Raw genomic sequence first — 90,385 nt, 5'->3', positions numbered from 1 at the left:
GACGACCTGGTGCGCGGCGCGATCGGCGCGGTGGTGCTGGTCGACACGCGCAGGCTGGCCGACAGCTTCCCGGCGATCGACTACTTCGAAGAGGCGCAGTTGCCCTTCGTCGTAGGGATCAACGGCTGGGACGGCCAATATGGGCACAGTGACGGGGAGGTGCGTGACGCTTTGACACTCGCGCCGCACATTCCGCTGATCCGGTTGGACGCGCGCTCGAAGGACTCGGTCAAGAGCGCGTTGATCAACCTCGTCGAACACGCGCTCACCGTCCGGATGGCCGTACCAGGCTGGAGCGGCTAGCGAAGCGGATAGGCTGAGCGCAGACCTATTTTCGCTTCGAGGACTGGCCAACCACGTGTTCGAGACGCTATCCGACCGGCTGACATCGGTCTTCTCCTCCCTCCGATCCAAGGGTCGGCTGTCCGACGCCGACATCGACGCAACCGCCCGCGAGATCCGCATCGCGCTGCTCGAGGCCGATGTCGCGCTGCCGGTGGTCAAGGCATTCGTCGCCCAGGTCAAGGAACGCGCCCGCGGCGCCGAGGTCTCCCAGGCGCTCAACCCGGCGCAGCAGGTCGTCAAGATCGTCAATGACGAGCTGATCGAGATCCTCGGCGGCGAGACACGCCGGCTCCGCTACGCCAAGACCCCGCCGACCGTCATCATGCTCGCGGGTCTGCAGGGCGCCGGCAAGACCACGCTGGCGGGCAAGCTCGCCAGGTGGCTGCGCGAGCAGGGCCACACGCCGATGCTCGTCGCCGCCGACCTCCAGCGGCCCAACGCCGTGCAGCAGCTCCAGGTCGTGGGCGAGCGCGCGGAGGTCGCCGTTTACGCCCCCGAGCCGGGCAACGGCGTCGGCGACCCGGTCGAGGTCGCCCGCCGCTCGATCGACGAGGCCAAGCGTCAGCAGTACGACATCGTCATCATCGACACCGCCGGCCGTCTCGGCATCGACCAGGAGATGATGCGGCAGGCCGCCGACATCCGCGACGCGGTCTCGCCCGACGAGGTCCTGTTCGTGGTCGACGCCATGATCGGCCAGGACGCCGTGACCACGGCCCAGGCCTTCATGGAGGGCGTCGGCTTCGACGGCGTCGTGCTCACCAAGCTCGACGGCGACGCCCGCGGTGGCGCCGCCCTGTCGGTCCGGCACATCACCGGCCGGCCGATCATGTTCGCCTCCACGGGCGAGAAGGCGGAGGACTTCGACGCCTTCCACCCTGACCGGATGGCCTCCCGGATCCTCGACATGGGTGACATCCTCACCCTGATCGAGCAGGCCCAGAAGACGTTCGACGAGGACCAGGCCGCCAAGATGGCGGGCAAGCTCACCTCGGGCGAGAGCTTCACGCTGGACGACTTCCTCGAGCAGATGATGATGGTCCAGAAGATGGGCCCGATCAAAAACCTGCTCGGCATGATGCCCGGCATGGGGCAGATGCGCGACCAGCTCAACTCCATCGACGACCGCGACCTCGACCGCATCGCCGCCATCATCCGGTCGATGACGCCCGGTGAGCGTCAGGACCCCAAGATCATCAACGGGTCGCGACGAGCGCGCATCGCGGCCGGCTCCGGCGTGACGGTCAGCGCGGTCAACAACCTGGTCACCCGCTTCTTCGAGGCCCAGAAGATGATGAAGCGGATGGCCGGCGGGATGGGCATCCCCGGTATGCCGGGCGGGCGAGGCAAGGCGACCAAGGCCCAGAAGAAGGGCAAGAAGGGGCGCCGCGTGAGCGGAGACCCGCGCAAGGCCGCCCTGGGCAAGGCGTCCTCCGCCTCCGACGAGACCGAGCCCGCGCCGCCCAAGCAGAGTGGGGTGCTCGGCAACCTCGGCGGCAAGCTGCCGCCGGGCATGCAGCTCCCGCCCGGGTTCGACCCCTCCAAGCTCAACCTCCCCGGCCCGAAGTAGTCCCCGGGCCTCCCGGAGAGGTCGGCGTGTGGGTCGCGTCGCTGACAGTGGCCCGCGTCTGGCACAATGACATGTTGGAACATCGTGACCAGGTGGGTGCCCTCTCACCTCCCGCCGGTCACGCCTGTCCCTGGAGCGAGCATCCCGTCGTGCCCCACTCGATGAGGTGCCGCTCACCCGCGCTCGAATGCAGGAGAGACCACACCCGTGGCAGTCAAGATCAAGCTCAAGCGGCTCGGCATGATCCGCAACGCTCAATACCGCATCGTCGTCGCCGACAGCCGCACCAAGCGTGACGGCCGGGCGATCGAAGAGATCGGCCTGTACCACCCGAAGCAAGACCCTTCGCGCATCGAGATCAACGCCGAGCGCGCGGCCTACTGGCTGGGTGTCGGCGCGCAGCCGACCGAGCCGGTGCTCAAGCTGCTCAAGCTCACCGGCGACTGGCAGAAGTACAAGGGCGAGCCCGCCCCTGCCCCGATGAAGGTCGCCGAGCCGGCGCCCGACCGTCACGCCGTCTACGAGGCCGCGGCCAAGGAGGCGCTGTCCGGTGGAGACACCGGCTCGGTCGCCACCACGCCCAAGAAGGCCAAGAAGAAGGAAGAAGTAGAGGCTCCCGCCGAGACCCAGGCCGAGGGCGAGGCCTGACGTGCTCGAGGAGGCTCTCGAGCACCTCGTTAAGGGCATCGTCGAACATCCAGACGATGTCCGGGTCCGCGCTCGCCGCATTCGCAGCGGGCGCGTCCTGGAGGTCCGGGTGCACCCCGAGGACCTGGGCAAGGTCATCGGTCGCGGCGGGCGCACCGCCAAGGCGCTGCGCACGGTCGTGAACGCCCTGGCCGACGGGAAGTACGTACGGGTCGATCTGCTCGATCTGCACGAAGCGGTCCGTTAGCGTCAGGTAATCGCGCCCTCATCGGTTCGTCCGGTGGGGGCGCTTGCGGTTGGAAAAGGGCTCGTGGTGAGAAGGGTAGGTGCACGTGCAGCTGGTCGTCGGCCGGATCGGTCGTCCCCACGGGGTTCGCGGAGAAGTGACCGTGGAGGTGCGCACCGACGATCCTGAGCTGCGCCTCGCCGTGGGCGCGTCCGTCGAGACCGACCCCGCCGACAGGGGGCCGCTCGTCATCGAGAGCCGCCGCTGGCACAAGAACATGCTGCTGCTCGCCTTCGCCGGGGTCGCCGACCGCGGCGCCGCCGACGAGCTGCGGGGCACCATGCTGGTCATCGACTCGGCCCAGGTGGCGCCGTCCGACGACCCCGACGAGTTCCACGACCACCAGCTGATCGGGCTCACCGTCGAGACCGGCTCCGGCGAGGTCGTCGGTGAGGTCACCGACGTGCTCCACCACGGCCAGGACCTCCTCGTCGTACGTCGTGGCGGTCAGGACGACGCGCTCATCCCGTTCGTCAAGCCCCTCGTGCCCGAAGTCGACCTGGAGCGCGGCAGGCTCGTGATCACACCGCCCGAGGGGCTGCTGTGACGCGCGCACCCGAGGGCGGCACCCGGCTCGACATCATCTCGATCTTCCCCGAATACTTCACGCCGCTCGACGTCTCGCTGATCGGCAAGGCCAGGGAGCGCGGCACCCTCGACGTGCGGCTGCACCAACTGCGCGACTGGGCGCACGACGTGCACAAGACCGTCGACGACACCCCCTACGGCGGGGGGCCCGGCATGGTCATGAAGCCCGAGATCTGGGGCGCGGCCATCGACTCGGTGATCGGTGACGGTGCGCCCCGGATGATCGTGCCCACGCCGAGCGGCAGGCCGTTCACGCAGGAGCTGGCCCAGGAGCTGGCGGCCGAGCCCTGGCTGCTGTTCGCGTGCGGCCGCTACGAGGGCATCGACTCGCGCGTCATGCTCGACTACGGCGCCCGCCTGCGGGTCGACGAGGTGAGCATCGGCGACTACGTGCTGGCCGGCGGCGAGGTGGCGGTGCTGGTGATGGTGGAGGCCATCGGCAGGCTGTTGCCCGGGGTGCTGGGCAACGTCCATTCGGCCGTCGACGACTCGTTCGCTCCAGGCGCCATGCGCAACCTGCTCGAAGGCCCCGTCTACACCAAGCCGCCGGTCTGGCGGGGGCACGAGGTGCCGGCCGTGCTCCTGTCCGGCCACCACGGCAAGGTGGCCAGGTGGCGCAGGGACGAGGCGCTGCGCCGGACGATCGCCAACCGGCCCGACCTGGTGGCGGCGATCGACCCCGAGACGCTCGACAAGCGCGACCGGGAGCTCCTCGACGAGCTCTCGTTTCGCTTCGGGCCGGAAGATATGGCAAACTGAAGCGCTGCCAACCGTCTTGCGGTTGGTCTGTCATGCCTGGGAAACGGTCCCGGGTTCATCACATCAGCAGGCGCGTCCGCCGCGAGCCATGGCCGGGTGGACCTCCGCGTGCTCGCGAGACTTTGAGGACATCTCTCATGCACACGAAGATCCAGGAGCTCGAGAAGGCGACCCTGCGCAGCGATGTGCCGGACTTCCGTCCCGGCGACACGCTCGAGGTTCACGTCCGCGTCATCGAGGGCAACCGCTCCCGCGTCCAGGTGTTCAAGGGCTTCGTGCTCCGCCGTCAGGGCAGTGGCGCCCGCGAGACCTTCACGGTCCGCAAGGTCAGCTACAGCGTCGGCGTCGAGCGCACCTTCCCGGTGCACAGCCCGATCATCGAGAAGATCGTGCTCGTGACCCGCGGTGACGTGCGCCGGGCCAAGCTCTACTACATGCGTGACCTGCGCGGCAAGGCCGCTCGCATCCGCGAGAAGCGTGAGGCGGCGCCCGCCAAGTAGCGATCCGCCCCCCGGCCGGATGGTCGCCGGGGTTACCGGACCGTCTTTTACGCACGTACCGGCTTCGCCGAATGGCCCGCGTGATGCGCGGGCCATTCGGCTTTGCTACGGCGTTTCCTTTATGTGGAGCGACCCGGGCGCGGGTGTAACGTCGGTCGAGGCTTGTCGGGCCTGTGCATCATCTAGGCTCATCAGCGATGACTAGCGAGAGTCAGGAGTACGGCGCGGCGCGCCGCCCTGCCAAGGACGAGGTGGACGTGGTCGCCGAAGAGACTCAGAAGCCGGCCAAGGGCGACAAGAAAGACAAGAAGGGGTCGTTCTGGAAGGAACTTCCCGTCTTGGTAGTCGTGGCGCTGGTGCTGGCGCTGATCATCAAGACCTTCGTGATCCAGGCCTTCTACATCCCGTCCGAGTCGATGGAGAACACTCTCCTCAAGAACGACCGGGTCCTGGTCAACAAGCTCGTCTACCACACGCGCGACATCGAGCGCGGGGACGTGGTGGTGTTCTCCGGCGTCGACTCCTGGGACGGAGAGTTCCAGCTGGAGGAGCCGTCCAACCCGGTCGCGGCCTTCTTCCGCTGGGTCGGCACCGCGTTCGGCGTGGTGCCCGGCGAGAAGGACTACATCAAGCGGGTCATCGGCGTCGGCGGCGACAGCGTCAAGTGCTGCGACTCCAAGGGGCGCATCACGGTCAACGGGGTCCCCATCGACGAGGGCGGCTACCTCTACCCCGGCAACGAGCCGTCCGACAGGTTCTTCGACGTCAAGGTGCCCGAGGGGCGGCTCTGGGTGATGGGCGACCACCGTCTGGTCTCCCTTGACTCGCGGGCCCACCAGGGTGATCCCGGCGGCGGCTCGATCCCCGAGAGCCAGGTCATCGGCCGGGCGTTCGTGATCGTGTGGCCGTTCAACAGGGCGGGCACGCTGCCCATCCCCGACACGTTCGCACAGCCGGCCCTCCAGGCGCTCGGCGGGTCGGTCCCGTTGGTCGCGGGGTTCGCGCTGGCCGTACCCTTGGTTCTGGTCCGTCGGCGGCTGCTCGTCAAGAAGCGCTGATGGCCGTCACCAAGAAGGCGGAGGCAGTGCAGGAGAAGAAGAAAAAGGGCACCTTCCGCGAGACGGTTCTCCTGCTGGTGCTGGGCGTGGGCCTCGCCTTGGTGCTGCAGCAGTTCGTGGTCGGGTCGTTCTACATCCCGTCCGAGTCGATGGAGAACACCCTGCAGATCAACGACCGGGTGTTCGTCAACAAGCTCGCCGGCAAGCCCGAACGCGGTGACATCATCGTCTTCAAGGGATGGAACGGCGAAGACACCATCAAGCGGGTCATCGGCGTCGGCGGCGACAAGGTGGTGTGCTGCGACTCCAAGCGGCGGATCACGGTCAACGGCACACCGCTGGAGGAGTCGTCCTACCTCTATCCCGACGACTATCCGTCCGGCGACGAGTTCAAGGTGACCGTGCCCGCGGGCAAGCTCTGGCTGATGGGTGACCATCGCAGCGCCTCGGCCGACTCGCGCAGCCACATGCAGGAGCCCGGCGGCGGTTTCATCTCCGAGGACGCGGTGGTGGGCAAGGCGGTGCTGCGCTACTGGCCGCTGTCACGAGGGCTGATCTTCACCAAGCCCGAGACCTTCGACAAGGTCAAGTAGGTGCGCTTTCGGTCGCGGTTTGCGGTGATTGAGGCGTACGCTGCCTCTTGTCATGACAGTTGTGTTCCGCCCTCGACCGAGCGTCGTCCGGCGCGATTCCGGACTCTACGCCTATGAGCGAGCGCTGGCCCGCCGCGGCCTGACCCCGATCGCGGGCGTCGACGAGGCAGGCCGGGGGGCCTGCGCCGGTCCGCTGGTCGTCGCCGCGGTCATCCTGCGCCGGCGGATCGACGGGCTCGGCGACTCGAAGCTGCTCGCGCCCGCCGTACGCGAGCGGCTCTACGAGCAGATCATGCGGTCGGCGGACATCGGCATGGTGGTCATTCCGCCGGGGGAGATCGACGCCAGGGGCCTGCACAAGAGCAACGTGTCCGGAATGCGGCGCGCGGTCGCGCAATTGCCCCGTGACCCTGGGTACATCCTCACGGATGGCTTTCCGGTGCCGGGATTGCCGGCTCCGTCGCTGGCGGTGTGGAAGGGGGATCAGGTGGCGGCGTGCATGGCCGCGGCGTCGATCGTGGCCAAGGTGACCAGGGACCGGTTGATGGTCGCGCTGGACACCGAATTTCCCCTTTACGGTTTCGCCGACCATAAGGGGTATGTCACGGCAAACCACCGCTTGGCGCTGGCGACGTACGGCCCGTGCTCGCACCACCGGTACTCGTTCGTCACGGTGGCAAGGGAGATGGGCGAGAATGAAATGGGGGCTGGGGTTGCCTGACCAGGCAAACCGGGGGACCGGTACGACAGGAGGACCGCGATGAGCGCAGAGGATCTCGAAAAGTACGAAACCGAGATGGAGCTGCAGCTTTACCGCGAATACCGCGATGTCGTCGGGCTGTTTACGTATGTCGTGGAGACGGAGCGGCGCTTCTACCTGACCAACTCCGTGGACCTCGATGTCCGCACCGCCGAGAACGGTGATGTGTTCTTCGACGTGAAGATGCAGGACGCCTGGGTGTGGGACATGTACCGACCGGCGCGGTTCGTGAAGAACGTTCGCGTGGTCACGTTCAAGGACGTCAATGTGGAAGAGCTGGCCAAGGCCGATCTGGAGATGCCCAAGGAGGGGTTCTCGGGGTCCTGAGCCCGCCCGGTCCCGGGGGGTGACGCGGTCCCGGATCGCATCTTGTGATCTGGCGCCGTCGTTCTGGTCGGTCGTGCGGTCGTGTGCGGGGTGGCGGGGTGCTGCGACCGGGCGTTCGCCGGTCGATATCCACAGGCGCGCGGCAGGCTGTGGAGTTATCCACAGAATGCCGTTCGGCTCGTAAGGGCTCGCTGCGGGTGCGCGAAAGTCGTGCCCGGAGGTGCTACATGGCCGCGAGAAACGCACTCGGCAGGCACGGCGAGCAACTGGCCGTCGACTATCTCAAATCCGAGGGCATGACGATCCTCGAGCGCAACTGGCGCTGCCGTCACGGTGAGATCGACATCATCGCCGAAGACGGTCCCACCCTGGTCGTGGTGGAGGTGAAAACCCGGTCGGGGCGGTCACATGGCACAGCTCTCGAATCCGTGAGACCGGCCAAGATGACCAGGCTGCGGCTGCTGGCCGCCAGGTGGCTGGCCGGTCAGCCCCGCACGTTCCCCGCCGTCAGGGTCGACGTGATCGCCCTGGAGCGGTTCGCGGGCGACTACTCCCTGCGCCATGTCCGGGGGGCGTTCTAGATGGCAGTGGCACGCACCCGCAGCGTGGCCCTTGTCGGCGTGACCGGCCGCACGGTCGAGGTCGAGGCCGACGTGGGCAACGGCCTGGCGGGCATCCACCTCATCGGCCTGCCCGACGCCGCCCTGAGCGAGTCCCGCGAGCGGGTCAGATCGGCGATGGTCAACAGCCGGTTCCCCTGGCCCGACGCCCGCATCACCGTGAGCCTCTTCCCGGCCAGCCAGCCCAAGCGCGGCAGCCAGTTCGACCTCGCCATCGCGATCGCCATCCTGGGGGCCGCGGGCATGGTCCCGGCCGACCGCATCGCCGAGCCGTTCTTCCTGGGCGAGCTCGGTCTCGACGGGCGGCTCAGGCCCGTTCGCGGCGTGCTTCCGTCGGTGCTGAGCGCGGCCGAACACGGTGACATCACCGTGGTGATCCCGTCGGCCAACGCGGCGGAGGCCGCCCTGGTGCCCGGCGTGAAAGCGGTGCCCATGGCCGACCTGCGTCAGCTCGTGGAGTGGCTGCGCACGGGCGAGGAGCCGCCTGAGCTCGAAGCCCACCAGCTCAGCGAGCCGCCGCCGTCGATCATTCGTCCCGCGCTCGACCTGTCCGACGTGGTCGGCCAGCCGGTGGCGCGCCGCGCGCTGGAGATCTGCGCGGCCGGCGGTCACAACCTCTGGATGGTCGGGCCACCCGGCACGGGCAAGACCCTGCTGGCCGAGCGCCTGCCGACCCTCCTGCCCGACCTGGACCTCGACCACGCGCTGGAGGTGACGGCCATCCACTCCGTCGCGGGCATCCTCCCGCCCGACAGCCCCATGATGAGCAGGCCGCCCTTCGTCGCCCCGCACCACACGGCCACGGCCGCGGCCATCATCGGCGGTGGCAGCGGCGTCGTGCGGCCGGGCGCGGTGTCCCTCGCGCACAGGGGTGTCCTCTTCATGGACGAGGCACCTGAGTTCCCGAGGCATGTGCTCGACTCGCTGCGCCAGCCGCTGGAGTCCGGACGCGTGACGGTGTCCCGGGTGGCCGGCTCCGTCACCTTCCCCGCCAGGTTCATGCTGGTGCTCGCCGCCAATCCCTGTCCATGTGCCCAGCCCCAGGACCAGAGCGAGAGCTGCCGGTGCACGCCGACCGTGAGGCGTCGCTACCTGGGCAGGCTCTCTGGGCCCCTCCTCGACCGCATCGACATGAAGGTCACCGTGGCTCGCTCGTCCAGGCGCGAGCTGATGGCCGACCGCCAGTTCGTCGAGTCCAGCGAGAGCGTTGCCCTGCGGGTCCTCGCGGCCAGGGAGCGTGCCGCCAAACGCCTGTCCGTCACCCCCTGGCGTACGAACGCGGAGATCCCGTCCGCCGCCCTCCACGCGGACCTCCGCCCGTCCACCCAGGCGATGAGACCGCTGACGGCCTGCCTCGACTCAGGCGCCCTCAGCGCCCGCGGGCTCGACCGCGTGGTCAGAGTCGCCTGGACCCTCGCCGACCTGGCCGGTCACGACCAACCTCGGCAGGACGAGACCGCGACCGCCCTCGCCCTCTGGTTGGGGACGAACACATGATCATTACAGTCACATGCCCCTTGTTCTTCCGGGAGCCGAGATGAGCGACACCGAGCTCGAGGCCAGGGCAGCTCTCATGCGAGCCGCCGACGTCGGTGACGCGACCATGGGCCGTCTCGTGGCGTGCCGCGGCGCGGCCGGTGCCGTCGAGGCGATCGCAGCCGGGGCGCTTCCGGCCGACTTCGTCGCCGAGGAGGGACGACAGGAACGTTCCCCCGACCTCGGCCGACGGCTCGGCACCTGGCATGCCCGGCTCACGGCGGCCGACCCCGCGGCCGATCTCGTCGCGGGAGAGCGGGCGGGAGCCAGGCTCATCGTGCCGGGGAGCGCCGAGTGGCCGACCCAGCTCGACCAGCTGGGCGCCGGCCGTCCGCTCGGGCTGTGGCTCCACGGCTCGGCCGACCTGCGCTTCTCCTGCCTGCGTTCCGTGGCCGTGGTCGGGGCCAGGGCCGCCAGCGCGTACGGCGCGCATGTGGCCGCGGAGTTCGGCGTCGGTCTCAGTGAGGCGGGGTGGACTGTGGTCTCGGGTGGCGCTTTCGGCATCGACGGCGCGGCTCACCGAGGAGCCCTGGCCTCGGATTCGCCCACGGTGGTGGTGCTCGCCTGTGGTGTCGACATCGCCTACCCGAGCGCGCATCATTCGCTGTTCGCCGCGGCCCGCGAGCAGGGGGTGGTCGTCAGCGAATGCCCGCCGGGGGTTCATCCCACCCGCGCCCGGTTCCTCATTCGCAACCGCCTGATCGCCGCCCTGTCACGGGGCACGGTCGTCGTGGAGGCGGCGCTGCGCAGCGGCGCTCTCAACACGGCCTCCCATGCCCTCACGCTGAACCGCCATCTGGCCGCGGTGCCCGGACCCGTTACGTCCGAGGTGTCCGCCGGATGCCACCGGTTGCTACGCGAGCGCAAGGCCACCTGTGTCACCACTCCCGAGGAGATGATCGACCTGGTGGGGGTGATCGGAGACGACCTTGCCCCCGCTCCCCGCTGTCCGGCGCTCCCGCGCGACAGGCTCAGCGAGGTCAGCCGCAAGGTTCTCGACGCCATTCCCAGCCGGGGTGGTGCGGGCCCCGCCTCGATCGCGCTGGCCGCCGGTGTCTCGCTGGACACCACGCTGAGTTCGCTCGGGGGCCTGGCGGCGGCCGGTTACATCGAACGCGTGGAGAAGGGCTGGCGTCTTCGCAGGGCCGTGCCCACCGCCTACCGGAAGGCCGAGGCCCTGCCGGATCCGGTCGACTCGTCAGGCGCCGACACCTTCGGCGAGGCGGCGCTCTTCCCGATCAGCCCGCTGGAGGGGTGAGCCGAGGTGGCGATGCGGCGGGTGGCGGCGCGGGGAGCGGTGAGGAACATGGTAAAATTTGTTCAGGTGTGGTTGACATTGCTGGTTGATGCGTCGAATCAAGTGTCTTGGTCCGGCTCCATCCGGCGTAATCCCGGCCTTCAGCGTTGCTGGTTGCCAGTAGCGCGACTCGCTTACCGATAGTCGCTCCACGATGCCCGCCTGGTTCCGACGCTGTGCTTATCCGGTGAAGAGGTTCCAGCGTGTGGGGTGTGCCATCCGGCACTGATGTGCCCGTGTCATGTGACGGTTCTCGTCGAGATATTCAAAATGTCTGATGATCGACTGGTGCAGAGTCCACTTATGGACATCAATGATTTTCCCCGGCAGATCGCCCGCACTCAGCGGTTCTCCCTCGGCGTTCCGCGCGCCTTCACCCTGTCTCCCGACGGCCGGCGAGTGCTCTTCCTCCGCTCGCGCGGAGGCGAGGACCGTACGAGCTGCCTGTGGCTGCTGGACGGCGACCAGGAGCGGCTGCTCGTCGCCCCGGAGGAACTCGGCGCGGCCGGGGTGGTTCCCGAGGAGGAGAGGGTCCGCAGGGAGCGAGCACGTGAGCGGGCGACGGGCGTGGTCGCCTACGCCACCGACGCCGAGATGCGCACCGCCTTCTTCGCCGTGGACGGCCGGTTGTGGGCGGTGGACACGGCAGGAGGCGACCCACGGCCCGTGCCCACGGCCGGGCCGGTCATCGACCCGCGTCCCGACCCCACCGGAAGCCGGGTCGCGTACGTGACGGGCGGTGCCCTGCACGTGGTGGAGCTTTCCGACGGCAGTGACCGGCCACTGGCCTCACCGGACCATGCGGAGGTGGTCTGGGGGCTCGCCGAGCATGTGGCGGCCGAGTCCATGGGCCGCATGCGCGGCCACTGGTGGTCACCCGACGGCACCCGGCTGCTGGCCGCCCGGGTCGACACGACGCCGGTGCAGCGGTGGTGGATCGCCGACCCGGCCAACCCGTCCAGGCCACCCCGCGAGATCGCCTACCCGGCCGCCGGCACCGCCAACGCCGACGTTTCGCTGCACGTGCTGGGCCTCGACGGGCGAGCCGTGGAGCTCGACTGGGATCGCAAGGCGTACGAGTACGTCGCCGCCGCGGGCTGGGACGCGCACGGGCCATTGGTCAGCGTCCAGAGCCGCGACCAGCGCACGCTGCTGGTGCTGGCGGCCGATCCGGACACCGGTGAGACGACCCTCCTGCACGAGCAGCGCGATCCCGCCTGGGTCGAGCTGATCGCGGGCACCCCCGCGCGGACCGCGTCCGGCACCCTCGTGCACACCGCGGACCTCGACGACACGCGGCGCCTGCTGGTGGACGGCCGGCCGGTCACGCCCGAGGGGCTGCAGATCCGTGAAGTCCTCGACGTGACAGGCGAATCCGTGCTCTTCACCGCCAACGACGAGCCCACCGAGAACCACCTGTGGGCCTACCACCCGGAGCACGGACCGGTCCGCTGGAGCGACGGCCCGGGCCTGCACACCGGCCGGCGCGCGGGTGACACCCTGTTGATCGCCTCGCACACCGAGGATGGTCATGCCGTCCGCGTGTCGCGAGTCCGGCCGTCTGATGCCCGCACCGTCTCGCCCGCCGAGGCCGATCACACGGCAGGAGGGGCGCCGAGCGGGCGGCATCACACGGAGATCGCGTCGCTGGGTGTCCAACCGCTGCTTCTCCCGCGCATCACCTGGTTGCGCGCGGGGGAGCGAGAGATCCGCACAGCACTGCTGCTGCCGTCCTGGCACCAGCCCGGTGGTGATCCCTTGCCGGTGTTGATGGCCCCATACGCCGGGCCGGGCATGCTGCTGGCGATCCGGGCCCGGCACTGGTGGCTGTGCGAGGCGCAGTGGTTCGCCGAAGCAGGATTCGCGGTTGTGGTCGCCGATGGGCGCGGCACTCCGGGACGCGGTCCCGCCTGGGAGAAAGCCGTCCATCGTGACACCCTCACCGCGCCGCTGGAAGACCAGGTGGCGGCCCTGCACGCCGCCGCCGGGCACTGCCCCGACCTCGACCTGAGTCGTGTGGGCATCCGCGGTTGGAGCTACGGCGGCACTTTGGCCGCGGCGGCGGTGCTGCGGATGCCAGAGGTCTTCCACGCCGGCGTGTCAGGGGCGGCACCGAGCGATCAGCGACTGTACGACACGCACTGGAAGGAACGGTTCCTCGGTCACCCGGATGAGGAGCCGGAGAACTATGAGCTCTCCTCGCCGATCGGCGACGCGGCCCGGCTGCGCCGCCCGTTGCTGCTGGTGCACGGCCTGGCCGACGACAACGTGGTGGCCGCGCACACGCTCCGGATGTCGGCCGCTCTTCTCGCCGCCGGCCGTCCGCACCAGGTGCTGCCGTTGTCCGGGGCCACCCACATGCCGACGGCCGAGGCGGCCGTCGAGGGGTTGCTCCGGCACCAACTGCAGTTCCTGCGTGGGGCGTTGACGGTCCCTGCCACCTCCTCGGCCTGACCCAGATCGTAGGTCGCGTGCCCGGGTGTCACCCGGGTACGCGCCTGGCCATGGGTTCATGCGCGCCTGGGGCCCGTGCTTGGCCATCGGCTCGTGCCTGACCATGGTCCTGTGCCTGACTAGTTGACATCCTCCCGGCTCTGAAGAACCGGGATTCCAACCGTCGCCGGTTGGGCTTCCTGCTTCACCGCCGGTCGCCCGCCCGAGAGAGGACTCTCGTTGAGGTCTTACACCGGCTCCACAGGCGTTTCGCCTCTCCGCAAGCCCTGCGGCGAGGGTGTTTCCGATCGTTCGTCCGGTGGCTTGGTTCTCGCCGCCGTCGAACACACTACCGAACCGTGCGGTGTCGTGCGGCGTTTCGACGGCGGTCCGCCTGGCGGCGGATCGCCTGCCCCTGCCCTGCTCCGCAGGGGTCCGATTCCTCCCTCGCCTGAAGGCGGGGGTCTCCTCGGAGGTTCCCGATGAGCGGACAGGTTCACCGGGTTCACCTCGGCCCGTGTGGAGAGGCACAACCGGGCAGGGATGGACGCGGCCCCCTCTCGCCGGAGGACTCGAAGTTGTCTGGGTGGGCTAACTCAAAGGTCCTTCATCAGGTCCCAGAAGGACCTTTGACGGATGGCACCGGCCAGCCAGGCCGCGAGAAGCCAGGCCTCCCACTCACCATCAGAGGTCATGACGTGAGGGTTGAGAAGAAGGTCGCCATCCCACTGCCCGACCAGAAGGGTGCCGGCCAGATATTCCCCTCTGATGGCGTGGCGGTTCTGCTCCTTTCCATAGATGAAGTAAAGGTCATCGGGCACGCTCAGAGGCTCTTCAGCTTTGGGTGATGACCAGGCTTCGACCGTTGAGGGCTCGACGTCACGGAGCCAGCCGACTTCCGTGACCGGCAGCAGGGAGTACTCATCGACGCCCCAGCCGTTGGAGAACAGGAGGAACTGCCGATAGCTCGGGGGCAGGCTCATGCCCAACCGCTCTTCGAGCTGACTGACTTCCACCTCGCCGGCCGGTGGGTGGAGACCGTGGTCCGGTCCTAACGGCGGGCGGTCAGGGCCTTCGGCCACCGGCTCCTCTTCCGGGAAGAGATCAGACCATGCGTACGCGGTACTCATGGTGGGCGACGATATTCGTCACGACTGACTGTTCATCAGCCGTAGGGCACCGCAACACCAGTTGGGCAATGCTCGATGCGAAGCGCACGAAGATCAGGGACGGTTCAGGCTGTAGTGATGGGGGTGAAACAGGGAGGCTGGGGAACCCGTATGCGTCCTGGACTGAATTGGTGGGAGGAGGCCCGTGGACGAGGGGGAGCTGGATGTGGATGAGGTGGTCGCCGAGTTCGGTCGCTACCTGCGGTTCGAACGTGATCTTTCGCCGCACACGGTGCGGGCCTACCTGTCGGATGTCGCGGCCTTGATCGACCACCTGGATGGACGGCTCGAAGGCATGGACATCGGGGCTTTGCGGGAATGGCTGGCGGAGCAGCATGCCGAAGGCAAGGCGAGGGCGACGCTGGCGCGGAGAACGGCCTGCGTCCGCACGTTCACCGCCTACTGTCACCGCCGGGGCTGGCTGCCTGACGATCCTGGACTGTTGCTGGGGAGCGCCAAGGCGCCTCGGCCGTTGCCCGCGGTGCTCGACCAGGAGCAGGTTCAGGCCGCGCTTGAGGTGCCGATGACCGGGGAGCCCAAGGAACTGAGGGACCAGGCGATCCTGGAGTTGTTGTACGCGACGGGCGTGCGCGTGAGTGAACTGTGCGCGCTCGACGTCGACGACGTGGACCGGGATCGGCACGTCATCAGGGTCCTGGGTAAGGGACGTAAGGAAAGGTCTGTGCCGTTCGGGTTGCCTGCTCTGCGTGCGCTCGACAAGTGGTGCGTGCATGGGCGTCCGTTGTGGATACGGGCGGGTTCGGGAGCGGCGTTGTTCCTCGGGGTGAGGGGTGGACGGATCGACGCGGGGACGGTGCGACGGGTGGTGCATGCCCGGCTGAGGCAGGTGGAAGGCGCGCCGGATATGGGGCCGCACGGTTTGCGCCACTCCGCGGCGACCCATCTGCTGGAGGGCGGCGCCGATCTGCGGAGTGTTCAGGAGCTGCTGGGACACGCGTCGCTCAACACCACGCAGATCTACACACACGTCTCGATCGAGCGGCTCCGAGCCGCCTACCGGCAGGCCCATCCCAGAGCTTGAACCCGGCCTGTGATCCGTGGTGGTCGCTTCAGGCGCCCGGGTTCTCGGTACATGAATTGATGTCCTCAGCGCCGGGCTGCAGGGCTCAGGCCGGGCGCCCGGCTGGGCGGGGTCAGGCAGGGCGGTGTGATCGTGGGCGGGCGCGTTTCGGGGGTGACCGCCTTTGTGAGGCCTTGCGGTGCTGGCCTCGTGCTGGGCTCGGCCTGCCCTTTCGGGTCCGCCGGTGCAGGCACAGGAGTGTGATCAGGAGCAGGTTTCCGAGGAACGCGGCGACCCCGAGGGCCGGGATCGCCGGAGTTGTCGTCGTCGCCAGTGGCACGAAGTGGTGCACCTGCTCGATCGGAGAGCCCGTGGGCAAGGGCGATGCGGGGGCTATGGGCTGTTCGGATGCCGAAGTGGAAGTCGGCGTGGAATGAGGAAAGGCATTCTCCGATGCCGATGCCGATGCTGGTGCTGGTGCTGGTGCCGTTGGCGTTCGGGCTGGTGCTGGGGTCGGCTCTCGGTAGGGCGTGAGCGTTCGGGCCGGCGCTCTCGCCGGCTCTCGGAATGTTGAGCGTGGAAGCGAGGCTGGGACCCCGGCATGGGGTTGAAGGTGGGCCGGCCGTAGGGGCGAGCGGGCGTTGCTGGTCGGGGGAGCCGGTGGGGTGGCGTCCGTCGTCGTCAGCGCGGTGGGCGAAGGCCTCAGCGCGGCGGGTGAAGGCTTGGGGATGAGGGTGTGCTGCTCGCGGACCGGTGCGTCCCAGAAGGGGAGGAGGCGGATGTGAGCCTGGCCCAGGAGAAGGAGCGGGTCAAGGTAGCGAGGCGGGCGCAGGAGCCCCCAGTGCAGGCAGGACTCCTGGCAGTGGCCCGGTGAGTCCTCGATGATGCCCAGCCGGTCTCCCGGCGCGACTCGCTGGCCCGTTAGGACTGAGGCGTCGACCGGAAGATAGGTGGTGCGCAGGCCGCTGGAGTGGTCTATCGACACCACGCCCCGGCCTGCGAGGGAGCCGGCGTAGCGGACCGTGCCCGCACCTGCGGCCAGGACCGGGGTGGCGGGTGGGGCGACCAGGTCGATGCCTCGGTGGCCCGCCAGCCAGGGGGCTGGAGGTGGGGTGAAGCGGCGCAGGACGCGCGGCTCGCCGTCCAGGGGCCAGCGCCAGACCGGGCGGTCGAACTTGGCGTCCTTGGCACGAGCGGGCGTCGGCGACCGCGCCTGGCCGGGCTCGATCATGCTCGTGGAGCCGGCTGCGGCTGGTCTCGCGCAGACGAGGCATGCGCCTGCCACGAGGACGACGATCGTGAGCGCTCTGGTTGCCGCCGGCATGAGAGGTGGGTGCCGCCTCGCCGGGGGGTGCGAAAGCAGGGAGGCGGACGGCTGGGATGTGGCCATGGCGGGAGTTTGCAGAAGCGGCAAGGAGGGTGAGCGGGGCGAATGAGATTCTGTTGATAAGGGTGCGCCAGATGGTGAGCCTGTGGATAAGTGCCCGCATTGAGGCATGGACAGGTTTCGGGACGGCGCTGTGCCCGCGCGGTGTCAGTTCGTCGGCAGCGGAGCTGGCGGGGTCGAGCGGCGTGGGCGTAGGGGAGAGGCCCAGATCCAGATCGTGCTGAAGGCGATGCCGACCGCGGAGACGAGAATGACGGGACGGATTCCGACGAGTTCGGCCAGGAGGCCGCCGGTCAGACTGCCGAGGGCCAGCACCCCCTGCACGGCGAACGTCATGGTGGCGTTGACGCGGCCACGCAGCTCGGGAGAGGTCTCGCGCAGAATGATCGCTCCCATGCAGGTGGCGAAGGCGACCACGATGCCGCCCGTGACGATGCCCATGATGGCGAGCACGGCCAGCTTCCACCAGAGCGGGCCAGTGAGCAGACCGACCGCGAGGATTTCGATCGGGAAGAACAAGACGGAGAAGAGAAGCACACGGTTCTCGCCGTACTTCTTGGCCATGCGGGTGGTGATCCAGGCGCCGAGCAGGCCACCGAGGCCGCTGAGTGCGATGAGGACACCGATCAGACCCTTGGGAATCTCCAGTGTGTTGATCATGTAGAGCATGTAGATGGCCGTGTAGGTCATGGCGAAGAAGTTGATCGTCACGCCTGCGCCGAGCACCGCACGCAGCACGGGATGCGTGGCGCTGGCGCGGAGCCCTTCGACCACGTCCCGCCACATGCCGCGAGAGGGTGCGGGCTCGTTGTGTTCCGGGGTGCGGATGGAGCGCAGCAGCAGTGCCGACGCTAGGAACGACAGTGCCTCGGCCAGTACGGCGATCGGAGCCGTGAGGAGCTGTACGAGCAGACCGGCCAGGCCGGGCCCGCCGACCGACGCGACGGAGTAGGACGCCTGGAAGCCGGCCATGGCCTCGGTCCGCTGGTGGGGCGCGACGACCGAGGCCACGTGTGGGAAGTTCGCGGCTCGGAAAAGCACGCCGGCTGTACCGATGACCAGGGCGACGACGACCAGCCAGAGGATGTTCAACACGCCGAACAGCCAGGCCAGCGGCACGGTAAGGGCCGCGGCACACGAGACCAGTTCGCAGACGATCATGAGCGGGCGATGCCGGATGAGCCGGTCCGCGATGGCGCCTGACTGCAGGCCGAACAGCAGGGCCGGTACGAAGGCGGCAGCGGTGAGCACTCCCATCTCCGACGGGGACGCTGTCAGGAGCATGACGGCGGTGAGGGGGATGGCCAGCTTCGACACCTCCGACCCGGTGATGGAAATGGTCCGCGCGGTCCAGAGCAGGCGGTAGTCGCGCTGCTTGCGCAGAGGGGCGGGGGATTTATCGATGGGTGTGCCGGCGGGAGGTGGAGCGGACTGGGCGGACGCGCGCCGGCGATTGTGAAAGGTTCGCTTCATAGATGTGAAAGTAAGGCTTTAGAGTTATGAAGGCAATGCTTCACGTTTGATCCGAGTACCTTGGGGCGCATGACGCGGGAAAGGGAGAGCCTCAGCGACCCCAAGGCCATGCGGGCGCTGGCGCACCCCGCGAGGTTGGCGATCCTGAACAAGCTCAACGTGGGTGGAAGCGCCACGGCCACCGAGGTCGCCGAGATCGCGGGCATCACTCCCAGCGCAGCCAGCTATCACCTGCGCATGCTCGCCAAGTACGGCTTCGTGGAGGACGCCCCGGCTCGTGGGGACGGCAGGGAGCGCCTGTGGAAGGCCACGGACAAGCCGCTCATGATCGGGATGCTGCCCGACGACCAGCCGGAGGTGCGTGAGGCAAAGGACCTGCTCATCCAGGCGGTCCGCAGAGAGGCCGAGGAGGAGGTGCGACGCGCCCTGTCCGGGTATGACCGGGAACCGAAGGAGTGGCGTGACGTGATCCGCTTCAATCGCACCCTCCTGCGGGTCGACGCCGCTGAGATGGCGCGGCTGAACGAGGAGATCGAGAAGCTGCTCCAGCCGTACATCGCCCGTTACCGCAGTGAGGAAGCCGCGCCGAGCGGAGCCAGGATCGCCGAGGCCCAGGTCAACCTCTTTCCGCTCGCGGGAAGGATCGTGCCGGGCCTGCCCACCGAGGATCACGACGCCGGCTGAGCTCGGGCCCCCACGCGCGCCGTACCGCCCAGCCGTGCCGTACCGCCCAGCCGTGCCGAGCCGTACCGCCGTGCCGCGCCGTGCTCGCTGGGCCGTCCGAACAAGGCGGGGGAGGTGGGCCGGACGGAGACGGTCAGGTCGGGGCGGCGTGGGAGGTAGACTTTTCGATGGCCTGTGACCACAGGCCGACTTCGCATGCCTCATCACGGACCGCCCCTTCGGTCCGGGCCATGGCCCGGCTGGAGCGGTTCGGGGCATCAGGGCGGCAGCGACGGCTGCCGCGACACAACCGAGAATCGCGCCCCGCGGGGCGCCCAGACCTGGAGGACCAGCACATGGCCCCCGTCGTCACCATGCGACAGCTGCTCGAAAGCGGCGTTCACTTCGGTCACCAGACTCGGCGCTGGAACCCGAAGATGAAGCGCTTCATCTTCACCGAGCGCAACGGCATCTACATCATCGACCTGCAGAAGTCGCTGTCCTACATCGACCGCGCCTACGACTTCGTCAAGGAGACCGTCGCCCACGGCGGCACGATCCTGTTCATCGGCACGAAGAAGCAGGCCCAGGAAGCGATTTCGGAGCAGGCGGCCCGCGTCGGCATGCCGTACGTCAACCAGCGCTGGCTGGGCGGCATGCTCACCAACTTCTCCACCGTGCACAAGAGGCTTCAGCGCCTGAAGGAGCTCGAGGAGCTCGACTTCGACAACGTCGCCGCCTCGGGGCTCACCAAGAAGGAGCTCCTCATGCGCCGGCGTGAGAAGGACAAGCTGGAGCGCACGCTCGGCGGCATCCGCGACATGGGCCGCGTGCCCAGCGCCGTGTGGATCGTCGACACCAAGAAGGAGCACATCGCGATCAGTGAGGCCAAGAAGCTTGGCATCCCGGTCGTCGCGATCCTTGACACCAACTGTGACCCCGACGAGGTCGACTACCCGATCCCGGGCAACGACGACGCCATCCGCGCCGTCGGCCTGCTGACCAGGGTCGTCGCCGACGGTGTCGCCGCCGGCCTGATGGCCCGCTCGGGCGCCGCCCGCGGTGACGAGAAGCCCGCCGCCGCCGAGCCGCTGGCCGAGTGGGAGCGCGAGCTGATCGAGCAGGGCACGGGCGAGCGCGCGGCCGCCGAGACCGCCGCTCCCGAGGCGGCTCCGGTGGTCGAGGTCGTCAGCGAGGAGGCCGCGACCGAGGCTCCGGCCGAAGCCGCTGCCGAGGTTGCCGCCGAGGCTCCGGCTGAGGCTCCCGCCGAGGCGCCGGCCGCCGAGGGTGAGACCGAGCAGCAGGCCTGACGGGCTCGGGCCGAGCGTAAACCGCCGCGCCCGCTCCGCGTTCCGGCCCTGGTGAGGGCCGGAGGCGCGGGCTCGGGCCGGCGGTCACAGGCTCGGGGCAGTCGGCCCGAGCAGGCCGAGGCTCCCCATACGGAAAGCGCCGGCCGTTTCAACCGAGGGTGGGCGCCGGATCCCGGTGCCCACCCGATCCACGACGAAATCCCACGAGGAAAAAGCATGGCTTCCGTGAACATGGCCGACGTCAAGCGGCTTCGCGAGATCACCGCTGCCGGCATGATGGACTGCAAGAAGGCGCTTGAGGAGTCCAGCGGCGACTTCGACCGCGCCATCGAGCTGCTGCGCCTCAAGGGCGCCAAGGACGTGGGCAAGCGCGAGGCGCGCACGGCCTCCAACGGCCTGGTCGCGCTTCAGCAGGACGGTGACTCCGCCGCGGCGCTGCTCGAGCTCAACTGCGAGACCGACTTCGTGGCGAAGGGCGAGCGTTTCCAGGAGCTGGCCGGGCAGGTCGTCGCGCACGTGCTGGCCACCAAGCCGGCCGACGTCCCGGCGCTGCTCGACTCCTCCTTCGACGGCAAGACCGTCAAGGAGCACCTCGACGTCGCCAACGCCGCGCTGGGCGAGAAGATCGAGATCCGCCGCTTCGCGGTGCTCGAGGGCGGCTACGTCGGCGCCTATATGCACCGCACCGACCCGGCGCTGCCGCCGGCCGTCGGCGTGCTCGTGCAGCTCGACAAGCCCAACGCCGAGGTGGCCAAGGACATCGCGCAGCACGCCGCGGCGATGGCCCCGCAGTACCTCAAGCCCGAGTCCGTCCCCGCCGACGTCGTCGAGAAGGAGCGCAAGCTCTTCGAGGAGATGACCCGCGAGGAAGGCAAGCCCGAGGCCGCCATCGGCAAGATCGTCGAGGGCCGGGTCAACGGCTGGTACAAAGACTTCACCCTGGTTCAGCAGGCTTTCGTCAAGGACAGCAAGAAGACCGTGGGCAAGTACGCCACCGAGAACGGCGTCGAGGTCCTGGCCTTCGTCCGCTTCAAGGTCGGTCAGGCTTAGGCTTGAACAAGCTTCCAGCCCAACACACCGCCTAAGAGGGAGGCCGCCGCCGTGCAGGAGAATCAGGAGCCCGCTACGTCGGCGGCTTCTTCACACTCGGATCCGCCGCAGAGTCCTCTGCGGTGGAAAAGGGTGATGCTGAAGCTGTCGGGTGAGGCATTCGCCGGTGGCGAGCCGCTGGGGATCGACCCGTTGGTGGTCGATCATCTGGCCGACTCGATCGCCGAGGCGGTGCGTGAGGGCGTGCAGGTCGCCGTCGTGGTCGGCGGGGGCAACATGTTCCGCGGCGCCGCGTTGTCAGAGCAGGGCATCGACCGGGCCCGCGCCGACTACATGGGCATGCTGGGCACGGTCATCAACTGCCTGGCCTTGCAGGACTTTCTGGAGAGGCGTGGCGTCGAGACCAGGGTCCAGACCGCCATCACGATGCAGCAGGTGGCCGAGCCGTTCCTGCCTCGCCGGGCGATCAGGCACCTGGAGAAGGGCCGCGTGGTCATCTTCGGTGCGGGGCTCGGTTCGCCGTTCTTCTCCACCGACACGGCCGCGTCCCAGCGGGCCCTGGAGATCGGCGCGGAGGCACTGCTCAAGGGCACCCAGGTGGACGGCGTGTACGACTCCGATCCGCGCAAGAACCCCGACGCGGTGCGGTTCGACCACCTCGACTACGGTGAGGTGCTCATCCGCGACCTGCAGGTCATGGACGCCACCGCGATCAGCCTGTGCAAGGACAATGACCTGCCGATCGTCGTATTCGACCTGATGGGTGAGGGCAACATCCTGCGTGCGGTGCGCGGTGAGAAAATCGGCACGCTGGTGAGCCCCGCAGGCAAATAGGGAGCGAGCCCGATCGCCAGCCAGTAGACAGGGAGCCGCTGTGATCGACGAAACCCTCCTCGAAGCCGAGGACAAGATGGACAAGGCCGTGTCGGTCGCGAAGGAGGACTTCGCGGCCATTCGCACGGGCCGAGTCACCCCCTCCATGTTCAACAAGATCAATGCTGACTACTACGGTTCGCCGACCCCGATCCAGCAGTTGGCCTCGTTCCACGTGCCCGAGGCCCGCATGGTCATCATCCAGCCTTACGACAAGAGCTCGATGGCCGCGATCGAGAAGGCGATCCGCGACTCCGACCTGGGCGTCAACCCGGGCAATGACGGCGCGGTGATCCGGGTGTCGTTCCCCGAGCTCTCGGAGGAGCGGCGCAGGGAGTACATCAAGGTCGCCAGGAACAAGGGCGAGCACGCGAAGGTGTCCGTGCGCAACATCCGCCGCACCGCCAAGGAGATCCTCGACAAGATGATCAAGGATGGCGACGCGGGCGAGGACGAGATCCGGCGCGCGGAGAAGGAGCTCGACGACATCACCCAGAAGCACGTCGCCAAGATCGACGAGCTGCTTAAGCACAAGGAAGCCGAGCTGCTCGAGGTCTGAGCGGCCCGCCGCACGGCCCTCGCCTGATGGCGGGGGCCGTGGCATATGGAGAGACTGTGGAAGAACGTACGGCCGGCGGCAGCCCGGATGGCGGCAGCCGCGCCGGGCGCAACCTGCCCGCCGCGATCGCGGTGGGCGCGGGGCTGGGCGCACTGGTCATCGGTTCGCTCTACACCATCAAGGAGTTGTTCCTCCTGGTGGTCGTGGTGGCCGTGGGCATCGGGGTGCTGGAGCTGACCCGGGCGTTCGCGACCCGTGGCATCCGGGTGCCGGCGCCGGCGGTGCTCGCCGGGCTGGCGGCCATGGAGGCCGGCGCCTACTGGGGTGGTCCGGTCTGGCTGCTGGGCACGTTCGTGGTGTTCGTGTTCGTGTCGCTGATCTGGCGGATGTTCAGCGAGGGCATCAGCGGTTACGTTCGCGACGCGTCGGCCTCGGTGTTCATCCTGGTGTATCCGGCGTTGCTGGCGGGGTTCGTGGGGTTGCTGCTGGCTCCCGACGATGGCCGTGACCGGGTCGTCATCTTCATCGCGGTCACCGTGGCCAGCGACATCGGCGGCTACATCGCGGGCGTGCTGTTCGGCAGGCACAGGCTGACGGTGATCAGCCCGAAGAAGACCTGGGAGGGTCTCGCCGGTTCGGTCATCGGGAGCACGGCCGTCGGCGCCTGGCTGGTCGTGTGGCTGATGGGCGGCGAGATCTGGCAGGGTGCGCTGATCGGCGCGCTCGCCGCGCTGCTGGCGACCGTGGGCGACCTGATCGAGTCGATGATCAAACGCGATCTCGACATCAAGGATCTGGGCTCGATCCTGCCCGGCCACGGCGGGCTGATGGACCGGCTCGACTCGCTGGTGACCACGCTGGTGCCGGTCTGGCTGCTAATGGCGTTGTTCTTCTAGCTCCTCGGCCGTGATGGGGGTGAGCCACAGCCACCGTACGGCCTCACCTCCGAAGCCGAACCCTGACATGTCGGGCATGTCGGAGGGGTCGGCCAGCATGAGCACCCCCGAGTACTCCGGCCCTAATGGGAACGTGGACGGCTCGTGATACCACTTCGCGGTGTGCCCGTGGCCGAGCCAGGTGACCGAGTGCCAGGGATACTGCGACAGCCATACCAGCAGCAGCGCCGCGTCGCGCGGGTCTTGACGGGTGGCCACGGCCAGCTCGATCCGGGCGTAGGCGCCGGGTTTGTCGAGCCACTGCTCGACCGTCGGCATCCGCTGGCAGCTCATGCCGACCGTCGACAGCACGGTGAAGTCACGGCCCTCGCGCGGCGTGCGTTCGGTGATGCCGACGGTCGGCAGCCGCTCACCGCTCGCGTCCCAGTAGCGGGCCGCCGGCCCGAGCACCCGGTCGAGGTGTCCCATGACGAACTGCTGGAACGACGACCACGCGCCCTCACCGTGCCGCCAGCGCCAGTAGGACCGGGCGTTGGAGATGCGCGGCGCGAGCCCTTCGAGCGCCTCGGACAGCGCCCACGCGAACGGTGACTCGCCCACGGCGTCGCGCGCGTAGCCGGGCATGCCCCTGCTCATGTCGGCCCAGCCCGGGATCACCGCCAGCAGCTCGTCGTCCTCGTAGACGGCGACGCCGTCGCCTTCCTCGAACCAGAGCGCGGCCAGCCGGCCCAGCGGGCGGCGACCCTCGGGGTGTGTGGTGCCGGTCATGGGCATGAGCGGCGGACGGCCCGAATTGACCCTGGCCAGCTCGATGACCGGCGGAGCGGGGCGGTGGTTGGCCAGCCACACCGCGCCGTGCACGGTGCCGTCGGGCGCGCACAGGTAGGCCACCGAGGCGTCCTCGTCGCGCTCGACCACGAGCGTCCGGCTACCGTAGGGGTTGCCGGCGGTGAGGACGACCTCGGTCCGCCCCTCGCCAGACGCGGACCGGAAAATCGCCATCACGCCCTCCCGAGGGGACCGTCGCCTTTAGGCGACGGGGGAATCGGGAGCGGGAGGGCCGCCAGGGCCTGAGCATGCCCTCGCCGGTCAGGTCTGTGCATCGGCATTCTCCTATCGTCGCGCGTGAGATGAATGGTGCCGTTGTAATGATCGTGTGACTCGTCAGGTGCGCGCCTCCCTTGGCGCGGCGTCACCACCAGCGACGTCGAACGTCTGGACAACCCAACGCGGCGATCAACATCCTCAGGGCAGGGCTTGCCCTTCGTCAGGCTGCGCAAGCGGCTTAGCGAGAAGCCGCTCCCTTCAGGAAGCGGAGGAGTCACACGAGTTGACTGTAGAGCCGGCCGTGGGCGACCTCTGTGCGAGCCAGATCGTCACCGAGCTCCGTGATGGAATGACACTTCCGGCCCTGGCGTTCACTACCCTGGTGCGTAACCCCTAGCAGAAGGCAGTCCCGTGTCCCAGCAGCCAGGCCAGCTCACCTTCGTCGCGCCGCGCAGGGCCAAGCCGGCCCGGCACCTGGCCGACCTGTCCATGGCCGACCGCCGCGTCGCGGTCACGGAGCTGGGCGAGAAGGCGTTCCGCGCCGACCAGCTGTCGCGCCACTACTTCGAGCGCCTGACCACCGACGTGGGGGCGATGACCGACCTGCCGGCCGCCTCTCGCGACAAGCTCGCCGCGCTGCTTCCCGCGCTGCTCACGCCGGTCAAGGAGCTCACCACCGACGGGGGCACCACGCGCAAGACGCTGTGGCGGCTGTTCGACGGCGCGCTGGTCGAGTCGGTGCTCATGCGCTACCCCGACCGCGCCACGATATGCGTGTCGTCGCAGGCGGGCTGCGGCATGAACTGCCCGTTCTGCGCCACCGGCCAGGCCGGGCTGACCCGCAACATGTCCACCGCCGAGATCGTCGAGCAGGTGGTCTCGGGCGCCCGCGCGCTGGCTGCCGGTGAGGTGCCCGGCGGGCCGGGCCGGGTCAACAACGTGGTCTTCATGGGCATGGGCGAGCCGCTGGCCAACTACAAGCAGGTGATCGGCGCGGTGCGCCGTCTGGTGGAGCCGGCTCCCGACGGGCTCGGCATCTCGGCCCGCGGCGTCACGGTCTCCACGGTCGGCCTGGTCCCGGCGATCGGCAAGCTCGCCGACGAGGGCCTGCCGGTGACGCTCGCGCTGTCGCTGCACGCGCCCGACGACGAGCTGCGCGACACGCTGGTGCCCATCAACACGCGCTGGAAGGTGTCCGAGGTCCTTGGCGCGGCCTGGGACTACGCGGCCAGGACCAAGCGGCGGGTCTCGATCGAGTACGCCCTGATCAAGGACATCAACGACCAGGAGTGGCGGGCCGACCTGCTCGGCAAGCTGGTCAAGAACAAACTGGTGCACGTCAATCTGATCCCGCTCAACCCCACCCCTGGCTCCAAATGGACCGCCTCCCGGCCGGAGGATGAGCGCGCGTTCGTGCGCCGGCTGCAGTTCCACGGCGTCCCGGTCACGGTCCGCGACACCCGGGGCCGCGAGATCGACGGCGCCTGCGGCCAGCTCGCCGCGGCCGAGTGATCGCCGCTCCTGAGGCCAGGGCCGGGTACGCCTAGCAGGAGGCCGTACCCAGCCCTGAGGTCAGGGCCGCGTACGACGCAGGAGGCCGTACCCAACGAGGGCGACCAGGCACCAGCCCAGCGAGACGGCCGCGAGGTGGGGCAACTCGGCGGCCAGCCGGTCGGCGTCCGCTGCCCTCATCCAGGCGGTGACCGGCACCGTCAGCCAGTAGACCGGTGAGGAGCCGACCAGCAGCATGGCCAGGTAGCCCGACACCAGCCCCATGGTCGACAGCGCGGGCGACGGCAGGATCGGGCGGCTGGTGAGGGCGCCCAGCGCGAGGCCGGCCAGCACCGCGAGCCCGTGCAGGGCCACGGCCATGGCCAGCACGGCGGGCGGCGGAGTGGCCGACAGGCCGAGCAGCAGGCCGCATCCCAGGGCGAGTGCCGCGAAGGCGAGAGACGTCACCAGGGAGGCCAGCAGTCCCGCGACCTCTTCACGCAGGGGGGAGCCGGCACCGGTGGCCGAGATGACGCGCTGCCGGCCGGGCTCGGTGTCGAGCAGACTCCTGACCGACCAGGCCAGGAACGGGATGATCAGCACCGCGGAGGCGGTCAGCGCCGCTGCCTCCTCGCCTTGGGGCGCGCGCACGGAGTAGATGATCGCGAGCATCGCCAGGATGGGCAGCAGTGCCTGGTAGACGCGGTGCGAGCGCACGTACGCGGCGACGCGGAAAGCCGTCAGGGCGATCATGTGGCCTCCTCGCGAGCGACGGCGCGAGCCGGGTAACCCTCGTCGCGCATCCGGCCCAGGAACGCCTCCACTTCGCCGGCCGGCACCGTGACCTCCACGGCCGAGGTGGAATCGGAGAACGCCGGGCCGGGGGAGAGAGGGGCCGGACGGACGATCAGCTGGGCACCGGACAACGACCAGTGGCGGATGGCGGGAAGGTCGCGCAGGACGCCCTGGTGGTCGCTGACGACGGCGATGCCGCCGCGGGCGGTCACCTCGGCCAGAATCCCGGGCAGGACGGCGCGGGTGCTGTCGTCCAGGCCCGCGAAGGGCTCGTCGAGGATCAGCAGGCCGGCGTCGGCCATCAGGGCCTGGGCGAGCCCGACCTTGTGGGCGCTGCCCTTGGACAGCTCTCCCAGCCGGACGTCGAGCAGGTGGGTCATGCTCAGGCGTTCGGTCCAGGGCTCCCAGCGGGCGCCGCCGCGGACGCGGGACATCCACCGCAGGTAGCCGGCCACCGTGAACGGTTGCTCGGCCGGGAAGCGGTCAGGGGCGAACGCCACCACGGGCGGCCGGTCAGTGATCGTGCCCGAGGTGGGCCTGGCGACCCCGGCCAGCAGACGCAGCAGGGTGGACTTTCCCGCGCCGTTGACCCCGGTCAGTTCGACCAGCTCACCCGGTAAGAGACGGGCGTGGACGTCTTCGATGACGTAACGTTCACGTCTTCGGTAGCGAAATGAAACCTTGGACAGCCGCATGGTGCTGTAACGGTATAAGGCGACTCGCTTTGTCGTGATAAAGAGCCCCACAATATAGACGGACCCCCGCACAACTCAGGAGGAGTGGGCTTGAACCGCTTTCCGCGCGTCATGGGTATGCGTTCAGGCTATGACCCAGTCGACGTCGATGCCCTCATCGGGCGGATCGAGTCGACACTGGGCAGGGGATCACGCGACGTCGAACCCGTGACCGCCGACGACGTGCGCCATGCGACGTTCCGCGCGAAGCGCGGCGGCTACCAGGAGACCGCCGTCGACTTCGCGCTGGAGGCGTTCGTGGTGGCCTTGGAGACGAAGGCCAGGAGTCCCGTACGGCTGGCCATGACCGAGCCGACCGGTGAGATGCTGCGCGAGCAGTGGTTCGAGACCCAGGCGGCGCGGGTCGAACGCGTGGGGTTCCGGCCTGGCCGGATGGGCACCGGCTACAACGAGGACGAGGTCGACGCCTTGCTCGACCGGATCGTGGCCACGCTGCGCGGCACCACCGACTACCCGGTGACGGCCAAGGAGGTGCGTGAGGCTAAGTTCTCGACCGTGCTGCTGAGGTCGGGCTACCTGATCGCCGATGTGGACACGTTCCTGGCCGGCATCGCCGACGTTCTGGAGCAGCGCGGCTGACCCGCCTCGCGCGGTGGATCCGGCCGATGTGGTGACGACGTCCGCGGATCCGGCCGAGGCGGTGACGACGTTCGCGGATCTGGCCGAGGCGTGACGACGTCCGCGAGTCAGGCCGACGTGGCGACGACGTCCGCGAGGCCGCGCAGGTCGGGGCGGACCGCCTGGAGGACCGACGGGTCCTCGGGGTGTTCGCCGAGGCGGTTGATCCAGACGCGGCTGATGCCCAGCTGGTGGGCGGGCACCAGGTCGTGTGTGTAGCTCTGCGCGACGTGCACCCACCGCTCGGGCTCGTACGAGCGGCTGAAGGTGTCGAAGTGGGCGTGGGACGGCTTGTAGGCGCCGGCGTCCTCGGCCGTCACCACCGCGTCGAACCGCACCGGCAGCCGCCGCTGCGTCTCGCCGATCAGGTCGCGGTCGCAGTTGGTGAGCAGGGCCAGCCGCCAGCCGTCCTCGCGCAGCGCGGTGAGCTCGTCGCCGACGTCCGGGAAGACCGGCCAGTAGGGGAGCGTGGTGGCCAGCACCGAGGCGTCGTCGGGGGCGAGCGGCACCTTCTCCTCGGCGCAGGCCCGGCGCAGCGACTCGGCCAGCACCTCGCGGTAACGCAGCCCCGGTGACTCGGCCTGCACCTCGCGCTCGTGCTTGCCGTAGGCGTCGAGCAGCCGGCGCCCATGGCCGGGCGCGACCAGGTCGGCGCTGGTCCAGATGCCGTGCCGCCAGTCGACCAGCGTGCCGAAACAGTCGAAAGTCACCCATCGCATGAGGTCCATACTGGACCCAAGGCGATCTCCGTGCGACCCGTCGAGCCCGCTGATCTTCCTGAAGCGACCCGTGTCCTGACCGCCGGCTGGGGCGCATCGCGATCAGGCACGAGCTGGAGCTGGAGCTCCGCCTCCCAGGATGTCGCGGTTCCTGAGCAGGGCGACGATCACCGAGGCGACGGGCGCGGCCAGGAACGCCCCGGTGATCCCGGCGAGAAGGCTGCCCACGGCGATGGCCACGAGGATCACCGCGCCGGGCAGGTCGAGCGTCCGGCCGTAGATCTGGGGCGCCAGCACGTGCCCCTCGATCTGCTGCACCAGCAAGGTCACCGCGACGACGATCAGCGCGATCAACCAGCCCTTGGCCACGAACGCCACCACCGCGGCCAGCAACCCCGCTAGGAACGCCCCGACGATCGGCAGGAACGCGCCCACGAACGTCAGCACCGCGAGCGGCAGCGCGATCGGCACGCCCAGGATCCACAGCGCCAGCCCGATGAAGAACCCGTCGACCAGGCCCACCAGGGCCACGCCGCGGATGTAGCGCCCGATCACGTCGAAGATCAGCTCACCGGTGGCGCGGACCCGTCTCCGGGCCGAGACCGGGATCAGCTCCAGCAGCCATTGGAAGAGCCGGTCGCCGCCGTGCACGAAGTAGATCGACAGGATGACGGCCAGCACGGCGCCGACGACGATCTCACCCACGGTCCGGGCGCCGGTCAGCGCGGTGGTGGTGATCTGCTGCCCTCGCTTGGACACATAGTCTCCGGCCTGCGCGGCCAGGTGCTCGGTGTCGATGCCGAGCCGGGCGCCGAGGCCCTGCAGCTCCCGCGCCGCCTTGCCGAGGCTGTCGCTCATCTCGGTGACGCCGCTGACGGTGGGCGGGACGAGCAGCGCGATCAGCGCCGCGGCCAGCAGCAGCCCGCCCACGAAGACCACCGTGGTGGCCAGTCCCCTGCCCAGGCCGCGCCTGCGCAGCCACCGGGCGGGGGGCAGCAGCAGCGTGGTGAAGAACACGCCGATGATGATCGGCATGATCACGGTGTGCACAAGGACCACGCAGTAGAGCACCACCGCGATGATCACGATCCAGCCGACCGCGCGCCACGGCTTCATCGCCGCCTCCCCCCTGAGCCCTTTGAGCCCCGTGAGCCCGGAGGGAGGCGTTCCCCTTGACGATCTCCGGCAACCACCGAGCTGCCGGAAAACCCGAGGTCAGGGTGGTGTGAGGCGGCGGTACTGCCCCTGCTTGGCCGACTCGTACGCCGTGCGGGCGTCCTGGCCGGCCGGTGTGGTGGAGACCTCTGCCACGGGGACGTCCCACCACGCCTCGGACGACGGGGTGTCGAGGGCGGGATCGGTGCGGACGTACACGACCGTGGTCTCCCTGGCCGCGCGGGCCGTGTCGAGGGCCTTACGGAGCTCGGCGAGCGAGTCGGGGCGCAGCACGGTCGCGCCGAGGCTCGCGGCGTTGGCCGCCAGGTCCACCGGCAGCGGCCCGCCGTCGAAGCGGCCGGTGCCGCGGAAGCCGTAGGACGTGCCCAGGCGTTCGGCGCCGACGCTCTCGGACAGGCGGCCGATCGAGGCGAAGCCGGAGTTGTCGACGAGGACCACGACCAGCTTGACGCCCTCGGAGATCGCCGTGACGAGCTCCTGGGCCATCATCAGGTAGGACCCGTCGCCCACCATGACGAACACCTCGCGCTCGGGCGCCGCCAGCTTGACGCCCAGCCCGCCGGCGATCTCGTAGCCCATGCACGAGTAGCCGTATTCGACGTGGTAGGCGCCCGGGCCGCTCGGCCGCCAGAGCTTGTGCAGGTCGCCAGGCATGGAGCCGGCGGCGCAGACCACCACCCCGTCGTCGCCGGCGGCCGCGTTGACGGCGCCGATCACGGCCGACTGCGGCAGCGGCGAGCCGTCCAGGGCGTAGGCGGCGTCGACCGTGGTGTCCCAGGCGCGGCTCAGCTCGGCGGCCTCGGAGCGGTAGGCGCCGGAGGTGGCCCAGCCCGCGCAGGCTCCGGACAGGTCGGCCAGGCCCTCCCGGGCGTCGGCCACGAGTTGCAGGCCCGACAGCTTGGCCGCGTCGAAGCCCGTGATGTTGAGGTTGACGAAGTGGGCGCCGGGCGCGAACAGCGAATGGGAGGCGGTGGTGAAGTCGCTGTAACGGGTGCCGACCCCGATGATCAGGTCGGCCTGGCGGGCGAGCGCATTGGCGGCGGTGGTGCCGGTGGCGCCCACGGCCCCCATGGCGAGCGGGTGCCCGTGGGGAAGCGCGCCCTTGCCCGCCTGGGTCTCGGCCACCGGGACGCCGTGGGTCTCGGCGAAGATCCGCAGCTGCTCGGCGGCCTCGCTGTAGATCACGCCGCCACCGGCCACGATGAGCGGCCGGGTGGCCGACCTCACCAGTTCGGCCGCTCGCGTCAGCGCGGCCCGCTCGGGGCGGGGCCGGGGGATGTGCCACACGCGCCGCGCGAACAGTTCCTCCGGCCAGTCGTACGCCTCGGCCTGGACGTCCTGGGGCAGCGCCAGCGTCACCGCGCCCGTCTCGGCCGGGTCGGTGAGCACCCGCATGGCGGCCAGCAGCGCGGACGGCAGCTGCTCAGGGCGGTTGATCCGGTCCCAGTAGCGGGAGACCGGCTTGAAGCAGTCGTTGACCGAGACGTCGTAGGAGTGGGTGTCCTCCAGCTCCTGCAGCACGGGGTTGGCCACGCGGGTGGCGAAGATGTCACCGGGCAGTAGCAGCACCGGCAGCCGGTTGATCGTCGCGCCGGCCGCGCCGGTCACCATGTTGGTCGCGCCGGGGCCGATCGAGGTGGTGCAGGCCAGGGTGGACAGCCGGTTGGCGGCCCGCGCGTAGCCGGCGGCGGCGTGCACCATGGCCTGCTCGTTGCGGCTCAGATGGTAGGGCAGGTCGGCGGCCGAGGTGGCGAGCGCCTGGCCGAGCCCGGCCACGTTGCCGTGGCCGAAGATGCCGAAGCAGCCGCCGAAGAACCGGTGCTCGGCGCCGTCGCGCTCGGTCCACTGCTCGGCCAGGAAGCGCACCACGGCCTGGGCGACGGTCAACCGGGTCATCGGGCCCTCCCGAACGGAACTCTGGGATCGATCTCCTGGCCCTCCCACGAGGAGCGGATCCAGGTGTGGCGGGGGTCGTCGCAGAACGCCATCGACCGCTCCTCGGCGGGGCCGGCCAGGACGTTCAGGTAGTAGAGGTCGTAGCCGGGCGCGGCCATCGAGGGGCCGTGGTAGCCGTACGGCACCAGCACCACGTCACCGGAGGAGACCTCGGCGAGGGTGTCGATGTGGCCTCGCTCGGAGGTGTAGACGCGCTGGTAGCCCTGTCCCTGGCGGGCGACCTCGAAGTAGTAGATCTCCTCCAGCACGGCCTCGTCCTCGTGCGGGGTGTCGTGCTTGTGCGGGGGATAGGAGGACCAGTTGCCGCCGGGGGTGAGCACCTCGACGGCCATGAGCTTGTCGCACGCGAAGACGCCGGGGGCGCAGAAGTTGTTCACCTGGCGGGTGGCCTGGCCGGCGCCCCGGATCTCCACGGGCACCTCGGAGGCGGGTACGTGGCGGGGGGCCAGCCGGTGGGTGGCCCGGGCCGACGGGAAGGCGATCCGTCCCCGGCCGGTCACCGTCACCTGCGTATAAATCGGGATATAGGCGAAATCTGAGGGGCCGTCGAAGACGGACGCGCGCCCGGCCAGCTCCCAGCTCACGGACGGCTCGCCCGCCGCGGAGCAGGTGACCGTGCACGAGCCGGAGAGGGGGAGGACCAGCGTCTCCTCCTCGCCCGTGTCGAACGACACCGGATCGCCGTCGAGGTCGGCGACCCGGAGCCCCGCATAGGTCCAGCCCGCCACGGCCGGGGTGATCTCCACCGACCACGGTCCGGCGGCCGCCTTGCCGTACTGAAGGTAGGTCATCGCATCTCCACTATGGTCACGGGCGCGCCTCCCGCACCAGGGCGGCGGCGCCGTCCACGACCGCCGCGACGTCGTCGTCCGCGGGGTAGAGCAGGGCGCGGCCGACCACGAGCCCGCGCACGCCGGGCAGGCGCAGCGCGCGGCCCCAGTCGGCGTAGGCGGCGTCGATGTCGGGCGGGTCGCCGCCGAGCAGCAGCGCGGGCAGCGTGGTCGCGGCCATGACGCGCTCCATCTCCGCCACGGCGGGGATCTTGAGCCAGGTGTAGGCCGAGGTGACGCCGAGCGCCTGCGCGACGCTGATCGACTTGATGACCGCCTCGGGCGACAGGTCGTTGCGCAGGGCTCCGGTGTCGGAGCGCCGCGACCAGAACGGCTCCACCATGGCCGTGAGCCGCCTGCCGGCCAGGCTGGTCACCGCGTGGGCGCACGATTCGAGCGTCGCGACCGTCGCGGGGTCGCCCGGGTCGATGCGGCAGAGCATCTTGCCGCCGTCGAGCCCCATCGCGTCGATCGAGGCCGCGTCGAAGCCGGTGAACCGGTCGTCCAGCTCGAAGACGGAGCCCATCAGGCCGCCGCGGTTCATCGAGCCGAAGGCCAGCTTGCCGTCGAGCGCGCCGAGCAGCAGCAGGTCCTCCATCACGTCGGGCGAGGCGAGGATCCCGTCGACGCCCGGCCGTGAGAGCGCCAGCCGCAGCCGGTCCAGGAGGTCGGTGCGGCTGGCCATGGCGAGTGGCCGGTCGCGCACGGCGAGCGCGCCCCGTGCGGGGTGGTCGGCCGCGATGATCAGCAGCCGCTCGCCCGCGCGCGGCAGGCCGCGCCGCGGCCTCTTGGCCGCGGCCAGCGCGATCTCCTCCGGACGCGTCGCGCGGATGTCGGTGAGCCGCTCGTACGGGGACGTTCGGGGCAGGGTGATGTCACTCATAGCAGGGCGAGCACCTCGTCCGTGGTCGGCATGGCTTCGGCGCAGGCCAGGCGCGCGGCGACGTGCGCGCCCGCCGCGTTGGCGAACCGTACGGCCCGCTCCAGTGGCCATCCACTGAGCAGTCCGTGGCAGAGCGCGCCGCCGAACGCGTCGCCCGCGCCCAGTCCGTTGACCACCTCAACGGCGACCGGCTCCACCACGACATGCTCGTCCTTGCCGCGGGCCAGCACGCCGTCGGGGCCCATCTTGACGACGGCCACCTCCATGCCGGCGTCGAGCAGCGCCTGGGCGGCGGCCTCCGGCTCGCGGACGCCCACGGCGATCTCCACCTCGTCGAGGTTGCCGACGGCCACGTTGGCGTAGGGCAGCGCCTGCCGCACGGCCTGGCGGGCGGCCTCGGGCGACTCCCAGAGCATCGGCCGGTAGTCGAGGTCGAACACCGTCCAGCCCGAGGCGCGGGCCTCCAGGGCGGCGGTGTGGGCCGAGCGGCTGGGCTCCTGGCTCAGGCCGGTGCCGGTGAACCAGAACACCCGGGCCTCGCTGATCGCGCCGAGATCCAGGGAGCCGGCGGTGACGCGCAGGTCGGGGGGATGCTCGCCGCGGTAGAAGTAGATCGGGAAGTGGTCGGGCGGGAAGATCTCACAGAAGGTCACCGGGGTCGGTGGTCCCTCGATCGTGGCCACGAAGGAGTCGTCCACGCCGAATCCCCGGATCGCCTGGCGTACCCACTCCCCGAAGGGATCGGCTCCCACGGCGGTGATCACCGCGGCGCGCACTCCGTGGCGGGAGGCCGCCACCGCGACGTTCGTCGGGCTGCCGCCGAGGAACTTGCCGAAGGTCTCGACATGGGCCAGGTCTACTCCGGTCTGCAACGGGTAGATGTCGACGCCGCAGCGGCCGATCGTGATCAGGTCGAACAACGCACCTCCAGGGATGGAGCCTTCGTGCACACTATGGCATATTGTCATGACATACGGATGTCCGCTATGTTACGGAGCGTCCTGGAACCGGCTGCCGACAAACGTACAGGTCAAGTCCGTACTTTTCCCATGATGTCCGGACCGTCTGTGCTCCGTCGACCGCCGGGTCCCGGCAGGTGAAGACACTCCAGATATTTGGCCAAAGCTTTACGTCATCCGCATGTCATGACATATTGGCTGAACTCCTGCCTTTTCGGACGTCTCGGAGGGTTTGAATGGGATTGCATAAAAGGCCGGTGGCTGTTGTCGCCGTGCTGGCCATATCGGGCTTAGGGCTCGTCGCCTGCGGCGAGTCGTCGTCCGGCGGCGGGGACACGATCGAGCTGACGATCGCCCAGAACGCCATCGCGGGCGGCAAGAACGCCAGGTCGGCCGGCCACCTCGTCGACTGGGTGATCCCCAAGTTCGTGGAGGCCCAGAAGGCCAAGGGCAAGGACGTCACGGTCAAGTTCGTTCCCAGCGGCGTCGACGACGAGCAGTACAAGACCAAGCTCTCCCTGGACCTGAAGTCAGGCAAGGGCGCGGACGTGATCGACATCGACGGCATCTGGGCCGGTGAGTTCGCCGAGGCGGGCTACGTCAAGCCGCTGGCCGACGTGGTCGGCCCCGAGGCCGAGAGCTGGGACGGCTGGGCGCAGATCCCCGAGGCCGTCCAGGGGCTCGCCACCTACAACGGCAAGAAGCACGCGCTGCCGGTCGGCACCGACGGCCGGGTCCTCTACTTCAACAAGACTTTGTTCGGCAAGGCCGGGCTGCCGGCCGACTGGCAGCCGAAGAGCTGGCAGGAGGTGCTCGACGCGGGCACCAAGCTCAAGTCGTCCGGCGTTCCGGTGCCGATCCAGATCAACGCGGGCACCGCGATGGGCGAGGCCACCGCGATGCAGGGCGTGCTGCCGCTGCTCGCGGGCGCGGGCGGCGAGCTCCAGCGCGACGGCAAGTGGACCGGCGCCTCGCAGCCGCTCAAGGACGCGCTCGGCCTCTACCAGAAGATCTACGGCGGCGGCCTCGGCGACCCCAAGCTCCAGCAGGAGGCCAAGGGCCGCGACAAGTCGTTCCAGCAGTTCGCCGAGGGCAAGATCGGCATCCTGATGGAGGGCGACTACTTCTGGCGCGGCGTCGTCAACCCCACGGACGGCGTGGCCAAGATGGCCGACCGCGACGAGGTCGTCGGATACACCAAGATCCCGGCCATGGAGCCCGGCAAGGGAGTGCGCGGCCAGGACTTCGTCAGCATGTCGGGCGGCGCGCTGCGCACCGTCAACCCCAACAGCAAGCATCCGAAGGAAGCCTTCGAACTGCTCGCCTTCACCCTCTCGCCGGAGGCGCTGAAGGAGGAGACCAAGGACGGCAACGTGCGCATCACTCCGCGCACCGACGTCAACAAGGAGATCCTGGCCGGTCAGCCGCTGCTGACGTACATCTCGGAGGAGGTGCTGCCGCTGACGGCCTTCCGTCCGCCGGTGGCCGTCTACCCGCAGGTGTCGGCAGCCCTCCAGGAGGCGACGGCCGCTGTGGTCAGCGGCAAGACGCCTGACGAGGCCGCCGCCGGTTACCAGCAGAAGCTCGAAGGAATCGTCGGTGGCGCAGGCAACATCGCCTCCTGAGGTTCGCGACGACGCCCCTGCCCGCCGCTACAGCGTGGACGCGGCGGGCCTGGGCCGCCTGCGGGCGGGCGCCTTCGTGGCGCCCGCGCTGGCGCTCATCACGGTGTTCCTCGTGTTCCCCGCCCTCTGGGTCATCTACCTGGGGCTGATGAACTACCGGCTCACCGGCGTCGAGGCGGTCAACCCCAAGATGGTCGGGGCGGACAACTTCATCAAGGCGATCAGCGACTCCGCCTTCTGGGACTCCACCTGGCTGACCTTCCAGTTCGTGCTGGGCTCGGCGGTCATCGGGCAGGTCGTGCTCGGCTTCTCGATCGCCTGGATGCTGCGCGACCGGCGCGGGACGCTGAAGAGCGTGGTCGAGGGCCTGGTCATCCTGGCCTGGATTCTGCCCGGCGCCGTCGTGGCGTTCCTGTGGGTGGCCCTGCTCGACCGCGACAGCGGCACGCTCAACGCGCTGCTCGGCATCCCGGGCTTCCCCTGGCTACTCGACCACCCGATGCTGTCGATCATCATCTTCAACACCTGGCGCGGCACCGCGTTCTCGATGATGTTGTACGGCGCGGCCCTCGGGAACGTGCCGCCCTCGCATCTGGAGAGCGCCCGCCTGGCCGGTGCGTCCGGCTGGCAGCAACTCCGTGACGTGGTGTTCCCGCACATCAGAGGGCACATCCTGACCAACCTGCTGCTGATCAGCCTGTGGACGTTCAACGACTTCAGCCCCTTCCTGCTGACCGCGGGCGGCCCCGACGGCAAGTCCGAGGTGCTGGCCGTGCACGTCTACAAGGTCGCGCTCCAGGGTGGCGACCTGGGCTACGGCGCCGCGATCTCCACGGTCATCCTGCTGATCAACCTGGTCGTGGCGGTGTTCTACCTGCGGCTGCTCAGGAGCAAGAAATGACACGGTTCGTCGCGGGCCGGATCGGCTTCTACACCCTGATCGCGGTGCTGCTGGCCTTCTTCACGATTCCGCTGCTGTGGCTGGCCACGGCACCGTTCACCTCGGACCCGACGTACGAGGTCCGGATGCCGGACTTCACCTTCGAGAACTTCCAGATGATCATCGACCATCCGTACGCGCTCTGGTCGCTGGTCAACTCACTGGTGCTGGCGGTCGGGACCGCCGTGCTCGTCGTGGTGCTGTCGGCGCTGGCCGCGTACGCGCTCAGCCGGGTGCGGCTGCCGGGGCGCGACGCCCTGCTCTACGCGCTGCTGCTGCTCTCCTCGATCATCACCGGCACGGCCGCGATGGTGCCGCTCTTCCAGCTCGCCATCGAGCTTGGCCTGATCGACTCGCAGACCGGGCTGATCCTGATCCTGAGCGGCGGCCTGCTGCCGGCGGCGATCTTCATGATCAAGGACTTCATGGACTCCACGCCGAAGTCGTACGAGGAGTCGGCCCGGGTCTTCGGCGCGTCACCGCTGCAGATCGTCCGTCACGTGGTCGTCCCCCTGGTGCGGCCCGGTCTGGCGACGATCGCGGTCTGGACCGTCGCCAACGTGTGGGGCAACTTCCTGATGCCCTTCCTGCTGCTCAGCGACGTCGAGAAGCAGCCCGCCGCGGTGATCATGTACACCCTCTACACCGAGGGCGGCCAGGCCAACCTCAAGGTGCTGTCCACGTTCGGCCTGCTGTACTCGGTCCCCGTGGTGCTCATGTACCTGTTCGTCAGCAAAAAGTACGGCTTCCGGTTCCACGGAGGGATCAAGCGGTAATGGCGGCAATCGAACTGCGAGGCCTGACCAAGGTCTACCCCGGTGGCGTGAAAGCGCTCGACTCGCTCGACCTGGTCATCCCCGACGGGGAGTTCTTCGCCCTGCTCGGCCCCTCCGGGTGCGGCAAGACGACCCTGCTGCGCACGCTCGCCGGGCTGGAGACCGCCACCGGTGGCTCGGTCGTCATCGGCGAGCGCGACGTCACCGGGGTCCAGCCGGGCGGACGGGACGTCGCGATGGTCTTCCAGGACTACGCGCTGTTCCCGCACATGAACGTCACCGACAACATCGCCTACCCGCTGCGCATCAAGAAGGTCGGCAAGACCGAGCGGCAGGAGAAGGCCGCCGAGGTCGGCGCCCGGCTCGGCCTCGACCAGCTGATGGACCGGCGCCCCGGTCAGCTCTCCGGCGGCCAGCAGCAGCGCGTCGCGCTCGCTCGCGTCATGGCCACGCAGGCGCAGGCGTTCCTGTTCGACGAACCGCTGTCCAACCTCGACGCGAGGCTCCGGCTGGAGGCTCGTACGTTCCTGAAGAAGCTCCAGCGCGAGCTGGGCGTCACCACCGTGTTCGTCACCCACGACCAGGCCGAGGCGCTGGCCATGGCCGACCGGATGGCCATCATGGAGGCCGGCCACATCCGGCAGATCGGCACGCCCGCCGAGGTGTTCCAGCGGCCCGCCAACACGTTCGTCGCCGCCTTCATCGGATCCACGCCCATGAACCTGCTGGACGCCGTCGTCCACGGTGACACTCTGGAAGTGGCCGGGTGCAAGGTGCCCGTCCCGGCGTCGGCCGAGGGGCTGCTGACCGAGGGCGAGCGCCTCGTGTACGGCGTGCGGCCCGAGTACAACACCTACTCGGCCGAGCCCGCCGAAGGCTCCCTGGGAGGGAGGGTGTCGATCGTGGAGAACCTTGGCGCGTCCCATCTGGTGACGCTGGAGGTCAACGATGTGGCCGTGCAGGCCGTCGTCCCCGAGGGCGACGAGCCGGCGGTCGGCGACGAGGGCTTCGCCGTGCCCCGGCGCGACCGCGCCCTCGTCTACCGCGACGGTGAGCTGGTGTCGGCATGAACGTGATCCGGGGGACCTGGAACCTGGACGACCGGCTGGAGCGGATCCTGCGGGAGGTGCCCTTCGAGGTGCCCGCCGGCGCCGAGGCCGTCACCGTACGGCTGCGCTACGACCGGTCGGCAGGCGTGCTCGACCTCGGATGCGGCGATCCCCAGGGGTTTCGCGGCTGGTCGGGCGGCGCACGCGACGAATACACGATCACCGCCGACTGGGCCACGCCCGGCTACCTGCCGGGGCCGGTGCGGGAGGGGACCTGGCAGGTCTGGCTGCGGCTGCACCGGGTGCCGCCGCAGGGGCTCGACTACACGCTGGAGATCGTCACCGCCTCCGCGCCCCCGGCGCGACCGGTCACCGAGGAGCCGCCCGCCGGGGAGCGCCCGCCGCGCCGCGACATCCCCGACCTCGACGGCCTGCGCTGGTACGCCGGCGACTTCCACGCGCACACCCTGCACAGCGACGGCTCGCTGACCATCGCCGAGCTGGCGAGCCTGGCCAGGGGTCGCGGCCTGGACTTCCTGGCCGTCACCGACCACAACACCGTCAGCCACCACCCCGAACTGGCCAAGGCCGACCGGGGCATCGCGCTGCTGCCCGGCCAGGAGGTCACCACCGACCGCGGCCACGCCAACGTGTTCGGCGACGTCGGCTGGGTCGACTTCCGGCAGCCCGCCGACGCGTGGGTGCGGCACGCGGAGCGCGAGGGCGGCCTCATCTCCATCAACCATCCGCTGGGCGCCGACTGCGCCTGGCTGCAGCCGGTGACCGAACGCCCCCGCATCGCGGAGGTCTGGCACTCCGGCTGGTGGGACCGGCGCTGGGGCGCGCCCCTGGCCTGGGCCGACGCCTGGCACGACGACCTGGTCGCGATCGGCGCCAGCGACTTCCACCGGCCCGGCTCCGACGGCCTGCCCGGCTCGCCCACGACCTGGGTGCTGGCCGCCGACACCAGCCTGGTCTTCGACGCCGTCTCCGCCGGACGCACCGCGATCTCGGCGGGCCCCGGTGAGCCGCTGCTGCTCCGGCTGGGCGACGAACTGCTCGCTCTGGACGCCGACGGCCTGGTCCTGGTCCGCCCCGGTGGCGCCCGCCAGGTGATCCGCGGCGACCGGGTGCTGGTGCCCGCCGGGCAGGGCCGGCACCGTCTGGAAACCTACGAGAACGAGGTGATGGCGCTGTGCGCGTGACGAGTGTCGCCAACGCTCCGGTGAGTTTCGGGGTGTTCGAGCTGAGCGACGGGCCGCCGCCGCTGACCGCCGACGAGATGGTGCGCGCCATCGCCGACGCCGGCTACGCGGGCATCGACCTGGGCCCCATCGGCTACCTGGGCACCGGTGACGCGCTGGTCGAGCGGCTCGACGGGCTGCTGCTCGCCGGAGGCTGGGCCGACCTGCCCTACAACGCCCCCGAGGCGTTCCGGGAGAGGCTGCCCACGCTCGACGCGACGCTGGACGTGTTCGCCGCGGTGCCCGCCGCCCCCGAGCACCTGGCGCCTCGGCCGACGCTCGGCTGCTCGGGCTCGCCCGAGCGGTTCGCCCGTCCCGGCGGGAACGCTCCCGGGCTGGCGGCCGGCGAGTGGGCGGGCTACGCGGCCCGCGTCCAGGAGGCGGCCGACCGCTGCCGCGAGCGCGGCTTCGAGCCCGCCTTCCACCACCACCTCGGCACCTACGTCGAGACGCCGGACGAGGTCGAACGGCTGCTGGAGCTGACCGACGTGCAGCTCTGTCTCGACACCGGTCACCTGCTGGTCGCCGGCGGCGACCCGGTGACCGCGCTGCGCGACTGGGCGAGCCGGATCGGCCACGTGCACATCAAGGACGGCGATCGGAGCATCCTCGCCCAGGCGCTCGCCGACGGAGTGGACCTGCGCGAGCTGATGGGCCGGGGCGGCTTCGCGTCCCTCGGAGAGGGCGAGCTGGACCTGCCGGGCGTGGTCCGCGCGCTGGACGAGATCGGCTACCAGGGCTGGGTCATCGTCGAGCAGGACACGCTGCCCGGCCGCCGCTCGGTCGAGCGGAACATCGCCGACCAGGCCGCGAACCGCGAGAAGCTGAGAGAACTGGGACTATGACACCACGCTGGAGGAGCGGGCTGTGAAGATCGCGCTGGTCGGATGCGGCGCCGTCACGCAGGCGGTCTACGTGCCACTGCTGTCGAGGCGACGCGACCTGTTCGAGGTGACGGCCGTCTGTGACCTGTCGCCGACACTCGCCGACGCCGTCGGCGACCGGCTGGGCGCACCCCGCCGCTACACCAGCCTCGGCGGGTTGCTGGCCGACGGCGGGTTCGAGGCCGTGGTCATGCTCGCGTCCGGCTCCCACGGCGACGCGGTGCGACAGGCGCTGACCGCCGGCTACGCCGTGCTGTGCGAGAAGCCGCTGGCGCTGACCCGGGCGGAGGTCGCGGCGCTGCCCGAGGGGCGGCTGATGGTCGGCTACATGAAGCAGTACGACCCGGCCGTCCGACGGGCCGAGGAACTGCTGGCCGAGCTGGGCGGCGCGGCCGTGATCAGGTCGGTCGAGGTGAGCGTGCTGCACCCGAGCGGCGAATCGCAACTGGCGTTCGCCAACCTGACCCGGGCCCGCGACGTGGACCCGGAGCTGCTGGCCTCGCTGCGCGCCGCAGAGGACGTCCTGGTGTCGCGGGCTCTCGGCGAGGAGGCTCCGGACTCCGTGCGCGCCCTGTACGGGGTGGCGCTCGGCTCGATCTGCCACGACCTGTCGCTCCTGCGGCGTTTCACCGGGTCGCCGGAGGAGATCTCCCACGTCGAGACCTGGGGCCCGGCGCCCGGCTCGATCGAGATCTCCGGCCCGCTGCCCGTGACCGGCAGGTTCGCGATCCGGTGGCACTACCTGGAGGACTACCCCGCCTACCGCGAGACCGTGACCGTCCACCACGACCGCGGCTCGCTGGAGCTCGTCTTCCCCACGCCCTACCTGATGAACGCGCCCACCACGCTGACCGTGGTGTCCGAGGGTGAGAGCCGCACCGAGTGGCGTGACGTCACCGAGGCGTTCGAGGTGCAACTGGCCGCCTTCCACGCGTACGTCAACGACGGCAAGCCGCCGCTCACCGGCGCGGCCGGTGGGCTGGAGGACATCGTCACGGCCCAGCGCATCGCGGCCCGCTACGCCGTACACCATGGTCTGCCGATCGGAGGGGAGGCAGCGTGAGCACGGAGCGCGCCGCCGAGATCGTCGTCGTCCCGCACACCCACTGGGACCGGGAGTGGTACGAGCCGTTCCAGCGCTTCCGGCTGCGGCTGGTCGCGCTGATGGACGAGGTGCTCGACACGATGGAGCACGAGCCCGACTACCACTTCACCCTCGACGGGCAGCTCGCCTGCGTCGACGACTACCTGGAGGTGCGGCCGGAGAACCGTGACCGCGTCGCCGCGCTGGTCGAGTCGGGGCGGCTCGCCGTCGGGCCGTGGCAGATCCTGCTCGACGAGTTCCTCTGCTCCGGCGAGAACATCGTGCGCAACCTGGAGCTCGGCCTGGACCGGGCCGGCAAGCTCGGCGGGGCCATGCCGGTGGGCTACCTGCCGGATATGTTCGGCCATACGGCGCAGATGCCGCAGATCCTGCGGCGGGCCGGGCTGCTGCACGCCTGCGTCTACCGGGGAGTGCCGTCCTCTGTGGTGACCGACGCCTTCGCCTGGGTCGCGCCCGACGGCACGGCCCTGCGGACGCAGTATCTGCCGGTCGGCGGCTACGGCAACGGGGCCCACCTGTTCGAGGATCCCGCGCACCTGGCCGAGCGGGCCGCCGAGTTCACCCACCGGATGCGCGAGTGGCACGGGCCGGACGGGCCCCTGCTGGCGATGTACGGCACCGACCACTCGGCGCCCGTGCGCGGACTGCCCGCCATGGTGGCCGCGATCGGCGCCCGGATGGACACCCTGTCCGGATATATCGGTGCATATTCGGGCGATGTGGACGGCCTGCCGCGCGTCAACGGCGAGCTGCGCTCCCACGCCCGGGCCAACATCCTGCCCGGCGTCATCTCCGTGCGCGCCCACGTCAAGCAGGCCATGGGCCGGGCCGAGCGGATGGTCGAGCGCTACGCCGAGCCGCTGGCCACGCTCTGGGGCGACGACTGGCCGGGACGCTTCCTCGACATGGCCTGGTGGCGCCTGGTCGACGCCAGCGGCCACGACTCCGTCACCGGCTGCGGCGTGGACGAGACCGCCCAGCAGGTGGCCGCCCGCATCGCCGAGGCCGAACACCTCGGACAGGCCGTGCGCGACATGGTGACCGCCAGGCTGGCCGCCGCCGTCCCGTCGGACGGCGTGCTGATCGTCAACCCCACGCCCGCCACCCGGCGCGGGGTCGTGTGCGTGGACGTGGCGGGCGACGACCCGCTGGTGGACCCATCGGGCGCGGCCGTGCCCGTCCAGCCGCTGGAGTACGCGCCGACCCTGCTGCTGGACGAGGAGATGGACCCGGCGACGGCGCTCACCTTCGTCCACGGCACCGAGCTGTACGGCCGGCACATCACCGGCTGGTCGGTCGAGGACGACGTGCTGACCTTCACGGTCGCCCGCGAGTCGTCGGCCCCGTTCAACGTGGCCCAGCTCCGGGACGCGCTCGACGGGGTGACCCGCGTGCGCATCCTCGCCGAGCCGCGCCGCACCGTGGCCGCGCTCGTCGAGGTGCCTCCCCTCGGCCACACGAGCGTCCGCCCGGCGCCGTACGAGACCGTGTACGGACAGGGCGCCTCCGGCGCCGCGGCGACCTCGGCCGGGGTGCGAGCCGACGGGCGGGTGCTCGACAACGGGCTGCTGCGGGTCGAGGTGGCCGCCGACGGCACCCTCTCGCTGACCGGACCCGGCGGCGTGACCCTCACCGGCGCCGGCCGGATCGTCGACGGCGGCGACGTCGGCGACAGTTACAACCACGCGCCCCCGGCCGAGGACCTGATCGTCTCGGAGCCCGAGTCGGTCGAGGTCACCACGGTCTGCTCCGGCCCGCTGCTGGCCGCGCTCGACGTCCGGCGGGTCTACCACTGGCCGGCCGCCGGCGCCGGGATCGAGGGCACCCCCGAGATCCCCGCCCCGTCGCGGACCGAGGAGACCGAGCGGACCGTCGTCGACACCCGGGTCGAGCTGCGGGCGGGCGAGCCGTACGTGCGGCTGCGCGTCGAGTTCGACAACCGCTGCTCCGACCACCGGGTCCGGCTGCACGTGCCGCTGCCCTCCCCGGCGACCGCCTCGCACGCCGAGGGTCAGTTCGCCGTCGTCACCCGTGGCCTGACAGCCGAGGGCGGGTGCGGCGAGGAGCCGCTGCCCACCTTCCCGGCCTCCTCGTGGGTGGCCGCCGGGGGAGTCGCGGCGCTGCTGGAGCACGTCACCGAGTACGAGCTGGTGGACGAGGGCGGCGAACTGGCCCTCACCCTGCTGCGCTCGATCGGCTACCTGTCGCGCAACCGCCACGCCCTGCGCCCCGAACCGGCCGGCCCCCAGCTGCCGACCCCGGCCGCGCAGTCCCGGGGCCAGCGCTCGGTCAGCCTGGCGCTGATGCCGTACGACGGGAGCTGGGAGGCCGTGCCGCCGGCGGCGGAGACCTTCCGGCACGACCTGCTGCCGGTCTCCGGCATGGGCGCGCCGTCACTCGACCTGCCCCCGGCCGCGGCGGGCCTGTCGGTGACGGGCGACGGAGTCGTCATGACGTCGCTCCGGAACCGCGACGGATGGCAGGAGCTCCGCGTCGTGGCCCTCACCGACTCCGGCACCGAGGCGGTCGTCGAGGGCGCCTTCACCCAGGCCCGCCACGCCGACCTCCGCGGCCGCCCCGGCGACCCGCTGCCGGTCACGGACGGCGTCCTTCGCCTGCCTCTGCGCCCCTGGGAGATCGCCACCGTCCAGCTCTCGGACTGAGCGTGAGGACCCGTGGTCACTGGTCGTGCAGGCCGAGCTGGCGGGCGGCCTGGATGGCCAGCCAGACCTCGGCGAAGGCGGCGCTGGAGGTCAGGTCGCGGCCCGTCAGGAGGGTGAAACGGCGCAGCCGGTAGGCCAGCGTGTTGGGGTGGATGTGGAGCGCGGCGGCGGCCTCGTCGGTGCGGCGGTTCCGTTCCATCCAGGTGCGCGCCGAGCCGAGCAGCTGGGAGTCGTGGGCCTCGTCGTAGGCCAGCACCTCGCCGAGGACGTGCTCGACCAGGGCGGTGAGCGTCGCGGGGTCGTCGGGCAGCCACCTGCCCGTGGTGTCGTCGCCGTAGTGGACCAGGGTCCGGCCTGACTCGGCGGCCCGGCCGGCGGCCCAGACCGCCTCGCGCTGGGCGACCAAGGTCGGCTCGCCCGGCGCGAAGGGGCGGCTCATCCCGGCGTGGACGTCCGGCAGGGTGGCGACGGCGGCGCCGAGTGTGGCCGGGCCGAGGACGTAGTGGTCGTCGCCGCGCCGCAGCATCAGGTGCGGACGGTCGTCCAGCGCACGGCGCAGGGCCGCGCCGTCGGCGTCGCGCACCACCAGCAGCACGGCGTCGCCGTCGAGGGGCAGGCCCAGCCGGGCCAGCCGGCGGCGGGCCGTGGACGGGGCGAGCACGTCCTGGAGCAGCTCGGCCAGCGTCTCCGCGCCCTCGCGGCGCAGGGTCTCGCGCTCGTTGCGGGCCATGGCGACCTGCAGGGCGGCCACGGTGGCGATGTGCTGGACCACCGCCAGCCCGGCGGGCCGGGCGCCCTCACGTTCGAACGCCACCAGGAAGCCCGCCGGACCTCCGGGGGCGGGCACGGGCAGCACGAAGCCGCCGGGGATCGTCGGCGGCGCGTCGGGCTCCGAGGGCAGCACGTCGACCGACGGCGTCGGGACACCGGGCAGCAGCGCGCGGCCCTGCGGAGTGCACAGATAGACGTCGTAGCCGGACAGCCGTTCCAGCCGCCTGAACAGCGTCGCCGTGTCGAGGTCCTCGGCCGCCAGCCAGCGCAGCGCGCCGAACACCTGGAGCTGCGCGCCCAGCCGGTGCCGGGCGTCCTCCTGCACGGCCGCCGCGACCTCCTGCGCGATCGCGATGAACGGCACGGCCAGCGGCACCTCCAGCAGCGGCATCCCGCGCTCCTCGGCGACGTCGAACAACGCCCGGTGCAGGGGCGGCACGTGCAGCTGCGCGGACAGGGCCAGCGCCGACACCCCGGCGTCGTCCAGCCGTTCGAGGTAGGCCCGCTGCGCGGCCGCGGTGCGCGGCACGCCGATGCCCGTCGTCATGATCACTTCTGCGCCCAGCAGCCAGGGGGTCGGGTCGTCGAGCTCGCTCACGTGCGCCCAGGACACGGATCGTCCGAGCCCGGCCTCACCCGCGAGCAGGCGGAGCTGGAGGGCGGGGGAGCGGAGCAGGTCCTCGACCGTCAGTTTGTGGTCAGCCACAACACACACCGTAGTACTTTGTTTACGGAACAATTGTCGCAGGTCAGAGGCTTGACGAAACTTCGAGCATGAGAAAAGGTCCCGTCGACTCAGCCCGGGTCCCCCGCTTCGCCGGGCCCGCCACGTTCGCCCGGTTGCCCCGGCTGGACGAGGTGGGACAGGCGGACGTGGCCGTCGTGGGCGTGCCGTTCGACAGCGGTGTGTCCTACCGGCCGGGCGCCCGGTTCGGTCCCTCGGCGGTCCGGGAGTCGTCCCGGCTGCTCCGCCCCTACCACCCCGGTCTCGACGTCTCGCCGTTCGAGCGCGTGCAGGTCGCCGACGCGGGCGACATCGTGGCCAACCCGTTCGACATCCCCGAGGCCATCGAGATGATCGAGGCCGCCGCCGGCTCGATGGACGCGCGGCTGGTCACCATCGGCGGCGACCACACGATCGCGCTGCCCCTGCTGCGCGCGGTGGCCAGGCGGCACGGCCCGGTGGCGTTGCTGCACTTCGACGCCCACCTGGACACCTGGGACACCTACTTCGGCGCCGAATACACCCACGGCACCCCGTTCAGGCGGGCCGTCGAGGAGGGCATCCTCGACACCGAGGCGCTCAGCCACGTGGGCATCCGCGGCCCGCTCTACGGCAAGAGGGACCTGGAGGAGGACCGCAGGCTGGGGTTCGGCATCCTGACCGCCGCCGACGTGCTCCACCGCGGCGTGCGCGAGGTGGTCGACGTGCTGCGGCAGCGCATCGGTGACCGCCCGTTGTACGTGTCGGTCGACATCGACGTCCTCGACCCCGCTCACGCCCCGGGCACCGGCACTCCCGAGGCGGGCGGCCTGACCAGCCGCGAGCTGCTGGAGATCCTGCGCGGGCTGGCCGGCTGTCACCTCGTCGGCGCCGACGTGGTCGAGGTGGCTCCGGCCTACGACCACGCCGAGATCACCGCGGTCGCCGCCTCCCACGTCGCCTACGACCTCGTCAGCTTGCTGGCCCTGCAGGAGAAGCAATGAGCACCAGCATCACCGAGATCGAGACCTACGGCGTCGACCGCATCGCCGACGCGGACCGCACCGCCAGGCCGTTCGACCTGTTCAGGGTGGCCTTCGGCGGCGCCAACACCTTCGCCACCTGTGTTCTCGGCGCCTTTCCCATCCTCTTCGGGCTGTCGTTCTGGCAGGGCCTGGCCGCGACCGTGCTCGGGCTCGTGGTCGGCTCACTCATCCTGGCCCCGCTCGCGCTGTTCGGGCCGCTCAACGGCACCAACAACGCCGTCTCCTCCTCCGCCCACCTGGGCGTGCACGGCAGGGTCGTCGGCTCGTTCCTGTCGCTGCTGACCGCGATCGCGTTCTTCTCCATCTCCGTGTGGTCGTCCGGCGACGCGCTCGTCGGCGGGGCGCACCGGATGGTCGGCCTGCCGGACACCGACTTCTCGTACGGCGTCGCCTACGCGCTGTTCGCCGGGCTCGTCCTCATCGTGTGCGTGTACGGGTTCCGGTTCATGCTGTTCGTCAACAAGATCGCGGTGGCGGCGGCGTCGCTGATGTTCGTGCTGGGCGCGTTCGCGTTCGCGGGCGACTTCGACCCGTCCTACCCGGGCATGCTGGCGGCCGGAGACCCGTTGTTCTGGCCGTCGTTCATCGGGGCGGCGCTGATCGTGCTGTCCAACCCGGTGTCCTTCGGCGCCTTCCTGGGCGACTGGTCGCGCTACATCCCCGCCGCGACGCCGCGCAAGAAGGTGATGGCGGCGGCGTTCATGTCGCAGATCGCCACCTTCCTGCCGTTCTTCTTCGGCCTGTCCACCGCCTCGATCATCGCCGCGAAGGCCGCCGAGTACATGGACCCGGCCGCCCCCAACTACGTCGGCGGTCTGCTGGCCATCGCGCCGACCTGGTATTTCGTGCCTGTCTGCCTGATCGCGCTGATCGGCGGCATGTCCACCGGCACCACCTCCCTTTACGGCACCGGCCTCGACTTCTCCAGCGTCTTCCCGCGCTTCTCCCGGGTGCGGGCCACGGTGGTCATCGGCACGATGTCGATCGCGTTCATCTTCATCGGCCGCTTCGCCGCCAACCTGACGCAGAGCATCTCGACGTTCGCGACGCTGATCATCACCTGCACCGCCCCCTGGATGGTGATCATGATGATCGGCTACGTGACCCGCAGGGGCTGGTACGACCCCGACGCGCTGCAGGTGTTCAACCGCCGCCAGCGGGGCGGGCGCTACTGGTTCACTCATGGCTGGAACTGGCGTGGCCTGATCGCCTGGATGACCTCGGCCGGGCTGGCGCTGATGTTCGTCAACCTGCCGGGCCAGTTCGTCGGCCCGCTGGGCGACCTGGCCGGCGGCGTGGACATCTCGCTGCCCGTCGGCCTGGGCGTGGTCGCGGTGCTCTACCTGGCGCTGCTCGCGCTGTTCCCCGAGCCGCGTGAGGTGTACGGCCCGGCCGGGCCGCGTCTGGTGCGCGCGGTGGACACGCCCGTCCCGCCGATCGTCAGTGTGGTTCCCGAGCCCGTCGTGTGACGATGCCCGGCATGGAGCTCATCGATCTGTCGGTGCCGATCGTGACCGGGATGCCCGTCTACCCCGGGGATCCCGAGGTCACGATCGGGTCCGCGCTCACCGTCGCGCGGGACGGCGTCAACGTGCTGGGCCTGCACCTGGGCTCCCAGTCGGGCACGCACGTCGACGCGCCGTTCCACATCGACGACGCGTTGCCCACGCTCGACGAGCTCCCGCTGGAGCGCTTCGTGGGCCCGGCCGTGGTGGTGGACGCTCGCGGGCTGGAGCCGCGTTCGGCCATCGGGCCGTCGGTGTTCGAGGAGGTGTTCGAGGAGGTGTCCGGGCAGGTGTCCGGAGAGGTGTCCGGGCAGGTGCGGGCCGCCTCGATCGTGCTGGTGGCCACCGGCTGGTCGGCGCACTGGGGCACCGACGCCTACCTGGCGCACCCGTACCTGACCGAGGAGGCGGCCGCGCTCCTGGTCGGGAGGGGCGTGCGGACCGTGGGGATCGACGCGCTGAGCGTCGACCCCACTCCGGCGCCGGACCTTCCGGCGCATCGCGTGCTGTGCGGCGCCCACGCCGTCATCGCCGAGAACCTGACCGGTCTCGACCGCCTGCTCCGCGCGCAGGCGGACGGCCTGTCAGTGGAGGTGTCGATGCTGCCGATCCGGCTCGGCGGTGCCGACGGCGCGCCCGTGCGCGCGGTGGCCCGGTTGACGGGCCAGGCTCAGCGGGTGCCCCAGGAGTAGGTCTGCTTGCGCAGCTTCAGGTAGACGAACGACTCGGTCGCTCGGACGGCGGGGATGTCGCGGATCTTGCTGAGGATCTCCAGCAGATGCCGGTCGCCCTCGCAGACCACCTCGACGATCAGGTCGAACGAGCCGGCCGTGAGCACGACGTAGTCGATCTCGTCGATGGCGGCCAGTTCGTCGGCCACCGTCTCCAGGTTGCCCTCGCAGTTGACGCCGATCATCGCCTGCCGTGGGAAGCCGAGGGTGAGCGGGTCGGTGACGGCGACGATCTGCATGACCCCGGCGTCCTGTAACCGCTGGACCCGCTGCCGGACCGCCGCCTCGGAGAGGCCGACGGCCTTGCCGATCGCCGCGTAGGGCATCCGTCCGTCGCTCTGGAGTTGCTCGATGATCTGCTTGGACAGCTCGTCCAGCACGACCGCCGGTCCGGGGACCGCGTCGCTGCTTCGGCGTACGCGCGGCGGCGTCGACATCGTGGGGCTCCTCCTAGCGGTCCAGCATTACGGGAAGGTTCCCGCTGCACTGCCGTCCTGGTGCGACATGCTGTCAGCTCTCAACAGTCTGTCAAGCGATTTCGTAGCAATTTGGTATATTCACCACGAAATCCCTTGTCTAGATGCAAACACTCTGTCAGAGTCGCCACAACTCAGCCACCTCACGAGGAGGTCATCCATGACCGAGCTTGCCGAGGTCATCGATAGATACAGCACCTCGGTCATGCGACCGATGAAGGAGGGCGCATGACCACCCGTCTGCAGAACTTCATCAACGGTGAGCTCGTGGACGCCAGGAGCGGCCGATACTCCGACGTCGTCGATCCCTGCACCGGCGAGGTCTACCTCCAGGCCCCGATCTCCGGAGCCGAGGACATCGACGCCGCCTACGCCGCCGCGGCCGCCGCGTTCGAGTCATGGGGACGTACCACCCCGGGTGAGCGGGCCAACCTGCTGCTCAAGGTCGCCGACGCGATCGACGCGCGGGCCGACGAGATCAACGAGGCCGAGTGCCTCAACACCGGCAAGCCGCGCGCCCGGATGGCCGAGGACGAGACCCCTGTCGCCTCCGACCACTTCCGCTTCTTCGCCGGCGCCGCCCGCACGCTGGAGGGGCCGACGGCCGGGGAGTTCCTCGCCGAGCACACCAGCGTCATCCGGCACGAGCCGGTCGGCGTGATCGGCCAGGTCACGCCGTGGAACTACCCGATGATGATGGCGGTCTGGAAGATCGCCCCGGCCCTGGCCGCGGGCAACACGATCGTGCTCAAGCCGTCCGACACCACCCCGGCCTCCACGCTCAAGCTGGCCGAGATCGTCGGCAGCGTGCTGCCCCCCGGCGTCTTCAACGTCGTCACCGGCGACCGCGAGTCCGGCGCGCTGGTCGTGAGCCACCCGACGGCCGCGATGGTGGCGATCACCGGCTCGGTCGGCGCGGGCATGTCGGTCGCCAAGAGCGCCGCCGACGACCTCAAGCGGGTCCACCTGGAGCTCGGCGGCAAGGCGCCCGTCGTGGTCTTCGAGGACGTCAAGGACCTGGGCAGGGCCGCCGCGGACATCGCCACCGCCGGCCTCTACAACGCCGGCCAGGACTGCACCGCCGCCTGCCGCGTGCTCGTGCAGGAGAGCGTCCACGACGAGTTCGTCGCCGCGCTCACCGAGGCCGCCGCCGGCACCGTGACCGGCGACCTGTCCAACGAGGACGCCCTGTACGGCCCGCTCAACAACGAGAACCAGCTGACCAGGGTCCAGGGCTTCATCGACCGGGCTCCGGCGCACGCCAAGGTGCTCACCGGCGGCCACCGGGTCGGCGACAAGGGCTACTTCTTCGCCCCCACCGTCGTCGACGGCCTGAAGCAGGACGACGAGATGGTGCAGAACGAGGTCTTCGGCCCCGTCATCACCGTCCAGACGTTCACCGACGAGGCCGACGCGCTGGCCAAGGCCAACGACGTCAAGTACGGCCTGAGCGGCTCGGTCTGGACCTCTGACCACGGCCGCGCCATGCGGATGTCCAACCGGCTCGACTTCGGCGTGGTCTGGGTCAACACACACATCCCGTTCGTCTCGGAGATGCCGCACGGCGGATTCAAGCACTCGGGCTACGGCAAGGACCTCTCGGTGTTCGGTCTGCATGACTACACCCGGGTCAAGCACGTCATGCACTACATCGGCGAATAACTCGCGAAGGACAGTTCCTGGAAATGACCGAACTGAATGCGATAGCGCTCGAGGGCGTCGTCAAGGAGTACCTCTCGCACGGTGAGGTCGTCCAGGCGGTGAAGGGCATCACCCTGGACATCGCCGAGGGGGAGTTCTTCTCCCTCCTCGGCCCGTCCGGGTGCGGCAAGACCACGACGATGCGGATGATCGCCGGCTTCGAGGAGCCCTCGAAGGGCGTGGTCAGGCTGCACGGCCAGGACGTCACGAACGTGCCGCCGAACAAGCGCGACGTCAACATGGTCTTCCAGTCCTACGCGCTGTTCCCGCACATGAGCGTCTGGGACAACGTGGCGTTCGGCCTCAAGCAGCGGAAGACGCCGCAGGCCGAGATCAAGCAGCGGGTCGGCGAGATCCTGGAGATCGTCGACCTCGTCGGCCGGGAGAAGCGCCGGCCCCGCGAGATGTCGGGCGGCCAGCAGCAGCGGGTCGCGCTGGCCCGCGCCCTGGTCAACCGGCCGCGGGCGCTCCTGCTCGACGAACCGCTCGGCGCGCTCGACCTCAAGCTCCGCCAGGCGATGCAGATCGAGCTGAAGCGGATCCAGCGCGAGGTCGGCATCACCTTCGTGTACGTCACGCACGACCAGAGCGAGGCGCTGACGATGAGCGACCGGATCGCCGTCATGAACGACGGCCTGGTCGAGCAGCTCGCCGGGCCCCGCGAGATCTACGAGCGCCCGGCCACGGCGTTCGTCGCGGGTTTCATCGGCACCTCCAATCTGCTGGCCGGCACCGCGACCGGCGGCACGCTGGAGCTCGGCGGCGGCAAGGTCCTGGTGCCGGACCTGGACGGCCCGGTCACGGTGACCGTCCGGCCGGAGAAGATCACGATCTCCACCGACAAGCCCGGCGGCGACGTGAGCGTCGTTCCGGGGACCGTGGCCGAGGTGGTCTACCTGGGGACCTACAACAGCTACGCCGTGAGTCTCGCGGACGGGGCCGAGGTCACGGTGTTCCAGCAGAACGCGCACGACTCGACGACCACCGCGGAGCGGGGCGACTCCGTCTGGCTGTCGTGGCAGGCGCGGCACTCATACGCGATAGGAAGTTGACAGCACCTCATGGATCCTCTGCACAACCCCGCCCTGCTCAGGGGCGTCACCCAGCCCCGTACTCGTCGTGAGGCGTTCCGGATCGCCGGCCTGTCGGCCGCGGCCCTCGCTCTGGCCGCCTGCGGCGTCCAGGGCCAGAAGGCGGCGCCGCCCAAGGCAGACGCGGTCAAGGACTTCTGGTCGAAGCAGACCAAGCACGGCAAGGTGGTGTTCGCCAACTGGCCGGAGTACATGCCCGAGGACAAGGCTCCGCTGGAGGCCTTCGCCAAGGCCACCGGGATCTCCTACGAGTACAAGGAGGTCATCAACGAGAACGCCGAGTTCTTCGGCAAGGCCGACCCGGTGCTCCGGGCCGGGCAGTCGCTGGGCTACGACATCGTCGTGATGACCAACGGCGTGCAGCTCCAGCACATGTTCGAGCTGGGCTACGCGACGGCGCTCGACCACTCGCAGCTGCCGAACTTCGCGGCCAACGCGGGCGCCAAGTACAAGGAGCGGTCGTACGACCCGGGCAACACCTACACGCTTCCCTACATGTCCGGGATAACGGGCATCGCGTACAACACCAAGTACGTCAAGGACGACATCACCAGCATCGAGGCCCTCTTCGATCCGAAGTACAAGGGCCGGGTCGGCATGATGGCCGATGCCCAGGAGATCGCCAACTTCGGGATGTTCGCCCTCGGCATCGACCCGGAGAAGTCCACCGAGGCCGACTGGCAGAAGGCCGGGGAGAAGCTCAAGGCCCAGCGCGACAACGGAATCGTGCGGAAATATTACGATCAATCGTACATTGATGCCGTTTCCAAGGGCGACGTCTGGCTGACCATGGCCTGGTCGGGCGACGTCTTCCAGCGCCAGCTCGCCGGTGAGCCGGTCAAGTTCGTGGTGCCCCAGGAGGGCGGCACGATCTGGACCGACAACATGCTCATCCCCAAGGGCGCCGCCAACCCCGTTGACGCGCTCATCCTCATGGACTACCTCTACCAGCCGGCCGTCGCCGCCGAGCTCGATGAGTTCGTCCAGTTCGTCACGCCGGTCCCGGCGGTGCAGGACCTGCTCAAGGAGAAGCTCGCGACGGCCGAGGGCGAGGACAAGAAGGCCCTTGAGGCCCTGGTCGCCAGCCCCCTGGTGTTCCCGACCGAGGCCGACTACGCCAAGCTGCGCAGCTACACGCCGCTCACCACGGCGCAGGAGCAGGTCTTCAACCCGATCTTCCAGTCGATCACGCAGGCCTAGCCGATGCGGCGCCTGACCCCCTACCTCCTGGCACTGCCGAGCTGGATGTGGCTGTCGATCTTCCTGGTGGTGCCGCTGGCCGCGATGGCCTCGGTGTCGCTGCAGACCGGCAACGCCATCGACGGCTTCGCGATGACGTTCAGCTTCTCCAACTACGCCGACGCGCTGAGCACGTACAGTCCGCAGCTCTTCCGCTCACTCGGGTACGGCGCGCTCGCGACGGTGGCGATGCTGCTGATCGGCTATCCGGTGGCCTACTGGATCGCCTTCAAGGGTGGCCGCCGCAAGTCGGTCTACCTGTTCCTGCTGCTGCTGCCGTTCTTCGTGTCGTTCGTGCTGCGGACCATCTCGTGGGGGTTCCTGCTGTCCGACGACGGGATCCTGCTCGGCACGCTGAAGAGCTGGGGCCTGCTGCCCACCGGCTTCCACGTGCTGGCCACCACGTTCGCCGTGGTCGCCGGGCTGACCTACAACTGGCTGCCGTTCATGATCCTGCCGATCTACGTCTCGCTGGAGCGGGTCGATCCGCGGACCGTGGAGGCGGCCCAGGACCTGTACGCCTCGCGGGCGGCGGCCTTCCGCCGGGTGGTGCTCCCGCTGTCGCTGCCGGGGGTGTTCGCCGGAGTGCTGATGACGTTCGTGCCCGCCACGGCCGACCCGGTCAACGCCCAGGTGCTCGGCGGCACGGGCAACACCATGATCGGCAACATCATCCAGACCGAGTATCTGACCAACCTCGACTACCCGACGGCCTCGGCGCTGTCGTTCACGCTCATGGCCATGCTGCTGGTGGGGATCTTCGTCTACGCCAAGGCACTCGGCACCGAGAACGTCCTTGAGGCGGCGGCCCGATGAGGAGCAGAGGCGGCAGGGTCGGCGACCGGCTGCTGCACGTCTACACCTGGCTGGTGATCATCTGGCTGTCCTCGCCGATCGCGGTCATGATCATGTTCGGCTTCAACGACACGCCGAGCAAGTCCAACACCAGCTGGCACGGCTTCACCCTCAAGTGGTACCAGCAGCTCTTCGAGATCTCCGACCTGACCACGGCGCTGCGCAACTCGATCTACATCGCGTTGATCAGCACGATCATCACGGTCGTGATCGGCACCATGCTGGGGCTGGCGCTCGGCAAGCACCGCTTCCGGGGGCAGGGGGCGACCAACTTCCTGGTCTTCGCCGCCATCTCCACCCCCGAACTGGTCATGGGCGCGTCGCTGCTGTCGCTGTTCGTCTCGGCCAACCTGCCGCGTGACGCCATCACCATCACGATCGCGCACGTGCTGTTCTCGCTCTCCTTCGTCACGGTCACCGTGCGGGCGCGGGTCGTCACGCTCGACCCGTCGATGGAGGAGGCGGCCAGGGACCTCGGGGCGACCACGTGGGGAACGTTCAGGCAGGTCACGCTGCCGGCCATCCTGCCGGGCGTGCTGGCGGGCGCGATGCTGGCGTTCGCGTTGTCGATCGACGACTACGTGGTCACCAGCTTCGTCAACGGCTCGACCCTCACCTTCCCGCTGTGGATCGTCGGGTCGGTGAAGACGGGCATCCCGCCGCAGGTCAACGTCATGGGTACGTTGATCTTCGGCCTGGGCGTGCTCATCGCGATCGGCAACGCGGTCGCGGCTCGCCGCCGCACCTGAGACCATGCGTCGTGATCCCCTCGCGATGGCGGGGGGATCGGCGTTCTCCGCTACAGAAACGGTTCTCCGGTAGAGAAACAGTTCTCCGAAAAAGAACAGGGAGGCGAGATCGGAGCTCGGCGGGGGGAACCCGCGCGTGATCACCATTCTGAGAAGATCCCGCAATTTTAAGATCATATATTTCGTAGGGAAGTGGGATTTGTGGATCCGCTGAAGGCTCTTGCTGACGCGGAGCGCAAGCCGTACTGGCTGGACAATCCGGCCAGGCCCGAGCCGCGACCGCGGCTCGACGGCGACACCGACGCCGACCTGGTCGTCGTCGGCGGAGGCTTCTCGGGGCTGTGGGCCGCCCTGATGGCCAAGGAACGTGACCCCTCGCAGGACGTCGTCCTGCTCGAAGGACGCCGCATCGGCTGGGCGGCCTCCGGCCGCAACGGCGGGTTCTGCATGGCGACCCTCACCCACGGGCTGCTCAACGGGCTGGAGCGCTGGCCGGACGAGATCGACCGGCTCGAACGCATGGGCGTCGAGAACCTCGACGAGATCGAGCGGACCCTCCAGCGCTACGGCGTCGACTGCTCGTTCGAACGCACCGGCGAGCTCAACGTCGCCACCGAGCCCTGGCAACTGGAGGCGCTGCACGAGCACCTCGACGTCGTCTCCGAGCTGGGCCTCGACCATGTGCCGCTGGACCGCGACCAGCTCCGGGCCGAGATCGACTCGCCGACCTACCTCGGCGGCTTCTGGGATCGCCGCGGCTGCGCCATGGTCGACCCGGCCCGCCTGGCGTGGGGGCTGCGCGAGGTGTGCCTGCGGCTCGGCGTACGGGTCTACGAGCGCAGCCCGGTCCGCTCGATGGCCGACGACGGCACGACGATCAGCCTGCGCACCCCGCACGGCGTGGCCACCGGCCGCCGGGTGGCCCTGGCCACCGGGGTGTTCCCGCCGCTGCTGCGCCGGCTCAAGCACTTCGTGGTGCCGGTGTACGACTACGCGCTGATGACGGAGCCGCTGTCGCAGGGGCAGCTCGACGAGGTGGGCTGGCGCAACCGGCAGGGCGTCGGCGACGCGGCCAACCAGTTCCACTACTACCGGCTGACCGACGACAACCGCGTGCTGTGGGGCGGCTACGACGCCGTCTACTACAACGGCGGCCTGGTCAAGCCCGAGTACGACCAGCGCGACGAGACCTTCGTCAAGCTGGCCGAGCACTTCGCCACCACGTTCCCGCAACTGGCGGAGGTGCGGTTCACGCACCGCTGGGGCGGCGTGATCGACACCTGCAGCCGGTTCAGCGCCTTCTACGGCCAGGCGCACGGCGGGCGCCTGGCCTACGCGGTCGGCTACACCGGCATGGGCGTGGGCGCCACCCGGTTCGGCGCCAACGTGATGCTCGACCTGCTCGCGGGCGAGCGTACGGAGCGCACCGAGCTGCGCATGGTGAAGGAGAAGCCGGTCCCGTTCCCGCCGGAGCCGGTGCGGTCCGGGGTGATCCAGTTCACCCGGTGGTCGATCGCCCAGGCCGACCGGCACCAGGGCAGGCGCAACCTCTGGCTGCGCACGCTCGACCGGATGGGGCTGGGGTTCGACTCCTGACGGGCGCGGCGGCCGGGCCACGCCCGGCCGCCGCGGCCTTCAGACTGATGGCATGAGAATCGACTTCGAGGCCGGCGGGGTCACGCTGGCCGGCGACCTGCGCCTGCCCGAGGGAGCGGGGCCGCGTCCGGCGCTGGTGTTCACCGGGCCGTTCACGGGAGTGCGCGACCAGGTCTGCGGGCTGTACGCCGAGCGGCTGACCGGGGAGGGTTACGTCACCCTGGCCTTCGACCATCGCAACTGGGGTGAGTCGGGCGGCGAGCCGCGACGGCACGAGGATCCGCAGGGCAAGCTGCACGACCTGCGGGCCGCGGTGTCGTTCCTGCGGTCACGGCCGGAGGTCGACGGGGAGCGGATCGGGATCGTCGGGATCTGCCTGGGCGCCGGATATGCCCTGAAATTTGCGGCTTTCGAGCCTCGGGTGAAGGTGTTCGCCGGCATCGCCGGGGCCTACAACAACCCCTACACGATGCGGGCCGGCATGGACTACCAGGCCGCGCTGGCCGATCTCGGCGAGGTGCTGGAGCGCCAGGACCAGGGCGGCCCGGTCGAGTACGTTCGCGCCGTGGCCGAGGAGGGAGAGGCCGCCATGCCGGGCGACGAGCCGTACGCCTACTACGGCACCGAGCGCGGCGCCTCCCCGCACTGGGCGAACGAGGTCACCCGGGCCGGCCTGCGCGAGCTGATCACTTTGGACAACATGATGGGCGCCGACTTCCTGTCACCCAGACCGGCGCTGATCGTGCACGGCGTGATCGACCGGTTCTGCTCTCCGGAGGGCGCCGAGGAGGCGTACCGGCGGCTGGACGAGCCGAAGCGGATCGTCTGGATCGACGCCAAGCGGCACACCGACCTCTACGACGCCGAGCCGTACGTCACCCAGGCGGTCGAGGCGACCGCAGGCTTCCTGCGCGAGCACCTGTGACGGGCAATGGCCGGTCGGTTTTGCAATAAAATAGGCTTTTGTCGCGTTTGATGGCTCGAACGCATTGATAGACCGCTCGGCGGCCGACCTGTGTCGGTATCACCCCGGTCGAAGCCCACCTGACGGGTGCGCTCCTCCGGGAAGGCTCCGTCTTGACCTGGACGGAGACCCTTGAAGTCCTACCTGAACGTGCTGGCCACCCCCGGCGCGTGGCGCTTCCTGCTGCCCGCGCTCGTGGCGCGACTGCCGTTCGCGATGCTGCAGCTCGGCATCCTGCTCCTGGTGGAGTGGGCCACCGGCTCGTACGGCGCGGCCGGCGTCGCCGCCGCGGCCGCCGCGGTCTCGCAGGCGATCGTCGGACCGCAGACCGGACGCCTGGCCGACCGGCACGGCCAGGCCAGGCTGCTGGTGCCGCAGCTCGTCCTGCACGGCCTCGCCCTCGGCACGCTGCTGGCGCTGGCCACCGCCCAGGCGCCCATCCCGCTGCTCGTGGTCACCGCGGCGCTGGCCGGAGCCTCGGTGCCGCAGGTGGGGGCGATGGTCAGAGCCCGCTGGGCGCACCGGCTGGGCGGCACGGCTCAGCTGAACACCGCGTTCGCGGTCGAGTCCATCACCGACGAGCTGATGTTCACACTGGCCCCCGTGCTGCTCGTGCTGCTGTCCACCGGATACTCGCCGGTCGTCGCGCTGCTCGTGGCCCTGGTGCTGGTCGTCGTGGGCACCGCCGTGTTCGCGGGCGTCCGGACCGGCAGGCCCGAGCCGAGGCCGGTCCGCGCCGGCTCGGCCGGGGGAGTGCTCCGGCTGCGCGGCGTGATGCCACTGGCGACCGCCTTCCTGGCGATGGGCTCGGTCTTCGGCAGCCTCCAGGTGGGCGTCACCTCGCTCACCGCCGCGCTCGGCGCGCCCGCCTCGGCGGGCGCGATCTACGGCACCTTCTCGGGCGCCAGCGTGCTCGGCGGCCTGCTGTACGGCGCCATCCCCTGGCGGATCTCCGCCACGGCCAGGCTCACGGCGGGCCTCGCCCTGCTCGCGGCCGCCACCAGCACCCTCACCTTCGCCGGGACCATCCCCCTCCTGTACGGCACGGCCGCCTTGGCCGGTCTGGTCATCGCCCCGGTGGTGATCACCGGCTACACCATCATCGACGGCCTCGTCCCCGAGGAGGTCCGCACCGAGTCGTTCACCTGGCTGGGCGGCGCCATCGGGCTGGGCATCGCCACCGGCGCCTCGGTCGCCGGGCAACTGGTCGACCGGTTCGGTCCGTCCCTGGCCTTCGTGGTGCCGCCCCTGCTCACCGGCCTGGCGGCGCTCCTGGTGCTGGCCCGGCGGCGCAGCCTGCGGGCCGGGCCGCCGGCCGTCACGCGTGCGCCCGAGCCGGCACCTCTTCCGGGATGACCTTGGGCACGCCGCGCAGCCCGACGAACGCGAGCACCGCCACCACGACCAGCATCGCCGCCGCGCTGAGCCCGGTGACGTGCACCCCCTCGACGAACGCCACCCGTGCCGCGTGGATGAGTGGCGCGCCCTGCTCGGGAGGCAGGCTCGCGGCCACGTGCATCGCCCCGGCGATGGACTCCCGCGCCGCCTCGCCGGGGATGCCCGCAGGCACCCGCAGGCCGGCGCTGTAGGTGCTGTTCAGCACCGTGCCCAGGATCGCGATGCCGAGCGAGCCACCCAGCTCGAACGAGGTCTCCGACACCGCGGCGGCCGCGCCCGCGCGCTCCTTCGGCACCGTGGCGAGGATGGTGTCATTGTTGACGGTGAAGGCGAAGCCGATCCCCATACCACCGATGATCATGGGGATGAGCAGGACGAGATAGTCGACCTCCAGCCCGAGGGTGCTGTACCAGAGGAACGAGCCGGCGTTCATGGTCAGGCCGAGTGCCACGACGCCGTTCCGGCCGATGAAGCCGATCAGCTTGGCCGCCACGAACCCACCGACCGCCCCGCTGAGGCCGCCCGGCAGGCCCGCGAGCCCGGCCTGCAGCGGCGACCAGCCGAGCACGAGCTGGAAGTACCAGGCGAAGATCAGCGACATGGCCATCATCGTGAAGATCGCCAGCAGGTTGGTGCCGATCGACGCGCTGAACGCCCGGCGCCTGAAGAGCCGTACGTCGATGAGCGGATCGGTGAGCCGGGTCTGCCGCCACAGGAAGTACGCCAGGCAGGCCACCCCCAGCACGCCCGCCACCTGCACGTCGCCCTGCCCCAGCCCGTCGTGCGCGGCCTCCTTGATCGCGTAGATGACCGCCACGATGCCGGTGAAGGAGAGCGCCACGCTCGGCAGGTCGATGCCGCCGGCGTCGGGGTTGCGCGACTCCGGCAGCACCAGGATGCCGCCGACCAGGACCAGCGCCATGATCGGCAGGTTGATCAGGAAGACCGAGCCCCACCAGAAGTGGTCGAGCAGCAGGCCGCCGACGACCGGGCCCAGGGCGAACCCGGCGGCGTTCATCCCGCTCCAGATGCCGATCGCGGCCGTCCGTTCGCCGGGATCGGTGAAGACGTTGCGCAGGATCGACAGGGTCGACGGCATGATCATCGCGCCGGCGACGCCGAGCAGCACCCGGGCGGCGATGAGCAGCTCGGCGCTGGGGGCGTACGCGGTCACCACCGAGGCGGCGCTGAACGCGACCGCGCCGATGAGCAGCAGGCGCTTGCGGCCGATCCGGTCGCCGAGGTTGCCCATCGTGATGAGCAGGCCCGCGACCGCGAAGCCGTACACGTCGCCGATCCAGAGCAACTGCGTGGCGCTGGCGCCGAGGTCGCCGACCAGCATCGGCAGCGCGAGATGCAGGACGGTGAGGTCGAGGGAGAGCAGCAGTGTGGCCAGGCAGGCGATGACCAGACTGGCCCATTTGTTCTTCATGCCGCCACCCTCGGCGGGGCCGCTGACCGATCGCCTACCGTTCGCTGACGAGCCGCGCGAGCGCCTCCCGCCCGTCGCGGATGCGCTCGCGGATGCTGTGCACGCTGTACCAGCCGTCGGGGCAGTCGGCCTCGGCCTGCGCCAGGCTGGCACGCGCCTGTTCGACATCATGGTGCAGCATCGCCACCTCCCCCAGCCCCACCTGCGCCCACGCCATCGTGTCGCCCGAGCCTGCCCGCCGCGACAGCTCCGCGGCCCGCAGGTAGCCGGCCCGCGCGGCGGCCAGGTCACCCATGCGGCTGACCGCGTCGGCGCCGCGGCACAGGCTTTCCGCCATGTCGGGCAGCGAGCCGAGCTCCCGTGACACCTCCAGCATCTGCTCGGCCAGGGCGTGCGAGGTGGCGTAGTCGCCTTGCTCGAAGGCCAGGTCGCCGAGTCCCGCCAGCACCAGCGTGATGCCCCACCGCTCGCCGAGCTCCCTGAAGATGGCCAGCGCCCGCTCGAACTCGGATCTGGCCTCCTCGGGCTGGCCGGCATCCTGCAGCATGAAGGCCATCCCGCACGCGCTCAGCGCCCGCTGCCACGGCGGCAGGAACTCGCCCGAGCTCTTGAACAGCGCCAGCACGACCTCGATGTCACCGGGCGGCCCGGTGAACATCGACCGCATCATCGTCAGGAACTCCAACTTCCCGGGCATGTAGTCCAGAGGGGAGGCGCGCCGCAGGCCGTCCAGGGGCCCGCGCAGCGCGTCGTCCGGCTCGCCGCTCCAGGCGGCGACCAGCACGGACAGCGTGTACTCCTCCTCCAGACCCTCGGGGGCGCCGAGCGGCATCGTGGCCAGCAGCTCGTGGGCCAGGCGGGCACTGGCCTGCCGGTGCCCCCGCATCCACCAGTAGCAGGCGGCGTTGGCCAGCAGCCGCAGGCCGAGCTCGCCGCGGCCCGACTGCGCCGTCCACCGTACGGCCGCGATCACGTCGTCGCTCTCGTCGTCGAGCAGGGCCAGCCACTCCATCTGCTCGCTCCGGCGCAGGTGAGAATCGGCCTCGGCCACCAGCTCCGCGTAGTGGACGGCATGAGCCTCGCGCATCGCGTCCGTCTCGTCCGCCTCGACCAGCCGTTCGGCGCAGTACGCGCGGATCGTCTCCAGCATCCGGTAGCGGCCGTCGACCACCTCGACCAGTGACTTCTCCGCCAGCGCGAACAAGGTCTCCTCCGGCAGCCCGCAGACCCGCTCCGCCGCGGCGGGCGTCGCGCCGTTGACGAACACGGTCAGCCGGGCGGCCAGCCGCTGCTCGCTCTCGTCGAGCAGGTCCCAGCTCCACGCCACGACCGCCCGCAGCGTCTGGTGACGGGGGAGTGCGGTGCGGCTGCCACGGGCCAGCAGCCGGAACCTGTCATCCAGCCGGTCGGCCACGTCGGCCAGGGTCAGCGTGCGCAGCCGGGCCGCGGCCAGCTCGATGGCCAGCGGCAGCCCGTCGAGCGCCCGGCAGATGCTCACCACCCGGTCGGCGTTGTCCTCGCCGACCGCGAACCCCGGCCGCACGGCGGCGGCCCGGTCGGCGAACAGTCTCACGGCCGGGTAGTCGAGCGGATTCGGGGCGCCGGACGGCGGCAGCCGCAGCGGCGCCACCGGCAGGATCGACTCGCCGGTGATGCCGAGCGCCTCGCGGCTGGTCGCCAGCACCCGCAGCCCCGGGCAGGCGGCCAGCAACCGGTCGGCCAGCTCCGCGGCGGCGGCCACGACGTGCTCACAGTTGTCCAGGACCAGCAGCAGCTCGCGGCCGGCGAGCGCGGCCGTCAGGCGGGCGACCGGGTCGACCGGCGGACGCTCGGCGCCCGAGAGCAGCGCGTCATGCAGGTCGAGCGAGGCCAGCGCGGCCTTCGGCACGTCCGCGTCGTCGGTGACGGGTGCCAGCGGCACCACGCACACGTCGCCGTCGGCCCGCTCGGCCGCCTCCATGGCCAGCCGCGTCTTGCCGGCACCGCCCGCGCCGATCAGCGTGACCAGCCTGTCCCCGCGCAGCCGGGCGTCGACCTGGCCCAGCTCCTCGGAGCGGCCCACGAAGCTGGTGAGCTGGGCGCGCAGGCCCTGCCTGGACACGCCGGCCGCGGCGCTCGGTGCCCGATCGCCTCCGGCCACGGCCCCACCCGTGCCCAGTGCCGGATCGGCCCTGAGCACCGCCAGATGGGCGGCCGACAGCTCGGCGCCCGGCTTGAGGCCCAGCTCCTCGTCCAGGAGGCGCCTGGCCTCCTGGTAGACGGTCAGTGCCTCGGCCTGGCGGCCGCTGCCGTAGAGGGCGCGCATCAGCTGAGCGCGCAGCCGCTCGCGCAACGGGTGGGCGGCGGCCAGCTGCCGCAGCTCGGCCACCAGCTCGCGATGGCGGCCCAGCTCCAGATCGGCCTGGACCCGGTCCTCCGTGGCGGCCAGGCGCAGCTCCGCCAGCCCGGCCGCGGCCGCCTCGGCGAGCGGAGCATCGGTCAGCGGGCGGCCGCGCCACAATGCCAGCGCCTCACGCAACAGCGCGGCCGCGTGCCGGGCCTCGCCCGCGGCCAGTGCCCGCCGGCCCTCGCCCGCCAGCCGTTCGAACCGCCGCGCGTCGACGTCCTCCGGGTCGGCCGCCAACCGGTAGCCCGCCGGGTGGAACTCGACCCGGTCCCTGCCCAGCGCCCTGCGCAACCGCGACACCTGCGACTGCAGCGCGTTGGCCACGCCCTCGGGTGGCCGCTCGCCGTACAGGTGGTCGACGAGGTGCTCCGCGCCGACGACGCGCCCCGCGTCGAGCGCCAGCAGGGTGAGCAGCCCGCGCACCCGGGGACCGCCGAGCGAGACCGGCTCGCCGTCGTCGCCCAGGACCTTGGCCGGGCCAAGGATTTCGAAGCGCATGTCCCGATTATCGTGGCTGAGGCAGGATCGCGGCGATCTCGCCATAGGTCGCTATCGGTGGCGCAGCCCCACCCTGTACGGCGAGCACGGCGGTCAGCGCGCCCCGCAGCGAGGCCCGGTACAACAGCGACCCGGTGCTCACCCTGGCCACCCCGGCGCCGGCCAGCTCCGCCAGCGTCGGCCCGTCCGGCTGGTACAGCACGTTGACCGGCAGCGACGTGCTCTCCACCACCCCGGCGATCTCCTTCAGATCGGTCAGACCGGGCACGAAGACGCCGTCGGCGTGCCCGTACGCGCTCACCCGCTCCCGAGTGTCGCCGGTCCCCAGCCAGCACGTGTCCGTACGGGCGTTGACGAACACGCCGTGGCCCAGCGCGCCCCCGATGATCTCGCGCTGGGTCTCGATCGGGCGCAGCGTGCCGTCAGGGCGGCCGTCCTCCAGGTTGACGCCCGCCACACCCAGCGCGGCCAGCGTCGCGACCAGGTCGGACACCTCGGCCGGGTCGTCGCTGAAGCCGCCCTCGACGTCCACGGTGATCGGCACGCCGAGGCCCGTGAGCTTCCCGGCCAGCTCGATCGTCTCGGCCTTCGTGGCGCCCGCCGCGTCGGGCTTGCCGTGCACGGCGGCCACGCCGAGACTCGTGGTCCCGATCGCCGCGAACCCGTGGGCCGCCAGCACCGCCGCCGAACCGTAGTCCCAGGCGTTGGGCAGCAGCAGCGGATCGCCTGGCCGATGCAGGTCACGAAATCTCACAACTCCTCCGATCCATCGACTTCGGCCGCATCGACTTCGGCCGTGTGGATCCCGGCCGTGTGGATCCCGGCTCCCTCCGAACTGGCACGCAGCCGGACGTCGAGCACTCCGGCCGCCAGCGCCAACGCGTGCGCCGAGCCGGGACAGGGCCGTACCCCGGCGCCGAACGTCAGGTGCGGCGTCGGCCCCCGCGAGCCGTCGAACCGCCCAGGATCGGCGAACACCCCGGGATCCCGGTTCGCGGCCACCAAGTCGATCACCACCTCGTCCCCGGTCACCCGGTCGACCCTGCGTGTGACCTGGAGCGGCGGATCATGCCGCAACGTCTCGTGCAGCAGTCCGCCGACGCCCCAGTCCACCGGCCCGGAGGCGGGCTCCTGGCGCCGGTGATTTCCGCGGTGATCGTGCTCGGGCGCGCCGCTTCCGGCGGAGGCGTGGGCCAGGGCGTTGCGGATCAGTCCCTCCGTGGCGGCGTGCGCCTGGAGCAGGATCGTCAGCACGGCAACGCCGTCGCCGTAATGCTGGTCGCTGTCGTCGCTCACGTCGCTCACGTCGGCAGCGTCGGCGGCGCCGGCGGCGTGGAGGTCGGCGGCGTGGTGGTCGGTGGTGAGGAGGGAGAGCAGCGAGGCGACCGCGGCGTCCGCGGCGGGACTCTCCTCGCCGGACAGGTAGCCGGCCGCCACGGCCTCGACCAGCGGCACGGGGACGGGAACCCCGAGCGCCGCGGCGAGCACGGCCGTGGGAACCCCCTCCCAGGATCCGCCGCGTGCCAGGGTCGCGTCGCGGGCGGCCCGTCTCAGCGCGGCCGGGTCGACCGCGGCCAGCCGTTCGACCAGCGCCCGCCGCCGCTCCGCGTGCACCTGCCCGCTGCTGAACCTGGAGACCCGCTCCCGCAGCCAGCCCAGCGTGTACGGCGCAGCCCCCCGGCGCACGGGCGGCGGCACGTAACGAGGGTCGGAGAGGATCGCGACGGCCTCGTCGTGACGTGTGATGACCATGCGGCCCACGCTAGGCCGGGATCCCTTCGTCCCCCGTCGAAGCATGTCAGGCGGCGAGACGACGCTCAGAGCGCTCGCTCCGCCGGCCGGGCTCGGCGACGGCGGCGGCAGCGACGGGCCGGGCACGCGCGGACGTCAACGCCATGACCACGATCAGCCCGATCTCCGACAGCACGAGACCGCGTTCGAGCAGCCCGTAGTAGGCGCCCCCGTTGATCAGGGACGAGACGAACGAGCCCGGATGCGCGGCCAGGTAGGCGGCCAGCGTCAGCCCGGACGTCAGGCTGACGGCCCTGACCAGGTTCCAGCGCGGCAGGACCTCGCGCGCCCTGGCCAGCGTCCACCCGGCGACGGGCAGCGCGGTGAAGACGACGGCGGCGGACCACCGGTGGATCTCCCCGCCCAGCGAGTTGACCTCCGAGAAGGCGGGATCGGTGGGGAAGAGGGCGCTCAGCATCAGACCCGCCGCGGTGGCCAGCAGCAGCACCCGGGTGGCGGCGGTGCGGGCGGCCTCGCGGGCCGCCAAGCCGTACGCCAGGAACAGGCAGGCGGCCGCGAGGGCCAGCATGCCGATCAGCACGGGCGTCATGCCACCGGGGACGAGGGCGTAGTCGCTGATCAGCGTCTGTCCGGGCAGCGTCACCTCCGTGTAGGTGAGGCAGGCCGTGGCGGCCAGGGCGCTGAGCACGGTGGCCCAGGTGGTGCCTCTGGGGGTCATCGCGTCACCTCGTCGTAGATTTGCTCGAACCGGGCGAGTGAGGTCTGGTGGTCGTGCGTCAGGGCGAGCTCGCGGCTGGCCCGGCCGAGACGGGCGCGCAGCTCGTCGTCGGTCAGGATGGCGGTGAGGTGACCGGCCAGCCCCATGACGTCGCCGGGCTCGAACAGATAGCCGTTGCCGTTCACCAGGTGCGGCAGCGCCATCGCGTCGGCCGCGACCACCGGCAGGCCGCTGGCCATGGCCTCCAGGGTGGCGATGCTCTGCAGCTCGGCCACCCCCGGCATGGCGAAGACGTCGGCCGCGGCGAACGCCTGGGGCATGTTCTCGTCGGCCACGAAACCGAGGAAGGACACCCGCTCGCCGATCCCGATCCGTCCGGCCAGCCGTTCCAGCTCCGCCCGCTGACCGCCCTGCCCGACGATCGCGACCTGGGCGTCGGTGTCGTTGAGCACGTACGGCAGTGCGCGCAGCAGCTCGGTGAGGCGCTTCTCCTCGTCGAGCCGGCCGACGAACAGCACGGTGGGGCGGTCGGGCAGCCCGAACAGCTTGCGCGCCCACGCCTTGGGTTCGGCGTGCGGGCGGAACCGGGCCAGGTCGATGCCGCAGGAGACCGGCTCCACCTCGCGGGTGAAGCCCTTGTCGCCGAGCAGCTTGGCGGCCAGTGGCGTGGGCGTGGTGACGCGGTCGGCGCGGCTGAAGATCCGGCTGAAGTCGCGCCAGGCCAGCCGGCCGGCCCGTTCCCTCAGCCGGTCGGGGATGTGTCCGAACTGGAAGAGGTTGTCCGGCATGAAGTGGTTGGTGGCCACCACCGGCACCCCGCGGCGGCGGGCGGCGGCGATGGCGGCCCGGCCGACCACGAAGTGGCCCTGGGCGTGCAGCACGTCAGGGGCGATGGCCGACACCAGACGGTCCAGCCGGGTCGGGACCGCGACCCGCATGGTGGGGTGGACGAGCAGCGGAGCCGAGCGCAGCCGGTGCACGATCACGTCGTCGACCACCTCGGTGGTGGCCGGTCCCTCGTCCGACTGGCAGATGACGTGCACCTCGTTGCCGCGGCCGGCCAGGCCCGTGGCCAGGCGGTGGGTGAAGTAGGCGGCGCCGTTCACGTCGGGCGGATAGGTGTCGGTGGAGATCAGCACCCGGCGCGGGCGTGAGGGGACGGGGGCGAGGTCGGGGACGTCGGCGACGGTGCTGTGCAGGGGCATGGCCATGGGGAGGACTCCAGTTGGGAGGCGCCGGCCGGCCGGGGGCCGGAGCGCGGGTCACGAGGAAGGGGGGACGTGATCGGGCTGGTCAGTGGCGAGCCTCCAGCGGGGTGGTCCTGGCCAGCGCGACGGTCCCCGCCGCGGCCAGCGCCGCTGCGGCGACCGGGATGACACCCGTCGGCAGCGGCTCGCCGAGCAGCAGCGCGCCGAACGCGACCGCGGTGAGCGGGTCGGCGATCTGCAGCGAGGCGAACGAGACGCCGAAGTGGCCGACGGCGTAGGCCCGCTGCAGCATCGCCAGCGCCAGCAGCGCGGGCACCGGCAGGGCCAGCAGGTACCACCAGTTCCAGGTGCCGTCCACCAGCACCCGCACGAGCGTGGCGGTGGCGCCGTAGAGCACGCCCGAGCCGGTGGCCAGCAGCGCGGCCCGGCCCGCCGCGGAGGCGATCTTCGAGCCGGCCCACAGCAGCACCGACGCGGCGCCGGAGACGGCCAGCAGCGTGACCACCCCGGACGGGCCGAGGTGGGTCGGCCCGTCCGACTCGGGCACCAGCAGGACCAGGCCGATCAGCCCGGCCGCCACCACGCCGGCCGCGGCCAGCTCACGGCGCGAGGGCCTGCGGCCGTGCAGCGCGGCCGCGATGGGCAGCGCGAAGAGGAGGCTGGCCACGCCCATGGGCTGCACGACGGTCAGCGGGCCCAGCCCGAGAGCGACGATGTGCAGGCCGCCGCCGGTCAGGATGGACGCTCCGCCGATCAGCCAGCGCGGCTTGCGCAGCAGCGCACGCAGCCCGGCCGTGGTGCCGGCCGCCTCGTGCTGCTGCAGGGCAGCCCCGAGCGCGAAGAACAGCGAACCGACCAGTGCGATCACCGCGGCCAGCGCAGTCATCCCGACTCCTCTCAGCTGGATGGTTACCGGGCAGGGTCAAACGGACGTGTCCGCCGGGAGGCGCTCCGGGGAAGCCTGGATGGCGCGTCGGCGCCGGATCCAGCGCACGGCCTCGACGACCCCCGTGACGGACAGCGCGACGCCGAGGCCGAGCAGCAGCCCCTTGAGGGGGTCGTTCTCGAAGGCCATCCCGCCGAAGAACCCGATCAGGCCGGAGTACACCGCCCACGAGGAGGCGGCGATCGCGTCGAAGAAGGTGAACGAGCGCAGCGGATACTCGACGGCGCCCATGGTCAGGGTGGTGGCGGTGCGCCCGCCCGGGATGTAGCGGGCGACCACGAGGACCTGCCCGCCCCGCACGGCCAGTGCTTTCCGCGCCCAGACGAACGGCCCGCGCTCGCGCAGCCTGCCCGCCGACCGGTAGCCCAGCAGGTAGGAGACGTGGTCACCCGCGAACGCGCCGAGGGCGGACACGAGCATCACCAGCGCCAGATTCGTCTCCCCGGACGCCGCGAACACCCCGGCGGTGATCACGGCCGTCTCGGCGGGCACGACCGGAAAGAACCCGTCGAGCAGGGCCAGCGCGAACAACGCCACGTACAGCCAGGGTGACGACATCGCCTGCTGGACCAGGTCCAGGACGGCGTGCGACATAAGCGAGAACTCCGATCGTCGGGGCAGTATGTAAAGCCTGTCTGCGCGCGACCCGTACGACATCGGGGACACCCCCGATCGAACGCGGGATCCATCCCCGAGAGAGATCAGGGCTCCCGCCCCCTGAACCCTCGTCAGGGCCGGCGTCGCGAACGCCGGTGACATGTTCGATCAAACCGCCTGGGACGGCTGAACACAGGAGTGCACGTATCCGCATTCGTGGTGGGGCTGGCCCTACCGCGGTAGAGGATCTCGCCCCACCTCCACCTCGCGGAGCAGTCGCGCGAGGATGTGCGGACATATGCGGGGAGACACCCCGGCGAGCTGACCGCCGAGGGGATCGCGGGCAGGACAGCCGCCCGGTGGCGACGGCCTGGCAGCGGGATGCCGGACGGTGGACCGGCTATGACGCCGACGTACCTCGACGATGCATGGACGTTAAGGAATGTGCTGAAGCAGGTGCCACACCGGTCAAGAATCGAGAAGCGTGGCCCTCCACACCGCACCTAGCGTTGCCCGCATGCACATCACCGTTCACTCCAGCGTCCTCCCGCATGACGACCCCCTGCTACCGCGACACTCCCGGTAAGGAGTCACCTATGGTCCTCAAGCTCGACGTCATCACCCTCGGGGCGCCCGAGGTGCGGGCCGCGCGCGGGTTCTACGCCACCGCGTTCTCACCCGCCATCGCCGACGACGGTGACTCGGTGAGCCTCGACCTGCACGGCACCGGGCAACTCGAACTGTCCGAGATGGCGAACCTCGCCGCCGGCGTGGGCGCGGCACCGGCGACCTCCGGGTTCCGCGGCTACCTGCTGACCTACACCGTCAACCAGCCCACCGAGGTCAAGATCCTGATGGACGCCGCCGTCCGCAGCGGCGCGGAGGTTCTCAAGCCCGCGAAGAAGGCCCTGTTCGGTTCGTTCTCAGGGGTGTTCCGGGCACCGGACGGCGCCATCTGGAAACTGGTGAGGCCACCAACAAGGACACCGGACGCGCAGCGGAAGCTCCGTTGCCGACCGAGACCACCGTCATCCTCGGCGTCTCCGCGCCGAAGGCGTCCAAGGTCTTCTACGAAGCCCTGGGCATGACGACCGACCGGGACTACGGCAACAAGTACATCGACTTCCTCCCAGCCAAGGCGGCCGCCAGGCTCTGCCTGATGGAACGCGGAGTCCTCGCGAGAGACGCGGGCACCACCAAGGAAGGCGACGGCTTCCCGGCGATGGTCCTCACCCACACCGCCGAGTCCCATACGGAAGTCGACGCCCTCCTGACGGCTGCTGCCGCCGCTGGCGGCCGCGTCACGGCCACCGCCGCGGACGGACGTTCCGGCTACTTCACGGATCCGGACGGCTTCCTGTGGCGAGTGACGCACTGAGCCCCGCCAGTCATGCACCTGTCCGATCCGGAGTACGTTCCGCGCCTTGGACCGACCCCGGACGGACTGTGCGGAAGATGACCACGACAACCGACAAAGGAGCAGAACGTACGATGAGCGCTGAATCGAAAGCCAGTGAGAAGAACAAGCGGAGCAAGGCCTCTGGCGAGGGCTTCTCCGAGGGAGAGCGGACCGCCATCAAAGAGCGTGCCGCGGAGCTGAGGGCGGATGCTCGCCGGAGCAGGAGCGCGGACAAGGCGGCAGCAGATGAACGAGACGTGCTCGCCAAGATCGCCGAGATGGCGCCACCGGATCGCGAGCTGGCCGAACGCGTCCACGCCATCGTCATGACCGCCGCTCCGGACCTGGCGCCGAAACTCTGGTACGGCCAGCCCGCCTACTGCAAAGAGGGAAAGCCGGTGTGCTTCTTCCGCAGCGGCAACGTGGACAAGCAGCGCTACTCCTCGTTCGGCTTCAGCGTGCAGGCGAACCTCGACGACGACGACGGCATGTGGCCGACGTCTTACGCCCTGACGGAGCTGAGCGAAGCCGGCGAGGCGAAGATCAGGGACCTGGTGAAGAAGGCGGTGAGCTGAGGTTCCCGGCCGCCTTGTCGGCGGCCGGCCCCGAACCCGTCCCAGCCCGGCACTATCAGCGCGGACCAGAGGACGGTTCCTTCGAGAGAATTCCCGCTATGGAGCCAAGCTCAGGGCTTTCGCGTCAGCAGCCTTCTGTCCACTGGCCTGAAATGCCATGACACTATCGTGAGCGCTAGAAGAAAGAGCGCCGGAAGCAGCTGATACCAGGCGTCGCCTGAGGCGATATGCGAGAACATCCCTCCCGTGAGCAGGAAGAAGAGGCCCGCATATGCCCATTCCTTGAGTAGCGGGTATTTGGGGAGAAGAATCGCTACCGCCCCCAAGAGTTTCCATAAGCCGAGTATCGTCAGAATATAGGTGGGGTATCCCAGCTCCACGATGCCCCATGCATAGGGCGGCGCCAACGCCCCTTCGCCTTCCGTCCTCAACAATTGCTGAACCCCGGAGCCGGTCAATCCCGATGCGAGCCCAACAGTGGAAAGCCAGTAGATGATCTTGTGCTTGCTCGCCATATCGCATTGACTCCTTGCCGACTTGATCTCCATGGCCACATGCGCTGCCGCTTGCGCTCGGACAGGCGTTTTGCTTGTCCTGATGCGGCGCACTCGTCAAGTTATTGCGAGCCTGTCGGTCCGCGCTTCTCGATTCTTGATCGATCCGACCCGCGCCGACCGACCGGTCGGGGCGCCGAGGTCTTCGGCACCTGGGGGGGCTGATCCAGCGCTCAGGCGTGGGCCACGTGCAGGCGGCGCAGCAGTCGCTTGAAGGCGAAGATCGAGAAGGTGATCGCGAGCCCGCTGATCACGGCCACGGCTGACGTCCGCAGCAGCATGAAGGTGCCGAGCGACTGGTGCAGGGCCAGCCAGATGCTCACCGTCGAGTTGGCCAGCAGCACGAACGCCCACAGCAGCGTGATCCTGGCGAAGAATCTGCGTACCCGCTCGTGCCGGAGCACCGCCGACGGCAGGTGGATGTAGTCGAGCGTGAGCTTCTGCACGAGCGGCCGGTTCAGCCGCACCGAGGCCAGGAACGCCATGCTGATGCAGATCGTGCCGAGCTCGGGCTGGATGAAGTAGACCACCCAGCTCCCGGTCCAGAACCCCACGGCCGCCCGGGCGGTGATCGCGATCGCGGCCAGGATCATCGTGGCCGGCACCCGGATTCCTTTGATCAGCCGCCACGCCACCCCCAGGTAGACCCAGGAGACGGCCGCGATCAGCGCACCGGTGAGACCCAGCACCGCGAGGGCCACGTAGAAGACGGCGAGCGGCGCCACCACTCCTTCGAGCAGCCGGGGGATCGCCTGACGCGCGAGCGTGCTGAGGCGTGGCAGGGCCACCGGGGCATGGTTCAAGGCTACTCCGCAGATAGGTCGATGACCGGCGACTACCCGGGCTTCGGAGGACCAGGCTTGCCGGATGGACCGCTCGGGGTTACCTCAAGGTCACCCCGGCGCGTGTGGCGGTGCACCGCGGGCTTACCGTACCTGACGGATAGCGGGGCCGCTGCCTCTTTTGGCGCGCTCCAACTGAGTCGATCTACCCGGACAAATCACCACACATCCCGTACGACTCCCGCGCCGGGCGGCCACCTGCCCGCGGCCTGCGGCTCCGGCTCAGCTCAGCGACGTGGTGGCGAGCTTGGCCCCGAAGCCGAGGAACACCGCGCCCACCCCTGAGGTGAGCCCGGCGCCCAGGCGGCGGCGCGAGCGGAACTGGCGGGCCAGGAAGGTGCCGCCGAAGATCAGGGCCGTCAGGTAGAGAACGCTGAAGACCTGGATGATCGCCCCCAGGATGAGGAACGACAGCGCAGGCGTGGCGTAGCCCGGGTCGACGAACTGGATGAAGAACGAGACGAAGAACAGGATCGCCTTCGGATTGAGCAGGCTGATCGTGAGTGCCTTGCGGAACGGCCGCGGATGCCGGGAGACGACCGGCGGCCCGGCCGTCTCGTCGGCCGACGGCTCGGCGCGCCAAGCCCGCCAGGCGCCATGGATCATCTGGAAGCCGATCCACGCCAGATACCCGGCGCCCGCGTACTTCACGATCGTGAACAGCACCGGGTTCGACCGCAGCAGCGAGGCCGCCCCCGCCGCGGCGAGCGCCATGAGCACGGTGTCACCGACGAACACGCCCGCCGCGGCCCGGTAGCCCTGGCGGACGCCCTGTTGTGCGGCGAGGCTGAGCACGTACACCGAGTTCGGGCCCGGCAGCAGGATGATGAAGAACGCGCCGGCGATGTACGTCCAGAGGTCGGTGATACCGAAGAACATGCTGGTAGCTCCCGGAGAAGTGATGACAAGTCACGATAGCCGGGAGCGCTTGCCGGCCGCTCTCCCGGGAGCCGGTGACCCGCAACCTTGAGCGTTCAGAAATCCACGGTTCCGGCCTGGGGTTAAATCGGACGAAAGGTCCCGACCTGGACAGGAAGACCGGACGGAGAATTGGGTCTTTCCCGGCACAAGGATGGTCCTCACTCTCGGTTCAGACGCGTGTCAACACCTAGCCCGCGCGTTCGAGGAGGACAGGGTGCGACATCGATTGGTCATCCTGCTGGCCGTCCTGGGACTGATCTGCCTGACCGGCGCCACCGGGGCGGGAGCCTCTGCCGAACCACCGCCGAACAGGCTGTATCGGGTGGAGGGGCCGGCCAACGCCCAGCAACGCAGCGCAGTGGCCGCGACGGGCGCGGCGATCGACGAGGTGGCGCAGGGCTCGGTCCTCGTCACCGCCACGGAAGCCGAGGTCTCCGCGATCAAGAAGCTCGGCTACCGGGTCTCGGAGGTGCCGCGCCCGTTACCCTCGTCCGGTGTCGGGACCTTTGACTTCCCGCCGGCGGACTCGGCCTACCACAACTACGCGGAGATGACGGCGAACATCAACGCCCTCGTCGCCGCCCGTCCCTCCATCGCGAGCAAGTTCGTGTACGGCACGTCGTACGAGGGCAGGCAACTGATCGGCGTCAAGATCAGCGACAACGTGGGCACGGACGAGGCGGAGCCCGAGGTGCTCTTCACGGCGCACCAGCACGCCCGCGAGCACCTCACGGTCGAGATGGCGCTGTACATCATGCACCTGCTGGCCGACAACTACGGCACCGACACCCGGATCACCAACCTGGTCAACAGCCGGGAGATCTGGATCATGCCGGACCTCAACCCCGACGGCGGCGAGTACGACATCGCCACCGGCAGCTACCGCTCCTGGCGCAAGAACCGGCAGCCCAACAGCGGCTCGTCCGCGGTCGGCACCGACCTCAACCGCAACTGGGCCTACAACTGGGGCTGCTGTGGCGGCTCCTCGGGCAGCACCTCCAGCGACACCTACCGCGGCGCGGCGGCCGAGTCGGCGCCCGAGGTCAAGGCCGTGGCCAACTGGGTGCGCGGCCGCGTGGTCGGCGGCGTCCAGCAGCTCAAGGCGCACATCGACTGGCACACCTACAGCGAGCTGGTCCTGTGGCCGTACGGCTACACGTTCAACGACACCGCGCCGGGCCTGACCCAGGACGACCGCGACGCGCACGCCACCCTGGGCCAGAACATGGCCTCGACCAACAGCTACACCCCCGAGCAGGCCAGCGACCTCTACATCACCGACGGCACCATCAACGACTGGCTGTGGGGCGCGTACAAGATCTTCACCTACACGTTCGAGATGTACCCGGTGGGTTCCAGTCCGGGCTTCTACCCGCCCGACGAGCAGATCGGCCCGCAGACCACGCGCAACAGGGAGTCCGTGCTCCGCTTCCTCGAATACTCCGACTGCGTCTACCGGATCATCGGCAAGGAGTCGCAGTACTGCGGCACCGGCACCCCGCCCGTGACCGTCTACTCCGACACCTTCGAGACCGCCACGGGCTGGACCGTCAACCCGGGTGGCACCGACACCGCGACCTCCGGGCAGTGGGAGCGCGGTGACCCCGAGGCGACCACCTCCTCCGGGGCCAAACAACTCGGCACCACGGTCAGCGGCAGCAACGACCTGGTGACGGGCCGCCTGGCGGGCTCCTCTGCCGGGACGTACGACCTCGACGGCGGCGTCACCTCGATCCAGTCGCCGCCCATCACGCTGCCCGCCGGAGGCTCGCCGAGCCTGTCGCTGTCGTGGTATCTCGCGCACGGCTCCAACTCCTCCAGCGCCGACTACCTCAGGGTCAGGGTGGTGGGCAACACCACCACGACCGTGTTCCAGCAGGCCGGGGCGGCGTCCAACCGCAACGGCGCCTGGAGCGTGGCCACGGCGAGCCTGAGCGCCTACGCGGGTCAGACGATCCGCATTCTCATCGACGCGGCCGACGCGTCGGGCGCCTCTCTGGTGGAGGCGGGCGTCGACGACGTGCGCATCACCCAGTAGGTCCGTTCCGTACGGCGAAGGGGGCCACCCGCCGCACCCGGCGGGTGGCCCCCTGGCGTTGTTTGGGTCTTGTCAGGATTCGTTGTCAGGGCTACCATCGCGACAACTCTTAGGAAAGTTTCCTAAAGAAAAGCCCACCGGCTGCCCTCAGATGGCCCGTTCCCCGGGAAGCGGGCCGGCACGGCTCGCGTTCTCACCCCCCGGCGCGAGCCGTGCGGCACGCCATCATCCCGGACCCGCACCCCCCAGGGAATGCCATGAGATTTCGTCGCATGTTCCTCGCCTTGGCCGCCGCCCTGGCCATGATCGGAGCCGGGCTCGTCACCGGCGCACCGGCCGCCAACAGCGCAGCGGTCTTCGCCGCGCCCCAGTGGCAGGCCTGGACCTCCTACACGGCCGGCACCCGGGTCACCTACAACGGCGTCGACTACGAGTGCGTCCAGAGCCACACCTCCCAGCCCGGCTGGGAGCCCCCCAACGTGCCCGCGCTGTGGAAGGTCGTCAGCGGCGGCCAGAACCCCGGCGTGCCCTCCACACCCGGCACTCCCAGCGTGACGGGCACCACCAACAGCTCGATCTCCCTGTCGTGGGGCGGCTCGTCGGGCACCGTCACCGGCTACCGCGTCTACGAGGGCGGCACGGTGCGGGCCACCGTCACCGGCACCTCGGCGTCGATCGGCTCGCTGGGCACCTGCACCACGCACACCTACACCGTCAGGGCGTACAACTCGGCGGGCGAGTCGGCGGCCAGCGGGCAGGTGACCGGCACGACCAGCGGCTGCACGGGCGGCGGAGGCGGCAGGATGCCCGGCGCGCCCTACCTCTACATGGGCTGGGGCAACCCGCCCGCGCCCGCGAGCGTGATGAGCGCGACCGGCGTGAAGTCGTTCACCATGGCGTTCATCCTGTCGAGCGGCGGCTGCACCCCCGCCTGGGACGGTCAGCGCCCGCTGACCGGCGGCGCCGACGCGCAGGCCATCTCCGCGATCAAGAACGCGGGCGGCAGCGTGCAGATCTCGTTCGGCGGCTGGCAGGGCAACAAGCTCGGCCCCAACTGCGCCACCCCGGCCGCCTTCGCCGGCGCCGTCCAGCAGGTCATCAACGCCGTCGGTCCCGCCGTGGTCGACTTCGACATCGAGAACACCGACGAGTTCGAGAACTACACCGTCCAGGACCGCATCCTCAACGGCCTCAAGATCGTTAAGCAGAACAACCCGAACGTGAAGGTCGTCGTCACCTTCGGCACCACCACGAGCGGCCCCAACGCGCACGGCGTCCGGCTGATCAACCAGTCGAAGGCGCTCGGCGTGCCGATCGACAACTACACGATCATGCCGTTCGACTTCGGCAGCTCCAACATCTACCAGGACACCGTCAACGCCTCGGAGGGCCTGAAGAACGCCCTGAAGAACGCCTTCGGCTGGACCGACGCCCAGGCGTACGCCCGGATGGGCATCTCCGGCATGAACGGCCTGTCCGACCAGCAGGAGCTGACCACCCCGGCCACCTGGACCCAGATCAGGGACTGGGCCAAGGCCAGGGGCCTGACCAGGCTCGCCTACTGGTCCGTCAACCGCGACCGCTCCTGCCCCGGCGGCGGCGTGGTCTCCAACTGCAGCGGCATCTCCCAGAGCGAGTGGGAGTTCACCAGGATCACCGCCGGCTTCTAGCCGGGCGATGACCGCGCGGACTACCTCAGCACGACCAGCTGAGTCGGTTTGACGGGGAGGCCCGGGCCCGGCGGCCGGTACGTCGGCAGGGCCTCCCCGTACTCGTGCATCCACGCGTGATCCACCAGCAGTCGCATCCGCCTCTCGACGGAGAGCGCCTCGGCGGCCGGCCCGGCCGCCTCCACCGGGGCGGGCTCCACGTGGTCCACCGCCAGCTTGGCCACCGCGTCGGCCACCAGCCGGGCGTCGGGCGGGGCCAGATCGCACAGGTCGTCCGGCCCGATCAGCAGCTCCACCTCGGGCGGCATCGGGTAGATCGGCCGGGGGATCGCCAGCACCCGCGGCGAGGGCGCCATCGGCAGCCCGTCACCCACCGCCTCCAGCAGCACCGACCGCGGCGTGCGCCCGCTGAGCACTCCGTCGGCCAGCGGCCAGCACAGCCGGCCCACGTTCGCCTCGTCCTCGCCGCCCGCGTGCAGGCACAGGTACGGCACCAGCGGCACGCCGGTCCCGCCGCCCGGCTGCGCCCAGCCGTTCTCGCAGCCGGTCAGCGCCAGCAGCGCCAGCATCGCCCGGTAGGCGGTGTCGGCGTGCGCCGTCTCCAGCCGTCCGGGCACGATCACGCAACGCCCGCCGGTCTGCTCGGCCGTGGCCCCCAGTTCTCGCGCCGCCTTGATCGTGCGCCCGGCCGGCACCCCCGTCAGCGCCTCCTGCCAGGCCGGCGTGTACGGCTCGCGCCGGTCGTCGTAGTCGCCGGGCCAGCAGCCGGGAAGCCCGTCGCGGACCACCCCGTACGCCGCGAGCAGCAGGTCGTACACCGTCGTGGCCAGGTGCTCGCCGTCGCGCACCACCGGAACACCCCGGTTGAGCACCCCTGGGCCGTCGTCGAAGCGGGGCAGCAGCACCTCGACCGCGTCGCCGCCGTACACGCTCAGCCGCTCCGCGGGCCGCCCCACCACGCCGTCGGCCACGAAGCCGCCGCCGCGCTCGCGCAGCCGCACCAGGAACGGCAGGTCGGTGCGCCGCATCGCGTGCGAGGCGAACGCCGGCCGGTCCAGGAAGAACTCCTTGAGCAGCACGTGGCCCATGGCCATCGCCAGGGCGCCGTCAGTGCCGGGCCGCACCACCAGCGTCTCGTCGGACAACCGCGTCGGATGCGGGCCGATCGCGACCACCTTCTGGCCCTTGTAGCGGCCCGCGATCACCCAGGGCGTGTCGGGTGTACGGGCGAGCCGGTTGTTCTCCCCCCACAGCATCACGTGCGCGGCGCGCGCCCAGTCGTCGGCCCGCGGCCCGCTGAAGTCCCGCCCGAGCATCTGCAGCGGGGCGCTCGGCTGCTCGGTCAGCACCGCGCCACCGAGGTCGCCGACCAGCCCGGCCAGCGGCGACGTGGCCAACGCGGCCACCCGGTCGGCGCCGTGCTCGGCGGCCGTGTGCACGATGGCGGCGGCGGTCAGCTCGGCCGCTGTGCCCTCGTCGAGCGGAACCCGGCGTTCCCCGCGGGCCCGCTGGTACAACTGCGAGTTTCCTGTGAGTTTCGCCCAGGCGGCGACCGGGTCGCGAAGCCCGACTTTCACCTCGAAATAGAGCCTGACCAGTGCCTGGTTGACGTGCGATCCCCCCATGGGAAAAGTTCAGCACAGAGGGTGATGGTCTATCGCGGTACGACCCGCCATGTCGGGTTAAGAATCTCTAGGCCAAGTCGCAGCATCCAGAGGAGTACGGCAGGCTAGTGCCGCCATGGATTACGCAGTTCTTACGGGGATTGTCCTCGTTGCCGGAGTCGTATTCGCCCTGATTGCCCAGTGGCGCGACTGGAGACCACCTCTCCTCGTCGCCATCCTGGTGGGGGTGGCCGTACGCGTGTTGTTGCTGTTCACCGCAGCCAACGACTCCTGGCAACCCGTCGACTTCGTCGAGAGTTTCCGGCCGGCGGGCGAGGCCGTGCTCAACGGCGAGGACCCGGTGCTGGCCAGCGAGGGCGGCTGGCACTTCCTGCCGACGATCCCCTACGTCTACGGGATCCTGCTCTGGTTCGGCATCCCCTGGGAATACGCCGGCCGGCTGGTCACCGTGGTCGCCGACATCGTGCTGATCCCGCTGGTGGCCAAACTGGCCGGCGGCCCCAAGGCGTCGCTGCGCGCCCTGCAGTACGCCCTCAACCCGCTCGCCCTGCTCGTCGCCTCCATCCACGGCCAGGTCGAGCCCGTCGCGCTGGTCTTCGGCGTGGCCGCCTTCGTGGTGGCGCGCGGTCCCGGCTCGCCCGACCGCGTCGGCGTCACGACCCACGTCGCCGCCAGGGCGCGGCGGGGCGTGCTGGCCTACGGCTGGCCCACCGCGCTGCACCGGGTGCTCGGCCCCGGCGGCATGCTGCGCCGGGCCCTGCTGCCCGGGCCCACCGACCGGGCCGACCTGAAACGAGCCGCGCTGGCCGGGCTGCTCATGGGCCTGGCCCTGTGCGCGAAGAGCTGGCCGATCTGGCTGATCCCCGGCATGCTGCTGCTCCTGCCACACCTGCGGGCCAGGATCGTGGCACTCTTCACCACCGGCGTGGTGCCCCTGTTCTTCCTGGTCACGCTGCCGATCTTCGCGGGCACCCGGCTCGACCAGATCCCCGACGTCATCAACACCATCCGCGACATCCGGCCGATCGTCGGCGAATGGGGCTGGACCCCCCACTTCACCGGGGGCGACTGGGCCCTGAGGGCCGACCTGGCCTCGTTCGGCACCAACCTCATCTACCTCTGCGTCATAGCCGTGGTGCTGATCTGGCGGCGCGCCGACCCGATCGACATGACCACGGCCATCCTGCTGATCTTCATGGTCGTCACCCCACGGCTCGGCGCCCAGTACCTCCTGTGGTTCATGCCGTTCCTGATCGCCCGGCCCACCAGGTTCGCCTGGCCGGCGATCATCGGAGTCTCGTTCTGGGCGGCGTACGGCTACCTCTATATGACGCAGTTCGACGTCAACACCTGGTGGGGGCTGCACGCCGACTGGTCCCGCGCGTCGATCGTGCTGCTGCCGCTGCTGGTCCTGGCCATGCCGTGGGGCCGCCGCGATCCGGCGGCCCCACAGCTCGCCCCGCCCGTCAAGACGCCCGATCCGTCAGCGAACTAGCCGGTCCCACAGGACGATCCACTGGTCGGGATGGACGTGGCCCACCACGGCCCCGCGGGCGATGCCGGCGGCGGCGAGGGCCGCGTCCACCCCCTCGTAGCGGGTCCTGAGCGAGGCGCGCAGCGACCCGCCCACCCCGCCGAACCCCAGCTCGACCAGCCGCTGGTAGTCACGGCGCGAGCCGACCAGCGGCTCCGGACGGCGCTCGATCCGCAGGATCGCCGAGTCGACCGACGGCACCGGCCGGAAGCTCTCCCTGCCGATCCGGTCGCCCAGTCGCCAGCTGAACCACGGCCACGACTCCACCGTCACCAAACTCCAGCGGCCGTAGTCGCCGGAGCGTTTGCGGGCGTACTCCAACTGCGTCACCAGCGTCGCCGAGGTGAGCGCCGGAGCCCGCAGGCACCAGTGCACGATCTTCGACGTCGCCGAGTAGGGGATGTTGCCGACCACCGCGAACGGCTCGCGCGGCGGCCGGGCGGCCGCGAAATCGCCCCTGACCACCTCGATCCGCGGATCGTCGCGGGTCTGTGAGGCGAGCCGTCCGGCGAGCCTCGGGTCGATCTCGTAGCCGACGACCCGTGCCCCGGCCTCGGCCAGCGCCCTGGTCAGCACGCCCTCGCCCGAGCCTGGTTCGAGCACCAGCCCGTCCGGGTCTGCTGCCTTGACCACCAGTTCCAGAGCCCGCCCGTCGACCAGGAAGTTCTGCGACAGGACGCGCCTGGCCCGATCACGGGACGTGCGGGCGCCGCCGTTCCGGGCGGCCTTCCCCTGGGTGTGCGAATAGTTTCCGTGCGCGAAATTCTGCGCCACAGCTGCCCTTCCGGGTCCTCGAGATGAATGGATCTCTCGAAGGGCCCTGGGCGCGCCTGCGGACGCCTTACCTGATGAACGCGTCCGCTAGCGGGCCAGAGCCCGGCTGTGCCGCAGACGCATGAAGAAGGTCATTGCGTGTCCATACATGCCGGACAGGCTAGGCAACGGCGAGAACACGGGCAACGCATTAAATCGCGGCTCAGCCCCGGAACCCGGCCTGGACCGGGGCCTGAAAACGCGGCGGCTTTGAGCCGGCATTGAGCTCGCCGGGGTAGACCTTGCTCATGGACCGTCCGGCCAGGGTGCTCGTCGTGGACGACGAGCCGAACATCCGAGCCCTGCTCTCCCAGACGTTACGGCTTGTCTCGTTCGAGGTCAGGACCGCCGAGACCGGCGCGGAGGCGGTGTCGGCGGCCAGAGAGTTCGCCCCCGACATCGTGGTGCTCGACGTGATGCTCGAGGACATCGACGGGTTCGAGGTGGCCAGGAGGCTCGGAGAGCGCATCCCCGTGTTGTTCCTGACCGCCCGCGACACCGTCGAGGACCGCGTCCAGGGGCTCACCCTCGGCGCCGACGACTATGTGGCCAAGCCGTTCAGCCTGGAGGAGGTCGTGCTGCGGATCCGGGCCATCCTGCGGCGCAGCCGTACCGAACCCCGGCGTGACAGCGTGCTCCGCTACGCCGACGTCGAGCTCGACGCCGACGCGCACGAGGTGCGGCGCGGCGGCGTGCTCGTCGAGCTGTCGCCCACCGAGTTCAAGCTGCTCGAATACCTGCTGACCAACGCGGGACGGGTGGTCAGCAAGGCGCAGATCCTGGACAGCGTGTGGCGCTACGACTTCGACGGCGACTCCAGCATCGTCGAGTCGTACGTCTACTACCTGCGCAAGAAGATCGACAGGTGGGAGCCGCAGCTCATCCACACCGTGCGCGGCGTCGGCTACACGTTGCGGATCCCCCGGTGAACCCCGCCGGCTGGAGCCTGCGCACCCGGCTCGTCATGGCCATCCTCGGGCTCACCACGATCGCCCTCGTGCTGGCCAACGTGATCGGCATCGCGCTGCTCCGCGACCACCAGCTCCGCCGCGTGGACGAGCAGCTCGACGCCCTGGTCCCGGTCGCGGCCAAGGCCGTTCCGTTGCGCCCGGTCCCCGCCGGCGCCGAGAGCGTGCCCCTGGGCGAGCTGCTGGCCAAACGGTTCGCCTCCGTGACCAGGATCTACGTCTACTCCGCCGCCGGCAGGCTGGTCAGCGAACTGCCCGGCGGCTCGCAGCCAGGCCCCGACCTCACCGACGTGCACCTGGGCGACCCCTACACCGTGCCTGGCACCGAGGGCCCGTCCTGGCGGCTGAAGGCGACCACCCCCTCCGGCGGCGGCACCGTCGTCCTCGCCCAGTCGCTCGCCGAGATCGAACAGACCCAGACCTCCCTCGCCGCCATCGCCTTCGCCGTCAGCGCGCTCGTGCTGCTCCTGCTCGGCCTCGCCGCCGACGCCGTCGTCCGGCTCGGCCTGCGCCCTCTGACCAGGATGGAGCGGACCGTCGGCCAGATCGCCCGCGGCGACTTCGCCAGCCGCGTTCCCGCGCCCGAGCCGCACACCGAGGCCGGCCGCCTCGGAACGGCCATGAACGTCATGCTCGACCGCGTCGAGTCGGAGATCGCCGCCAGGACCGCCTCGGAGTCACGGATGCGCCGCTTCCTCGCCGACGCCTCCCACGAACTGCGCACACCCCTCACCTCCGTACGCGGTTTCGCCGAACTGCACCGCAGAGGCGGCGACGACCCCGACGAGACGATGCGCCGGATCGAGGGCGAGGCCGCCCGGATGGGCGTGCTCGTCAACGACCTGCTGACCCTGGCCCAGCTCGACCAGGAACGCCCCCTGGACCGCGCCCGGGTCGACCTGCTGGAGATCGCCGCCGACACGATCCGCGACGCCCGCGCCCGCGTCCCGGGCCGGCACGTCAGGCTGACCGGCCTCGGCGGCGGGCTTTCTCCCGTCTCGGTCGTCGGCGACGAGGTCAGGCTCCGCCAGGTCGCCGCCAACCTGGTCGGCAACGCCCTCACCCACACCCCCGACGACGCGGCCGTCACGGTCAGGGTCGGCGGCTCGGGCGGCGTGGCCGTGTTCGAAGTGGCCGACACCGGGCCCGGCGTGCCGCCCCAGCACGCCCCGCACATCTTCGACCGCCTCTATCGGGTCAGCCGGGGCAGGTCCAGGTCCGCCGGAGGCGCCGGGCTCGGCCTCGCCATCGTGGCGGCCATCGTGCACGCCCACGGCGGCCGGGTCGAGCTCGAGACCGCGCCGGGTGACGGCGCCACCTTCCGCGTACTCCTACCTCGCTCCAAGGCGGCTCCCAGCTCACTCTGAGGGCAACTCGGCACATTCGGGGGCATGAGACGAATCCTCGTCGCCGCCGCGCTGGCCCTGGCCACCGCCGCCTGCGGCGCCCAGCAAGGGGGAGCGGACGTCGCCTCGGTCACCGCCGCCTCCGGCGGCCCCACGACCGGCGCCTCGCCCACCGCCACCACCGATCCGCAGGAACAGAGCCGGAAGTTCGCCCAGTGCATGCGCGATCACGGCATCGACATGCCGGACCCCGAGGCCGGCGGCGGCCTCATACCGCCCGCCGCGAAGAACGCCGACATGGAGAAGGTCAAGAAGGCCGCGGTGGCCTGCCAGGAGTTCTCGCCGGTCAAGGAACGCGGGAGGCTCACTCCGGAGGACCTGGACAGGATGCGCGCGTTCACCGCCTGCATGCGGGCGAACGGCGTCGACCTGCCCGACCCCGACCCGGACGGCGGCTTCGGCGGCCGGACGGGACGTATCAAGCCCAACGATCCGGCCTTCCGGAAGGCGTACGAGGCGTGCCGGAGCACCTTCCCCGAGCTGGGGAGAAAGCGGTGACCGAGCCGAAGGAGGATAGGCGGCAGGCGGCGCGAGCCCTGCCGCCGCACCGCCGCCGCCCGCTCAGGGTGGCCGCGTGGACGGGCGGCGCGGCGCTGCTCGCCGCCGCTGTCGCCGCAGCCGCGGTGGGCGTCGGCGGTGACGGATCCGGCACGACCGTCGCCGCCCGCACCCCGCCGGCCACCGCCCAGGTGACCAGGACGACACTCACCGAGACCAGGACCGTAAACGGCACGCTCGGCTACGGCGAGAGCGTGACCGTCACCGCCAGGTCCCAGGGCACCATCACCTGGCTACCCGCCGAGGGGGCCACCATCACCCGGGGCAAGGCCGTCTACAGCGTCGACGCCGACCGCCGCCCCCTCCTGTACGGAACCATGCCGCTCTACCGCACCCTGGAGAACGGCGTCCACGGCAAGGACGTCGAGCTGCTCGAACGTAACCTCCGCAAGCTCGGGCACGTCGGCTTCGACGCCGACGGAGCCTTCACCTGGGCCACCCGTGAGGCCGTCGAGAACTGGCAGGAGGACCTCGGCCTCGACGTCACCGGCACGGTCGAGCCCGGCGACGTGGTCGTGGCCGACGGCCCGCTCCGCGTCGCCGAGCACAGGACGACGCTCGGCGCCACCGCGAGCGGGCCCGTGCTCACCGCCACCGGCACCACCAGACAGGTGCTGGTCGACCTGGACGTGGCCGACGAGCACCTGGTCAAGCGCGGGATGAAGGCCACGGTCGAGCTGCCCGGAAGCGCCACCGTCAACGGCGAGATCACCGGCGTGGGCAAGGTCGCCACCGAGACCGGCACCGGAGCCGAGGCCGCCACCACGGTCCAGGTCACCGTGTCGGTCAGCGGGGTCGAGCGGTCCTTCGACGCCGCGCCCGTCGAGGTCACCTTCGTGGCCGTGCGGCGTGAGGACGTGCTGGCCGTACCCGTCGGGGCGCTGCTCGCCCTCGCCGAGGGCGGCTACGGCGTACAGGTGGTCGACGGCGCGGGCACCCGCTACGCCGCCGTCGAGACCGGCCTGTTCGCCGACGGCCAGGTGGAGATCACCGGCATCCAGGAGGGCACCACCGTGGCGGTGCCGACGTGATCGCCGAACTCCATGACGTCAGCAAGGCGTACGGCGAGATCGCCGCGCTGCGCGGCGTCTCCATGGGCATCGATCACGGCGAGCTCGTCGGCATCGTCGGGCCCTCCGGCTCCGGCAAGTCGACCATGCTCAACACGATCGGCACCCTGGACCGGCCGACGAGCGGCACCGTCACGATCGCCGGGCACGACGTGCTCACCCTCACCGACCGGCGGCTGTCGGCCCTGCGGGCGCACCTGATCGGCTTCGTGTTCCAGCAGTTCCATCTCGCCGCCGGCGTGTCCGCGCTGGACAACGTCGCCGACGGGCTGCTGTACGCCGGGCCCCCGCTCCGCGAACGCCGCCTGCGCGCCCTGGAGGCACTCGAACGCGTCGGACTCGGACACCGGCTCGGCCACCGCCCGCACGAGCTGTCCGGCGGCGAACGGCAACGGGTCGCGATCGCCCGCGCCGTCGTGGGCGACCCGCGGCTGCTGCTGGCCGACGAGCCGACCGGCAACCTCGACTCCCGCTCCGGCGCCGGCGTGATGGATCTGCTGCGCGAGCTGAACGCGGGCGGCACGGCCGTGGTCGTCATCACCCACGACCGCGCCATCGCCGCCTCGCTGCCCAGGCAGGTCGAGATGCTCGACGGCCACGTGGTGGACGGGGGGCGGGCATGACCCTCCTCACTCCAGCCCGCCTGCGCCCTCGCGACGTCGTCCGGGTGGGTGGATCGGGCCTGCGAGCCCGACCGCTGCGGGTGTTCCTGTCGGCCCTCGGCATCGCCATCGGCATCGCAGCCATGCTCGGCGTCGTCGGCATCTCCGCCTCCAGCCAGGAGGACCTGAGCCGGCAGCTCGAAGCCCTGGGCACCAACTTGCTCACCGTCTCACCCGGCCAGACGCTCTTCGGCGAGAGCTCCCACCTCCCCGTCGAGGCCGAAGGCATGATCGAGCGAATCGGCCCCGTCGTCTCGGTCACCGCCACCGGCACCACGCCGGCCAAGATCTACCGCAACGACCACATTCCCGAGACCCAGTCGGGCAGCATCTCCGTCTCCGCCGCCCGCCTCGACCTGCCGCGCGACGCCGGAGCCCAGGTCGTCAGCGGCGCCTGGCTGAACGAGGCCACCCACCGCTACCCCGCCACCGTGCTCGGGACCAAGGCGGCCGACCGGCTCGGCGTCGTCCAGGCGGGACCTGGCCAGCGGGTCTGGCTGGGCGGTCAGTGGTTCACCGTCGTCGGCGTGCTCGGCCCTGCCCCGCTCGCCCCCGAGCTCGACACCGCGGCGCTGGTCGGCTGGCCGGTCGCCGAGGAACGGCTCGGCTTCGACGGCTACCCGACCACGATCTACACCCGGGCCCGCGAGGACTCCGTGGTCGCGGTGCGCGACGTGCTGGGCCCCACGGCCAACCCCGGAAAGCCGAACGAGGTAGAGGTGTCCAGGCCGTCGGACGTACTCGCCGCCAAGCAGGCCACCGACGCCACGCTCAACGCGCTGCTGCTCGGGCTGGGCGGCGTCGCCCTGCTGGTCGGCGGCGTCGGCGTGGCCAACACGATGGTGATCTCCGTGCTCGAACGCCGGGCCGAGATCGGGCTACGCCGCTCCCTGGGCGCCACCCGGGGACAGATCCGGCTGCAGTTCCTGGCCGAGTCACTGCTGTTGTCGGCCATCGGCGGCGTCGGCGGCGTCGCCCTGGGCATCGGCGTCACCACCGCCTACGCGGGGTTCCAGGGCTGGCCGGCGATCGTGCCCGTCTGGGTGATGCTCGGCGGCGTGTTCGCCACCCTGGTCATCGGCGGCGTCGCCGGCTTCTACCCGGCCGTACGGGCCGCGCGCATGTCGCCGACGGAGGCCCTGGCCACCCCCTGACGCCGGCTGCAGGCGTGTCCGATTCCGACAAGAGACCTCAGCCCCTCGCCGGTTACGTTGGCGGCCATGGACACACGAGATCAGGCGGAGAGATACCTGCAGGTGCACGGGCGGCTGCTTGACAGGCTCAGGTTCGAGGCGCTGTTCGCCGGCGGGTCACGGGAGCGGGTGCTGGCCGCGCTGCGGTGCTACCAGAACTCCGATGGCGGGTTCGGCAACGCCCTCGAACCCGACCTGCGCGGCGCCGGCAGCCAGCCCGAGCCGGTCGAGGTGGCGTTCTGGATCCTGGACGAGCTCGACGCCTTCTCCGACCCGATGGTGCCCGCGGCCTGCGACTACCTGCGGTCGGTGACCGCTGCCGACGGCGGCGTGCCGTTCGTGCTGCCCAGCGTGCGCGACACGTTCCGGGCTCCCTGGTGGAACACCGGCGACGATCCACCTGGCAACCTGATCCCGACCGCCTCGATCGCGGGACTCCTGCACGAGCACGGCATCGAGCACCCGTGGCTCGGCCCCGCGACCGAGTTCTGCTGGGCGGCCATCGCGGACGTGGAGCGCACGAACCCGTACCAGGCCCGGGCGATCGTCACGTTCCTGGACCGGGTTCCGGACCGCCACCGGGCCGAGGCGGAGTTCGGCAGGCTCCGCGACGCCATCCTGGAGACCGTGGCGTTCGACCCCGGCACCCCCGGGGCCGCGCACTTCCCGCTGGACTTCGCGCCGTCGCCGCTCCGGCTGCCGCTGTTCGACACCGAGACCCTGGACCGGCACCTGGACGCGCTCCTTGCCGCCCAGTCCCCGGAGGGAGGGTGGAATGGCAACTGGGAGATGTGGACCCCGCTGGTCGAGCACGAATGGGGTGGCCACGTGACGGTGGGGTGCCTCAAGACCCTGCGCGACTACGGCCGTCTGTCCCCCTGAGCGGGCCCGCCGCGTTTCTGTCGGTGGGTTCGCCTAGCGTGGAGGCATGTACGAGGAACGGCCTCCCGCGCCGTGGCTCGCCGAGCGCGTCGCCTGTGAGTGGAGCCAGGTCGCCGAGACCGACACGACCCAGCTGGTGGTGCCCGACGGATGCGTCGACCTCATCTGGGGGCCTGACGGGCCCTTCGTGGCCGGTCCCGACACCGGTCCGATGCCCACCTCGATGCGCGCGGGAGACACGTTCACCGGCATCCGCTTCAAGCCGGGCGCCGCGGGCGAGGTGTTCGGTGTGCCGGTCCACTGGCTGCGCGACCAGCGGGTGCCGCTGACCGACCTCGACGCGCTCCCCGAGCTCGCGGTGGAGATTCCGGAAGAGCGTCTGCGGGCCATGCGGGCGGCGATCACCGTCCGGCTCCGGCAGACCTCACCAAGCGACCCGGCGGCTCCGGCCATCGTGGCCGCCCTGCGTTCGGGGCTGTCGGTGCACGAGGTCGCCTGGCAGCTCGGTTACAGCGAGCGGCAGTTCCATCGCCGGAGCGTGGCAGGGTTCGGCTACTCACCGAAGACGTTGCAACGGATCGTCCGGTTCCAGCGTGCGCTGCGGCTCGCCCGATCCGGGGTCCCTCTCGCGGAGGTGGCGTTGATCTCGGGGTACGCCGATCAGGCGCATCTGTCTCACGAGGTCAAGAGGCTGAGTGGGGTGTCCCCGCGCCGTCTGGCGGCTTAGCGTCCGCGGGTGGGCCGCCCGACATGAGAGCGGCCGCCCACTTCGCGCGGGGGTCGCTGTCGACCAGCACCGCGCGGGTGAGCAGGCTCAGCGGGATCGCGAGCAGAGCGCCGAGTGGGCCGAGGACGAATGCCCAGACGATCAGCGAGATGAACGTCATCGTGGTGGACAGCCCGACCGCGTCACCGAGGAACTTCGGCTGGATGAACGACTGGATCACGACGTTGATGACGATGTACGCGGCGATCACCAGCAGCATTTGCTTGGGGCCGTGGTCGAGCAGGGCGAGCATCGCGGGCGGGATGAGTCCGAGGACGAAGCCGATGTTGGGGATGTAGTTGGTGATCAGCGCGAGGACACCCCAGAGCAGTGGCAGCGGCACGTTCAGAAACGACAGGGCGACCACGTCCAGCGCCGCGCAGATCAGACCGAAGATCGTGGAGACGATCAGATAGCGCCTCGTCTTGTGCGCGAACGTGGCGAGCGCGGTCACCAGCTGTGGCTTTCTGCCTTGGCCGGTCGACAGGATCCTGGCCGTCGAGGGCGCGTCGAGGCACATCGCGAGCAGCAGCACCACGATCAGGAAGAGACTGGACACCACGCCCAGCGTGCTCGACACCAGGGTCTGCGCGATCCCCAGGATCCGGCCGGGGTCGAGCGTCTCCAGGGACTTGTTGATCTGCTCGTTGCTGATGCCATGGCTGGTGGCGAAGTTCCGGCCGTCGACCAGCAACTGCTGAAACTGTTCGGTGTACGTCGGGAGCAGCGAGGCGAGCTGCACGGCCGAGATCGTCAGCACCGCGACCATGGCCAGCAGCACGAGCAGCACGATCAGAAACGGCACCGTCACCTGAAGCCAGGTGGGAGCGCCAAGTCGGCCCAGCCAGGAACGCACCGGCGCGACGGCGATGACCAGCACGAGAGCCAGGATGATCGGGCCGAGAATGGACGCCACCTCGCGCATCCCGAACAACACGATCACCGCGCCGGCGATCCCCAGCAGGACGATGAGCGCTCTGGGCACGGGTTGATCAAGCACGGCCTCTATTTACCCTGGAGAGGCCCGGAACACCTGTCCGGAGCGGGCAATCCGTTGATTTGACGGTTCCGGAGGCGCTGCATAGAGTTCACCAAGCCCGCGAGGACGACGTGATCGTCGGTCCTGCCGAGGGTCACCTTCCTAGCCTGACCAGTGAGCGGATCACCATGTCCGCGACCAGCCCAGTTGACACGGGGCGGGTGCTGGAGTAAGTTGGAGGGGTTGCCCTGGGAACGGGGTGGTGTTCGATTTCTGCTGGTCAGACTGGTTCGGGTGAATTTGACACGGATCTGGGGGGCTGGGAGGATTTG

General features: G+C 70.3%; 85 protein-coding genes. 57 read left to right on the top strand and 28 right to left on the bottom strand.

Annotated features, from left to right (window positions below; translation table 11 throughout):
• From AB0I38_RS35310 to AB0I38_RS35240, 15 genes are all read left to right on the top strand, one after another.
• On the top strand, positions 1 to 303 hold a 303-nt coding region (locus tag AB0I38_RS35310), incomplete at its 5' end, for an ATP/GTP-binding protein (RefSeq protein ID WP_358491352.1).
• Between the two features lie 55 nt (positions 304 to 358).
• Complete coding sequence (ffh, locus tag AB0I38_RS35305) at positions 359 to 1,915, top strand: signal recognition particle protein (protein WP_358491346.1); 1,557 nt, start codon at positions 359 to 361, stop codon at positions 1,913 to 1,915.
• Positions 1,916 to 2,122: 207 nt separating this feature from the next.
• Positions 2,123 to 2,563: a 30S ribosomal protein S16 gene (rpsP, locus tag AB0I38_RS35300; RefSeq protein WP_358491338.1), complete on the top strand. Its 441-nt coding sequence runs from the start codon at positions 2,123 to 2,125 to the stop codon at positions 2,561 to 2,563.
• A 1-nt stretch (position 2,564) separates the two neighbouring features.
• Entirely contained in the window at positions 2,565 to 2,810 is a 246-nt protein-coding gene (locus AB0I38_RS35295) for an RNA-binding protein (protein ID WP_043634919.1), read from the top strand.
• A gap of 85 nt (positions 2,811 to 2,895) precedes the next feature.
• Complete coding sequence (rimM, locus tag AB0I38_RS35290; protein WP_358491386.1) at positions 2,896 to 3,396, top strand: ribosome maturation factor RimM; 501 nt, start codon at positions 2,896 to 2,898, stop codon at positions 3,394 to 3,396.
• On the top strand, positions 3,393 to 4,196 hold the full coding sequence (gene trmD / locus AB0I38_RS35285; RefSeq protein ID WP_358491332.1) for a tRNA (guanosine(37)-N1)-methyltransferase TrmD: 804 nt from the start codon (positions 3,393 to 3,395) through the stop codon (positions 4,194 to 4,196). Before rimM ends, trmD begins: the two co-directional genes overlap by 4 nt.
• Positions 4,197 to 4,333: 137 nt before the next feature.
• A complete protein-coding gene (rplS, locus tag AB0I38_RS35280; RefSeq protein ID WP_189129176.1) occupies positions 4,334 to 4,696 on the top strand; it encodes a 50S ribosomal protein L19 in 363 nt (120 codons plus the stop codon).
• Between the two features lie 197 nt (positions 4,697 to 4,893).
• Entirely contained in the window at positions 4,894 to 5,754 is an 861-nt protein-coding gene (gene lepB / locus AB0I38_RS35275; protein ID WP_358491325.1) for a signal peptidase I, read from the top strand.
• On the top strand, positions 5,754 to 6,347 hold the full coding sequence (gene lepB, locus AB0I38_RS35270; RefSeq protein ID WP_358491321.1) for a signal peptidase I: 594 nt from the start codon (positions 5,754 to 5,756) through the stop codon (positions 6,345 to 6,347). The genes lepB (AB0I38_RS35275) and lepB (AB0I38_RS35270) overlap by 1 nt, the downstream gene beginning before the upstream one ends.
• A gap of 52 nt (positions 6,348 to 6,399) precedes the next feature.
• Positions 6,400 to 7,068, top strand: coding sequence for a ribonuclease HII (locus AB0I38_RS35265; protein ID WP_358491314.1), 669 nt, complete (start codon positions 6,400 to 6,402; stop codon positions 7,066 to 7,068).
• A gap of 39 nt (positions 7,069 to 7,107) precedes the next feature.
• Positions 7,108 to 7,434 (top strand): DUF2469 domain-containing protein, encoded by a 327-nt coding sequence (locus tag AB0I38_RS35260; RefSeq protein ID WP_189129180.1) that lies wholly within the window; start codon positions 7,108 to 7,110, stop codon positions 7,432 to 7,434.
• 227 nt (positions 7,435 to 7,661) lie between these two features.
• Positions 7,662 to 8,015: a YraN family protein gene (locus AB0I38_RS35255; RefSeq protein WP_358491308.1), complete on the top strand. Its 354-nt coding sequence runs from the start codon at positions 7,662 to 7,664 to the stop codon at positions 8,013 to 8,015.
• Entirely contained in the window at positions 8,016 to 9,551 is a 1,536-nt protein-coding gene (locus AB0I38_RS35250) for a YifB family Mg chelatase-like AAA ATPase (protein WP_358491303.1), read from the top strand.
• A 40-nt stretch (positions 9,552 to 9,591) separates the two neighbouring features.
• The gene (dprA, locus tag AB0I38_RS35245; RefSeq protein WP_358491296.1) at positions 9,592 to 10,848 is read left to right on the top strand and encodes a DNA-processing protein DprA; all 1,257 of its coding nucleotides are present in this window, start codon (positions 9,592 to 9,594) and stop codon (positions 10,846 to 10,848) included.
• A 342-nt stretch (positions 10,849 to 11,190) separates the two neighbouring features.
• A complete protein-coding gene (locus AB0I38_RS35240; RefSeq protein WP_358491289.1) occupies positions 11,191 to 13,341 on the top strand; it encodes a S9 family peptidase in 2,151 nt (716 codons plus the stop codon).
• A gap of 575 nt (positions 13,342 to 13,916) precedes the next feature.
• Here the strand turns inward: AB0I38_RS35240 and AB0I38_RS35235 are convergent.
• Complete coding sequence (locus tag AB0I38_RS35235) at positions 13,917 to 14,450, bottom strand: SMI1/KNR4 family protein (protein WP_358491285.1); 534 nt, start codon at positions 14,448 to 14,450, stop codon at positions 13,917 to 13,919.
• Positions 14,451 to 14,634: 184 nt separating this feature from the next.
• Between AB0I38_RS35235 and AB0I38_RS35230 the strand changes: the two genes are divergently transcribed.
• Entirely contained in the window at positions 14,635 to 15,531 is an 897-nt protein-coding gene (locus AB0I38_RS35230; RefSeq protein ID WP_436838809.1) for a tyrosine recombinase XerC, read from the top strand.
• 112 nt (positions 15,532 to 15,643) lie between these two features.
• Here AB0I38_RS35230 and AB0I38_RS35225 read toward each other — a convergent pair whose 3' ends face one another.
• Both AB0I38_RS35225 and AB0I38_RS35220 read right to left on the bottom strand, forming a co-directional pair.
• Entirely contained in the window at positions 15,644 to 16,741 is a 1,098-nt protein-coding gene (locus tag AB0I38_RS35225; protein WP_358491374.1) for a M23 family metallopeptidase, read from the bottom strand.
• Between the two features lie 303 nt (positions 16,742 to 17,044).
• Positions 17,045 to 18,370: an MFS transporter gene (locus tag AB0I38_RS35220; RefSeq protein ID WP_358491278.1), complete on the bottom strand. Its 1,326-nt coding sequence runs from the start codon at positions 18,368 to 18,370 to the stop codon at positions 17,045 to 17,047.
• 69 nt (positions 18,371 to 18,439) lie between these two features.
• Here AB0I38_RS35220 and AB0I38_RS35215 point away from each other — a divergent pair, with 69 nt between their 5' ends.
• From AB0I38_RS35215 to AB0I38_RS35190, 6 genes are all read left to right on the top strand, one after another.
• The gene (locus AB0I38_RS35215; RefSeq protein WP_358491273.1) at positions 18,440 to 19,054 is read left to right on the top strand and encodes an ArsR/SmtB family transcription factor; all 615 of its coding nucleotides are present in this window, start codon (positions 18,440 to 18,442) and stop codon (positions 19,052 to 19,054) included.
• 335 nt (positions 19,055 to 19,389) lie between these two features.
• Entirely contained in the window at positions 19,390 to 20,343 is a 954-nt protein-coding gene (rpsB, locus tag AB0I38_RS35210; protein ID WP_358491268.1) for a 30S ribosomal protein S2, read from the top strand.
• Positions 20,344 to 20,559: 216 nt separating this feature from the next.
• On the top strand, positions 20,560 to 21,393 hold the full coding sequence (gene tsf, locus AB0I38_RS35205) for a translation elongation factor Ts (RefSeq protein ID WP_358491262.1): 834 nt from the start codon (positions 20,560 to 20,562) through the stop codon (positions 21,391 to 21,393).
• A gap of 135 nt (positions 21,394 to 21,528) precedes the next feature.
• Entirely contained in the window at positions 21,529 to 22,227 is a 699-nt protein-coding gene (gene pyrH / locus AB0I38_RS35200) for a UMP kinase (RefSeq protein ID WP_225264232.1), read from the top strand.
• Positions 22,228 to 22,267: 40 nt separating this feature from the next.
• Positions 22,268 to 22,825, top strand: coding sequence for a ribosome recycling factor (gene frr / locus AB0I38_RS35195; RefSeq protein WP_358491255.1), 558 nt, complete (start codon positions 22,268 to 22,270; stop codon positions 22,823 to 22,825).
• A 56-nt stretch (positions 22,826 to 22,881) separates the two neighbouring features.
• Positions 22,882 to 23,721: a phosphatidate cytidylyltransferase gene (locus AB0I38_RS35190; RefSeq protein ID WP_358491250.1), complete on the top strand. Its 840-nt coding sequence runs from the start codon at positions 22,882 to 22,884 to the stop codon at positions 23,719 to 23,721.
• Here AB0I38_RS35190 and AB0I38_RS35185 read toward each other — a convergent pair.
• Positions 23,701 to 24,723 (bottom strand): suppressor of fused domain protein, encoded by a 1,023-nt coding sequence (locus AB0I38_RS35185; RefSeq protein WP_358491245.1) that lies wholly within the window; start codon positions 24,721 to 24,723, stop codon positions 23,701 to 23,703. The two genes, AB0I38_RS35190 and AB0I38_RS35185, sit on opposite strands and share 21 nt — an antisense overlap.
• A 456-nt stretch (positions 24,724 to 25,179) precedes the next feature.
• Here AB0I38_RS35185 and rlmN point away from each other — a divergent pair, with 456 nt between their 5' ends.
• The gene (gene rlmN, locus AB0I38_RS35180) at positions 25,180 to 26,280 is read left to right on the top strand and encodes a 23S rRNA (adenine(2503)-C(2))-methyltransferase RlmN (protein ID WP_358491241.1); all 1,101 of its coding nucleotides are present in this window, start codon (positions 25,180 to 25,182) and stop codon (positions 26,278 to 26,280) included.
• Positions 26,281 to 26,340: 60 nt separating this feature from the next.
• Here rlmN and AB0I38_RS35175 read toward each other — a convergent pair whose 3' ends face one another.
• Positions 26,341 to 27,012, bottom strand: coding sequence for a hypothetical protein (locus AB0I38_RS35175; RefSeq protein WP_358491236.1), 672 nt, complete (start codon positions 27,010 to 27,012; stop codon positions 26,341 to 26,343).
• Positions 27,009 to 27,749, bottom strand: a complete 741-nt coding sequence (locus AB0I38_RS35170; protein ID WP_358491230.1) for an ABC transporter ATP-binding protein — start codon at positions 27,747 to 27,749, stop codon at positions 27,009 to 27,011. Before AB0I38_RS35170 ends, AB0I38_RS35175 begins: the two co-directional genes overlap by 4 nt.
• 111 nt (positions 27,750 to 27,860) lie before the next feature.
• Between AB0I38_RS35170 and AB0I38_RS35165 the strand changes: the two genes are divergently transcribed.
• The gene (locus tag AB0I38_RS35165) at positions 27,861 to 28,388 is read left to right on the top strand and encodes a DivIVA domain-containing protein (RefSeq protein ID WP_358491222.1); all 528 of its coding nucleotides are present in this window, start codon (positions 27,861 to 27,863) and stop codon (positions 28,386 to 28,388) included.
• Positions 28,389 to 28,495: 107 nt separating this feature from the next.
• On the opposite strand, the gene AB0I38_RS35160 is transcribed toward AB0I38_RS35165, so the two are convergent.
• The 6 genes from AB0I38_RS35160 to iolC form a co-directional block, all read right to left on the bottom strand.
• Positions 28,496 to 29,146 carry an HAD family hydrolase gene (locus AB0I38_RS35160; RefSeq protein ID WP_358491212.1) on the bottom strand — a complete coding sequence of 217 codons (651 nt, stop codon included), beginning with the start codon at positions 29,144 to 29,146 and terminating at the stop codon, positions 28,496 to 28,498.
• A gap of 102 nt (positions 29,147 to 29,248) precedes the next feature.
• Complete coding sequence (locus AB0I38_RS35155) at positions 29,249 to 30,262, bottom strand: AI-2E family transporter (protein WP_358491206.1); 1,014 nt, start codon at positions 30,260 to 30,262, stop codon at positions 29,249 to 29,251.
• A gap of 99 nt (positions 30,263 to 30,361) precedes the next feature.
• Positions 30,362 to 32,218, bottom strand: a complete 1,857-nt coding sequence (gene iolD / locus AB0I38_RS35150) for a 3D-(3,5/4)-trihydroxycyclohexane-1,2-dione acylhydrolase (decyclizing) (RefSeq protein ID WP_358491202.1) — start codon at positions 32,216 to 32,218, stop codon at positions 30,362 to 30,364.
• Positions 32,215 to 33,069 (bottom strand): 5-deoxy-glucuronate isomerase, encoded by an 855-nt coding sequence (iolB, locus tag AB0I38_RS35145; protein ID WP_358491196.1) that lies wholly within the window; start codon positions 33,067 to 33,069, stop codon positions 32,215 to 32,217. Before iolB ends, iolD begins: the two co-directional genes overlap by 4 nt.
• A 16-nt stretch (positions 33,070 to 33,085) precedes the next feature.
• Entirely contained in the window at positions 33,086 to 33,991 is a 906-nt protein-coding gene (locus AB0I38_RS35140) for a Cgl0159 family (beta/alpha)8-fold protein (RefSeq protein ID WP_358491190.1), read from the bottom strand.
• Positions 33,988 to 34,911 (bottom strand): 5-dehydro-2-deoxygluconokinase, encoded by a 924-nt coding sequence (gene iolC / locus AB0I38_RS35135; protein ID WP_358491186.1) that lies wholly within the window; start codon positions 34,909 to 34,911, stop codon positions 33,988 to 33,990. Before iolC ends, AB0I38_RS35140 begins: the two co-directional genes overlap by 4 nt.
• A 296-nt stretch (positions 34,912 to 35,207) precedes the next feature.
• On the opposite strand from iolC, the gene AB0I38_RS35130 reads away from it, so the two are divergent.
• From AB0I38_RS35130 to AB0I38_RS35095, 8 genes are read left to right on the top strand one after another with little or no spacing between them, the layout of a single operon-like run.
• Positions 35,208 to 36,575 (top strand): extracellular solute-binding protein, encoded by a 1,368-nt coding sequence (locus AB0I38_RS35130; protein ID WP_358491182.1) that lies wholly within the window; start codon positions 35,208 to 35,210, stop codon positions 36,573 to 36,575.
• Positions 36,550 to 37,476 (top strand): carbohydrate ABC transporter permease, encoded by a 927-nt coding sequence (locus AB0I38_RS35125; protein WP_358491174.1) that lies wholly within the window; start codon positions 36,550 to 36,552, stop codon positions 37,474 to 37,476. Before AB0I38_RS35130 ends, AB0I38_RS35125 begins: the two co-directional genes overlap by 26 nt.
• Positions 37,473 to 38,291, top strand: coding sequence for a carbohydrate ABC transporter permease (locus AB0I38_RS35120; protein WP_358491167.1), 819 nt, complete (start codon positions 37,473 to 37,475; stop codon positions 38,289 to 38,291). The genes AB0I38_RS35125 and AB0I38_RS35120 overlap by 4 nt, the downstream gene beginning before the upstream one ends.
• Complete coding sequence (locus tag AB0I38_RS35115) at positions 38,291 to 39,361, top strand: ABC transporter ATP-binding protein (protein ID WP_358491162.1); 1,071 nt, start codon at positions 38,291 to 38,293, stop codon at positions 39,359 to 39,361. The genes AB0I38_RS35120 and AB0I38_RS35115 overlap by 1 nt, the downstream gene beginning before the upstream one ends.
• Positions 39,358 to 40,545: a CehA/McbA family metallohydrolase gene (locus AB0I38_RS35110; protein WP_358491156.1), complete on the top strand. Its 1,188-nt coding sequence runs from the start codon at positions 39,358 to 39,360 to the stop codon at positions 40,543 to 40,545. The genes AB0I38_RS35115 and AB0I38_RS35110 overlap by 4 nt, the downstream gene beginning before the upstream one ends.
• On the top strand, positions 40,536 to 41,429 hold the full coding sequence (locus AB0I38_RS35105; protein ID WP_358491150.1) for a TIM barrel protein: 894 nt from the start codon (positions 40,536 to 40,538) through the stop codon (positions 41,427 to 41,429). The genes AB0I38_RS35110 and AB0I38_RS35105 overlap by 10 nt, the downstream gene beginning before the upstream one ends.
• A 22-nt stretch (positions 41,430 to 41,451) precedes the next feature.
• Positions 41,452 to 42,531, top strand: a complete 1,080-nt coding sequence (locus tag AB0I38_RS35100) for a Gfo/Idh/MocA family protein (protein ID WP_358491145.1) — start codon at positions 41,452 to 41,454, stop codon at positions 42,529 to 42,531.
• The gene (locus tag AB0I38_RS35095; RefSeq protein ID WP_358491141.1) at positions 42,528 to 45,236 is read left to right on the top strand and encodes an alpha-mannosidase; all 2,709 of its coding nucleotides are present in this window, start codon (positions 42,528 to 42,530) and stop codon (positions 45,234 to 45,236) included. The genes AB0I38_RS35100 and AB0I38_RS35095 overlap by 4 nt, the downstream gene beginning before the upstream one ends.
• A gap of 16 nt (positions 45,237 to 45,252) precedes the next feature.
• Here the strand turns inward: AB0I38_RS35095 and AB0I38_RS35090 are convergent, their stop codons facing one another.
• The gene (locus tag AB0I38_RS35090; protein ID WP_358491137.1) at positions 45,253 to 46,713 is read right to left on the bottom strand and encodes a PucR family transcriptional regulator; all 1,461 of its coding nucleotides are present in this window, start codon (positions 46,711 to 46,713) and stop codon (positions 45,253 to 45,255) included.
• Positions 46,714 to 46,781: 68 nt separating this feature from the next.
• Here AB0I38_RS35090 and speB point away from each other — a divergent pair, with 68 nt between their 5' ends.
• From speB to AB0I38_RS35075, 3 genes are read left to right on the top strand one after another with little or no spacing between them, the layout of a single operon-like run.
• Positions 46,782 to 47,714 carry an agmatinase gene (gene speB / locus AB0I38_RS35085; RefSeq protein ID WP_358491134.1) on the top strand — a complete coding sequence of 311 codons (933 nt, stop codon included), beginning with the start codon at positions 46,782 to 46,784 and terminating at the stop codon, positions 47,712 to 47,714.
• Positions 47,711 to 49,225, top strand: coding sequence for a purine-cytosine permease family protein (locus tag AB0I38_RS35080; protein WP_358491130.1), 1,515 nt, complete (start codon positions 47,711 to 47,713; stop codon positions 49,223 to 49,225). Before speB ends, AB0I38_RS35080 begins: the two co-directional genes overlap by 4 nt.
• An 11-nt stretch (positions 49,226 to 49,236) precedes the next feature.
• The gene (locus AB0I38_RS35075) at positions 49,237 to 49,953 is read left to right on the top strand and encodes a cyclase family protein (protein WP_358491126.1); all 717 of its coding nucleotides are present in this window, start codon (positions 49,237 to 49,239) and stop codon (positions 49,951 to 49,953) included.
• On the opposite strand, the gene AB0I38_RS35070 is transcribed toward AB0I38_RS35075, so the two are convergent.
• Positions 49,932 to 50,429 (bottom strand): Lrp/AsnC family transcriptional regulator, encoded by a 498-nt coding sequence (locus tag AB0I38_RS35070; protein WP_358491123.1) that lies wholly within the window; start codon positions 50,427 to 50,429, stop codon positions 49,932 to 49,934. The two genes, AB0I38_RS35075 and AB0I38_RS35070, sit on opposite strands and share 22 nt — an antisense overlap.
• 267 nt (positions 50,430 to 50,696) lie before the next feature.
• Here AB0I38_RS35070 and AB0I38_RS35065 point away from each other — a divergent pair, with 267 nt between their 5' ends.
• From AB0I38_RS35065 to AB0I38_RS35030, 8 genes are all read left to right on the top strand, one after another.
• Complete coding sequence (locus AB0I38_RS35065; RefSeq protein ID WP_358491119.1) at positions 50,697 to 52,130, top strand: gamma-aminobutyraldehyde dehydrogenase; 1,434 nt, start codon at positions 50,697 to 50,699, stop codon at positions 52,128 to 52,130.
• Positions 52,131 to 52,153: 23 nt separating this feature from the next.
• Complete coding sequence (locus AB0I38_RS35060) at positions 52,154 to 53,221, top strand: ABC transporter ATP-binding protein (RefSeq protein ID WP_358491114.1); 1,068 nt, start codon at positions 52,154 to 52,156, stop codon at positions 53,219 to 53,221.
• A 9-nt stretch (positions 53,222 to 53,230) separates the two neighbouring features.
• The gene (locus tag AB0I38_RS35055) at positions 53,231 to 54,460 is read left to right on the top strand and encodes a polyamine ABC transporter substrate-binding protein (RefSeq protein WP_358491108.1); all 1,230 of its coding nucleotides are present in this window, start codon (positions 53,231 to 53,233) and stop codon (positions 54,458 to 54,460) included.
• Between the two features lie 3 nt (positions 54,461 to 54,463).
• Positions 54,464 to 55,315 (top strand): ABC transporter permease, encoded by an 852-nt coding sequence (locus AB0I38_RS35050; protein ID WP_358491103.1) that lies wholly within the window; start codon positions 54,464 to 54,466, stop codon positions 55,313 to 55,315.
• Entirely contained in the window at positions 55,312 to 56,103 is a 792-nt protein-coding gene (locus tag AB0I38_RS35045) for an ABC transporter permease (RefSeq protein WP_358491094.1), read from the top strand. Before AB0I38_RS35050 ends, AB0I38_RS35045 begins: the two co-directional genes overlap by 4 nt.
• A 201-nt stretch (positions 56,104 to 56,304) precedes the next feature.
• Complete coding sequence (locus AB0I38_RS35040) at positions 56,305 to 57,699, top strand: NAD(P)/FAD-dependent oxidoreductase (RefSeq protein ID WP_358491090.1); 1,395 nt, start codon at positions 56,305 to 56,307, stop codon at positions 57,697 to 57,699.
• 52 nt (positions 57,700 to 57,751) lie between these two features.
• Positions 57,752 to 58,624, top strand: coding sequence for an alpha/beta hydrolase (locus AB0I38_RS35035; RefSeq protein ID WP_358491085.1), 873 nt, complete (start codon positions 57,752 to 57,754; stop codon positions 58,622 to 58,624).
• A gap of 171 nt (positions 58,625 to 58,795) precedes the next feature.
• The gene (locus tag AB0I38_RS35030) at positions 58,796 to 60,019 is read left to right on the top strand and encodes an MFS transporter (RefSeq protein ID WP_358491080.1); all 1,224 of its coding nucleotides are present in this window, start codon (positions 58,796 to 58,798) and stop codon (positions 60,017 to 60,019) included.
• Here AB0I38_RS35030 and AB0I38_RS35025 read toward each other — a convergent pair.
• The 8 genes from AB0I38_RS35025 to AB0I38_RS34990 all read right to left on the bottom strand — a co-directional run bounded on the left by AB0I38_RS35025 (position 59,982) and on the right by AB0I38_RS34990 (position 69,595).
• The gene (locus AB0I38_RS35025) at positions 59,982 to 61,493 is read right to left on the bottom strand and encodes an MFS transporter (protein ID WP_358491077.1); all 1,512 of its coding nucleotides are present in this window, start codon (positions 61,491 to 61,493) and stop codon (positions 59,982 to 59,984) included. The genes AB0I38_RS35030 and AB0I38_RS35025 overlap by 38 nt on opposite strands.
• Before the next feature lie 34 nt (positions 61,494 to 61,527).
• A complete protein-coding gene (locus AB0I38_RS35020) occupies positions 61,528 to 64,377 on the bottom strand; it encodes an AfsR/SARP family transcriptional regulator (RefSeq protein ID WP_358491074.1) in 2,850 nt (949 codons plus the stop codon).
• Between the two features lie 7 nt (positions 64,378 to 64,384).
• Positions 64,385 to 65,131 carry an isocitrate lyase/PEP mutase family protein gene (locus AB0I38_RS35015; protein ID WP_358491068.1) on the bottom strand — a complete coding sequence of 249 codons (747 nt, stop codon included), beginning with the start codon at positions 65,129 to 65,131 and terminating at the stop codon, positions 64,385 to 64,387.
• Positions 65,128 to 66,129 carry a hypothetical protein gene (locus AB0I38_RS40450; RefSeq protein ID WP_436838808.1) on the bottom strand — a complete coding sequence of 334 codons (1,002 nt, stop codon included), beginning with the start codon at positions 66,127 to 66,129 and terminating at the stop codon, positions 65,128 to 65,130. The genes AB0I38_RS35015 and AB0I38_RS40450 overlap by 4 nt, the downstream gene beginning before the upstream one ends.
• A gap of 46 nt (positions 66,130 to 66,175) precedes the next feature.
• A complete protein-coding gene (locus AB0I38_RS35005) occupies positions 66,176 to 66,847 on the bottom strand; it encodes a DUF998 domain-containing protein (RefSeq protein ID WP_358491064.1) in 672 nt (223 codons plus the stop codon).
• Entirely contained in the window at positions 66,844 to 68,058 is a 1,215-nt protein-coding gene (locus AB0I38_RS35000; protein ID WP_358491059.1) for a glycosyltransferase, read from the bottom strand. The genes AB0I38_RS35005 and AB0I38_RS35000 overlap by 4 nt, the downstream gene beginning before the upstream one ends.
• Before the next feature lie 82 nt (positions 68,059 to 68,140).
• A complete protein-coding gene (locus AB0I38_RS34995) occupies positions 68,141 to 68,941 on the bottom strand; it encodes a DMT family transporter (protein ID WP_358491053.1) in 801 nt (266 codons plus the stop codon).
• A 36-nt stretch (positions 68,942 to 68,977) separates the two neighbouring features.
• Positions 68,978 to 69,595: a DedA family protein gene (locus AB0I38_RS34990; RefSeq protein ID WP_358491049.1), complete on the bottom strand. Its 618-nt coding sequence runs from the start codon at positions 69,593 to 69,595 to the stop codon at positions 68,978 to 68,980.
• A gap of 599 nt (positions 69,596 to 70,194) precedes the next feature.
• Here AB0I38_RS34990 and AB0I38_RS34985 point away from each other — a divergent pair.
• The 3 genes from AB0I38_RS34985 (at position 70,195) to AB0I38_RS34975 (ending at position 71,572) form a co-directional block, all read left to right on the top strand.
• Positions 70,195 to 70,686, top strand: a complete 492-nt coding sequence (locus tag AB0I38_RS34985; RefSeq protein ID WP_358491045.1) for a hypothetical protein — start codon at positions 70,195 to 70,197, stop codon at positions 70,684 to 70,686.
• Entirely contained in the window at positions 70,683 to 70,976 is a 294-nt protein-coding gene (locus tag AB0I38_RS34980) for a hypothetical protein (protein ID WP_358491040.1), read from the top strand. The genes AB0I38_RS34985 and AB0I38_RS34980 overlap by 4 nt, the downstream gene beginning before the upstream one ends.
• Positions 70,977 to 71,089: 113 nt before the next feature.
• The gene (locus AB0I38_RS34975; RefSeq protein ID WP_358491035.1) at positions 71,090 to 71,572 is read left to right on the top strand and encodes a DUF1801 domain-containing protein; all 483 of its coding nucleotides are present in this window, start codon (positions 71,090 to 71,092) and stop codon (positions 71,570 to 71,572) included.
• A gap of 110 nt (positions 71,573 to 71,682) precedes the next feature.
• On the opposite strand, the gene AB0I38_RS34970 is transcribed toward AB0I38_RS34975, so the two are convergent.
• The 3 genes from AB0I38_RS34970 to leuE all read right to left on the bottom strand — a co-directional run bounded on the left by AB0I38_RS34970 (position 71,683) and on the right by leuE (position 73,847).
• Positions 71,683 to 72,087, bottom strand: a complete 405-nt coding sequence (locus AB0I38_RS34970; RefSeq protein ID WP_358491031.1) for a DoxX family protein — start codon at positions 72,085 to 72,087, stop codon at positions 71,683 to 71,685.
• A gap of 212 nt (positions 72,088 to 72,299) precedes the next feature.
• Positions 72,300 to 72,914, bottom strand: coding sequence for a VC0807 family protein (locus tag AB0I38_RS34965; protein ID WP_358491027.1), 615 nt, complete (start codon positions 72,912 to 72,914; stop codon positions 72,300 to 72,302).
• Between the two features lie 276 nt (positions 72,915 to 73,190).
• Complete coding sequence (leuE, locus tag AB0I38_RS34960; RefSeq protein WP_358491022.1) at positions 73,191 to 73,847, bottom strand: leucine efflux protein LeuE; 657 nt, start codon at positions 73,845 to 73,847, stop codon at positions 73,191 to 73,193.
• A gap of 256 nt (positions 73,848 to 74,103) precedes the next feature.
• On the opposite strand from leuE, the gene AB0I38_RS34955 reads away from it, so the two are divergent.
• Complete coding sequence (locus tag AB0I38_RS34955; protein ID WP_358491018.1) at positions 74,104 to 75,927, top strand: M14 family zinc carboxypeptidase; 1,824 nt, start codon at positions 74,104 to 74,106, stop codon at positions 75,925 to 75,927.
• A gap of 272 nt (positions 75,928 to 76,199) precedes the next feature.
• Positions 76,200 to 77,597, top strand: coding sequence for a carbohydrate-binding protein (locus AB0I38_RS34950; RefSeq protein ID WP_358491012.1), 1,398 nt, complete (start codon positions 76,200 to 76,202; stop codon positions 77,595 to 77,597).
• A 20-nt stretch (positions 77,598 to 77,617) separates the two neighbouring features.
• Here AB0I38_RS34950 and AB0I38_RS34945 read toward each other — a convergent pair whose 3' ends face one another.
• Positions 77,618 to 79,222: a molybdopterin-dependent oxidoreductase gene (locus AB0I38_RS34945; RefSeq protein ID WP_358491006.1), complete on the bottom strand. Its 1,605-nt coding sequence runs from the start codon at positions 79,220 to 79,222 to the stop codon at positions 77,618 to 77,620.
• 226 nt (positions 79,223 to 79,448) lie between these two features.
• On the opposite strand from AB0I38_RS34945, the gene AB0I38_RS34940 reads away from it, so the two are divergent.
• On the top strand, positions 79,449 to 80,717 hold the full coding sequence (locus AB0I38_RS34940) for a hypothetical protein (protein ID WP_358491002.1): 1,269 nt from the start codon (positions 79,449 to 79,451) through the stop codon (positions 80,715 to 80,717).
• Here AB0I38_RS34940 and erm read toward each other — a convergent pair.
• Complete coding sequence (gene erm, locus AB0I38_RS34935) at positions 80,706 to 81,530, bottom strand: ErmE/ErmH/ErmO/ErmR family 23S rRNA (adenine(2058)-N(6))-methyltransferase (RefSeq protein WP_358490998.1); 825 nt, start codon at positions 81,528 to 81,530, stop codon at positions 80,706 to 80,708. The genes AB0I38_RS34940 and erm overlap by 12 nt on opposite strands.
• A gap of 287 nt (positions 81,531 to 81,817) precedes the next feature.
• Here erm and AB0I38_RS34930 point away from each other — a divergent pair, with 287 nt between their 5' ends.
• From AB0I38_RS34930 to AB0I38_RS34895, 8 genes are all read left to right on the top strand, one after another.
• Positions 81,818 to 82,498 (top strand): response regulator transcription factor, encoded by a 681-nt coding sequence (locus AB0I38_RS34930; protein ID WP_358490995.1) that lies wholly within the window; start codon positions 81,818 to 81,820, stop codon positions 82,496 to 82,498.
• On the top strand, positions 82,495 to 83,904 hold the full coding sequence (locus AB0I38_RS34925) for a sensor histidine kinase (protein WP_358490991.1): 1,410 nt from the start codon (positions 82,495 to 82,497) through the stop codon (positions 83,902 to 83,904). Before AB0I38_RS34930 ends, AB0I38_RS34925 begins: the two co-directional genes overlap by 4 nt.
• Positions 83,905 to 83,928: 24 nt before the next feature.
• Positions 83,929 to 84,441, top strand: a complete 513-nt coding sequence (locus AB0I38_RS34920; RefSeq protein WP_358490987.1) for a hypothetical protein — start codon at positions 83,929 to 83,931, stop codon at positions 84,439 to 84,441.
• A complete protein-coding gene (locus AB0I38_RS34915) occupies positions 84,438 to 85,532 on the top strand; it encodes a peptidoglycan-binding domain-containing protein (RefSeq protein ID WP_358490984.1) in 1,095 nt (364 codons plus the stop codon). The genes AB0I38_RS34920 and AB0I38_RS34915 overlap by 4 nt, the downstream gene beginning before the upstream one ends.
• On the top strand, positions 85,532 to 86,194 hold the full coding sequence (locus AB0I38_RS34910; protein ID WP_358491361.1) for an ABC transporter ATP-binding protein: 663 nt from the start codon (positions 85,532 to 85,534) through the stop codon (positions 86,192 to 86,194). Before AB0I38_RS34915 ends, AB0I38_RS34910 begins: the two co-directional genes overlap by 1 nt.
• Positions 86,191 to 87,387: an ABC transporter permease gene (locus AB0I38_RS34905; RefSeq protein WP_358490978.1), complete on the top strand. Its 1,197-nt coding sequence runs from the start codon at positions 86,191 to 86,193 to the stop codon at positions 87,385 to 87,387. The genes AB0I38_RS34910 and AB0I38_RS34905 overlap by 4 nt, the downstream gene beginning before the upstream one ends.
• Positions 87,388 to 87,453: 66 nt before the next feature.
• Positions 87,454 to 88,308, top strand: a complete 855-nt coding sequence (locus AB0I38_RS34900; RefSeq protein ID WP_358490968.1) for a hypothetical protein — start codon at positions 87,454 to 87,456, stop codon at positions 88,306 to 88,308.
• A gap of 46 nt (positions 88,309 to 88,354) precedes the next feature.
• The gene (locus AB0I38_RS34895; RefSeq protein ID WP_358490963.1) at positions 88,355 to 89,035 is read left to right on the top strand and encodes a helix-turn-helix domain-containing protein; all 681 of its coding nucleotides are present in this window, start codon (positions 88,355 to 88,357) and stop codon (positions 89,033 to 89,035) included.
• Here the strand turns inward: AB0I38_RS34895 and AB0I38_RS34890 are convergent.
• Positions 88,992 to 90,074, bottom strand: coding sequence for an AI-2E family transporter (locus AB0I38_RS34890; protein ID WP_358490956.1), 1,083 nt, complete (start codon positions 90,072 to 90,074; stop codon positions 88,992 to 88,994). The two genes, AB0I38_RS34895 and AB0I38_RS34890, sit on opposite strands and share 44 nt — an antisense overlap.
• Between the last annotated feature and the right edge of the window lie 311 nt (positions 90,075 to 90,385).

The sequence above is a fragment of the Nonomuraea cavernae genome (genome assembly GCF_040655715.1).
Taxonomy (GTDB): domain Bacteria; phylum Actinomycetota; class Actinomycetes; order Streptosporangiales; family Streptosporangiaceae; genus Nonomuraea; species Nonomuraea cavernae_A.
The sequence above is the reverse complement of the archived record's forward strand: the minus strand, read 5'-3'. Positions and strand labels throughout refer to the sequence as shown.

Coding starts and splice junctions, on each gene's coding strand:
- AB0I38_RS35185 (WP_358491245.1), bottom strand. CDS start 24,723: ATGGCGATTTTCCGGTCCGCGTCTGGCGAGGGGCGGACCGAGGTCGTC.
- pyrH (WP_225264232.1), top strand. CDS start 21,529: ATGCTGAAGCTGTCGGGTGAGGCATTCGCCGGTGGCGAGCCGCTGGGG.
- iolB (WP_358491196.1), bottom strand. CDS start 33,069: ATGACCTACCTTCAGTACGGCAAGGCGGCCGCCGGACCGTGGTCGGTG.
- iolD (WP_358491202.1), bottom strand. CDS start 32,218: ATGACCCGGTTGACCGTCGCCCAGGCCGTGGTGCGCTTCCTGGCCGAG.
- AB0I38_RS34945 (WP_358491006.1), bottom strand. CDS start 79,222: ATGGGGGGATCGCACGTCAACCAGGCACTGGTCAGGCTCTATTTCGAG.
- AB0I38_RS35065 (WP_358491119.1), top strand. CDS start 50,697: ATGACCACCCGTCTGCAGAACTTCATCAACGGTGAGCTCGTGGACGCC.
- AB0I38_RS35060 (WP_358491114.1), top strand. CDS start 52,154: ATGACCGAACTGAATGCGATAGCGCTCGAGGGCGTCGTCAAGGAGTAC.
- AB0I38_RS35000 (WP_358491059.1), bottom strand. CDS start 68,058: ATGGCCATGCCCCTGCACAGCACCGTCGCCGACGTCCCCGACCTCGCC.
- AB0I38_RS34900 (WP_358490968.1), top strand. CDS start 87,454: ATGGACACACGAGATCAGGCGGAGAGATACCTGCAGGTGCACGGGCGG.
- AB0I38_RS35120 (WP_358491167.1), top strand. CDS start 37,473: ATGACACGGTTCGTCGCGGGCCGGATCGGCTTCTACACCCTGATCGCG.
- AB0I38_RS35250 (WP_358491303.1), top strand. CDS start 8,016: ATGGCAGTGGCACGCACCCGCAGCGTGGCCCTTGTCGGCGTGACCGGC.
- AB0I38_RS35075 (WP_358491126.1), top strand. CDS start 49,237: ATGGAGCTCATCGATCTGTCGGTGCCGATCGTGACCGGGATGCCCGTC.
- AB0I38_RS35220 (WP_358491278.1), bottom strand. CDS start 18,370: ATGAAGCGAACCTTTCACAATCGCCGGCGCGCGTCCGCCCAGTCCGCT.
- dprA (WP_358491296.1), top strand. CDS start 9,592: ATGAGCGACACCGAGCTCGAGGCCAGGGCAGCTCTCATGCGAGCCGCC.
- AB0I38_RS34975 (WP_358491035.1), top strand. CDS start 71,090: ATGAGCGCTGAATCGAAAGCCAGTGAGAAGAACAAGCGGAGCAAGGCC.
- AB0I38_RS34905 (WP_358490978.1), top strand. CDS start 86,191: ATGACCCTCCTCACTCCAGCCCGCCTGCGCCCTCGCGACGTCGTCCGG.
- AB0I38_RS35070 (WP_358491123.1), bottom strand. CDS start 50,429: ATGTCGACGCCGCCGCGCGTACGCCGAAGCAGCGACGCGGTCCCCGGA.
- AB0I38_RS34920 (WP_358490987.1), top strand. CDS start 83,929: ATGAGACGAATCCTCGTCGCCGCCGCGCTGGCCCTGGCCACCGCCGCC.
- AB0I38_RS34950 (WP_358491012.1), top strand. CDS start 76,200: ATGTTCCTCGCCTTGGCCGCCGCCCTGGCCATGATCGGAGCCGGGCTC.
- AB0I38_RS35215 (WP_358491273.1), top strand. CDS start 18,440: ATGACGCGGGAAAGGGAGAGCCTCAGCGACCCCAAGGCCATGCGGGCG.
- AB0I38_RS35035 (WP_358491085.1), top strand. CDS start 57,752: ATGAGAATCGACTTCGAGGCCGGCGGGGTCACGCTGGCCGGCGACCTG.
- AB0I38_RS34980 (WP_358491040.1), top strand. CDS start 70,683: ATGACGACCGACCGGGACTACGGCAACAAGTACATCGACTTCCTCCCA.
- AB0I38_RS34995 (WP_358491053.1), bottom strand. CDS start 68,941: ATGACTGCGCTGGCCGCGGTGATCGCACTGGTCGGTTCGCTGTTCTTC.
- leuE (WP_358491022.1), bottom strand. CDS start 73,847: ATGTTCTTCGGTATCACCGACCTCTGGACGTACATCGCCGGCGCGTTC.
- AB0I38_RS34895 (WP_358490963.1), top strand. CDS start 88,355: ATGTACGAGGAACGGCCTCCCGCGCCGTGGCTCGCCGAGCGCGTCGCC.
- AB0I38_RS35050 (WP_358491103.1), top strand. CDS start 54,464: ATGCGGCGCCTGACCCCCTACCTCCTGGCACTGCCGAGCTGGATGTGG.
- AB0I38_RS40450 (WP_436838808.1), bottom strand. CDS start 66,129: ATGGTCATCACACGTCACGACGAGGCCGTCGCGATCCTCTCCGACCCT.
- AB0I38_RS34990 (WP_358491049.1), bottom strand. CDS start 69,595: ATGTCGCACGCCGTCCTGGACCTGGTCCAGCAGGCGATGTCGTCACCC.
- AB0I38_RS35170 (WP_358491230.1), bottom strand. CDS start 27,749: ATGCGGCTGTCCAAGGTTTCATTTCGCTACCGAAGACGTGAACGTTAC.
- AB0I38_RS35055 (WP_358491108.1), top strand. CDS start 53,231: ATGGATCCTCTGCACAACCCCGCCCTGCTCAGGGGCGTCACCCAGCCC.
- AB0I38_RS35115 (WP_358491162.1), top strand. CDS start 38,291: ATGGCGGCAATCGAACTGCGAGGCCTGACCAAGGTCTACCCCGGTGGC.
- rplS (WP_189129176.1), top strand. CDS start 4,334: ATGCACACGAAGATCCAGGAGCTCGAGAAGGCGACCCTGCGCAGCGAT.
- AB0I38_RS35235 (WP_358491285.1), bottom strand. CDS start 14,450: ATGAGTACCGCGTACGCATGGTCTGATCTCTTCCCGGAAGAGGAGCCG.
- rpsB (WP_358491268.1), top strand. CDS start 19,390: ATGGCCCCCGTCGTCACCATGCGACAGCTGCTCGAAAGCGGCGTTCAC.
- AB0I38_RS35025 (WP_358491077.1), bottom strand. CDS start 61,493: ATGAAGAACAAATGGGCCAGTCTGGTCATCGCCTGCCTGGCCACACTG.
- AB0I38_RS35005 (WP_358491064.1), bottom strand. CDS start 66,847: ATGACCCCCAGAGGCACCACCTGGGCCACCGTGCTCAGCGCCCTGGCC.
- AB0I38_RS35160 (WP_358491212.1), bottom strand. CDS start 29,146: ATGCGATGGGTGACTTTCGACTGTTTCGGCACGCTGGTCGACTGGCGG.
- AB0I38_RS34970 (WP_358491031.1), bottom strand. CDS start 72,087: ATGGCGAGCAAGCACAAGATCATCTACTGGCTTTCCACTGTTGGGCTC.
- AB0I38_RS35165 (WP_358491222.1), top strand. CDS start 27,861: ATGGGTATGCGTTCAGGCTATGACCCAGTCGACGTCGATGCCCTCATC.
- AB0I38_RS35110 (WP_358491156.1), top strand. CDS start 39,358: ATGAACGTGATCCGGGGGACCTGGAACCTGGACGACCGGCTGGAGCGG.
- AB0I38_RS34930 (WP_358490995.1), top strand. CDS start 81,818: ATGGACCGTCCGGCCAGGGTGCTCGTCGTGGACGACGAGCCGAACATC.
- AB0I38_RS35225 (WP_358491374.1), bottom strand. CDS start 16,741: ATGATCGAGCCCGGCCAGGCGCGGTCGCCGACGCCCGCTCGTGCCAAG.
- AB0I38_RS35260 (WP_189129180.1), top strand. CDS start 7,108: ATGAGCGCAGAGGATCTCGAAAAGTACGAAACCGAGATGGAGCTGCAG.
- tsf (WP_358491262.1), top strand. CDS start 20,560: ATGGCTTCCGTGAACATGGCCGACGTCAAGCGGCTTCGCGAGATCACC.
- AB0I38_RS35265 (WP_358491314.1), top strand. CDS start 6,400: ATGACAGTTGTGTTCCGCCCTCGACCGAGCGTCGTCCGGCGCGATTCC.
- speB (WP_358491134.1), top strand. CDS start 46,782: ATGAGAAAAGGTCCCGTCGACTCAGCCCGGGTCCCCCGCTTCGCCGGG.
- AB0I38_RS35175 (WP_358491236.1), bottom strand. CDS start 27,012: ATGATCGCCCTGACGGCTTTCCGCGTCGCCGCGTACGTGCGCTCGCAC.
- AB0I38_RS35155 (WP_358491206.1), bottom strand. CDS start 30,262: ATGAAGCCGTGGCGCGCGGTCGGCTGGATCGTGATCATCGCGGTGGTG.
- AB0I38_RS35045 (WP_358491094.1), top strand. CDS start 55,312: ATGAGGAGCAGAGGCGGCAGGGTCGGCGACCGGCTGCTGCACGTCTAC.
- lepB (WP_358491325.1), top strand. CDS start 4,894: ATGACTAGCGAGAGTCAGGAGTACGGCGCGGCGCGCCGCCCTGCCAAG.
- AB0I38_RS34985 (WP_358491045.1), top strand. CDS start 70,195: ATGGTCCTCAAGCTCGACGTCATCACCCTCGGGGCGCCCGAGGTGCGG.
- lepB (WP_358491321.1), top strand. CDS start 5,754: ATGGCCGTCACCAAGAAGGCGGAGGCAGTGCAGGAGAAGAAGAAAAAG.
- AB0I38_RS35080 (WP_358491130.1), top strand. CDS start 47,711: ATGAGCACCAGCATCACCGAGATCGAGACCTACGGCGTCGACCGCATC.
- AB0I38_RS35240 (WP_358491289.1), top strand. CDS start 11,191: ATGGACATCAATGATTTTCCCCGGCAGATCGCCCGCACTCAGCGGTTC.
- AB0I38_RS35020 (WP_358491074.1), bottom strand. CDS start 64,377: ATGCGCTTCGAAATCCTTGGCCCGGCCAAGGTCCTGGGCGACGACGGC.
- AB0I38_RS35140 (WP_358491190.1), bottom strand. CDS start 33,991: ATGAGTGACATCACCCTGCCCCGAACGTCCCCGTACGAGCGGCTCACC.
- AB0I38_RS35255 (WP_358491308.1), top strand. CDS start 7,662: ATGGCCGCGAGAAACGCACTCGGCAGGCACGGCGAGCAACTGGCCGTC.